The organism is Achromobacter pulmonis (assembly GCF_002885955.2).
Classification (GTDB): domain Bacteria; phylum Pseudomonadota; class Gammaproteobacteria; order Burkholderiales; family Burkholderiaceae_B; genus Achromobacter; species Achromobacter pulmonis_A.
Genome location: NZ_POQS01000002.1, coordinates 52,699 through 156,473, shown reverse-complemented (window position 1 = coordinate 156,473; position 103,775 = coordinate 52,699). Strand labels below are relative to the sequence as shown.

Annotated in this window: 108 protein-coding genes; 37 read left to right on the top strand and 71 right to left on the bottom strand. The window is 66.0% G+C overall.

The features are described from left to right. A partial coding sequence (locus tag C1I89_RS06735) for a transposase (protein ID WP_146196893.1) occupies positions 1-317 on the bottom strand: 317 nt, incomplete at its 3' end. A 147-nt stretch (positions 318-464) separates the two neighbouring features. Between C1I89_RS06735 and C1I89_RS06730 the strand changes: the two genes are divergently transcribed. Next, complete coding sequence (locus C1I89_RS06730; RefSeq protein ID WP_102772028.1) at positions 465-1,382, top strand: LysR family transcriptional regulator; 918 nt, start codon at positions 465-467, stop codon at positions 1,380-1,382. Here C1I89_RS06730 and C1I89_RS35140 read toward each other — a convergent pair. Beyond that, positions 1,367-1,495, bottom strand: coding sequence for a hypothetical protein (locus C1I89_RS35140; protein ID WP_258231362.1), 129 nt, complete (start codon positions 1,493-1,495; stop codon positions 1,367-1,369). The two genes, C1I89_RS06730 and C1I89_RS35140, sit on opposite strands and share 16 nt — an antisense overlap. Here C1I89_RS35140 and C1I89_RS06725 point away from each other — a divergent pair. From C1I89_RS06725 to C1I89_RS06710, 4 genes are all read left to right on the top strand, one after another. After that, entirely contained in the window at positions 1,494-2,963 is a 1,470-nt protein-coding gene (locus C1I89_RS06725; protein WP_102772027.1) for a M20 family metallopeptidase, read from the top strand. The two genes, C1I89_RS35140 and C1I89_RS06725, sit on opposite strands and share 2 nt — an antisense overlap. Continuing rightward, on the top strand, positions 2,960-3,517 hold the full coding sequence (locus tag C1I89_RS06720; RefSeq protein ID WP_102772026.1) for a DUF1415 domain-containing protein: 558 nt from the start codon (positions 2,960-2,962) through the stop codon (positions 3,515-3,517). Before C1I89_RS06725 ends, C1I89_RS06720 begins: the two co-directional genes overlap by 4 nt. A gap of 154 nt (positions 3,518-3,671) precedes the next feature. Then, a complete protein-coding gene (locus C1I89_RS06715; RefSeq protein ID WP_102772025.1) occupies positions 3,672-4,658 on the top strand; it encodes a Bug family tripartite tricarboxylate transporter substrate binding protein in 987 nt (328 codons plus the stop codon). A 9-nt stretch (positions 4,659-4,667) separates the two neighbouring features. Continuing rightward, the gene (locus C1I89_RS06710) at positions 4,668-5,966 is read left to right on the top strand and encodes an acyl-CoA thioester hydrolase/BAAT C-terminal domain-containing protein (RefSeq protein WP_102772024.1); all 1,299 of its coding nucleotides are present in this window, start codon (positions 4,668-4,670) and stop codon (positions 5,964-5,966) included. Positions 5,967-6,014: 48 nt separating this feature from the next. Here C1I89_RS06710 and C1I89_RS06705 read toward each other — a convergent pair whose 3' ends face one another. Genes C1I89_RS06705 through C1I89_RS06695 form a run of 3 tightly spaced genes read right to left on the bottom strand, consistent with a single transcriptional unit; the run spans position 6,015 to position 9,135 of the window. After that, positions 6,015-6,986 carry a Bug family tripartite tricarboxylate transporter substrate binding protein gene (locus C1I89_RS06705; RefSeq protein WP_102772023.1) on the bottom strand — a complete coding sequence of 324 codons (972 nt, stop codon included), beginning with the start codon at positions 6,984-6,986 and terminating at the stop codon, positions 6,015-6,017. 3 nt (positions 6,987-6,989) lie between these two features. Beyond that, the gene (locus C1I89_RS06700) at positions 6,990-7,442 is read right to left on the bottom strand and encodes a cupin domain-containing protein (protein WP_102772022.1); all 453 of its coding nucleotides are present in this window, start codon (positions 7,440-7,442) and stop codon (positions 6,990-6,992) included. A gap of 10 nt (positions 7,443-7,452) precedes the next feature. Then, on the bottom strand, positions 7,453-9,135 hold the full coding sequence (locus C1I89_RS06695; RefSeq protein ID WP_102772021.1) for an alkaline phosphatase family protein: 1,683 nt from the start codon (positions 9,133-9,135) through the stop codon (positions 7,453-7,455). A 112-nt stretch (positions 9,136-9,247) separates the two neighbouring features. On the opposite strand from C1I89_RS06695, the gene C1I89_RS06690 reads away from it, so the two are divergent. Continuing rightward, positions 9,248-10,153, top strand: coding sequence for a LysR family transcriptional regulator (locus tag C1I89_RS06690; protein ID WP_102772020.1), 906 nt, complete (start codon positions 9,248-9,250; stop codon positions 10,151-10,153). 51 nt (positions 10,154-10,204) lie between these two features. Here the strand turns inward: C1I89_RS06690 and C1I89_RS06685 are convergent, their stop codons facing one another. The 9 genes from C1I89_RS06685 to C1I89_RS06645 form a co-directional block, all read right to left on the bottom strand. Then, positions 10,205-11,185, bottom strand: coding sequence for an Lnb N-terminal periplasmic domain-containing protein (locus C1I89_RS06685; protein WP_102772019.1), 981 nt, complete (start codon positions 11,183-11,185; stop codon positions 10,205-10,207). A 58-nt stretch (positions 11,186-11,243) separates the two neighbouring features. After that, positions 11,244-12,638: an HdeD family acid-resistance protein gene (locus C1I89_RS06680; RefSeq protein ID WP_102772018.1), complete on the bottom strand. Its 1,395-nt coding sequence runs from the start codon at positions 12,636-12,638 to the stop codon at positions 11,244-11,246. Positions 12,639-12,880: 242 nt separating this feature from the next. Continuing rightward, positions 12,881-14,272 carry an FAD-binding oxidoreductase gene (locus C1I89_RS06675; RefSeq protein WP_102772017.1) on the bottom strand — a complete coding sequence of 464 codons (1,392 nt, stop codon included), beginning with the start codon at positions 14,270-14,272 and terminating at the stop codon, positions 12,881-12,883. A gap of 220 nt (positions 14,273-14,492) precedes the next feature. Next, positions 14,493-15,794, bottom strand: a complete 1,302-nt coding sequence (locus tag C1I89_RS06670; RefSeq protein ID WP_102772016.1) for a UDP-N-acetylglucosamine 1-carboxyvinyltransferase — start codon at positions 15,792-15,794, stop codon at positions 14,493-14,495. A gap of 150 nt (positions 15,795-15,944) precedes the next feature. Beyond that, complete coding sequence (locus C1I89_RS06665) at positions 15,945-16,304, bottom strand: cupin domain-containing protein (RefSeq protein ID WP_102772015.1); 360 nt, start codon at positions 16,302-16,304, stop codon at positions 15,945-15,947. A gap of 34 nt (positions 16,305-16,338) precedes the next feature. Next, positions 16,339-17,604 carry an NAD(P)/FAD-dependent oxidoreductase gene (locus C1I89_RS06660; RefSeq protein ID WP_102772014.1) on the bottom strand — a complete coding sequence of 422 codons (1,266 nt, stop codon included), beginning with the start codon at positions 17,602-17,604 and terminating at the stop codon, positions 16,339-16,341. A gap of 35 nt (positions 17,605-17,639) precedes the next feature. Then, positions 17,640-18,932, bottom strand: a complete 1,293-nt coding sequence (locus C1I89_RS06655) for an MFS transporter (protein ID WP_102772013.1) — start codon at positions 18,930-18,932, stop codon at positions 17,640-17,642. An 84-nt stretch (positions 18,933-19,016) separates the two neighbouring features. Beyond that, on the bottom strand, positions 19,017-19,631 hold the full coding sequence (locus tag C1I89_RS06650; protein WP_102772012.1) for a helix-turn-helix domain-containing protein: 615 nt from the start codon (positions 19,629-19,631) through the stop codon (positions 19,017-19,019). A 95-nt stretch (positions 19,632-19,726) separates the two neighbouring features. Further along, complete coding sequence (locus C1I89_RS06645; RefSeq protein ID WP_102772011.1) at positions 19,727-20,509, bottom strand: DUF899 domain-containing protein; 783 nt, start codon at positions 20,507-20,509, stop codon at positions 19,727-19,729. 177 nt (positions 20,510-20,686) lie between these two features. Here C1I89_RS06645 and C1I89_RS06640 point away from each other — a divergent pair, with 177 nt between their 5' ends. Both C1I89_RS06640 and C1I89_RS06635 read left to right on the top strand, forming a co-directional pair. Next, a complete protein-coding gene (locus tag C1I89_RS06640) occupies positions 20,687-21,166 on the top strand; it encodes a VOC family protein (RefSeq protein WP_102772010.1) in 480 nt (159 codons plus the stop codon). A 33-nt stretch (positions 21,167-21,199) separates the two neighbouring features. Next, a complete protein-coding gene (locus C1I89_RS06635; RefSeq protein ID WP_102772009.1) occupies positions 21,200-21,589 on the top strand; it encodes a VOC family protein in 390 nt (129 codons plus the stop codon). Positions 21,590-21,604: 15 nt separating this feature from the next. On the opposite strand, the gene C1I89_RS06630 is transcribed toward C1I89_RS06635, so the two are convergent. Then, entirely contained in the window at positions 21,605-22,540 is a 936-nt protein-coding gene (locus tag C1I89_RS06630) for a DNA/RNA non-specific endonuclease (RefSeq protein ID WP_102772008.1), read from the bottom strand. 148 nt (positions 22,541-22,688) lie between these two features. Here C1I89_RS06630 and C1I89_RS06625 point away from each other — a divergent pair, with 148 nt between their 5' ends. Next, the gene (locus C1I89_RS06625; protein WP_102772007.1) at positions 22,689-23,846 is read left to right on the top strand and encodes a GGDEF domain-containing protein; all 1,158 of its coding nucleotides are present in this window, start codon (positions 22,689-22,691) and stop codon (positions 23,844-23,846) included. Here C1I89_RS06625 and C1I89_RS06620 read toward each other — a convergent pair whose 3' ends face one another. Together C1I89_RS06620 and C1I89_RS06615 are read right to left on the bottom strand one after the other, a co-directional pair. Next, the gene (locus tag C1I89_RS06620; RefSeq protein ID WP_102772006.1) at positions 23,847-24,695 is read right to left on the bottom strand and encodes a hypothetical protein; all 849 of its coding nucleotides are present in this window, start codon (positions 24,693-24,695) and stop codon (positions 23,847-23,849) included. 82 nt (positions 24,696-24,777) lie between these two features. After that, positions 24,778-27,057: a DUF3604 domain-containing protein gene (locus C1I89_RS06615; RefSeq protein ID WP_102772005.1), complete on the bottom strand. Its 2,280-nt coding sequence runs from the start codon at positions 27,055-27,057 to the stop codon at positions 24,778-24,780. A 94-nt stretch (positions 27,058-27,151) separates the two neighbouring features. Here C1I89_RS06615 and C1I89_RS06610 point away from each other — a divergent pair, with 94 nt between their 5' ends. From C1I89_RS06610 to C1I89_RS06600, 3 genes are all read left to right on the top strand, one after another. Beyond that, a complete protein-coding gene (locus C1I89_RS06610) occupies positions 27,152-28,078 on the top strand; it encodes a LysR family transcriptional regulator (protein WP_102772004.1) in 927 nt (308 codons plus the stop codon). 113 nt (positions 28,079-28,191) lie between these two features. Continuing rightward, positions 28,192-29,160, top strand: coding sequence for a Bug family tripartite tricarboxylate transporter substrate binding protein (locus tag C1I89_RS06605; RefSeq protein WP_102772815.1), 969 nt, complete (start codon positions 28,192-28,194; stop codon positions 29,158-29,160). A 72-nt stretch (positions 29,161-29,232) separates the two neighbouring features. Further along, positions 29,233-30,033: a hypothetical protein gene (locus tag C1I89_RS06600; RefSeq protein ID WP_102772003.1), complete on the top strand. Its 801-nt coding sequence runs from the start codon at positions 29,233-29,235 to the stop codon at positions 30,031-30,033. A gap of 13 nt (positions 30,034-30,046) precedes the next feature. Here the strand turns inward: C1I89_RS06600 and C1I89_RS06595 are convergent, their stop codons facing one another. Then, positions 30,047-30,469 carry a hypothetical protein gene (locus tag C1I89_RS06595; RefSeq protein ID WP_102772002.1) on the bottom strand — a complete coding sequence of 141 codons (423 nt, stop codon included), beginning with the start codon at positions 30,467-30,469 and terminating at the stop codon, positions 30,047-30,049. Positions 30,470-30,584: 115 nt separating this feature from the next. Here C1I89_RS06595 and C1I89_RS06590 point away from each other — a divergent pair, with 115 nt between their 5' ends. Continuing rightward, positions 30,585-31,334 (top strand): SDR family oxidoreductase, encoded by a 750-nt coding sequence (locus C1I89_RS06590; RefSeq protein WP_102772001.1) that lies wholly within the window; start codon positions 30,585-30,587, stop codon positions 31,332-31,334. An 11-nt stretch (positions 31,335-31,345) separates the two neighbouring features. Here C1I89_RS06590 and C1I89_RS06585 read toward each other — a convergent pair whose 3' ends face one another. The 6 genes from C1I89_RS06585 to C1I89_RS06560 all read right to left on the bottom strand — a co-directional run bounded on the left by C1I89_RS06585 (position 31,346) and on the right by C1I89_RS06560 (position 36,078). After that, complete coding sequence (locus tag C1I89_RS06585) at positions 31,346-32,119, bottom strand: HpcH/HpaI aldolase family protein (protein ID WP_102772000.1); 774 nt, start codon at positions 32,117-32,119, stop codon at positions 31,346-31,348. 8 nt (positions 32,120-32,127) lie between these two features. Then, positions 32,128-32,910 carry a 2-oxo-hept-4-ene-1,7-dioate hydratase gene (hpaH, locus tag C1I89_RS06580; RefSeq protein ID WP_102771999.1) on the bottom strand — a complete coding sequence of 261 codons (783 nt, stop codon included), beginning with the start codon at positions 32,908-32,910 and terminating at the stop codon, positions 32,128-32,130. Next, positions 32,900-33,787 (bottom strand): fumarylacetoacetate hydrolase family protein, encoded by an 888-nt coding sequence (locus C1I89_RS06575; RefSeq protein WP_102771998.1) that lies wholly within the window; start codon positions 33,785-33,787, stop codon positions 32,900-32,902. Before C1I89_RS06575 ends, hpaH begins: the two co-directional genes overlap by 11 nt. After that, complete coding sequence (locus C1I89_RS06570; protein ID WP_102771997.1) at positions 33,784-34,656, bottom strand: amidohydrolase family protein; 873 nt, start codon at positions 34,654-34,656, stop codon at positions 33,784-33,786. Before C1I89_RS06570 ends, C1I89_RS06575 begins: the two co-directional genes overlap by 4 nt. 11 nt (positions 34,657-34,667) lie before the next feature. Next, positions 34,668-35,048, bottom strand: coding sequence for a RidA family protein (locus tag C1I89_RS06565; RefSeq protein ID WP_102771996.1), 381 nt, complete (start codon positions 35,046-35,048; stop codon positions 34,668-34,670). Positions 35,049-35,109: 61 nt separating this feature from the next. Further along, a complete protein-coding gene (locus C1I89_RS06560) occupies positions 35,110-36,078 on the bottom strand; it encodes a Bug family tripartite tricarboxylate transporter substrate binding protein (RefSeq protein WP_102771995.1) in 969 nt (322 codons plus the stop codon). 242 nt (positions 36,079-36,320) lie between these two features. Between C1I89_RS06560 and C1I89_RS06555 the strand changes: the two genes are divergently transcribed. The 3 genes from C1I89_RS06555 to C1I89_RS35135 all read left to right on the top strand — a co-directional run bounded on the left by C1I89_RS06555 (position 36,321) and on the right by C1I89_RS35135 (position 38,363). Further along, positions 36,321-36,953, top strand: a complete 633-nt coding sequence (locus C1I89_RS06555) for a flavin reductase family protein (protein ID WP_102771994.1) — start codon at positions 36,321-36,323, stop codon at positions 36,951-36,953. Beyond that, positions 36,950-37,741, top strand: a complete 792-nt coding sequence (locus C1I89_RS06550) for an IclR family transcriptional regulator (RefSeq protein WP_102771993.1) — start codon at positions 36,950-36,952, stop codon at positions 37,739-37,741. Before C1I89_RS06555 ends, C1I89_RS06550 begins: the two co-directional genes overlap by 4 nt. A gap of 157 nt (positions 37,742-37,898) precedes the next feature. Continuing rightward, positions 37,899-38,363 (top strand): YMGG-like glycine zipper-containing protein, encoded by a 465-nt coding sequence (locus C1I89_RS35135; protein ID WP_102771992.1) that lies wholly within the window; start codon positions 37,899-37,901, stop codon positions 38,361-38,363. Positions 38,364-38,371: 8 nt separating this feature from the next. On the opposite strand, the gene C1I89_RS06540 is transcribed toward C1I89_RS35135, so the two are convergent. From C1I89_RS06540 to C1I89_RS06525, 4 genes are all read right to left on the bottom strand, one after another. Further along, the gene (locus tag C1I89_RS06540) at positions 38,372-38,881 is read right to left on the bottom strand and encodes a flavin reductase family protein (RefSeq protein ID WP_102771991.1); all 510 of its coding nucleotides are present in this window, start codon (positions 38,879-38,881) and stop codon (positions 38,372-38,374) included. Positions 38,882-38,947: 66 nt separating this feature from the next. After that, positions 38,948-39,976 carry a methionine synthase gene (locus C1I89_RS06535; protein ID WP_102771990.1) on the bottom strand — a complete coding sequence of 343 codons (1,029 nt, stop codon included), beginning with the start codon at positions 39,974-39,976 and terminating at the stop codon, positions 38,948-38,950. Positions 39,977-40,003: 27 nt separating this feature from the next. Beyond that, entirely contained in the window at positions 40,004-40,987 is a 984-nt protein-coding gene (locus C1I89_RS06530) for a DUF1852 domain-containing protein (RefSeq protein WP_102771989.1), read from the bottom strand. Positions 40,988-41,229: 242 nt separating this feature from the next. Beyond that, positions 41,230-42,120, bottom strand: coding sequence for a LysR family transcriptional regulator (locus C1I89_RS06525; protein ID WP_102771988.1), 891 nt, complete (start codon positions 42,118-42,120; stop codon positions 41,230-41,232). Positions 42,121-42,266: 146 nt separating this feature from the next. Here C1I89_RS06525 and C1I89_RS06520 point away from each other — a divergent pair, with 146 nt between their 5' ends. From C1I89_RS06520 to C1I89_RS06495, 6 genes are all read left to right on the top strand, one after another. After that, positions 42,267-42,869 carry a TetR/AcrR family transcriptional regulator gene (locus C1I89_RS06520; RefSeq protein ID WP_102771987.1) on the top strand — a complete coding sequence of 201 codons (603 nt, stop codon included), beginning with the start codon at positions 42,267-42,269 and terminating at the stop codon, positions 42,867-42,869. Between the two features lie 144 nt (positions 42,870-43,013). Further along, on the top strand, positions 43,014-44,171 hold the full coding sequence (locus C1I89_RS06515; protein ID WP_102771986.1) for an MFS transporter: 1,158 nt from the start codon (positions 43,014-43,016) through the stop codon (positions 44,169-44,171). 328 nt (positions 44,172-44,499) lie between these two features. Beyond that, positions 44,500-45,027, top strand: coding sequence for a sigma-70 family RNA polymerase sigma factor (locus tag C1I89_RS06510; RefSeq protein WP_102771985.1), 528 nt, complete (start codon positions 44,500-44,502; stop codon positions 45,025-45,027). A 67-nt stretch (positions 45,028-45,094) separates the two neighbouring features. Continuing rightward, positions 45,095-46,060, top strand: a complete 966-nt coding sequence (locus tag C1I89_RS06505) for a FecR domain-containing protein (protein WP_102771984.1) — start codon at positions 45,095-45,097, stop codon at positions 46,058-46,060. A gap of 205 nt (positions 46,061-46,265) precedes the next feature. Continuing rightward, positions 46,266-48,674 (top strand): TonB-dependent siderophore receptor, encoded by a 2,409-nt coding sequence (locus tag C1I89_RS06500; protein WP_258231361.1) that lies wholly within the window; start codon positions 46,266-46,268, stop codon positions 48,672-48,674. Positions 48,675-49,156: 482 nt separating this feature from the next. Further along, on the top strand, positions 49,157-49,369 hold the full coding sequence (locus C1I89_RS06495) for a hypothetical protein (RefSeq protein WP_102771982.1): 213 nt from the start codon (positions 49,157-49,159) through the stop codon (positions 49,367-49,369). Between the two features lie 3 nt (positions 49,370-49,372). Here C1I89_RS06495 and C1I89_RS06490 read toward each other — a convergent pair whose 3' ends face one another. Further along, complete coding sequence (locus tag C1I89_RS06490) at positions 49,373-50,230, bottom strand: class I SAM-dependent methyltransferase (RefSeq protein ID WP_102771981.1); 858 nt, start codon at positions 50,228-50,230, stop codon at positions 49,373-49,375. Between the two features lie 151 nt (positions 50,231-50,381). Between C1I89_RS06490 and C1I89_RS06485 the strand changes: the two genes are divergently transcribed. Continuing rightward, on the top strand, positions 50,382-51,098 hold the full coding sequence (locus C1I89_RS06485; protein WP_258231360.1) for a LysE family translocator: 717 nt from the start codon (positions 50,382-50,384) through the stop codon (positions 51,096-51,098). A gap of 83 nt (positions 51,099-51,181) precedes the next feature. Here the strand turns inward: C1I89_RS06485 and C1I89_RS06480 are convergent, their stop codons facing one another. The 9 genes from C1I89_RS06480 to C1I89_RS06440 are packed head-to-tail and all read right to left on the bottom strand — an operon-like array spanning position 51,182 to position 61,622. After that, positions 51,182-52,351 (bottom strand): CMD domain protein, encoded by a 1,170-nt coding sequence (locus C1I89_RS06480; RefSeq protein WP_102771979.1) that lies wholly within the window; start codon positions 52,349-52,351, stop codon positions 51,182-51,184. Between the two features lie 19 nt (positions 52,352-52,370). Next, positions 52,371-53,669, bottom strand: a complete 1,299-nt coding sequence (locus C1I89_RS06475) for an acyl-CoA thioester hydrolase/BAAT C-terminal domain-containing protein (protein ID WP_102771978.1) — start codon at positions 53,667-53,669, stop codon at positions 52,371-52,373. 3 nt (positions 53,670-53,672) lie between these two features. Further along, positions 53,673-55,244 carry an ABC transporter substrate-binding protein gene (locus C1I89_RS06470; RefSeq protein ID WP_102771977.1) on the bottom strand — a complete coding sequence of 524 codons (1,572 nt, stop codon included), beginning with the start codon at positions 55,242-55,244 and terminating at the stop codon, positions 53,673-53,675. Positions 55,245-55,270: 26 nt separating this feature from the next. Beyond that, positions 55,271-56,284 (bottom strand): ABC transporter ATP-binding protein, encoded by a 1,014-nt coding sequence (locus tag C1I89_RS06465; RefSeq protein WP_102771976.1) that lies wholly within the window; start codon positions 56,282-56,284, stop codon positions 55,271-55,273. Then, positions 56,281-57,291: an ABC transporter ATP-binding protein gene (locus tag C1I89_RS06460; protein WP_102771975.1), complete on the bottom strand. Its 1,011-nt coding sequence runs from the start codon at positions 57,289-57,291 to the stop codon at positions 56,281-56,283. The genes C1I89_RS06465 and C1I89_RS06460 overlap by 4 nt, the downstream gene beginning before the upstream one ends. Then, complete coding sequence (locus C1I89_RS06455) at positions 57,288-58,205, bottom strand: ABC transporter permease (RefSeq protein WP_102771974.1); 918 nt, start codon at positions 58,203-58,205, stop codon at positions 57,288-57,290. The genes C1I89_RS06460 and C1I89_RS06455 overlap by 4 nt, the downstream gene beginning before the upstream one ends. After that, entirely contained in the window at positions 58,202-59,176 is a 975-nt protein-coding gene (locus tag C1I89_RS06450) for an ABC transporter permease (protein WP_102771973.1), read from the bottom strand. Before C1I89_RS06450 ends, C1I89_RS06455 begins: the two co-directional genes overlap by 4 nt. After that, entirely contained in the window at positions 59,173-60,648 is a 1,476-nt protein-coding gene (locus C1I89_RS06445) for a flavin-containing monooxygenase (protein ID WP_102771972.1), read from the bottom strand. Before C1I89_RS06445 ends, C1I89_RS06450 begins: the two co-directional genes overlap by 4 nt. Continuing rightward, positions 60,645-61,622: a LysR family transcriptional regulator gene (locus tag C1I89_RS06440; protein WP_102771971.1), complete on the bottom strand. Its 978-nt coding sequence runs from the start codon at positions 61,620-61,622 to the stop codon at positions 60,645-60,647. The genes C1I89_RS06445 and C1I89_RS06440 overlap by 4 nt, the downstream gene beginning before the upstream one ends. 244 nt (positions 61,623-61,866) lie before the next feature. On the opposite strand from C1I89_RS06440, the gene C1I89_RS06435 reads away from it, so the two are divergent. After that, positions 61,867-62,316, top strand: coding sequence for a Panacea domain-containing protein (locus C1I89_RS06435; protein WP_146747993.1), 450 nt, complete (start codon positions 61,867-61,869; stop codon positions 62,314-62,316). Positions 62,317-62,319: 3 nt separating this feature from the next. Next, positions 62,320-62,667, top strand: a complete 348-nt coding sequence (locus tag C1I89_RS06430) for a hypothetical protein (RefSeq protein ID WP_102771969.1) — start codon at positions 62,320-62,322, stop codon at positions 62,665-62,667. 28 nt (positions 62,668-62,695) lie between these two features. On the opposite strand, the gene C1I89_RS06425 is transcribed toward C1I89_RS06430, so the two are convergent. From C1I89_RS06425 to C1I89_RS35130, 3 genes are all read right to left on the bottom strand, one after another. After that, positions 62,696-62,947 carry a hypothetical protein gene (locus C1I89_RS06425; RefSeq protein ID WP_440130621.1) on the bottom strand — a complete coding sequence of 84 codons (252 nt, stop codon included), beginning with the start codon at positions 62,945-62,947 and terminating at the stop codon, positions 62,696-62,698. Positions 62,948-63,323: 376 nt separating this feature from the next. Continuing rightward, complete coding sequence (locus C1I89_RS06420) at positions 63,324-63,920, bottom strand: OmpA family protein (RefSeq protein WP_102771968.1); 597 nt, start codon at positions 63,918-63,920, stop codon at positions 63,324-63,326. 2 nt (positions 63,921-63,922) lie between these two features. Beyond that, positions 63,923-64,465, bottom strand: a complete 543-nt coding sequence (locus C1I89_RS35130) for a hypothetical protein (RefSeq protein WP_258231359.1) — start codon at positions 64,463-64,465, stop codon at positions 63,923-63,925. Between the two features lie 176 nt (positions 64,466-64,641). Between C1I89_RS35130 and C1I89_RS06410 the strand changes: the two genes are divergently transcribed. Further along, a complete protein-coding gene (locus tag C1I89_RS06410) occupies positions 64,642-64,893 on the top strand; it encodes a hypothetical protein (protein WP_102771967.1) in 252 nt (83 codons plus the stop codon). 7 nt (positions 64,894-64,900) lie between these two features. On the opposite strand, the gene C1I89_RS06405 is transcribed toward C1I89_RS06410, so the two are convergent. Next, the gene (locus C1I89_RS06405; RefSeq protein WP_102771966.1) at positions 64,901-65,281 is read right to left on the bottom strand and encodes a DCC1-like thiol-disulfide oxidoreductase family protein; all 381 of its coding nucleotides are present in this window, start codon (positions 65,279-65,281) and stop codon (positions 64,901-64,903) included. Between the two features lie 114 nt (positions 65,282-65,395). After that, positions 65,396-65,995 (bottom strand): DUF2239 family protein, encoded by a 600-nt coding sequence (locus C1I89_RS06400; protein ID WP_102771965.1) that lies wholly within the window; start codon positions 65,993-65,995, stop codon positions 65,396-65,398. Between the two features lie 163 nt (positions 65,996-66,158). Between C1I89_RS06400 and guaB the strand changes: the two genes are divergently transcribed. From guaB to C1I89_RS06375, 6 genes are all read left to right on the top strand, one after another. Further along, positions 66,159-67,619 carry an IMP dehydrogenase gene (gene guaB / locus C1I89_RS06395; RefSeq protein ID WP_102771964.1) on the top strand — a complete coding sequence of 487 codons (1,461 nt, stop codon included), beginning with the start codon at positions 66,159-66,161 and terminating at the stop codon, positions 67,617-67,619. Positions 67,620-67,735: 116 nt separating this feature from the next. Continuing rightward, positions 67,736-69,328 (top strand): glutamine-hydrolyzing GMP synthase, encoded by a 1,593-nt coding sequence (gene guaA, locus C1I89_RS06390; RefSeq protein WP_102771963.1) that lies wholly within the window; start codon positions 67,736-67,738, stop codon positions 69,326-69,328. A 220-nt stretch (positions 69,329-69,548) separates the two neighbouring features. Then, positions 69,549-70,865, top strand: coding sequence for a tyrosine-type recombinase/integrase (locus tag C1I89_RS06385; protein WP_102772812.1), 1,317 nt, complete (start codon positions 69,549-69,551; stop codon positions 70,863-70,865). Between the two features lie 93 nt (positions 70,866-70,958). Continuing rightward, on the top strand, positions 70,959-72,230 hold the full coding sequence (locus tag C1I89_RS06380) for an IS256 family transposase (RefSeq protein ID WP_047350851.1): 1,272 nt from the start codon (positions 70,959-70,961) through the stop codon (positions 72,228-72,230). 191 nt (positions 72,231-72,421) lie between these two features. Next, on the top strand, positions 72,422-72,700 hold the full coding sequence (locus tag C1I89_RS34020; protein WP_146196876.1) for a hypothetical protein: 279 nt from the start codon (positions 72,422-72,424) through the stop codon (positions 72,698-72,700). Between the two features lie 192 nt (positions 72,701-72,892). Continuing rightward, on the top strand, positions 72,893-73,228 hold the full coding sequence (locus C1I89_RS06375; protein WP_102771962.1) for a hypothetical protein: 336 nt from the start codon (positions 72,893-72,895) through the stop codon (positions 73,226-73,228). Between the two features lie 6 nt (positions 73,229-73,234). Here the strand turns inward: C1I89_RS06375 and C1I89_RS06370 are convergent, their stop codons facing one another. The 22 genes from C1I89_RS06370 to C1I89_RS06265 form a co-directional block, all read right to left on the bottom strand. After that, complete coding sequence (locus C1I89_RS06370) at positions 73,235-76,003, bottom strand: conjugal transfer protein TraG N-terminal domain-containing protein (RefSeq protein WP_102771961.1); 2,769 nt, start codon at positions 76,001-76,003, stop codon at positions 73,235-73,237. Positions 76,004-76,022: 19 nt separating this feature from the next. After that, the gene (locus tag C1I89_RS06365; protein WP_102771960.1) at positions 76,023-77,474 is read right to left on the bottom strand and encodes a conjugal transfer protein TraH; all 1,452 of its coding nucleotides are present in this window, start codon (positions 77,472-77,474) and stop codon (positions 76,023-76,025) included. 9 nt (positions 77,475-77,483) lie between these two features. Next, on the bottom strand, positions 77,484-78,356 hold the full coding sequence (gene traF, locus C1I89_RS06360; protein ID WP_102771959.1) for a conjugal transfer protein TraF: 873 nt from the start codon (positions 78,354-78,356) through the stop codon (positions 77,484-77,486). A gap of 10 nt (positions 78,357-78,366) precedes the next feature. Continuing rightward, positions 78,367-78,759 carry a hypothetical protein gene (locus C1I89_RS06355; protein ID WP_102771958.1) on the bottom strand — a complete coding sequence of 131 codons (393 nt, stop codon included), beginning with the start codon at positions 78,757-78,759 and terminating at the stop codon, positions 78,367-78,369. Further along, the gene (gene traN / locus C1I89_RS06350; protein WP_102771957.1) at positions 78,756-81,176 is read right to left on the bottom strand and encodes a type-F conjugative transfer system mating-pair stabilization protein TraN; all 2,421 of its coding nucleotides are present in this window, start codon (positions 81,174-81,176) and stop codon (positions 78,756-78,758) included. The genes C1I89_RS06355 and traN overlap by 4 nt, the downstream gene beginning before the upstream one ends. A gap of 9 nt (positions 81,177-81,185) precedes the next feature. Then, positions 81,186-81,911 (bottom strand): type-F conjugative transfer system pilin assembly protein TrbC, encoded by a 726-nt coding sequence (trbC, locus tag C1I89_RS06345; protein ID WP_258231358.1) that lies wholly within the window; start codon positions 81,909-81,911, stop codon positions 81,186-81,188. A gap of 22 nt (positions 81,912-81,933) precedes the next feature. Beyond that, complete coding sequence (locus C1I89_RS06340; RefSeq protein ID WP_102771955.1) at positions 81,934-82,959, bottom strand: TraU family protein; 1,026 nt, start codon at positions 82,957-82,959, stop codon at positions 81,934-81,936. Next, on the bottom strand, positions 82,956-83,579 hold the full coding sequence (gene traW, locus C1I89_RS06335; RefSeq protein ID WP_102771954.1) for a type-F conjugative transfer system protein TraW: 624 nt from the start codon (positions 83,577-83,579) through the stop codon (positions 82,956-82,958). The genes C1I89_RS06340 and traW overlap by 4 nt, the downstream gene beginning before the upstream one ends. After that, positions 83,576-83,953: a hypothetical protein gene (locus C1I89_RS06330; protein WP_102771953.1), complete on the bottom strand. Its 378-nt coding sequence runs from the start codon at positions 83,951-83,953 to the stop codon at positions 83,576-83,578. Before C1I89_RS06330 ends, traW begins: the two co-directional genes overlap by 4 nt. Before the next feature lie 11 nt (positions 83,954-83,964). Next, the gene (gene traF, locus C1I89_RS06325; RefSeq protein WP_102771952.1) at positions 83,965-84,489 is read right to left on the bottom strand and encodes a conjugative transfer signal peptidase TraF; all 525 of its coding nucleotides are present in this window, start codon (positions 84,487-84,489) and stop codon (positions 83,965-83,967) included. Between the two features lie 68 nt (positions 84,490-84,557). Beyond that, entirely contained in the window at positions 84,558-84,911 is a 354-nt protein-coding gene (locus C1I89_RS06320) for a hypothetical protein (protein WP_102771951.1), read from the bottom strand. After that, complete coding sequence (gene traC / locus C1I89_RS06315; protein ID WP_102771950.1) at positions 84,908-87,490, bottom strand: type IV secretion system protein TraC; 2,583 nt, start codon at positions 87,488-87,490, stop codon at positions 84,908-84,910. Before traC ends, C1I89_RS06320 begins: the two co-directional genes overlap by 4 nt. Further along, on the bottom strand, positions 87,487-88,116 hold the full coding sequence (gene traV, locus C1I89_RS06310) for a type IV conjugative transfer system lipoprotein TraV (protein ID WP_102771949.1): 630 nt from the start codon (positions 88,114-88,116) through the stop codon (positions 87,487-87,489). Before traV ends, traC begins: the two co-directional genes overlap by 4 nt. Beyond that, positions 88,113-88,937, bottom strand: a complete 825-nt coding sequence (locus C1I89_RS06305; RefSeq protein ID WP_102771948.1) for a DsbC family protein — start codon at positions 88,935-88,937, stop codon at positions 88,113-88,115. Before C1I89_RS06305 ends, traV begins: the two co-directional genes overlap by 4 nt. Next, positions 88,921-90,327 (bottom strand): TrbI/VirB10 family protein, encoded by a 1,407-nt coding sequence (locus tag C1I89_RS06300; protein ID WP_102771947.1) that lies wholly within the window; start codon positions 90,325-90,327, stop codon positions 88,921-88,923. The genes C1I89_RS06305 and C1I89_RS06300 overlap by 17 nt, the downstream gene beginning before the upstream one ends. Further along, positions 90,324-91,286, bottom strand: a complete 963-nt coding sequence (locus C1I89_RS06295; RefSeq protein ID WP_102771946.1) for a type-F conjugative transfer system secretin TraK — start codon at positions 91,284-91,286, stop codon at positions 90,324-90,326. The genes C1I89_RS06300 and C1I89_RS06295 overlap by 4 nt, the downstream gene beginning before the upstream one ends. Next, entirely contained in the window at positions 91,273-91,839 is a 567-nt protein-coding gene (gene traE, locus C1I89_RS06290; protein WP_102771945.1) for a type IV conjugative transfer system protein TraE, read from the bottom strand. The genes C1I89_RS06295 and traE overlap by 14 nt, the downstream gene beginning before the upstream one ends. A 14-nt stretch (positions 91,840-91,853) precedes the next feature. Further along, a complete protein-coding gene (gene traL / locus C1I89_RS06285) occupies positions 91,854-92,153 on the bottom strand; it encodes a type IV conjugative transfer system protein TraL (RefSeq protein WP_102771944.1) in 300 nt (99 codons plus the stop codon). Positions 92,154-92,184: 31 nt separating this feature from the next. After that, on the bottom strand, positions 92,185-92,547 hold the full coding sequence (locus C1I89_RS06280) for a hypothetical protein (RefSeq protein ID WP_102771943.1): 363 nt from the start codon (positions 92,545-92,547) through the stop codon (positions 92,185-92,187). 24 nt (positions 92,548-92,571) lie between these two features. Next, positions 92,572-93,342, bottom strand: coding sequence for an OmpA family protein (locus C1I89_RS06275; protein ID WP_102771942.1), 771 nt, complete (start codon positions 93,340-93,342; stop codon positions 92,572-92,574). Further along, positions 93,339-93,866 (bottom strand): lytic transglycosylase domain-containing protein, encoded by a 528-nt coding sequence (locus tag C1I89_RS06270; RefSeq protein ID WP_102771941.1) that lies wholly within the window; start codon positions 93,864-93,866, stop codon positions 93,339-93,341. Before C1I89_RS06270 ends, C1I89_RS06275 begins: the two co-directional genes overlap by 4 nt. A 142-nt stretch (positions 93,867-94,008) precedes the next feature. Next, a complete protein-coding gene (locus C1I89_RS06265; RefSeq protein WP_102772811.1) occupies positions 94,009-94,509 on the bottom strand; it encodes a hypothetical protein in 501 nt (166 codons plus the stop codon). A gap of 228 nt (positions 94,510-94,737) precedes the next feature. On the opposite strand from C1I89_RS06265, the gene C1I89_RS06260 reads away from it, so the two are divergent. Further along, positions 94,738-95,109 (top strand): MbcA/ParS/Xre antitoxin family protein, encoded by a 372-nt coding sequence (locus C1I89_RS06260; RefSeq protein ID WP_102771940.1) that lies wholly within the window; start codon positions 94,738-94,740, stop codon positions 95,107-95,109. Beyond that, the gene (locus C1I89_RS06255; protein WP_102771939.1) at positions 95,106-95,642 is read left to right on the top strand and encodes an RES family NAD+ phosphorylase; all 537 of its coding nucleotides are present in this window, start codon (positions 95,106-95,108) and stop codon (positions 95,640-95,642) included. The genes C1I89_RS06260 and C1I89_RS06255 overlap by 4 nt, the downstream gene beginning before the upstream one ends. 27 nt (positions 95,643-95,669) lie before the next feature. Here C1I89_RS06255 and C1I89_RS06250 read toward each other — a convergent pair whose 3' ends face one another. Beyond that, a complete protein-coding gene (locus C1I89_RS06250) occupies positions 95,670-95,978 on the bottom strand; it encodes a hypothetical protein (RefSeq protein WP_102771938.1) in 309 nt (102 codons plus the stop codon). Between the two features lie 138 nt (positions 95,979-96,116). Here C1I89_RS06250 and C1I89_RS06245 point away from each other — a divergent pair, with 138 nt between their 5' ends. Then, the gene (locus C1I89_RS06245) at positions 96,117-96,362 is read left to right on the top strand and encodes a helix-turn-helix domain-containing protein (protein WP_102771937.1); all 246 of its coding nucleotides are present in this window, start codon (positions 96,117-96,119) and stop codon (positions 96,360-96,362) included. Positions 96,363-96,387: 25 nt separating this feature from the next. Here C1I89_RS06245 and C1I89_RS06240 read toward each other — a convergent pair whose 3' ends face one another. The 5 genes from C1I89_RS06240 to C1I89_RS06220 are packed head-to-tail and all read right to left on the bottom strand — an operon-like array spanning position 96,388 to position 101,702. Continuing rightward, the gene (locus tag C1I89_RS06240) at positions 96,388-97,011 is read right to left on the bottom strand and encodes a DUF4400 domain-containing protein (RefSeq protein ID WP_102771936.1); all 624 of its coding nucleotides are present in this window, start codon (positions 97,009-97,011) and stop codon (positions 96,388-96,390) included. Further along, positions 97,008-98,915 (bottom strand): conjugative transfer system coupling protein TraD, encoded by a 1,908-nt coding sequence (traD, locus tag C1I89_RS06235; protein ID WP_102771935.1) that lies wholly within the window; start codon positions 98,913-98,915, stop codon positions 97,008-97,010. Before traD ends, C1I89_RS06240 begins: the two co-directional genes overlap by 4 nt. Position 98,916: 1 nt before the next feature. Continuing rightward, positions 98,917-100,680 (bottom strand): MobH family relaxase, encoded by a 1,764-nt coding sequence (gene mobH / locus C1I89_RS06230; RefSeq protein ID WP_102771934.1) that lies wholly within the window; start codon positions 100,678-100,680, stop codon positions 98,917-98,919. A 54-nt stretch (positions 100,681-100,734) separates the two neighbouring features. Then, positions 100,735-101,397, bottom strand: coding sequence for a FlhC family transcriptional regulator (locus tag C1I89_RS06225; protein WP_102771933.1), 663 nt, complete (start codon positions 101,395-101,397; stop codon positions 100,735-100,737). Positions 101,398-101,399: 2 nt separating this feature from the next. Further along, positions 101,400-101,702 (bottom strand): hypothetical protein, encoded by a 303-nt coding sequence (locus C1I89_RS06220; protein WP_102771932.1) that lies wholly within the window; start codon positions 101,700-101,702, stop codon positions 101,400-101,402. A 400-nt stretch (positions 101,703-102,102) separates the two neighbouring features. Here C1I89_RS06220 and C1I89_RS06215 point away from each other — a divergent pair. Together C1I89_RS06215 and C1I89_RS06210 are read left to right on the top strand one after the other, a co-directional pair. After that, positions 102,103-103,271 (top strand): IS3 family transposase gene (locus C1I89_RS06215; protein WP_102770881.1). Its coding sequence is split into 2 segments (ribosomal slippage): positions 102,103-102,367 and positions 102,367-103,271, totalling 1,170 coding nucleotides; the frame shifts between segments, so codons are not numbered across the junction. A 184-nt stretch (positions 103,272-103,455) separates the two neighbouring features. Further along, the coding region (locus C1I89_RS06210) for a transposase (RefSeq protein WP_146196892.1) at positions 103,456-103,775 on the top strand (320 nt) is incomplete at its 3' end.

Sequence of the window (103,775 nt, the reverse complement as noted above, 5' to 3'; positions counted from 1 at the left end):
AAGTTCAAAATGGTGGTCTCGTCCGGCACACGACCTCCAGGCAGTTTGGCAAACTGGCGCATCGAAAAGCTGTCGTACAGCGTCTCTTCCATGGCCGGGTCCGACAGCGAAAACCACAGTTGCATGAAGTAGATGCGCAGCATCGTTTCCAGCGGATACGGTGGACGACCGATGCCCGGTTTGGGGTAATGCGGATCGACCAGATCGGCAAAGAGCTTCCACGGCACCGCACGCTCCATCTTGGCCAGAAACTTCTCACGGCGCGTTTTCTTGCGTTTGCCAACGTACTCGGCTTCGGAAAAACTCAACTGGCTCATCGGGTTCACTCGGATCGGACTGTTTTCAATAACTTATATTCTGACAGGTTCGTTGGACTTGTTCAGAGGTTCCCTAGTTGCGCCCGCCCAGGGGTTTGTGCAAAATGCGCAGCCACTGTGCCGGAACGGCACAATGGGAAAAACGGCATGGACATCAAATGGCTGGAAGACTTCGTGGCGCTGTCGAAGTCGCGCAACCTGCTGCGCGCCGCGCAGGCGCGCAACGTGACGCACCCGGCTTTCGGGCGCCGCATCAAGGCGCTGGAGGACTGGGCCGGCGTGCCGCTAGTCGAGCGCGGCCATCAGGTCTCCACGCTCAACGCCGCGGGCCGCAGCATGCTGGCGGCGGCCGTCGAAGTCCTGGAGATCCTGCGCGAAACGCGCGAGGGACTGCAAAAGCCGGAGCTGCAGCGCGCCCGCAGGATCGTCATCGCCTCGGGCAAGACGCTGGCGCATTCGGTGCTGCCGGGGCTCATGGCCAGCGTCGAGCGCGGCATGGAGCCGTTCCAGCTGAAAGTGGTCACCACCACCCTGAACTACGGCGTCGACATGCTGGTGGATGGCGAGGTCGATTTCCTGCTGTGCCACGCGCACGAGCCGCTCTATGCCCGGATAGACAACGCCGGCTACCGCTGCCGGCGCGTGGGCGCCGACCGGCTGGTGGCCGTCAGCGCGCCGCTGGCGGCGGGCAGCCGCCACCCGCGCCATGCGGTGCCCAGGCTGGCCTCGGACCCGGCGGTGCCGTTCCTGGCGTACGCCGACAGCATGTCGCTGGGCCGCATCCTGGGCGACCGGCTGCGCGGCCTGTGCGTGCCGGCGCTGTTGCAGACCCGCTATGAATCGGACCTGGCCGACGCGCTGCACGCCATGGCCCGCCAGGGCTTCGGCCTGGCCTGGCTGCCCCACACGCTGGTCGAGGCCGACCTGCGCGCCGGCACGCTGGTGCGCGCCGACAGCGCGCGCAACGACGTCCACATGGAAATCCGGCTGTACCAGTCGGTGGACAACGCCAAGCCGCTGGCCCGGCAGGTGTGGGGCCGCATCGAGGCCTACGCGGCCAGGTAGCGGCGCCTTTTGCGCGCGGGCGCTTCAAATAGGGGACGAAAGCTGCCGGCGGCGCGGCGCTGGGCATAAAATACCGCTTTGCCCATCTTTCCCGACCACAGGATCACCGCCATGAACGCCCGCATCCCCGAAGACGCGCTTCCTCCCACCCTCGATCCGCAGGCTTTGCAGGCTTTCGTGGACGCCAAGTGGGACAACGAGATCATCCCGGCCCTGACCGACTACATCGCCATCCCGGCCAAGAGCCCGGCCTTCGATGCGGACTGGGAAAAGAACGCCTTCATCGAACGCGTGGTGCGCGACGCCGCGCAATGGGTCGAGGCGCAGAAGGTCTCGGGCCTGAAACTGGAAGTGGTGCGCCTGCCGGGCCGCACCCCGGTGATTTTCTTCGACGCGCCCGCCACCCGCAGCGACAACGGCGACACCGTGCTGCTGTACGGCCACCTGGACAAGCAGCCCGAATTCTCCGGCTGGCGCGCCGGCCTGGGCCCGTGGACCCCGAAGTACGAAGACGGCAAGCTCTATGGCCGCGGCGGCGCCGACGACGGCTATGCGGTGTACGCCTCGCTGACCGCCATCATGGCGCTGGACAAGCAGGGCATCCCGCGCCCGCGCTGCGTGGGCATCGTCGAAACCTGTGAGGAATCCGGCAGCTACGACCTGCTGCCCTACGTGGACGCGCTGCGCGACCGCCTGGGCAACGTGGCGCTGGTGGTGTGCCTGGATTCGGGTGCGGGCAACTACGACCAGCTCTGGATGACGACCTCGCTGCGCGGCATGGTGTCGGGCACGCTGGAAGTGCAGGTGCTGGACGAGGGCGTGCACTCGGGCGACTCCAGCGGCGTGGTGCCGTCGTCGTTCCGCATCCTGCGCCATCTGCTGGACCGCCTGGAAGACAGCGCCACCGGCCGCCTGCTGCCGCAAAGCCTGCATTGCGAAATTCCCTCCGAGCGCATCGAGCAGGTGCACGCCACCGCGCGCATCCTGGGCGACGAGGTCTGGCGCCGTTTTCCCTGGAGCTGCGGCGCCGACGGCGGCTTCGTGCTGCCCATGACGACCGAGCCCGAAGAGGCGCTGCTCAACCGCACCTGGCGCCCGACCCTGTCGGTGACCGGCGCCGAAGGCCTGCCGCCGCTGTCGAGCGCCGGCAACGTGCTGCGTCCGCGCACCGCCTTCAAGCTGTCGCTGCGCCTGCCGCCGCTGGTCGACGCCGTGGCCGCCTCGCAGGAGATCAAGGCGCTGCTGGAAGCCGACGCGCCCTACAACGCCAAGGTCATCTTCAAGGCTAACGAAGGCGCGGCTACCGGCTGGAACGCGCCGGCCTCCGAGCAATGGCTGACCCAGGCGCTGGACGCGGCCTCGCAGCAGTACTACGGCGCGCCCTGCGGCTACATCGGCCAGGGCGGCACCATCCCGCTGATGAGCATCCTGCAGAAGGGCTTCCCCAAGGCCCAGTTCATGGTCTGCGGCGTGCTGGGGCCGAAGTCCAACGCCCACGGCCCCAACGAATTCCTGCACGTGCCCTACGGCAAGAAGCTCACCGCCGCGGTGGCCCAGACGATGGCGGCGATGCCCGTATGATTTCCACCTCCGACGCCTACGCCAACGTCGTCGCCGAAACGCGGCACTGGCTGAACCAGGCCGTGATCGGCCTGAACCTCTGTCCCTTCGCCAAGGCGGTGCAGGTCAAGGACCAGATCCGCTTCGCGGTCAGCGACGCCACCGACGCCGAGGGCGTGCTGACCGACCTGCAGGACGAACTGGCGCTGCTGGCCGAGGCCGATCCGGAAAAGATCGACACCACGCTGCTCATCGTTCCGGACGCGCTGGACGACTTCCTGGAGTTCAACGACTTCGAGGACCTGTCGGACCGCCTGCTCAAGCGCATGCGCCTGGTGGGCGAACTGCAGGTGGCGACCTTCCACCCGCAGTTCCAGTTCGCCGACACGCAGCCGGACGACATCTCCAACTACACCAACCGCTCGCCGTATCCCATCCTGCACCTGCTGCGCGAAGCCAGCATCGACCGGGCGGTGGAGTCCTTCCCGGACGCCGCCGAGATCTACGAGAAGAACATCGACACCATGAACCGGCTGGGGCTGGAGGGGTGGAAGAAGCTCATGACCAAGCCCTGATCGGGCTGGATCGCATACGAAGTACCGTCAGGCGGAATATGCTTCCCTGACGACCTCGGGATACCCCGAGTAGCTCCGGCGTAAAACTGCATACAACATACGTTCTCCGAGACCGTCTGCCCCTCGGGCGGACGGCTCCCGCCTGGAGAGCCGTATGCGATTCACCCGCCGCCATGCCCTGGGCGCGCTCGCCGCGCTGCCGCTGATCCCGCGCCCATCCTGGGCGCAGGACGACTTCCCGACCCGCCCCGTGCGCCTGCTGGTGGGCTTTGCCCCGGGCGGGTTGACCGACATCGCCGCGCGCGCCCTGGCCGAGCGCATGGGCAAGACGCTCAAGCAGAGCGTGGTGGTGGAGAACCGCCCCGGCGGCCAGGCCATCATCGCCACCGTGGCGGTGGCGCGCGCCGAGCCGGACGGCTACACGCTGGGCTTTGCCGGCACCAATGGCATGATCCTCAACCCGCTGCTGTACAACAACCTGCCGTACCAGCAGTCGGACTTCAAGCAGCTGGGGTCGATGGGCAAGTCGCCCATGCTGCTGATCGTCAATCCTGCGCTGGGCGTGAAGACCGTGCAGGAGTTCATCGCCCTGGCCAGGAAGAAGCCCGGCGACATCACTTGCGCGCACGCCGGGCGCGGCGTGATCAACCACCTGGCGCTGCTGCATTTCCAGTCCAAGACCGGCACCCAGTTCCAGGACGTGCCGTACAAGGGCAGCGGCCCGGCGCTGCTGGACCTGATGGCCGGCACCGTGCAGAGCTCTTTCGATTTCCCGACCTCGGCGCTGCCCAACATCAAGTCCGGCAAGCTGCAGGTGCTGGCCGTCACCGCCGACAAGCGCCTGTCCAGCCTGCCCGACGTGCCCACCATGAAGGAGGCGGGCGTGGACGGCTTCGAGCTGTACACCCGCATGATGATTTCCGGCCCGGCCGCCATGCCGCCGGCCGTGGTCAAGAAGCTGGAGCATGCGGTGCGCGAAGGCACGCGCGACCCCGGCCTGGTGCAGCAGTTCGCGGAGCAGGGCGTGACGGTCGAGTTCACGTCATCGGCCGACCTGGACCGCGTCATCGCCGAGGAGTCCGCCATGTGGGCCCAGGTCATCAAGGCCAACGGCGTGCCCCGGACCGATCTCAAAAGCTAAGGAGCCGCCGTGAGCGAACCGCCCCGCATCACCGTCAGTCCCGAACGCGCCCTGATCGACGTGGCGCGCGACATCCGCATCGACGGATTCCCGGCCTATGCCTTCGTCACCGTGACGGCCAGCATGCGGATGTGCGGCGCCGCGTGGCGCTCGCAGGCCGTGTTCATGGCCGGCCATGACGGCAGCCTGGACCTGTCGCGCGACTGCCCGGTGTCGGGCAGCTACGCCGAGCCCTCGGCCATGGGCCTGGTCTGGTCCATGAGCTGCTGCGACATGGAACGCGTGGTGTTCCCGCCGGATCGCACCGACGCGCTGGCGATCGACATCGAGGCCAGCGACGGCCGCCGCAGCGCCCGCGCGCAGCTGGTGCAGGAATTCCTGGCCGAAGGCGTGACCCACCGCGCGGTGCGCGAGCAGGTCGGCGGCATGACGCTGTCGGGCGAGCTCTACACCCCGGCCGGCCCCGGCCCGCATCCGCTGGTGATCTACATGAACGGCTCGTCCGGCGGCGTAAACGCGCCGCGCGCGGCGCTGTTCGCGGCCCGCGGCTACCAGTGCCTGGCGCTGGCCATCTTCAACTACGAAGGCCGGCCCAAGTACCTGAACGACATGCCGCTGGAATATTTCGAGCATGCGCTGCGCTGGGCCCGCGCCGAGCTGGCGCCGCGCGACGGCTTCGTGGCGCTGTCGGGCATCAGCCGCGGCGGCGAGACCTCGCTGCTGGTGGCCTCGCACTATCCGGAGCTGGTCAGCGCGGTGGTGGCCTACGTGCCGTCGCCGGTGATGCACGGCGTGGTCAGCGCCGGCGCGCCCGGCACCGGCCGCGACGCGCAGGTCTGGACCAAGGCCGGCGAGCCGCTGCCGCACCTGTGGCAGGACAACGCCAGCGCGGACTGGGAAGCGGCCTACGCCTCGGACCCGCCGTACCGCCAGACCCATGCTTTTCTCAGCGCCACGCGCGACAGCGCGGCGTTCGAGCGCGCCCGCATTCCGGTCGAAAACTATCCCGGCCCGATCATGCTGGTCAGCGCCTCGGACGATGGCTTCTGGCCCAGCACCGCCTATTCCGAGATCGTCATGCGCCAGCGCCTGGCGCACGGCCTGCCGACCTTCCACCACGTCTGCATGGGGGCGGGGCACCACGTGCACTATCCCTATCTGCCCGCGACCCTCATCAGCAAGCCGCACGCCATGTCGGGCCTGCTGCTGGACGCCGGCGGATCGGCCAGCGCGAACGCCGCGGGCAACGAAGGTTCGTATCTGGCGGTGCTCGATTTCCTGGGACGGTCGGCAGGCGCGGCGCGCTAGGCGGGCCGGGCGGGCGGCCGCAGGCCTGGGCTGCGGCGCGCCGCGCCGTCATCCGTTGCGCAGCTTCCGTTCCGACACGAACGTCGACCAGCGCTGCAGCTCGCCCCGTATCAGCCCCGCGAATTCGGCCGGCGTGTTCGCGTCCGCGGCTTCCATGCCCAGGCCGGCGAGCTTGTCGCGCACCCCGGCCTCGGCCAGGATGGTCTGCATGGCGCCGTTCCATTTGGAGATCAGGGCCGGCGGCGTGCCCGCGGGCGCGACGATGCCTTCCCATTCCTTGAGGTTGAACGCCGGCACCCCGGCCTCGGCCAGCGTGGGCACGCCGGGCAGGGCGTCCATGCCGCCGTCGCGCGTGACGGCCAGCGCGCGCAACTTGCCGGACTGCGCCAGCGGCACGGCGACCGAGGCGGTGGCGAACATGGTCTGCACGTAGCCGCCCATGAGCGCCTGCGCCGCTTCCGCGGGTCCCTTGAACGGCACATGCAGCATGTCTATGCCCGCTGCCTGACAGAAGGCGGCGGCCAGCAGATGGGCGGGCGAGCCGTTGCCGCCGGAGCCATAGCTGAGTTTGCCGGGCTGGCGCCTGGCCTGTTCGACCAGGCCGCGGACGTCGGCATACTCGCTGCCCGGCGCCACCAGCAGGGCGTTGTACAGCCAGACCAGGTTCGCGATCGGCGCGAAGTCGCCATCCGTACGGTAGGACACCTTGCCGAACAGCGCCGGCAGCACGGTGTGGGTCAGGAACATGATGCCCACGGTGTAGCCGTCGGGGGCGCTGCGCGCCACGGCGTCCAGCCCTATCATGCCGGTCGCGCCGGGGCGGTTCTCGACCACCACCGGCTGGCCCCACAGGCGCTGCAGCCTTTCAGCGATGACGCGCGCGAGCACGTCGGGCGGGCTGGCCGCGGGCAGCGGCACGATGATGCGCACGGGCTTGTCCGGGTACGCGGCCCGGGCGGACCACGGCAGGGTACAGGCGAGGGCGCCGGACAGGCCCTTCAGTAGCGTGCGGCGGCGCATGGCTCAGGCCGCGGAAGAAACGGGCGGCATGAAGATCACGTCGTATTCCGGCGCCACCGCCACCACCTCGGCCGGACTCGACATGTTGTGGATGCGCCGGTAGAGCGCCAGCAGCTTGCCCGCGGGCGCGGCCCAGAACAGCGCGGTGGCGGTCATGCCGGAATTGTTGAAGAACGCATGCGGCACGCCCCGGGGCATGCGCACCAGGTCGCCCGGGCCGGCGGAAGTCTTCTTGCCGTCCAGGAGGAGGTCGATGCGGCCGTCCAGCACAAAGATGTATTCGTCCTGGTTCGGGTGCACGTGCGGCGGCACGAAGCTTTCTTCGGGAAACGTGGCGTGCCAGGAAATGCTGTCCAGGCTGACCTGCTTGGGCACGTACACCTGGCCCAGGATGTTCCAGGAAACGCCGTCCAGGCCGGTCTGGGCGCGGGTGATGTCGGGGGTTTCGAGAATCATGCGGCACTCCTCAGGATTGCGACAGCCGATCCAGCGTCGGCTTCACGAGCGGGTTGGATGATGCGAAACGGGGCTTGAACGACTGCCTGGCGCGGGCCAGATCGGCTTCGTCCCAATAGCCGATCAGGATGCCGCCTTCGGAAATGCGCGGCTGGACTTCGATGGATTCGATGGTGCCGTCGGCCACCGTGGCCCGCTGGCGCGGCTGGCGCGCCCAGCGGAACAGCAGTTCTTCCATGCGCCTGCGCACCGCCTCGTGCGCAGGCGAGGCGCCGAGGTCGACAAATTCCTGGGGGTCCTCCTGCAGGTCGTAGAGCATCGGCCGGTAGCCTTCGGCCAGCACGTACTTCCAGCGTTCGTCGCGCACCATGCGCAGCCAGGCCTGGCGCGCGGGCGTGCCCAGCGCGATGCGCGAATCCTGGAAGGCATAGTCGTACTCGCAGATGACGTGGTCGCGCCAGTCCGGCGGCGTCTGGCCGAACAGCAGGGGCCGCAGCGAACGGCCGTCCATGATGTGCGGCACCTGCACGCCGCCGCAGGCTTCCAGGAAGGTCGGCGCCAGGTCTATCGCTTCGACCATCGCCGCGCAGCGCGTGCCGCGGGCCGCGTCGGCGCGCGCGTCCGGGTCGTAGACGATCAGCGGCATGCGGATGACGGGCTCGTGGAACAGGTCTTTTTCGCCCATCCAGTGGTCGCCCAGATAGTCGCCGTGATCGGACGTGAACACGATCATGGTGTTGTCGAACAGGCCGCGCGCCTCCATGAAGCGGAACAGCACGCCGAGCTGGTCGTCGATCTGCTTGATCAGCCCCATGTAGCCGGGCATGACCGCCTCGCGCACGCCGGGCTCGGAGAAGGTCGCGGATACGCGATGCCGCATCATCGCCGCATACACCGGATGCGGATCGGCCCGTTCGGCCTCCGACCGCACCACCGGCAGCGCGTCCTGCGCGCTGTACATGCCGGCGTAGGGCGCCGGCGCCAGATAGGGCCAGTGCGGCTTGATGTAGGACAGGTGCAGGCACCAGGGCTGTTCGCCCGCCTCGCTGATGAAGTCCATCGCGCGGCGCGTGATGTATGGCGTTTCCGAGTGCTCTTCGGGCACGCGCGCGGGCAGGTTGGAATACTTCAGGAACCAGCCCGAGCGTACCGTGCCGTCGGCATCCACGGCGGAATTGGCCCAGCATTCCCAGGGGTTGTCGCCTCCGTAGCCCTGTGCGCGCAGATAGTCGTTGTAGCGCGGGTCGGGGTCGTGGCCCGAGTACGGGTGGATGCCGTCGTCGCGTTCGTAGGCGTCGAAGCCGCATTCGGCGATGCGGCGGCCGATGACGGAGGCCGGGTCTATGCCCAGCCGCGACATGCCGGCCATGTCGGCGCGCATGTGGGTCTTGCCCACCAGCACGGAACGCACCCCGAGCGGGCGCAGGTGGTCGCCGATGGTCATCTCGCCGGCCTTCAGCGGGACGAAGTTCCAGCTGGCGCCATGCGCGTGCACATAGCGTCCGGTGTAGTAGCTCATGCGCGACGGGCCGCACACGGGCGACTGCACATAGGCGCGGTCGAAGATCACGCCGCGCGCGGCCAGCGCGTCCAGGTTCGGCGTCTTCAGCGTGGGATGGCCGAAACAGGAAAGATGGTCGTAGCGCAGCTGGTCGCACATGATGAAGAGAATGTTCTTCACGCCTCGGGTCATGCTAGGCTCCTGTCTCCGATGGGGCATGCAGGAATTCTATCGACGGCCTGCGCGCGCATCCCTTGAATTGTTTTGATGTCGATTACCGCAGGTAATCGGCCGGAGAGGCGGCTTGCGACTCCAGCATCTGAACCTGTTGCTCACCCTGGCCCGCACCGGCAGCATGCGCGCTGCCGCGCAGGTGCTGAACGTGTCGCAGCCGGCGCTGACCAAGTCGCTGCGCCAGCTGGAGGAAGAGGTGGGCGCCGAACTCGTGGTGCGCACCCCCAAGGGCGTGCGGCTGGCGCAGGCCGGCGAGATCCTCGCGGCGCGCGCGGCGGTGGTCATGCGCGAAATCGAGAAGGCCCACGAAGACCTGGCGTGGCATTTGCGCGGCGCCGAAGCCCAGGTGACGCTGGGCGTATCGCCCGCCGCCGCCATCCTGCTGGCCCCGGGCGCGGTGGCGCGCTATGGCGCGCGCTGGCCGCAGGTGCGGCTGCGGGTGCGCGACACGCTCTATCCGCAGGCGCTGGAGCGCATCCGTTCGGGCGAGCTGGACATGGCGCTGGGTCCCCTGCCCGAGGCGGGCGGCGGCGGCGACCTGGCCGTGCAGCCGCTGTTCGAAAGCCAGTCGGTCATCGTCGCGCGGGCGTCGCATCCGCTGGCGCGCGCCCGGCGCCTGAGCGAGCTGGCCGAAGCCGCCTGGGTGCTGACCGGGCCGGCGCAGGGGCCGGGCGATCCCAGGGCGCTGTATGCCGACGAAGCGCAGGCGCGCGCGCTGCATCTGCAGCTCGAATGCGAGTCCTTTTCCACGCTGCTGGCGCTGATGCCGCAGCTGGACCTCATCGGCATCATGCCGCAGGGGTTCCTCGACCGTTACGGGCCGGCGCTGGACCTGGTGCGGCTGGACCTCGCCGATCCCTTGCCCAAGACCGTCATCTATGTGACCCACCGCGCCGATGCGCCGCTGACCGTGCCGGCGCGCCGCCTGCTGGACGCGTTGCTGGGCGAAGCCGCGCGGCTGGCCGGCCAGCGCTGAGCCGCAGCCGATATCGGTCCGAACGTCCTGAACGGGATGGGCTGCCTGCTGCTACACGCCAGGCACGCCGCGCCGGATGTTGCGCGAGAAGTCGGCGGCGTCCGCGGTTGCGCGGGCGCGGTCCGTGTAGTGGCCGGCCTGCCGGTACGCCTGCGGGCTGTCGGCGCCTTCCAGCGCGCCCAGCCGGTACAGGTATTCGGGCAGGTAGCCCGACAGCAGCAGCCGGTAGTCCATCGGCAGCCCCGGCACGATCTGGTCGGCCAGGCGGTACACGATGGTGGTGCAGTTGGCGGTCAGCGTGTTGTAGAAGCGCGGCTGGCGCACCAGCTGGTTGGCCGTGTCCACGTAGGACAGCAGCAGCTTGCGCGCCGCGCCTTCGGGCATATGCACCCGATACAGGTAGCCGTCCTCGCCGCGCACGTTGGTGCGCACCCGCAGGCTGTCCTCCTCGGAAGAGGCCAGCACGGCCAGTTCGTACCGGCGGAAGAAGCCGCCGATCTCCGAGAACGTGTCGTTCAGCTTGCGCCGTATCTCCACCGAGAACACCAGGTACTGGCCGTCGTCGAAGCCGAACGACACCATGGCGTGGGCCACCGCCGGCCGGCCCCAGTAGGACAGCAGCAGGTCCACCGAAGCCAGGCGCGACAGGTCGTAGACCCGGGTTTCCCAGCGCGGATCGAAGTCGGTGCGCGAGCGCCACTCGAAATTGCGCACGTTGCGCAGGGTGAGGATGTCGCCGTCCACCGCGCCCTGGGTCTGGCGGGCCACCTCGGGCATCCACTGGCGTTCGTTCGACGGCCGCACGCCCAGCTTCCACCAGGCCAGCAGGCCCAGCAGCAGCGCGCCGAAAAACGCGGCGGGCCGCCAGGCGCCCCAGGCCAGGCCGGCCAGCGCGGCGGCGCCCAGCGCCAGCCACAGGGCGGCCACGACGCCCCGCGCGCGCGGGCCCAGCGGGGCCTGGAACCACAGGGCGAGCGCGCCCCAGCCGGCCCCGGCCAGCACGGCCAGTCCGATGGCGATCTGCGCGATCATGGCTGCGGCGCGAGGGCGGGCAAGGGCACGGGCGGGCGGAGCGGGCGGGCCGCGTCCGTCATTGCGCGCCCTGCGATTCGGCGCGCGCGTTGCGGGCGACGGCCTCGCGGTCCTGGCTGCGCCAGCCGGCGCGCAGGCGCGCCATCTGGCGCAGCGCCTGCTGCGACATCTTCCACCAGCCGAACGGACGCGGATCGGCCAGCATGCTGAGCGCGCGCGCATAGTCCAGCGTCAGGCCCGGGGTCCAGGCCATGGTCAGGGCGCGCTTGCGGATCTGCCCGGCCACCCAGAGTTCGGGCGTCAGCAGCAGGCGCAGCAGCACGCGCCAGCCGGCCTTGGGGCCATGCAGCCGGCCCACCACGCCGTCCAGCGCCGCCTCCAGGCCGTTGGACACCGAGCTGGAGCAATTGCGGTAAGTCAGGTTGTAGGTGGTGTTCTGGCGGTATTCGTCCCAGAACGCCTGCAGCTTGGCGGCGTCGTAGTTGCGGATGCGCACCTGCACCGTGGACGGGCACCAAGCCTTGGCCTCGGTCGGGTAATCGGGCTGGAACAGGCCCGGCACGTTGTTGTCGGCGGTGGCGCGCAGCAGCATGCCGAACTGCTCGGGAGAGCGGTCGATTTCCTTGGCCGGATACAGGCTGATGTAGATGCCTTCGGGCGATTCCATCGCGGCATGGCCGGTGGACACGACGCCGTTGAGGTCGACGGCGGCGATATACCGGTCCACCACCGGATAATTGCGGGTTTCCGCCTTGGCCGAGCCGGACGGGGTCCAGACGTGGACCGTGAGCGCGCGCTCGGAGGCCGCCGGCGGGCCGTCGAAAACGGTTTGCGGCGGTGCGTCGTCGCCGCGCGTGGGCATGAAGGCCGGATCGGGATTGGCATGCAGCGCGGGATTCGAATCAAGGCGCCGCGTGCGGTGGGCCAGCGCCAGCAGTTTCAGGCCGGCGAACGCCAGGAACAGCCCCAGGCAATAAGGCACCGTGCCCACGTAATTGGTCGGGTAGGGCTGGAAAAAGAAAATCGCCAGCAGTATTTCGGCCACGCCGGAGGCGAATACATAACGCCAGCGCTCATAGCGCACCACGTAGGCGGCGGTGCATTGCAGCAGCCCGTCCACCAGGAACAGCAGCCCGAAAATCATGGACAGCAGGAAATGCCCGTGATGGTGGCCGGCCAGCACCAGGATGCCGGCGGTCAGCACGATGATGCCCTTGGCGTAGCGCAGCACCCGCTGTCCGCCCACGCCCGATTTGGCGATGGCCAGCGTGGCCAGCCCCTCGATGATGAAAAGCCCGGCGAAGAAATTCAGCGGAAAGTAGATGGCATTGTCCAGCGCATCGATGAACACCACGATGCCGGCGATCAGGAATATCCAGCCGATAATCATCAGGGCGCGGGCGCGTTTGCGCATATATTCCACGCCCAGCAGCAGCAAAACCAGATGACCCATTGTTCTCAGCGCTCCTTACGCATTTATCGGGGGAGGGACATAGTGGATTTTTTTCCGCCGGCGACTGCGTTTTTATTACAGGGCAGAATCGCCCAAAAATAAGGGCCGGGGCAATTCCCGTCAATGAGATATTTTGCCAGACACGTTAATAATTGTTGCACGCCTTAATACCGCGGCGTCGCGGCAATAATCGGTCGCGCCCGAACGCGGTGCGGGCGTCCGGGCGCGGACCGAGGGCGCCGTCAGGCCGCCGCGGGAGGAATGTTCTGGTTATGCCGGAACAGGTTGTGCGGATCGTAGCGGGTCTTGGCCCGCACCAGCCGTTCGAAATTCGGCCCGTAGGCGGCGCCCAGCCGATCCGGTTCGTCCTGCGTCAGGAAGTTCACGTACACGCCGCCCTGCGCATAGGGCTGCGTCGCGCGAAACAGCGCGCGCGCCCAGGCGATGCAGCGCTCGTCGTCCTCGGGCGCGTCCCAGCGCCCGTGCACGTTCATCGCGAATTGCGCGGCGCGGTGCGGATAGGCGGTTGCCGCGACGGGAACCTGCATGGCGACGCCGCCGATATAGCCCAGGAAAATCTCGCACTGCGGCGACGGCAGCGTTTCGACCGCGCCGATGAGCGCGTCGATCAGCCCGTCCTGCAACAGGCCCAGGTTGTGCGACTTCCAGTAATTGCGCGAACCGGGCGTGAGCAGGGGATCGAAGGCCTGCTGCCAGGCGGTATAAGGCATGGGACCCAGGTGTTCGCCATAGGGCTGGCCCCAGCCGCGCACCGCCTCGACCGCTGCCAGGCCCCGGTCCGGATCGCCCGAATAGCAGATGGCGAAGGCCAGCATGGGCTTGCCGTGCACCGCTTCGGGCAGAAACGGCAGCGGCGGCGCCAGCCGCAGCACCGCCCACACCGTCAGTTCCTCCGGCATGGTTTCCAGCGCCTCGCGGTATTGCAGCAGCGCCTGCCGGCCCTGGGCCAGCGGCAGCACCACCAGGCCGCCGTACACGATGGGGCCGACCGCGTGCAGCTGGAATTCGAACATCGTCACCACGCCGAAGTTGCCGCCGCCGCCGCGGATCGCCCAGTACAGGTCCTCGTTGTCCTGCGCGCTGGCGTGCAGCAGCTGGCCGTCGGCGGTCACCACGTCGGCCGAAACGAGGTTGTCGACGGTCATGCCGAACCGGCGGGTCAGCCAGCCGAAGCCGCCGCCCAGGGTCAGGCCCGCCACGCCGGTCGTCGAATTCACGCCCAGCGGCACGGCCAGGCCGAAGGCCTGGGTTTCGTGGTCCACGTCGGCCAGCAGCGCGCCCGGCTCGACATAGGCGCGGGCGCGCCGCGGATCGACCCGCACCGACTTCATCGCGGAGAGGTCGATCATCATGCCGCCGTCGCAGACGGCGGTGCCGGCGATGTTGTGGCCGCCGCCGCGCACGGCCACCACCAGGCGGTTGCGGCGCGCGAAGTCCACCGCCAGGCGCACGTCCGCGGCGCCGGCGCATCGCAAAATGACCGCCGGGCGGCGGTCGATCATGGCGTTCCAGATTCTGCGGGCGTCATCGTAGCCCGCCGCGTCGGGGGTCAGGACCTGGCCCCTCGCGGACGCCCGCAGGGCGTCCAGCGCGTCATTGGAGAGTTTGCTCATCACACACCTCCTTGAAGGTGCTGCTTCGTAGACTGCGTCTAAAAACGAGCCGTCTCAATCTGCGGGGCGCGACATGGCATCCGCCTCCGGTGCAAGGGGCCATGACCCTGGAGTGCCACGCTCCCGGCGCGTCGCGCCGGGAGTAAGTCGGCGGGCTCCCGTTACGCGTAATGGAGCGTGTGTGTCTGCAAAGTATAGGCTTGCGCCGGCCCGCCGGCAGCTATTCTTCGCTCGTCCATTCCACCTGCACGCCCAGGCTGCGCAGGTTTTCCACGAAGCGCGGATGGGCGCGGCGGATAGGCGTGGCGTTGCGGATTTCCGAGCGGCCCCCGATGCTGCTGGCCACCATGAAGAGCGCGATCGCGACCCGGATGATGTAGGGGCTTTCGACCACCGCCGGCGTCAGCGGACGGCCGCCGAAGGTGATGACGCGGTGCGGGTCCGACGAGAACACGTGGGCGCCGAACTTCGACAATTCGCCGGTCCAGCCCAGCGCGCCGTCGTAGACCTTGTTCCAGAACATGGCGTTGCCCTCGGCGCAGACCCCCAGCGCGATGAAGATCGGCAAAAGGTCCACCGGGAAGTAGGGCCAGGGCGCGGCCTCGACCTTGGTCAGGACGTTGCTGGTGAAGGGCGTCTGCACCTTGAGCGGGCCCTGGCGCAGCGCGCGCGACCAGCCGTTTTCATGCACGATCTGCACGCCGAACTTGGCGAAAGTGCGGTCGATCAGCGGGAAGTTGCCCGGGGTGCTGTTGCGCACCACCACGTCGCCGCCGGTGATCGCGCCCAGCGCCAGGAACGTGGTGATTTCGTGGAAGTCTTCCTCGAAGGTGAATTCGCCGCCCTTCAGGCGGGCGCCGCCGCGCACCGTCAGGCGCGAGGTGCCGATGCCGTCGATGTCGGCGCCCATCATCGCCATGAAGCGGCAGAACTCCTGCACGTGCGGCTCGGAAGCCGCGTTGGTCAGCGTGGATTCGCCCTGCGCCGCCGCGGCGCACAGCACGAAGTTCTCGGTCGTGGTCACCGAGGCGTAGTCCAGCCAGTGATGGGTCGGGCGCAGGTGGCCGCTGGCGCGCACCAGCAGCGAGCCGCTGGCCCGCTCCACCTCGCCGCCGAACGAGCGGAAGATGTCCACGTGCGGATCGATCTCGCGCACGCCCAGGGTGCAGCCCTTGACGTTGTCTTCCAGCCGCGCCACGCCAAAGCGGGCCAGCAGCGGCGGCACCAGCATGATGGACGAGCGCATTTCCTCGGGCAGCCGGTGGCGGGCGGCGTCGAAGGCCGTGTCGCGGTGGTGCAGGTCCAGCGTGCGGGTGCTTTCGTCGAGCCGCACGTCGCTGCCCAGCGTGCGGAAGATCTCCAGGATCTTGCGCACGTCCGTGATGTCCGGCACCCCGTGCAGCCGCAGCGGCTGGTCGGTCAGCAGCGTGGCGCACAGCACGGGCAGCACCGCGTTCTTGTTGGCCGAAGGAGTGACGCGGCCGCGCAGGGGCGTGCCGCCGTGGACGATGAGATTGGACATGGATGGCCGGGCAGGAGAAGAAAAAAGCAGGGGAATTGTACTGTCGCGCCGCACGACGATGCCTTAGGGGAGGTGCTGACGACGGCGCAGGCGCCGAAGCTGCCGCTGGCCGGGGGGGCGGGGATGCCCGGGCGGGCCGGGCGTTCGTGCTTAGCGGGTGACACTGATGAAGTAGATTTTCTTGACGGTCCGGTCGACTTCCCAGCGGCCCGAATAGCCTTCGGGCATGACGAAGGCGTCGCCCACGGCCAGCGCATGCACGGTGCCGTCCGGATCGACCAGGCGGCAGGCGCCCTCGACGATGTAGCCGAATTCGATATAGCCGGCGTTGTTGGCCTGGAACGTGCCCGCCGTGCTTTCCCACACGCCGGCGCGCGCCGTTTCGTGGTCGAAGGCCTTGACGCTGAGGAACGACGCGTCGCCGGTGAGCGGCTGCTTGGGTTTGCCGGGGACCGGATCGACCATCGGGCCGCCGTTGAAACGGATCAGTCGGGCATTGTTGTCAGGCACTGCATGTACTCCATGAACGGGGTGAAAAAAGGGGTCAGGCAAAGCGCGACAGGCGGAAGGCGGCCGGGTCCACGGTGGGCGTCCTGCCCTGGACCAGTTCGCTCATCAGTTCGCCGGCGGCGGGGCCGATGCCGAAGCCGTGGCCCGAGAAACCGGAGGCCAGGAAGAAGCCCGGCACGGAATCCACGGCCGACATGACGGGCAGGGCGTCCGGCGTGACGTCGATCATGCCGGCCCAGGCGCCGGCCACGCGGGCGGGCGCGAAGGCGGGGAAGGCCGCCTTGAGCTTTTCCAGCGCGGTGGAGATGGCCGCCATGCCGGCCTGCGGGTCGAGGATGCGGTGCTGCTCGAACGGCGTGGGCGCGTCCAGCGCGAAGCGCCGCGGCATCTTCAGTTCGTCGATGAAGCGCCGTCCGACGCGCAGCTTCAGGTACTTGCGCTCGGCCATCCAGGCCGGCAGGAACTGGCGCATCAGGCGGATGCTGTCGGGCGTCAGGTCGGCCGTGGAGGCGCCGAGCTGCGAAACCGTGTAGCCGCCGTCGGCGCGCTTGCGGCAGGTGAAGTCGCCGCCGTTGATGGCCAGATCCATGCCGGTCTCCAGCGGCGTGGTGCGCAGCACCGAGGCGTGCACCTTGAGTTGCGGGAACGACACCCCGCTGTTGCCGCAGAACAGGCGCGACCATGCGCCGCCGGCCAGCACCACGGCCGCCGCGCCGACGGCGCCGCGTTCGGTGACCACGCCGCCGACCCTGCCGGCGGCCAGGTCCAGGCCGCGCACCGCGCAGCGTTCGAATATCTGGCAGCCCGCCGCGCGCGCCAGGCCGGCGATGGCGGCGGTGGCCAGCTGCGGCTCGGCCACGCCGTCGTCGGCGTTGTAGAGGGCGCCGGCCCAGGCGCGCGCGCTCTGCGCGCCGAGCAGGGCGGGCAGGTCGGCGGCATCGACCAGTCTGGCGGGCACCGCGTACGGGCGCGCGGCTTCCAGCCATTTGGCGTGGCCCTGCATATCGGCCGCGCTGCGGCCCAGGTAGGCGAGGCCGCGCTGCCGGTAGCCCACGTCCGCCTGCGCCTGCAACTCGCGCCACAGGGCGTTGGCGCGCAGCGCCAGCGGCAGTTCGCGGTGGTCGCGCCCGACCGAGCGTATCCAGCCCCAGTTGCGCGAGGACTGTTCGCCCGCGACTACGCCTTTTTCGAATACGGCGACGCGCAGGCCGGCGCGGGCCAGCGACCAGGCCGTGCTGATGCCGATGATGCCGCCGCCGATGACGGCGACGTCCACGTGGGAGGGAATGCGGGTGTCCATGAAACGGATAGCGCCTGTAAGAGGTTGGCGGGAGTTCAGCGGACCTTGGCGCGCACGCTGACCAGCGCGACGATGGCCACCAGGCCGATCGCGATCAGGTAGTAGGCGGGCGACATGATCGTGCCGGTGCGCGTCACCAAAAAGCCCACCACCACGGGAGTGACGCCGCCGAAGAAGGTCTGCGACGCGACGTACGCGATGGATACGCCGGTGGTGCGGCAGGAGGTCGGGAACAGCTGCGCCAGGAGCGAGCCGACCGGCGCGAAATAGAAGCTGTAGAACACCAGCGACATCAGGCACTGGAACAGCACCAGCGAGCCGAACGAAGGCGCGCCGGTCAGCATCCTGAAGGTGGGCACGATGATGATCAGCCCCAGCACCAGGGCGGCGGCCATGGTCTTGACCGCGCCGTAGCGGTCGGCGGCCAGCCCGCCCAGCATGGGCAGGAAGGTGCACACCAGGCCGCTGCAGATCGAGGCTACGAACGCATCGTCCTTGGAAATGCCCAGGTTGTTGATGGCGAAGGTCGGCATGTAGATGTTGAGATAGCTGGCGACGTTGCCGGCGGCCACGATCAGCGCGCCCAGCAGCAGGTAGCGCTTGTGCAGGCGGAAGGTCTCGCGCAGCGGGGCGGCGCGTTGCGCCTGCTCGCCGTCGAATTCGGGCGTTTCATCGATCTTGAAACGGATGTAGAGGGCGACGGGGCCGATCAGACAGCCGAAGACGAAGGGCAGGCGCCAGCCCCAGCTGTCGATCTGCGCTTCGGTGAGGTAGTGGTTGATGAAGTAGGCGAACAGCGCCGACACCACCAGCGCCAGGCCCGTCGTGGAGAACTGCAGGCTGGCCAGGAACGCCTTGATTCTGGGATTCTGTTCGGTCAGGTAGGAATTCGCGGTGCCGAATTCGCCGCCCGCGGAAAAGCCCTGCAGCAGGCGGCCGGCCACCAGCGCCACCGGCGCGAGCGCGCCGATGGTGGCGTAGGTGGGAATGAGCGCCATCAGCGCCGTGCCGATCAGCATCAGCGTGGCGGTCAGCGACAGCGCGGCCTTGCGCCCCTTCTTGTCGGCGTAGATGCCCAGCAGGACGGCGCCCACCGGGCGGATCAGGTAGGAACTCGCGAAGGTCAGGAAGCTGAACAGCAGGGCGGTCTGCGGGTCGTCGGAAGGGAAGAACAGCCGCGAAATCGGCAGCGCGAACAGCGCGTAGACCAGCAGGTCGTACCACTCGAAAAAGGCGCCGATGTTGGCGGCCACGATGTCGCGCAGCTTGCCTTTGCGCGCGGGAACGCGCGCCGGGCGCGCGCCGATCGATGCTGAAGACGAGTTCATTGCGGTGTTATCCCTTGGATGGCCGCGTCGCGGCCTTTTATTTGTCGGTATGGGCTGGAATGCGGTGGAGCAATGGGGAGGGGGTCAGACGTAGAAATGGTTGCTGTTGACGACCAGGAAAACGGTTTTCTGGTCCCAGCCGTTTTGCCACCGATAGGGGTGGCTGCCGGAAAAGCCATAGCTGTCGCCGGCCTCCAGCAAAAAGGATTTGTCGTCGACGAAGATCTGGAGCTTGCCGCTGAGCACGTAGCCGATCTTGTCGCTGGCCTGCACCAGGAAGCCGGGGTCGGAGGCCGCGCCCGGTTCCAGCTCCATCAGGAACCCTTCAAGGGTGGCGCAGCTGCTGGGCGTGATGCGGTACTTGGTGACGCCGTTGTTGCCCAGCTTCAGCGGCTTGCGCGCCGCGACCCGGACCGTGAACTCGTTCTGCTCGTCGCTGACCGGGCCGCTGGGGGCCGGGGCCAGCAGGCTGGCCCCGTCGATGCCCAGGGCGTGGCAGATCGCCCGCAGGCTGCGCATGGACGGCGAACTGAGGCCGCGTTCGACCTGGCTGATCAGCGCGATCGACATGTCGGCCCGTTCCGCCACGTCCTTCAGTTTCAGGCCTTGCTGCAGGCGCGCCGCGCGCAGGCGTTCGCCCAGGGCCTTGTCGTGTTCGTCGGCGGCGTTCGGGCTGTCTTCGGGCTTATCGGATTTCATGAAACTCTGGTCTGTTTTTCACTCTCATTGAAAAAATAATAGGGAAATTTCACTTTTGCCACAATACGGGGTCGGGAATACCCCTAGACGGGGACTCACTTGTTCTTGTTGCGGAATGCCGCCTCGCCCGCGTCCGATATTTCCACCCACTTCCGGTCGGGCGCCGCGCCCTGGACATAGCTGTCGTGCCAGTTCCACCACTTGTACGTCGGGGTCTGCGGGTATCCCTCGGGCGAATCCTCCCAGGTCTCCTGGCGGCCCAGCGGCGTGATGTCCAGGTAGTTCCAGGTACCGCCCATCTGTTCGTCGCCGCGGTTGTTCAGGAAATACGTGCGGAAGATGCGGTCGCCGTCGCGGAAGAACACGTTCGTGCCGTGCCATTCGTGCACGCCGAAATCCTTGTCGAAGCCGTCGGTGAGCGTGAACCACGGCATCTTCCAGTCCATCCTGGCCTTGAGCCGCGCGATGTCTTCCTGCGGCGCCCGCGAAACGAAGACCAGGGTCGTGTCGCGGGCGTTGAGATGGGCCAGGTGCGCCACCTGGTCGGCCACCATGGAGCAGCCGCGGCACGCATGTTCCGGCCAGCCGTAGACGCCGGGCTCGAAGAAGGCGCGGTAGACGATCAGTTGGCGGCGTCCGTCGAACAGGTCGGACAGGCTGAGCCGGCCGTGCGGGCCGTCGAAGGCGTAATTGGCGTCCACCTCCGTCCAGGGCATGCGGCGGCGCTCGGCGGCCAGCGCGTCGCGGGCGCGGGTGTGGGCTTTTTCCTTCACCAGCAGCCGCTGGCGCGCGGCCTCCCATTCCTGCGGCGAAACCACCGGGGGCGTGCGCATGGGGGATGCGGCGGCGGGGCTGGCGTTGTCGGTAGGGGCTGTCATGAGCGGGTTCCTCCTGGGTTGGATGTCCGTGGGAACAGTGTGGCACCGCACATCCTGCGCCGGGAGTAACAAATGTGGCGGCATTGCGCCCACAACATTTTCCAAAGCTTGGTAACGCTTGCCGGACCGGCATCGCGGCTATGCTGCACCTACCGGGACTTCGTCAGGAGAGCCGCCATGGCCAGCAAGAACACGATTTGCCTTTGGTACGACCGCGACGCGCTGGAAGCCGCGCAGTTCTACGCCCAGACCTTCCCCGACAGCGCCGTGCAGCGGGTGCTGCGCGCGCCGGGCGACTATCCCTCGGGCAAGCAGGGCGACGTACTGACGGTGGAATTCACCGTCATCGGCATTCCCTGCCTGGGCCTGAATGGCGGGCCGGCCTTCAAGCACAGCGAAGCCTTTTCATTCCAGATCGCCACCGAGGACCAGGCCGAGACCGACCGGCTGTGGGACGCCATCGTCGGCAACGGCGGGCAGGAGAGCGAATGCGGCTGGTGCCGCGACAAGTGGGGCCTGTCCTGGCAGATCACGCCGCGGGTGCTGATGGAGGCCATCGCCGACCCCGACCCGGCGGCGGCCAAGCGCGCCTTCGAGGCCATGATGACCATGCGCAAGATCGACATCGCCGCCATCGAGGCCGCCTGGCGCGGCTGAGGGCGCGCCTGCGCAAACCACGGGAGCCTCCCCATGAGAATCAAGCTCAACAGCATCTTCGTCGACGACCAGGACAAAGCGCTGCGCTTCTACACCGAAGTGCTGGGCTTCCAGAAGAAAAACGACATCCCGATGGGCGCGGCGCGCTGGATCACGGTGGTCTCGCCCGACGGCCCCGGCGATCTGGAACTGGTGCTGGAGCCCAACAGCCATCCGGCGGCCAACGCCTACCAGACCGCGCTGAGGAACGACGGCATTCCCGTCACCGCCTTCGAAAGCGCGGATCTGCAGGAAGACGTGCGGCGCCTGAAGGAAAAAGGCGTGGCCTTCACCGTGGACCCGACTCCGGCCGGCATGGTCGCCATCGCCATCTTTTCCGACACCTGCGGCAACCTGATACAGCTGTACCAGATGAACGGCTGAATCCGGCCGCGCGCCTCAGCCGCCGGCCGGCAGCAGCTTCAGTCCCGTGCGCCGCACGAACTCCTCGTAGCTGATCGGCGGCCCCGCGCGGGTGCCGGCGGCGTTGGCCTGCCAGTGCACCCAGGAGCGGCCCGACGTGGCGTCGTACACCACCTTGTACAGGTAGCTGGGCACCGCCACGCCCGAACCGATGGTCTGCGGCCGTTCGCCGTATACCGGCCCCGTGAACACGTACACGTCGCCGGCGGCGCGCATCACGTACTTGCGGGTGTCCTGCTCGATGGCGCTCCAGGCGCCGCCGTTATGGATCTGGTTCTGCGGCACCATGTTCGCCAGCGAAAAGCTCTGCGCCATGGCCTCGGGCGTGGACATGTCGCCGGCCGGCGCCATGTGCCCGCGCGAATAGCCCGAGCCGCGGTAGTCGTCCAGCTCGGCCCGCTCGGCGCGCGGCAGCCGCGCCTCGGCGTAGAACCTGTCGGTGCGCTGCAGGCCCTGGGCCTGCGTCAGCATCCGGCGGTTCAGGCGCTCGGCCACGAACACCGGCGTCTTGGTCTGGCCGTCGTGCAGGATGGCGAAGGCCGAAAAACAGATCTCGCGCAGCTTCTGGCTGCCCGGCACTTCCGGCGGGCGCGAATGCGGAAAGAACTGCCGGCACTCGGCGAACATGGTCTGGGCCGGCGCGCCGGCCGGCGCGGCCGTGGGCGCCGCCCGTTCCTGCGGCCTTGCCGTCCGCTCGTGCGGCAAGGCCGGCCAGCCCAGCCGGTTCAGCGCCTCCTGCACCGGCGCCGGAATCCGCCACTGCGGATTCAGCACATAAGTGGCCGCGCCGAAACTCGCCAGCGACGAAAACAGCAGCGCTTTCAGGAACTTCGGGAATCGGCCGCTGGAACGGGCCGTGGACCTGCTGGTGGAACGTTTCTTCCTGGGAGGGGCTTTCTTCGCGCGCGTCATTACTACCTGTGAGCTACCGCCCGGCCGCGCCTACGACCGGCATGGCCTGCGATTGTAGATGAGTGCGCGCGCGGGACCCGGCCGTAAGCCGGCCCTTGTAGAATTTCGGCCTGCCGCGCAAAAAGCCGCGCCATACCCAACGTCTCCGATGTACGTCGATCTCCTCACCCTTTACTTCATCATCATCGGAACCCTGCTGGCCACGGCCGGCCTGACGTTCTGGGAGCATCGCACGCATCCCCGGCGCAGCCGCTCGCTGCGCATCCTGGCGGCGGGCTTCGCGACGCTGGCACTGGGCTGCACCGCCGCGCTGTTCCGTAGCCGCGTGCCGGGCGGGCTGGGCTCGGCCGCGGCCAACCTCATCGTGCTCAGCGGCTATCTGCTGGTCATGAACGGCGCGGCCTCGCTGCGCGGCAGGCGCTACCGCGCCGCCTCCTTCGCGCTGCTCATCGTCATGGCGCTGATATGGGCGGCGGCCGGCGAGCGGGGCGAGGACCTCGTCTGGAAATACGTCAGCGCATTTCCCATCGCGCTGGTCAGCGGCATGACGGCCTGGCAGCTGCTGCGCTGCGACGAGCTGAAGGCCTACACGCCCTTGCGCATCGCCGCGGCGGTGACCGGCGTGCACGCGCTGATCTACGCCGCGCGCGCCTGCCTGCTGCCGTGGTGGGTGGCCGGACACGGCCCCGGCATACATCTGACCGCCAGCACGCTCACCATGTACGAGGGCGTGCTGTATTCGATCCTCCTGCCCATGACCCTGCTCAAGCTGGTGCGCGAGGAAACCCACGGCCAGCTCCTGCGTGAATCGCAGACCGACTACCTGACCCGGCTGGGCAACCGCCGCTGGTTCTTCGAGCAGGGCGCGCGCCTGCTGCAGGACGCCGGAGCCCGCGCGCCGCTGGCCGTGCTGGCGTTCGACCTCGACCGCTTCAAGGCCATCAACGACCGCCACGGCCACCAGAAAGGCGACCAGGTGCTGCAGGCCTTCGCGGAAACGGCGCGCGCCGTGCTGGGCCCCGACGCCATCCTCGCCCGCATCGGCGGCGAGGAATTCGCCGCGCTGCTGGCCGGCGACGCCGCCGGCCGCGCCCACACGCTGGGCGAATCCATCGCGCAACGCTTCGCCGGCGCCATCGCGGCCCAGGCCGACGGCATCGCCATGCCGGCCACGGTCAGCATCGGCCTGGCCCGCTACGAACGGGCCGCGCCGCCGCTGGCCGAAGCCCTAGCCGCCGCCGACCGGGCGCTGTACAGCGCCAAGGAAGCGGGCGGAAACCGGCTGGTGGCGGCGTGGCAGGCGTAGTCAATCGTCGGTGAGCGGGGCTTGCAGCTGATCGTTCAGGACGGCGGCGGACGGGCCGCTCAAGCGCATGGACCGGCCCTCGGTGGGTTCGATCACCACATTCCCGCTTACCGGGTCGAACAGGATCACCGTGCTATCGGTGGAGGCGACATGCCGGCCTTCGGCAACCAGGGCGCCGTCTTGCCAGAGGGACAGGCAGGGGGTGATCTTGGTCTTGTATTCCTGCCTGGACGGCGAGGCGTTGAGGTTGAACGGGTTCAGTCTTTCATTGCGGCCTCGTATCGGGCTGCAGAATTCCGCGGATACGACCCAGGTGTCGAAGTGCAGCAGCGCACCCTTGTATCCGGCGTAGGGAAGAATGACGAACACGGTGATTGCCATCTTCATCAGGATAATCAGCAGCCATGGAACGGCTGCGCCTATCGCCAGCGGGGTGAAGCTCAGCGCCTGCCTGCGCAGCCAACGCAGCGCCCCGGCGCCCGGCAGATTCGACAGCGCGCGCCACGCCCGGCCGCCTGCCTTTACCGCCTGATGGCGTACCTTGGGAGTACGCGCGGCGATGGCTATCAAGGTCAGCGCGAGTCCCACGCCCGCCATGGCGTAGACCAGCCAGCGAAAGTTCTCGGTCTCGTGCAGCTTGTCCGCCATTTCCATCCAGCTGGTGAGCGCATGGCGGGACAGATGCAGCAGGTCCAGCGGCGAGCCGTAAGTCAATTCGGCGGGAATGCCAAAGCGGGTTTCGATCGCATTGGCGGCGCCATAGCCCAGCAGCGACAACGCGACGGCGCCCGCCAGCACCGCCGACGGCACGCCTATCGCCAAGCCATGGATTGCGCCTTTCTCTGCCATACCCCAACTCCTGTCGTCTTAAAAGGATGTGGGGTATTTACGGTAGTTTCGTCGCAAAGAAAAGCCCGAAGGGCGGATATCGCTATTTTTCGCGCGTTCCCGATACGTTCGAGACGCGCTCCACATAGATCGGGCTGGAGTAAATGAAAAACCCGTCTTCGGTGGTGATGCGCAGGTACACCGCATTGTCGGGGCCCGTGTGCAGCGGCACGCGAACGCGCCCCTGCATGCGCCGCGCCGGATTCTCGTCGGGCAGGCGATAGACCTGCAGCCGGCGCCGGATGCCGCCGTTTTCCACCACCACCGGCTCCAGGCCGATCCGGTCGACGGCGATCTCGGTCTGCACGACCGGCGTGTCGATCTTCAGCACGCCGGCCTGCGGATCGCGCAGTCGCACGTCGATGCCGCTGAAGCCGCCGGTGGTCAGCGAGCGCCAGCTCAGCATGTCGGGCCGCGGCTGCTCCAGCGTCTTGTCCAGGTTCCAGAAATTGATCGGCTGCGGATCCACGAAGGCGTTGCCTTCCAGCGTGGCGCTGCCGTCCCACACCGTCTGCCGGCCGCGGCCGCGGTACTCCGATCCTTCCCACATGATGCGGATGCGGCTGCCCAGCGCGGCCTCGTCGTAAGGCGTGAGCGTCTGCACCACGTCCATGCGGTTGCGGACCTCCACGCGTTCGATGGGGCCGTGGGTCAGCACTTCGAAGGAAAACTCCAGCGCGTCGCCGTCGCAGGACAGGATGGCGCCCATGTCGGCTTGCGTGACGGGTTCCAGCGTCACCGGCGCGCCCAGCTTGGGATCGTCGGAATAGCGCAGCGCCGGCCGTTCGAAATGCGTCTGCACGTCCAGATAGGCGCGGCAGCCGGTGGTGGCGTAATGGCGGCGCTGGCGCAGGCATTCGGCGATGGATTGGCGGGTCAGCCGGTCGGCGATCAGGCAACTCAGGCCGCCGTACGCGCCGAACAGGGATGCGCCGGGGTGGCTGGCGCCATGCCGGCCCTTGTGCCCGTCGCTGTTGGCCAGGATGCCCACGCGGTAGCCCAGCCGGAACGCATCCTCCAGCAGCCACTCGAAAGTGCCCCAGTCCGAATGGATCTCGATCGAGCGTTCCAGCCGCGCGTCGTGCGAGCGCGTGATGTCGGCGTAGCGCCCGCCAATGTGGGCGAACACCACCACGTCCTCGTCCTTGAGCGCATCGAACAGCGCGTCGGCGTCGTTGGCGTCCAGCGCCAGGTCCGACAGATCGTCGATCAGCGCGTGCGAGGAGCGGTGGATGGGGCGGCCCTCCTGCAAATACAGCACGTTGCGGTCGCCGCCCAGACCGGTGTTGCCCGACCATTCGTAGCCGGGAAAGATGATGAACGCGCCGTCCTGGTTGTATTTGGCCGTCAGCGCGTTCAGGTGTTCCCAGAACGGCGTGGTGATCTGGAAGTCGTTGCCCTGGTGGCTCATGACGTCCAGAAACGCGCGGTCGCGCGCGAACAGGATCAGCTCTTCCGCCGAATTCGTGCCTATGGTTTCCTCGGACTGTCCGTGCAGATCGGCCCAGTAATGACCGCGCCTGCCGTCGCCGGCCGGCACGATCCGGCACGGCGTGCTGTGCGCCACCGGCACCCCGTCGCGCAGCACCTCGATGCGCAGTTCTCCGGGGGCCTGCGCCATCAGCCCTTCGAGCCGCAGCGCATGCTGGCCCTCGCGCATCGAGAACGAGGCGGGCAGGCCCTGCAACGGCAGGCTGCTGCGCAGCGTGAACTCGCCCGAAACGCGGTCGCTGGGGTTGCCCCATTTGTCCTCGCCCTTGAAACCGAGGCTGAACGGCTCGCCGGCCGTCGCCTGGCTCGGCAGGATCGCCTTGTACGCGACCGGCGGGCCGGCCACCACGGCGATGGTGGGGGAGTTCTCCAGCTCCACGTAGCTGTAGGTGGCGAAGGCGTCCACCAGCACCTTGAACTCGAAGGTCGGTTCGCTGAAGGTCTGCACCCGCATGCCGGGCGAGCCCTGCCGCGTGTCGCCGAAACGCACCACGATGCGGTCGCCTTCCTCCAGATAGCCGCGCACCACCCGGATGAACAGCGTCTTGTCCCAGGGCCGGATGTTGCGCTTGCCGTCGTACTCCACCTGCAGCACCGCGCCGTTCGAAGCCTCCACGGTGGTGTAGTTCCAGCCGTCGGGCCGGTCGAACTGCGGCTTGCCCATGTCGCTGGCGAAGCGGTGCACGATCTTGATCGACCCGGTGTCGTCGATGCCGAAATAGCCGGCGGTATAGGTCAGCGTGAACGAGGCCAGGCTGCCCGCTTCGAAGCGGCCCGACGGTTCGACGACGGCCGATCCCATGCGGTCGGCGGCGTAGGAGGAGTGCGGCATTGCGGTTCCGTGCGCAGGTTAGGGAAATCCCATCTTAGGGAGCGCTCGGGCATGTAGCTATAGTATGGAAACTATTCCATCATGACGTCATGGCATGTCAGATCCGGTCGAATCCGTCTCGCTGCGCCAGCTGCGCGCGCTCGTCGCGATAGGCGAAACCGCCAGCTTCACTGCAGCCGGCGAACGCCTGGGGCTGTCGCAGCCCTCGGTCAGCCACCTGATCCGCCGGCTCGAAGCCGAGGTCGGCCAGCCGCTGGTCGTGCGCGGCCGCGAGGTCTCGCTCACGCGCGACGGCCAGGCCATGGCGGACGTGGCGCGGCGCGCCATCCTGGCCATCGACAGCGCCATCCAGGAAAGCCGCGAACATTCCGAACTGAAGCTGGGCAAGGTCATGGTCGCGGTCGGCCACGTCACCGCCGCCACCTTGCTGCCGCACGTGCTCATGGAATTCCACCAGCGCCACCCCCAGCTCGACCTGATCGTGGTCGACTGCATGGTGCAGCAGATCCGGACCCGGCTGCTCTCGCACGAGGCCGACGTCGGCCTGGGCGCCGTCATGCCGGACGACGACTCCCGCATCATGGTCGAACCGCTGCTGGACCGCGGCGTCGCGCTCTTTGTGCGCGCCGACCATCCGCTGGCCCGCTTCGAGGAGGTCGACGCCAAGGTGCTGGCCGAACTGCCGTGCATCCAGCTCAATCCGGAAGCCCCGCCGTGGCTCAGCATCAGCCGGCGGCTCATCGCCGCCGACATCTACCCAAGGGTGGAACAGCGCGTCGTGCTGCTGTCCACGGCGATAGGCCTGATCCAGGCCGGCATGGGCGTGGCCATGCTGCCGCAGATCGCGCACGGACAGATGCCGGCCGGCATCAAAAGCATCGCGCTGCGCAACCCCAGCCTGGAATGGCCGATCTCGATCGCGCGCCAGGCCAACTACCCGCTGTCTCCCGCCGCCCAGGCCTTCGTCGCCGTGGTCCGCTCGGTATCGCAGCGGCTGCGCCGCGAAGCCGCCATGCCATGATGGCATGACGCTATAGCACCCCGCCTATTCTGCGGGCGGGCCGCCTCGGATACGCTGCTTCGCATCATGCAATGCCGCATGGTTTCCACAGCAAGCACCACCGCGGAGGCATCATGAAAGCACTACTGGCGGCCCTCCTGGCCTTTGCGGGGTTCGGCGCCATGCCGGCCGGCGCCGCGCCGTTTCCCGAACGTCCCATCACCCTGGTCGTGCCGCTGGCGGCGGGCAGCACGGCCGACATTCTGGCGCGCGCGGTCCAGCCCGGCTTGAGCCAGTTGCTGGGCCAGACCGTGGTGGTCGAGAACCGGCCCGGCGGCGGCGGCCAGATCGCCATGAACTATGTGGCCAAATCGGCCCCCGACGGCTACACGCTGGTCCTGGGGTCGAACAACACCTGGGCCATCAACCTGGGCCTGTTCTCCAAACTGTCCTACGACCCGACCAGGGACTTCGTCCCGGTGGCCTACCTGGCGGGCAGTTCCAACGTCCTCATCGTGCCGGCCGACAGCCCGTACCGCTCGGTGCGCGAACTGGTCGCCGCCTTGAAGGCCCAGCCGGGCAAGCTGATGTATTCCTCCGGCGGCAACGGCACCACGCACCACCTGTCGGCCGAACTGCTGCTGTCCATCACCGGCGCCCAGGCCGCCCACATTCCCTATCGCGGCGCGCCGCAGGGCGTGGCCGCCGTCATGGCGCACGAAGTCGCGTTCGCCTTCTACAACACCCCCAGCGTGTCCGGCCTGGTCAAGGAAGGCAAGCTGCGCGCGCTGGCCGTCACCGGACAAGCCCGGTCGCCGCTGCTGCCGGACGTGCCCACCATGATGGAGGAGGGCGTGCCGGGGTACGTCATCACGGTGGACCTGGGCCTGATGGCGCCCGCCGGCACCCCGCCCGACGTCGTCGCCAGAATCAACGCGGCCGCGCGCAAGGTCATGGATGGCGACGAACAGCGCCGGCGCCTGCAGGCGCTGGGCTATGAGATCTTCCACGACGGTCCGCCCAGCGGGCTGGCGGCGTTCATCCAGGCGGATATCGCCAAATGGGTGCCGTTGGTTGAACGGTCCGGCGCCAAGGTGGATTGACACCCGGTTCCGACGAGGTCCTCGTCGCCATGTTAAAAAGGCGCGCCCGAACCTCGAACGAACGCGTCGTCCATGTCCGAACACCACCAGTTTCTTTGCCCACGCGATATGCATTTGCCGCCGCCGGACTGGCGCGCGCTGGAAGCCAGGCTGCTGGAAGGGGGATACGTGCTCGAACCGCGCGGCGACCGCATCCCGTATCGCGCATTGCTGAACCTGAGCTTCGGCCTGGCCGGCCTGAACGAAGGGTCGTACCAGCACCGGGACGGCCTGCGCACGACGGGCGACGTGATCGCGATGTACGTGCAGGCGGGACACCTGCCGGCGGACCTGCCCATACGCCATAACGACACCATGGAAGAGGCGCTGGCGTTGCTATCCCAGCGCGGTATCGTGCCGGGCGACCTGTATCTGGACAACGAGGGCAGCGATTGGAACAGCCCGCAATACTGCCTGGGCCCGGCGGCGCGGCCGTACCTCAACGCCGACACGCGCGCCGCCTATGACGCCGACCCCAGGCATTTTCCGCTGATGCTGCTGGCTTATGACGGCCCCGCGCCGCACGTGGCGGTCGGCGAAAACCTTTCCGAGCCCAGCCTGCCGGGGTCCGACAAACTGCTGGAATCCATGCCGCCGTTCGACTCGCACGTCGACTTCATCGGCGCCGCCTACGAAGACCCGGCCGCGCAATGGCATTGCCCGCAGGATGGCCGCGACTACCGAATCCTGGAACTGGACTGGCAATACAGCCTGGCGATGGGCTTTCGCCTGATCCGCACCGAAGGCCTGGATGACGGCAGCGCGCGCGGGCTGGCGGGGCTGATGGAGGCGCTTGCCGGGCAGCCCATGGTTTGCAGCCACCGCCATCTGTAGGGACCTGCTGCCTTTATTCCTCGTTACGCCAGGCGCTGCGCCGCCGCGATCGCGGCTTGGGTATCACCCCCAGCCGCGGATCGCGCGCCAGCGCAAGCCCGACCAGCTTCTGCGCGATCGCCTCGAAAGACTCGTCCGTCTGCGGCAGGTACAGCCACTTGCCCAGCACGGGATGCGGCTGCAGGGCTGGCAGCTCGGCCATCAGCGCCGCATGCCGTTCTTTCGACGTGCACACCAGAATGCCGCTCCACGGATCGTCGCGGTCCGCGGCCACCAGGTACAGCGCCTCATCCAGGTAGGCCGCGTCGCAGCCGAACATCTTGCGGTGGGCGTAATTGGCGTCGCGCTCCAGGGGTTCGAGAATCCAGAGGAGCGAGTTCTGGCGTGCGGGCTGTCGCCGTTTCGGCGGGGCGAATGGATCGGGGCGGTTGCGCATGGGGTTTCCGCGTGCGGCTTGCAGGGAGAGCGTCGAACGGGCCGCAAGAACCGGATATCCGTCTCGGCCAACGCTCCGGACAATGAAGATACACCATTCATATCGGAGCGCCGCCATGGGGTTGCTGCAGGATAAAGTCGCCATCATCACGGGCGCATCGTCGGGAATCGGGCGCGCCGCCGCGCTCTTGTTCAGCGCGCAGGGCGCCGCCGTCGTCTTGAACGCCAGGGGTGAATCGGCGTTGGAGGAGGTGGCCGCGCGCATTCGCGGCCAGGGCGGAAAGGCGAGCGTGGTCGCCGGCGACGCCTGCCGGCCCGAGACCCACAGACGCTTGATCTCAGCGGCGGTCGCGGAATTCGGCGGCCTGGATATCGCGTTCAACAACGCCGGCGCCACCGGACCCATAGCGCCGCTGGCCGATATTGCCTTTGCCGACTGGCAAACGACGATAGCGGCGAACCTGCATTCGGCGTTTCTGGGCAGCGCGCATCAGATCCCCGCCATGCTCGAGCGCAAGGGCGGAGCGATCATTTTCACGTCCAGCTTTGTCGGCACCAGCGTGGGACTGCCCGGCATGGCGGCCTATGCGGCCGCCAAAGCGGGGCTGATGGGACTGGTCAAAGGCATCGCCGCTGACTATGGCGACAAGGGCATCAGGGCCAACGCGCTCCTGCCCGGCGGCGTGGACACGGCGATGGCGGGCGACAGCGCGCAGAAGGAATGGGCGGCGGGACTGCACGCGATGAAGCGGATCGCCCGTCCCGAGGAGATCGCTTCGGCCGCCTTGTTTCTGGCGAGTTCCATGGCGAGTTTCGTCACGGGTTCCGCCTTGTTCGCGGACGGCGGGAATGCGGCGGTGAAGTGAGGGCAGGTGTGCTAGCCAGGGGCGGCAGCGAACCGCGCCGCGAGCTGGTCGCAGTGCCGCGCCAGAATCGCCGCATCCACGCCCACCGCCGTGTATAAACTTCCCGCGGCCATGTACCGCCGCGCCAGCGTCTCGTCCGGCGTCAGCACGCCGGGCGCCTTGCCGGCCGCGCGTACCCGCCCGATGGCGCGTTCGACCTCGGCGACCACCTTCGGATGCTGCGGTTCTCCGGGATAGCCCAGGCTGGCGGCCAGGTCCGCCGGCCCGATGAAGACGCCGTCCACACCGTCCACCGCGATAATGGCGTCCAGGTTCTCCAGCGCCTCGCCGGTCTCCGCCTGCACCAGGAGGCACAGCTCGTCCTCGCAGCGGCGCATATAGTCGGGCACCCGGCCATAACGCGTGGCGCGCATGGTGCCGCTGACGCCCCGCACGCCGCGCGGCGCGTAGCGCATGCCGGCCACCGCGCTCTCGGCTTCGGCCGCGTTCTGCACATAGGGCAGCAGCAGGGTCTGCGCGCCGATGTCCAGGTATTGCTTGATCTGGACCTTGTCGTTCCACGACGGCCGCACGACGGGATGGCTGCGATAGGCGGCCGCGGCCTGCAATTGGGCCATTACCGTCGGCAGCAGCGCCGGCGTGTGTTCGGTATCGAGCAGCAGCCAGTCGAAGCCGCTGGCGGCAACCAGCTCGGTGCTGTTCGGATGCCCGAGCGTGACCCACAGGCCAGTCTGGTGGCGTTGTTCGCGCAGCGCGCGCTTGAAGGAATTGACGGGAAGTTCCATGCGGCGTCCTAGGAAAAATGGACCGAGATGCTGCCCAGCTTGCCGTAGTCGGCATGCAGCGTGTCGCCGCTCTTGACCGCCACCGTGCGGGTGAACGACCCGGCCAGCACGATCTGGCCGGCGGCCAGGCCGGTATCGTGCTGGGCCAGCTTGTTGGCCAGCCAGGCGATGCCCAGCGCCGGGTGCCCCAGCACGGCGGCGGACACGCCCGATTCCTCGATCACGCCGTTTTTCAGGAGCAGGGCGCCCACCCATCGCAGGTCGATGTCCAGCGGCCGCACGGGCCGGCCGCCCAGCACGATGCCGGCGCAGGCGGCGTTGTCGGCGATGTTGTCGACGATGCGGCGCGGATACTTGCTGCGTCCGTCTATCAGTTCCAGCGCCGGCACCACATAGTCGGTGGCGTCCAGCACGTCGAACAGGCTCACGTCGGGACCCTGCAGCGGCTTGCCCAGCACGAAAGCCAGTTCCACCTCCACGCGGGGCACGATCAGCCTGGCGGTGGGAATGGTCTCGCCGTCCTGATAGAACATCGTGTCCAGCAAATGCCCGTAGTCCGGCTCGTCGATGCCGACCGTGCTTTGCATCGCCTTGGAAGTCAGGCCGATCTTGTGGCCGCGCAACCTGGCCCCCGCGGCGAGTTTCTGGTCGATGATGCGCTTCTGGATCGCATAGGCGTCGGCGATCTCGATGCCTGGAAAAACCTGGTCGAGTTGCGTGGTGGGTACGCCGCTGCGTTCTGCCTCCAGCAGGAGGCTGGCGGCGCGGATGCGGTCGTCTTCATTGAGCATGGCGGGTTCCTTGCGCGGGCGCGGCCGACTCGTCAGCCACAGGGTTGGACAGGATGCCGATGCCGGCCACTTCCACCTCGACCACGTCGCCCGGCTTCAGGAAGCGCGGCGGCGTGAAGCGCACGCCGGCGCCGATAGGGGTGCCGGTGGAGATGACGTCGCCCGGCTTGAGCGTGGTCCAGATGGAGATATAGCGGATCAGTTCGGCGAAGGGGAACATCAGGTTGTCGGTGGAGTCCTGCTGGCGCAGCTCGCCGTTGACGCGCGTGCGCACCGTCAGCGGTGCGGCGGGGTCGAACTCGTCGGCCGTCACCATCCATGGACCCATCGAACCGCTGGCGTCGAAGTTCTTGCCCTGGGTCACGTTGAATTTGCCGTGCCTGACCCAGTCGCGCACCGTGCCTTCGTTCAGGCAGGTCAGGCCGGCGATGTGACTCCAGGCGTCTTGCGCGGCGATGCGCCGGCCGGTCTTGCCGATGACGATAGCGATTTCGCCCTCGTAGTCGAGCTGCCCGGACTCCGGCGGGCGCAGCAAGGGCTCGCCGTGCCCCACGAAAGAGCCCGGAAAGCGCGGGAACACGCTGGGATAGGCGGGCGGCGCGCTGCCGTCCTGGTACTCCTCGTTGCGTTTGCCGTAGTTCACGCCCACGCAGATGATCTTCTCGGGCGCGGGAACCGGCGGCAGCACGCGCACCTGACTCAGCCGGTGCGTGACCGGCAGCGAGCCGGCCAGGCGCGCCAGGGCGGGCAGGGCGCCTGCTTCCAGCGCGGCGCGCAGGCTGTCGTGGCCCTGGCCATCGAGCGCAACAATCTCGTCCTGGCCGCGCAGGGCGCCAAAGCGCGCGCGGCCTTCATGGGTGAAGCTGAGCAGTTTCATTCGTCGAATCCAAAAAGGCGCGCGGGGTTGTCGACCAGAATCTTCCTGAGCGTGGCGTCATCGCCTGCGTAGCGCGCCAACTGGTCCAGCAGCCTGCCCTCGTCCGGCGTCGCCTTGACCGACACCGGATGCGGCCAGTCGCTGCCCCAGATCACGCGATCGGGGTTCGCGGCGATCAGCGCCTGGGCCAGCGGAATCACGTCGTCCCAGGGCTCTCCCGTGCGCGACAGCTTCTCCGTCAAGGACAGCATCACCCAGAAATTGCCGCGGGCCAGCAGCGATTCCAGGCTGCGCCGCGTGGGATCGGCCGCGCCCGCGCCCGGATCGGCGCGGCCCATGTGGTCCAGCAGCACCGGGATGTCCAGCGCTTCGAACTGCTCCATCTGCGCCATCATGCCGTCGGGCTCCGGCTGGAACTTGGCGTACCAGCCCAGCTCGCGGATGCGCGCGATGGCGCGGTCGAACACGGCCGGCGCCATGCTGATGCCCAGCCCCTGGCGCGTGAAGCGCGCGCCGCGCACGCCCGCGTCGTGCAGCTTCTGGATGTACGCGTCATCGCGCTCGGCCAGCACCACGGCATTCGCGCAGCCGCGGTACGACGGGCCGGCCGCGGCGAGACCGTCCAGCACGACCTGGTGGTCGGCGCCATATGTGGTGGCCTGCACGATCACGCCGCGCTCGATGCCGAGCAGCCGGTGCAGGCCCAGCGCCGTCTCGATCGTTGCGTCAGGCATTTCATACGCCGCGCCCGGACGCACCGGATAGCGGTCCGCCGGCCCGAATACATGAAACTGGCTGTCGCACGAGCCCGGCGGCAAGCGATACGCCGGCGCGGTCGGATGGGTATGGAAGTGTTGGTATTGCGTCATCGCCGGTTCCCTTATCCGATCACCGCGACGAAATCGCACTCGATGAGTTTGTCACCATCCAGATCCGCCTGCATGGTGTGGCGCGCCGGGCGATCCTGCGCATCCGGAAACGCCTGCAGCCACGCCGCGTTCAGCGCCGCACGCTGGCTGCGGTCGCGCATCCACACTGTCATTTTGGCGATGTGGCCCAGTGTGCCCCCGCCTGCTTCCACAATGCGGCGCACGTGATCGAACATCAGTTCGCACTGGCGTTCCAGCGATGCGCCGTAAGCGCCCGTCGCCGGGTCGGTGCCCTGGATGCTGCCGGAATACAGCATGGGGCCGATCCGGCAGGCGGCGGGAATGGGATTCTTGTGGCTGAAGCCTTCGGCATAGATGCTGCGTCTGCTCATGGCGGATTCCGTATCGGGAAAGTAAGGGGGAAGGCGCGCCGCGTCGCGGGCGCGTCCGGATTCAATTCGCCGTAATGCCGGCGCGCTTGATGATCGGCGTCCAGCGCGCGTCTTCCGCGGCCAAGTAACGCGTGAATTCCTCGGGCGAACTGCCGCGCGCCTGCGCGCCCAGCTCGTCGAAACGCTGGATGATTGCCGGCTGCGCCAGAATCTTGCCCAGCGCCGCGCTCAACTTGTCCAGGACCCCGGGCGGCGTGCCCTTCGGCGCCAGCAGCCCGGTGAAAGTGGACGCCTCCATGCCCTGCACGCCGGCTTCCGCGAACGTGGGAACGTCGGGCATCGACGGCACGCGCTCGGCGGTCGTGACCGCCAGCGCCCGCAGCCGCCCGTCCTTCACGTAAGGCAGCGCCACCGAAATCTGATCGAAATTGAAATCCACCTGGCCGCCCAGCAGGTCCGTCGTGGCCGGCGCGTTCCCCTTGTATTGCGCCGTCGTCCAGCGCGCGCCGGTTAGCGACTGCAGCAGCTCACTCACCAGATGGTTGGTCGTGCCGGCGCCCGGCGACGCCATGTTCAGCTTGCCCGGCTCCTTCTTCGCCAGCGCCAACAGCTCTCCCAGGTTCCTCACCTTCAACTCGGGCCGCACCTGCAGCACCAGCGGCGTGAACGAAACCGAACTGATAGGCGCAAAATTCCGATCCCACCTGTATGCGTCGCGCTTGAAAATCAGCGGCGAAAACAGCAGCGGACCATTCGCGGCCATGAACAGCGTGTACCCGTCCGGGGCCGAGCGGGCCACCTGTTCTCCGGCGATCATGCCGCCCGCGCCGGGCTTGTTTTCGACGATGAAGGGCTGGCCCAGCGCCTCCTGCAGCCCCGGCGCAATTAGCCGCGCCGCCACGTCCACATTGCCGCCGGGCGGGTAGGGCACGACGATCTTCACGGGCTTGTCGGGCCAGGCGGCATGGGCCATCGAGGTAAGGGCGGTCAGCGCCACAGTGGCGCAGGCGCGCAGCGCGTTGCGGTTCATGGTCAGTCTCCTGTGCGTGTCATCGCGTTTTGCTTGTTTGATGACACTCTAGGAATTCCCGCCATGCCGGACAACGCCAATTTGGAGAAAAGTTCCGAATATTGGACTAATTTGAGATAGAGCTTCCGCAGGCATGTTCCGGCTTGTGCGGTCTACGCCGGAAAATAAGGCTAGGCGCACTGTATGCGCATGAAAGAGTCCAAATTCTGATGTTCAATATCCGGACTACGGAGCGAGACAGCATGCATTTCCCCGCAACCGACCTGAACCCCGAACAGACCTACCGCCTGATGAGCGGCATCGTCGTTCCGCGGCCCATCGCCTGGATCAGCAGCGTCAACGCCAACGGCGGCGTCAACCTGGCTCCCTTCAGCTGCTACACCTTCGTTTCCAACCAGCCGCCCATGATCGGCGTCAACATCGGCAGAAAGGCCGGGCAGCGCAAAGACACCGGCTGCAACATCATGGCCAACGGCCACTTCGTCGTGAACATCGCCGACGAGACGCTCCTCGATCCGCTCCATGAAAGCGCCCAGGAACATCCGGCCGAAGTCAGCGAAGCCGAACTGCTGGGCCTGCAGGTGCTTCCCGGCGCCGCCATCCCGACGCCCCGCCTGGCCGCCGCGCCCATCAGCCTGGAATGCCGGCTGCACAGCGTCACGCCCTTCGGAGCCACCGGCGCCGAATTCTTCGTGGGCGAAGTCGTCATGTTCCACATCCGCGACGGCTTGATGCAGGACGGCAAGATCGATACCCGGTTGCTGCGGCCGATCTGCCGCATCGGCGGCCCCAACTATGCAACGCTCGGCCCCATCGTCACCAAGCGCGGCATCGCGCAAACCCCCAAATCCGTCATGAAGCCGGAGGCCGCATGAGCGACGCCGAGGACAAGAACGCCTCCGGCGCCCAGACCGTGCGCCGCGCCTTGGCGCTGCTGCGGCTGATTGCGTGCGGCCAGGAACGGGGCGTGCGCCTGGTGGACCTGGAACGCATGTCCGGCCTGAACCGTCCGACCGTGCATCGGCTGCTGAAGACCCTGGTGCAAGAGGAGGCGGTCGAACAGGACCCGGAAACGCGCCGGTATCTGATCGGACAGGAAGTCACCCTGCTGGGGCTGGCGCGCACGCGGCGCTTTCCGCTATTGACGCTGGCCGACCCATATCTGTCGGAACTGGCGGAGCAGGTCGGGGATACAGTGTTTCTCAGTATCCGCCACGGACACGACTCGATATGCATAGGCAGGCGGACCGGGCGGCATCCGATACAGGTGTTGTCCATCGAAGTGGGGGTGAGACGCCCGCTTGGAGTGGGCGTGTCGGGCGTGGCGCTGCTGGCGAGTCTGGACGCCGACGAGAGCGTCAGCCTGGTGCGCAGCAATGCCGCGCGCCTGGAGGTGTTGGGCGAACGCGTGGACGATGTGATCGCGCGGGTGGAAAAGGCCCGGAAAGAAGGGCTGGCGCATGCGCCGGCAGGGCTGATGCCGGGCACCAGCGCGGTGGCGCTGCCCATCCTGTCGGGGAAACAGGAAGCATTGGGGGCGATTACGGTGACGGCGATGGCCGAACGGCTGGCGGTGGAGAGGTTCGGGATGGTGGTGGAGCGGATGCGCCAGGCGGCGGGCGGGATCGCGGGGCGGTATGCGCAGGTGGCGGGTCGGAGTTAAGTGTAGATACCATCCAGACGGCGCCGGTGGGGCGCGTAGGATGGGTGCAGCGCGGCAAAGCACGGACAAGAACCCAACCCTCCACCGCGCGTAACCCATCACCCCACCGCCCAGCTAAACTCCAATCATCCGGGTTCTCGATTCAATGGAGTTTTTCATGAGAACGTCCATGTATTGCGCAGTTCCCTTGCTCGCCCTGTTCTGCCTGGGCGCCACGGCCCAGACGGCGACGCCGCTCAAAGGGCAGTCTCCCGCAACCACCCAGCAAGACAGCGCCGCGTGCCAGGCGCTGGCCGGCAATGGGGCCAGCGCCACGCCGGAAAGTCCCCAATCCGGCGGGCGCGTGCGCGGCGCGGCTGCCGGGGCGGCGGCGGGTGCGGCGGTGGCCGGCGCGCGCGGCCGGCAGCATGAGGAGGTCTATGACCGCCTGGACGACGACGTCAAGCAGCAATACCGGCAGAACCAGGCGAAAGACGCCGCGGTGGCCGGGGCGGTGGTAGGCGGTTCGCGGCAACGGCAGGAACGCCGGCAGGACCGGGCCGCCCAGTCGCAGGCCAATGCGGCCGCTGCCTCCACCTATGCCAGCTGTATGCAGCAACGCGGCTATCAGGTGACGCCCTGATTGAACCGTCAAGCCTCGCAATGCTCGGCGATGTTGCGATACTGGCCTTTGTAGTACAGCAATGGCTGCGTAGCGGCAGCTTCTTGCAGGTTCAACGCCTTCACTTCACCGATCACGATCAGATGATCGCCTGCGGCGTGTTCGGCATAGATTTCGCAATCGAGCCAGTGCAGGCTGCCGGCAATGATCGGATTGCCTAGCGGCGACTTCCGCCATTGGACTTCATGCCATTTGTCCGTGCCTCGCCGAGCGAACTGGTTGGAAATCCTGACTTGTTCGTCCGACAGGATATTGACTGCGAAGCGACCGGCGCGGCGGATCTTGGGATAGCTGCCTGAGCTGGACATCACGTTGAACGACACCAGCGGCGGACTCATCGACACGCTATGGAACGACTGGCAGGTGAAACCTATCGGCTCGTCATCGAACTGCGTCGTGATGACGGTAATGCCGGACGCGTAGTGCCCGAGAACTTCGCGAAAGCGCAACGGCTCGATCGCAGTGCTGGAAAGTGACATATTGAGGTCTATTGCGCGTGCGTGGTCGTCGCGGGCAGCTCGCGACGACCATTTCCCGCCTTTGAATCAGTTCGAGAGTTCCTTGCGGACGATTTCCGCGCCGGCGCTCAACGCGCTCAGCTTGCCTCTCGCGACAGCACGAGACAGCGGAGCCATGCCGCAGTTCGTGCAAGGGTAGAGCTTGTCGGCATCCACGAACTGAAGTGCCTTGCGCAGCGTGTCGGCGACTTCCTCCGGGGTTTCAATGGTGTTGGTGGCCACGTCGATGGCGCCCACCATGACCTTCTTGCCCCGGATGAGCTCGATCAGATCCATCGGAACGCGGGAGTTCTGGCATTCCAGCGAGACGATATCGATGCTGGACTTTTGCAGCTTGGGGAATGCCTCTTCGTACTGCCGCCACTCCGATCCCAGCGTCTTCTTCCAATCCGTATTGGCCTTGATGCCGTAGCCGTAGCAGATGTGGACAGCGGTTTCGCACTTGAGGCCTTCAATGGCGCGTTCCAGCGTGGCTACGCCCCAGTCATTCACTTCGTCGAAGAACACATTGAATGCAGGCTCGTCAAATTGGATGATGTCGACGCCGGCGGCCTCCAGTTCCTTGGCTTCCTGATTGAGAATCTTGGCGAATTCCCAAGCCAGCTTTTCGCGGCTTCGATAGTGGGCGTCATACAGCGTGTCGATCATCGTCATCGGGCCTGGCAAGGCCCATTTGATCGGCTGCCCGGTCTGCTGGCGCAAGAACCTGGCGTCGTCGACGAACACCGGCTTGCGGCGCGCCACGGCGCCCACGACCGTCGGCACGCTCGCATCGTAGCGATCGCGGATTCTGACGGTCTTGCGGTTCTCGAAATCGACGCCTTCCAGGTGCTCGATAAACGTGGTCACGAAGTGCTGACGCGTTTGTTCGCCATCGCTGACGATATCGATGCCCGCGTGCTGCTGTTCCTGCAGAGACAGACGCAGAGCGTCTTGCTTGCCCTCGGCCAGGCCCTCGTCCTGCAATTTCCAGGGCGACCAGAGCTTCTCGGGTTCTGCAAGCCAGGAGGGCTTGGGCAGGCTGCCGGCGGTCGAGGTGGGGAGCAATTTCTTCACAATAGATGCCTTGGTTTTTCTGATTGATCAAAGAGGGTTGTTGGCGGACCACTGCTCAAGAATCGCCTGGTACGGTTTGATGAAGTGCTCTTCAACAAACCGTCCCTGCTCGATAGCCAGCCGGCTACGTTCCTCTCGGTCATAGACAATCCGGGTCAACGAATAATCCTGGTGTTTCAGGCTGGGCTGATAGGACTTTCCCGCCGCGGAGTTCGCGTTGTAGATCTCCGGCCGGTAGATCTTCTGGAAGGTGTCCATCGTGCTGATCGTGCTGATCAGTTCAAGATTGGAGTAATCGCCCAGCAGATCGCCGGAAAAATAGAAAGCCAGGGGCGCGGCGCTGTTGGGCGGCATGAAGTAGCGGACCTTCATTCCCATCTTCTTGAAGTATTCGTCAGTCAGCGAGTACTCATCCTGCAGGTATTCCACGCCCAGTACGGGATGCCGGTTTTCAGTGCGGTGATAGGTCTTGCTGCTCGACACGCTCAGGCAGATCACGGGCGGCTTGCTGAAATGCTCTTTGTAAGTGCTTGAATTTACGAAGGCCTTGAACAGCTTCCCATGCAGGTCCCCAAAATTCTCCGGCGTGCTGAACGCGGCTTGATTTTTGGTGTGCTCCAGCAGCAGCACGCTGAAGTCATAGTCCCGAACATAGGAGGAAAAATTATTTCCTACTATGCCCTCGATGCGCTCGTTGGTCTTCCGATCGAAAATGCTGGTCTTCAGCACTTCAATCAAGGGCAGGGCGCTGCCGTTGCCTGCGCCGTCAATGCTCATCTCGACGGAAATGATTTCAAGATTGACGGTGTAGCGGTCGCCCTTGGGATTGTCCCAATGCGCCAGGGCATTGAAACGGTTGTCAATCATCCGCAGCGTATTGCGCAGATTCTCCTGGCGGCTCGCGCCCCTGGCGAGATTGGCAAAATTGGTGGTGATCCGCGTATTGTCCGAAGGACGATAGTCTTCGTCGAAACAAATGCTCTTGATGGCAAATGTGAACTCGTTGCTCATGTTGATCTGCTGCCCTGATTCCTGAAATAAACCCGCGTCCATTCATTGCTTTTCAGCGCTGCTCAAATTCTTCTGGTTTTTATTTGGCAGTCTTCATATCGACGACGTAGGGGGCGCAGTATAGGTTGGACCATCCATGAAAAAAAGTGAATTGATCTCATGAAACCATTAGTTCAGTTCATGAGTTGTGGGGCATGCCGATCTGCCTGCAAATTTGGCGCCCCGCACTTGACCGCGTTGCATCAAGCCACGGCTGGCCGTTTCGCCTGCGCGATAAACGCACGCAGGTAATCGATATCCACGTCCGCCTCGCGAGCGCCCAGATAGATGTGCTTGGCAATGCCTTTCTTGCCCAGCCGGACAGGCACCACGTTCATCGCGTCCGCGTACTCCAGCACCAGCCAGCGCGGCAACGCCGCCACCCCGCGGCCGCTGGCGACCATTTGCAGCATGATGTCCGTCGTCTCGATGGCCTTGTGGCGCTTCGGCGTAATGCCGGCCGGCGTCAGGAACATGCTGTAGATATCGAGCCTGTCGACCGGCACCGGATAGGCCACCAGCACCTCGTTGCCGAGCTGCTTGGGCGTGACGTACTCCTCCTTGGCGAGCGGGTGGTTGCCCGCGACGACCAGCACTTGTTCATAGTCGAACACAGGCTCGAACACGAGCCCTGGCTTATTTAGCGGATCGGGCGTGACCAGCAGATCGATTTCATAGCCGAACAGAGCTCCGATGCCCCCGAACTGGAATTTCTGCTTCACATCCACGTCCACATCCGGCCAGGCCGCCAGATACGGGGAAACGATCTTCAGCAGCCACTGATAGCAGGGATGGCACTCCATGCCGATGCGCAGCGATCCGCGCTCTCCCTGGGCGAACTGACGCAGGCGCTCCTCGGCCAGATTCAGCTGCGGCAGCACCCGGTTGGCCACCGCCAACAGGTATTGACCGGCCTGCGTGAGCCGCAGGCTGCGGCCTTCGCGCAGCCAGATGTCGGTGCCCAGCTGCTGCTCCAACTTCTTCATGCTGTGGCTTAGGGCCGACTGCGTTACGTGCAGGACGCCTGCGGCGGCGGTCAACGAACCTTGTTTTTCCACTTCTTGCACGATGGATAGATGGATGCGGTCTAGCATGGTATATGAATTAAATTCATTATTTATGGTGATATTTGAATTTTACTTCAGCGCTCTGTGCAATAGGTGTCGGCGGCTGCCTTATTGGACTATTTGTTCCAAAACTGCTATCTTTGCGCACTGAACGCTTCAGCTGTACTCGACGCATGAGCAAGGAAAAATCGCCCAGCCAGGGGCGTCCTCGGCAATTCGAAGACGAAGAAATTATTGATGCCGCGGTTGGGGTCTTCAGCGAGAATGGATTCGCCGGGACCTCGGCGCAGGACCTCTGCGACAGTACCGGCCTCGGGCGGGGCAGCCTGTATAACGCCTTTGGCAATAAGCAGGCGCTTTATGAGCAGGCCCTTTTGCGCAGCCACGAAAAGAGCATGCAAGCCCAGCTGACCATCCTGATGCAAGCGGGTTCGGTCAGGGACCGCCTGCGTACGCTCTTGCTCTGGGGCGTGGCTGAGGACCTGGCGCAGGCCGAGCAGCATGAGGCCATGGTGCTGTTCTCCGCGCTCGAGCGTGGCAGCAAGGATGAGGTCGTCGCGACGCTGAACACCGAATACCGCCAACGCCTGGAGACGGCCTTGGTCTCGGTTTTTACCGAAGGGCAAAAGAATGGCGAATTCGGCACGACGATCTCGGCCGTCGAAATGGCCCGGGGTTTCTTGGCGGGCTACTACGGGCTGCGAGTGCTGAATAAAAATATTTCAGATAAGAGCGTTCTCAACGATGCCGTGACGGGGCTGCTGGCCAACCTGTAGGGGGGGCGAGCAGGGGACTTGGGTGCTTGTGCCGACCCCTGGAGGTAATTTTTTATAGGCGTGATTCTTATGATTGCGTAGTCGACGCGTGTTTTTTTGACTATTTTTGGAATGATTGTTCAATAACTATTAGGAAAGTAGGAAATGCCGTTGGTGGTCTACATTCTGGGGCTGGCCGTCTTCTCGATTGGCACCTCGGAATTGATGGTGGCAGGAATGATGGAAACCTTATCTGAGGCCTTCGGCATCACGATAGGGCAGGTGGGGCACTTGATCTCGTATTTCGCATTTGGCGTGATGCTGGGCGGACCGGTGCTTACGTATGTATTTCTGAAGCTCAAAGTCCCTTACCGACCGACATTGCTGGCGTTGCTTGCCGCGTACGTGCTGGTGCAGGGTTTTAGCGCCTTCATCTCGGATCACGCCATACTGGTCGCGGTGCGCTTGATCATCGGCGTCTTATGCGCGGGGTGCCTGAGTTTGTCCTTGGCCACCAGCATGGCGTTGGTGCCCATTGAAAACCGACCGCGCGCGGCCGCCGTGGTGATTGGCGGCTTCATGGTATCGAACGTCTTCGGCGTGCCACTGGCCACCATCATCAACCAGCACTGGGGCTGGCGCGTGAGTTTCGGCCTGGTGGCGCTCTTGGTGCTCGTTTGCCTGGCGGTGCTCGTTCGCACCTTGCCCAACGTCGGCGGCGGCAAGGGCAGCCTGAACATGGCCGAGGAGCTGCAGGCGTTCAAGAAGGTGGCGTACTGGAAGGCCTGCGCGACCAGTTGCCTGATTTTGGGGGCAAGCTTTGCCGCCTTCAGCTATTTCGTGCCGATTCTGACCTCGGTCACCGGCTTGACGATGCAGGTCGTGCCGATCATCTTGATGCTCTACGGCGCGGCCAATCTTGCCGGGAATATGATCACGGGGCGTTTAGCCTATCGACATAGCCTCACGATCATGGTGACTGGCCTGACGGTGCTCAGCTTTTCGTTAATTGGCATGGCGCTGCTGGCGCAGTATGCCTGGCTGGCAGTGGCTTTCGTCATCCTGATCGGCTTGTCCGGCGTGCCGATGAATCCGGCGATGATGGCGCGCATCGTCAGCGTGGCACATCCGGGCCCCTTGGTGAACGCGGTTCATACGTCCGTGATCAATATTGGCCTGGGCGGCGGGACGTTTCTGTCCGGCATGGCGATCTCCGCGGGCTATGAATTTCGGATCGCGTTATGGATCGGTGCGGGGCTAGCGGTGCTGGGACTCTTGAGTATCCTGCCTTACCTGCGCCGCCGCCAGCAAGGGTGGCACTGAAGAGGGGCTTGCGCTCTATGGTGTCTCCGTGATCGTGGGCAATGGTGCTGCAGATTTTCCCTACAGGGACCCATCCATGCTGCCGGGTACGCTCCTGACGCTGAGTGTGCTGGGGGCGTTGATGGTCCGCAACGTGCCTGGGCTGGCGTTATGCGTGGCCCTCCTTACCCAGCGCTTTCGCTCAGGGAGCGTTTATTGGCCTCGCAAAAATAGGTGCATGCCAAGCGCTTCCTGTTGAGTTATCATTCGTCTCGCTTTTGCAAATACGAATTAGTTTCGTTTACAAAATTTGGACGGAGGGGCCCCACCGCCGCGGGCCGGAATGGAAATGAAGTCTGACGGATACGGTGCGGCACCGTCGCTGAATGTAATCTATTGCGACCACCACGAATGGCTCCAAGGGTGGTTACGCCGCCGCCTGGGCAACGCGGCCGATGCCGCCGACCTGGCTCATGACGCCTTCCTTCGCTTACTCAGCAAGCCGGCCTCGCAAGGATTCAAGAGCTTTCCGGAAGCCCGAGGCTATTTGCGCGCCATGGCCAATGGCCTGTGCGCGGACTTCTGGCGACGACGTGAAGTCGAACAGGCCTGGCTGGACACGCTGGCCGCGCGCCCCGAATCATTCGAGCCCTCTCCCGAACAACGGGCATTGATCATCGAAACGCTGATGGAAATCGGCACGATGCTGAGCCGCTTGCCGCACAAGGCCGCCACGGCCTTCGTCCTGGCGCAGGTGGACGGCGTGCCTTATCGCGAGATCGCCCAGACCGTGAGGGTGTCCGAGCGCATGGTCCAAAAATACATTGCTCAGGGCATGTTGCAATGCGCCCTGATCGACGCCGGGCTGGGCAAGTGAACGGACGGCGCCGCCTTCGCGGGTTCCACCTTCCGACATCGTGGCCGAGTCTCCGTTGGACTGTGCAATGAAAGCCGATTTCGACAGCCTGCAACAGGCTGCCAACTGGTTTGCGTTGTTGCGCGCGGATAGTGCGACCGAGCAGGACCGGACCGCGTGGCAGACCTGGCTGCACGAACGGGCCGAGCACGCGACCGCGTGGCATCACATCGAAGCCGTCAGCCAACGGTTCGAGCCGCTGCGCCTGGGCGGGGCCGAAGCGGCGCTGGCGGGCGCCACCATGGCGCGCAAGGGTGCGCTCAAGCGGCGCCAACTGCTGAGCAGCGGCGCCATCGTGCTGGGCACGAGCGTGTTGGGCTGGATGGGGTTGCGTCACACGCCGCTGCCCGACTCGACGCTTGCGCTTGCCGCCGACTATTCCACGGGCACCGGAGAACGTCGCGACCTGCTGCTGGCAGACGGATCAAGAATCTGGCTCAATGCCCGTAGCGCGCTCGATGTGGATTATTGCAACGCCGCGCGCCGCGTGACGCTGCGAGCGGGAGAGATCCTGGTCGAAACGGCGCCGGATCGCGCCAACCGCCCGTTTTATGTCGATTCCCGATTGGGCCGCATGCAGGCACTGGGCACGCGTTTCAGCGTGCGCCTGACGGACGGCCAAGTCCAGCTGGACGTCTATGACGGAGGAGTGGCGGTGCGCACCCCTGCCGGCGCGTCGGTGAACGTAGTGGCAGGCGGCCAAGCCCGCTTCAATGCGGAATCGATTCTGTCCACCGCGCAAGCCGACCCCGCTCGCGAAGCGTGGGCCCGGGGCGTCGTGCTGGCTGACAACCTGCCCTTGAAAGCGCTCATCAATGAACTGGGCCGATACCGCAAGGGCTATCTGGGCGTGGCGCCGGAAGTCGCCGACATGCTCGTCATGGGCGTGTTCCCGGCCGACGACTCCGACCGCGCCCTAGCCATGCTGGAACGCAATCTACCCGTGCGCGTGCGGCGGCCGCTCCCATGGTGGACATCGATCGTCGCGCGCTGATCGCCAAGGTTTCTTGAAAAGGAGTTCGGGTTTTTGAATCTCATCCGATTTACGGAATGAGAGAAGTTCAGATCGACGTGTCGATGACCTCCCTCTCGCTGTTCACCACCACGCTTTGAGGGATTTGCGTCTTATGCTTCGCAGCCGTACCCATCTCTGCCCCGATCGCGCACTCAACACCCCCCCGCGTTTTGCTATTCGGCCCATGGCACTTTCCCTGCACCTGGCTGTTGCCGGCTTGACCGGCGGCGCGGCGGCCTGGACGCCCGTGGCACACGCACAAGCCGCCGACGTCCGCGACTACGCCATCCCGGCAGGTCCGTTGACCGCCGCACTGAATCAGCTGGCCGCCGACGCCGGCGTGTTCCTGACCGCGCCCGGCACGCTCACCCAAGGCAAGGCCACCGCCGGTCTGCAAGGCCGCTACAACGTGCAGGCTGCCTTTCAAATGCTGCTCATTGGTTCCGGCCTGCAAGCCGTGCGACAGGCAGACGGCGCGTACACCTTGCGCGCCGAGAGCGCGGACCCGTACGCGGCGACGATTCTGGAACCGCTCACCGTGTTGGGTGCCGCCGGTGCGCCTGCCAGTGAAGGCACCGGCAGCTACACGATGCCTGTCAGCAACACCGCGACGAAGATGAATCTGTCGATCAAGGAAACCCCGCAGTCGATCAGCATAATCACCCGGCAACAGATTGAGGATCAGCAGCTCAACAGCATGACCGACGTGCTGAACGAGACACCGGGTATCACCATGTCTCAGGACGGCGGCGAGCGCTTCAACATCTATTCGCGCGGCAGCGCCATGGACACTTACCAGCTGGATGGCGTGACGACCACGCAAGTGAACCAGTCACGCACCATGCCCAGCACTTTGCTCGATATGGCGCTTTATGACCGCGTGGAAGTGGTGCGCGGCGCCACCGGCCTGATGACGGGCGCGGGCAGTCCGAGCGGCACCGTCAACCTGATCCGCAAGCGGCCTACCCATGAATTCCAGGCCCACGCTCAGGTGGGCGTGGGTTCGTGGGACCTGTATCGCGCTGAAGCCGATATGGCGGGCCCGCTGATCAGCAACGGGAAACTGCGCGGCCGGATCGTGGCCGCCAAGCAGGATAACCACACATTCATGGATGCCTACACGCAAGACAAGGACGTGCTGTACGGCGTCATCGAGGCCGACCTGACCGATTCCACACTGCTGCGCTTCGGCATCGACCACCAGCAGTACAAGGCGACGGGCGCACCGGGTGTTCCGTTGGTTTTCACCAACGGCCAGCAGACGCACTTCACGCGCTCTACGAGTTCCGGCGCCCACTGGATGTACGACGAATTCAAGACCACCAACTACTCGTTGAACGTCGAACAGGCGCTGGCGCATGAGTGGCAGTTCAAGATCGCTGCCAACTACATGGACGTGGACCGTTCCAACCTGAACGGCTCGTATCGAGTGGGTTCGGGGCGGTCCTTTCTGGACCAGGCCACGGGCGACGCGGGCATGCTGGCCTACCGTGCAGGCGCCACACAAAACCAGTCGGGTGTGGATGTCACGATCCAGGGCCCCTTTGAACTGGGTGGACGGACACATGAATTCATCGCGGGCTTCAACTTCCAGGACTACGAGAACAAGCACAAGGGCTGGGACGTCGGGGTGTCTACGGTCAACTTCTACACCTGGGGCAACAACATGGCCCGGCCGGGCAACAGCGGCACCGTGGGCGAAATCTTCAACGTGAAATCGCGCCAGAGCGGCAGCTATGCGGCATTTCGTCTTAACCCGATCAATGACGTGCATCTGATTCTTGGCGCGAGGCGGTCCGACTACAACTATGACTACTACTACGAGAGCCCAACCGACAATTTCCTGCAGACCTACAACATGCGTGCGCGCGGCGAAATTACGCCCTACGCAGGCATCGTCTATGACCTGACGCCCGAACAATCGGTCTATGCGAGCTACACCGACATTTTTCAGCCGCAATCCTCCCAGGACCGCAACGGCAACGTCCTCGATCCCATCGTGGGCAAGAACTATGAGATGGGCTGGAAGGGAGAATTCCTGAACCGCCGCCTGAACACCAGCGTGGCCATATACCGGTCCCAGAAAGACAATGTGGCGGAGCTGGATGCGGGCTACACCGTGCCGGGGACGGACAACTCGGCCTATCGTGCGGCCAAGGGCGCTACGACCACGGGCATCGATCTGGAAGTGGCCGGTGAGATACTCCCGGGCTGGAACGTGCATGCGGGCTTCAGCCATGCCAAAAGCGAAGACGCGCAAGGCTCGCAATTGCTGACCCAATTGCCGGTCAACACGCTGCGCCTGTGGACGACGTATCGGCTGGGCGGCGCCTGGAACGGCCTGACGGTGGGCGGTGGTGTCGACTGGACGTCGAAGACCTCGTTGTACTTCAGCCGCTATGACAGCACGGTCCGGCAGGATGCGTACACGGTGGTGAACCTGATGGCGCGCTACCAGTTCAACGAGCAGCTGGCGGCAACATTGAACATCAACAACTTGTTCGACAAGACCTATTACCAGGGCATGGGCGGCAGCTATGGCCACTACGGATCGCCACGGTATGCTGCGGTGATGTTGCGCTACGACTTTTGATCCAGGATGCGGCCGAAGTTATCGCATCGGCCCGCCTGCCTGCATCAGAGGGGATGAGAAACGGCTCAGTGATCCGATCAACAAAGGTTCCCACCGTGCTGCCAACGGCTGAACAGACTGGTGACAAAGGAAACCGGGGCATGCGAACGTGCCCCAGCCAAGGCCGGCCCATAGAGGAACGTGCGTCACGCCTACGGACATGAAAACGCCGCTATCGCGGCGGCTGTCCGCGCTTTGTCAAAAGGGCCGCATGCGGTCCTGTGTCAATTTTCATTCATTCTGTGGCGAGAAAAACCGATCCTTCAACGCCAGCAACCCAATGCGTTCGAGCGCCTTGGTCAACTGCTCGGAGGGCCTTTCCTCGGCAAATACTTGCCCCACCCAACGATCAATTCATTCGTGATCAAAGGTATCGGATTCCGACTCAGCCCCAAATCGCCATCTTCATCTCCTACACTACCCATCAATAACCAGGGAGAGATATGTCGATTCAAACCATAGGCCGCTGCGGCGTCATCCTGTTTCTCACCGCGTTGACGTCGGGCTGCTCAATAGGCAGCGAGTGCGCGTGGTACCGCAGCAGCTGCATGTATGAAGGCCAGTACGAAGAGGGCGAGGAAGACTACGCGGAATCCGAAGCGCAGCGCCTGAACAAGAATTCAACGGATCGGCTGCGCCGTAGTTCCGGCGATTGATGCTCAGACCGCCGTCGTCGGCTCCGGCAGGAAAAACCGGTCCTTCAGTTCTTGCAGCCCGATGCGCTCCAGCATCTCCGTCAGCCGTTCCGCCGGCTTTCTGCGCGGCAGGTTTTTGTACTGCGCAATGATCAGCTCGTTCTTCATCGAGTGTTCCCACCCGACCAGCTCGGTCACGCTGACCTGATACCCGTGCGCTTCCAGTTGCAGGCAGCGCAGCACATTGGTGATCTGGCTGCCGAATTCGCGCGTATGCAGCGGGTGCCGCCAGATTTCGGCCAGCGGATCGGCCAGCGCCTTTGCCTTGTTCTTGCGCAGCACCGCGGCGACTTCGGCCTGGCAGCAGGGGACGATGACGATGTACCTGGCTTTCTTTTCCAGCGCGAAATGGATCGCGTCGTCGGTCGCGGTATTGCAGGCGTGCAGCGCGGTCACCACGTCGATGGCGGCGGGCAGCTTGTCCGAGGTGATCGATTCGGCCACCGACAGGTTGAGGAAGGACATCCCGCCGAAGCCCAGGTGGCGCGCCAGTTCCTCGGATGACTTGACCAGCTCTTCGCGGGTTTCGATGCCGTAGATGTGCGAGCCTTGCCTGACGGCCTCGGGTTGTTCCTTGAAGAACAGGTCGTACAGGATGAAGCCCAGGTACGACTTGCCCGCGCCGTGGTCGGCCAGGGTGACGGCGCCGCGTTGCTGCTGGACGTCCTTGAGCAGCGGTTCGATGAACTGGAACAGGTGGTAGACCTGTTTGAGCTTGCGGCGGCTGTCCTGGTTCATCTTGCCGTCGCGGGTCAGGATGTGCAGGGCCTTGAGCAGTTCGATCGACTGGCCGGGGCGGATGTCGTGGGTTTTGTCGGACATGGGGTAAGGCAATGCGCCCCGCGATGGGCGGGGCGCATGAGTAGGCGGAAAGCGTCAGTTTAACGAAAACGCCGCCGCCGCCGCGAATCGGGAAAACCGGCCGCGGACTGTGCGGTATCTGGCGGTCCAGGTTATCTGGCATACGAGTAACATGCGCGACGCGGTGCTGCTTGCGCTCGGGCTGAAGCGCCGCGTAGCCGCGCCGGCGATATGTCCTGGCATCCCTGGAGAAACGCAAATGCTCGTGAGTCAGCTTGCCCTCGTGTATGGCACTTATCTGATTGCCACTGCCAGTCCCGGGCCCAGCAATATGGCGATCATGGCAACGGCGATGCGTGACGGCCGTGTGCCGGCGCTTGCGCTGGCGGCGGGAGTCATCACGGGCTCGCTATTCTGGGCGACGCTGGCGGCGACCGGCATTTCCGCCGTGCTGGCGGCATCCGCGCAGGCGCTCTACATCATGAAGATGGTGGGAGGCGTCTATCTGCTCTATCTGGCGTTGCGGGCCGGCAGGTCGGCGCTGAGGCCGGGCGCGGCCTTTGCGAATGTGAAAACGGGCCGTGTGACCCCGCGCTACCGGGCGCTCTACCGCCAGGGCGTGCTCATGCATATCGGCAACCCCAAGGCGGTGCTGGCCTGGATGGCGATCATGTCGCTGGGGCTGGGAGAGAGTGCGTCGGACGGCACCTTGCCGGCGATCATCGGCGGTTGCGCGTCGCTTGGCGTGATGGTGTTCGGCGGCTACGCCATCGCTTTTTCGACCGCGCCGATGATTGCGCTGTACGCCAGGCTGCGGCGCTGGATCGAAGGGACGGTGGCCGTGGTGTTTGGCGTTGCGGGCGTCAAGCTGCTGACCTGGCAACGTTGAAAGGGCGGCTTGTCAGCGCCGGCCAGTGCCGGCGATGACAAGCGGCCAGGCGTCCGGCACGCGGGCGGCCGGACGCCACAGGGTCAAGCCTTGGGGAAAACCGGCTCGCCCAGGTTGAGCATCAGGCGATTCGCCCAGGCGAAGATCGCATCCGAATGCAGCAGGTCCAGGACCTCGCCTTCGTTCAGGCCCACGTCCTTCAGGGCCTGGATGCTGTCGGCGTTCACCGTGGCGGGCGCGTCGGTGATCTGGATGGAGAACTTGCCGATAGCCAGTTCGCGCGCGGTGGTGCCGGCGGTGGCGGGGTCTTCGAAGACCTGGGCGATCACGTCGTTGCGTTTGGCCAGTTGCTCGAAGCGCTGGGCGTGGACCGAGGCGCAGTAGACGCAGCCGTTGACGCGCGACACGACGGTGGCGCCCAGTTCGCGTTCGGCGCGCGACAGGCCGCCGGGGGCGTACATGATGGCGTTGAACGCGGTGGAGCGCTGGCGCAGGATCTCGGGCTGGTGGACCAGGAACAGGTAGTAGTCGGAGACCTTGGCCTTGGGGTGGCTTTCTTCCAGGACGGCGATCTGCTCTGGCGTGGCGGTTTCCACGTTGACGACGTCCAGCCAGGCCTTCCATTCCAGGCTTTCGTTGGTGAAGCCGTGGTTCTTGATGACGGCGCCGGGCGCGGTGGCCGCGGTGTTGGGCGGGAAGGGCGCGGGCGGCGTGCCGGCGGCGCGGCCGGGCTGGCTTTCCAGGGCCTGCATGGCTTGCAGGCCGGCGACCAGGCGGACCTGGTAGGACAGGAAGGCGATGAGCTGCGACAGGGTGACGACGGCGGGCGTGGACACGCCGGCGGCCGGCAGGGTCTTGAGCGCGGCCTCGTCGCCTTCGACGGGCTTTTCGATCAGCTTGCGCGTGTATTCGAGGATGGCGGCCAGGCGCGGGCTGGATGCCTCGGCAGGCTTGCCGGACTCGGCGATGGCGATGTCGGCGGGCGCGGCGTCGGTCTCGGCCAGGCGCTTGCGGTAGTGCGCGGCCAGCAGCGGCGACGGGGTGATGCGGCTGGCGTACAGCGCGACCAGCAGGCGCTCGGCCAGCGACAGGCCGGGCAGCGCGGGGTCGAACAGGGCGTCGTAGCTGCCCTGGGTGGCGGCGGCGACTTTCTCGCGCTGGTGGCGCGCGGCGTAGGTCTTGCTGTCGGGCGCCAGCGCGACCAGGCGGTCGACGAGGTCGAAGGCGACGTTGTAGGTAATGGGTTCAGCCATGCGGATCTCCTTGATTCTGTCAGGCGGCGCGCGCGCGCACCGCGGCGTCGAGGAACTTGAGCACGCCTTCCCACGATTCCTGGTCGGCGCGGGCGTTATCCCTGGGGGTGCCGCCGCTGGTGCTGATCTTGCCGGACACGGGATGGGCGTAGACGTGCTGGGTGGTGGGCACGTACGGGAACAGGATGGAGTGCCCGCCGTTCTCGTAGTCCAGCCACTGGACCGGGTAGGGGTGCTTCACTTCGGCCAGTTTGTCGCGCACCATCTTCGAGTACAGGCTGGACGGCCAGGAGCCGTCGTCGGTGCCGGACAAGAGGATGACCGGGCCCTGGATGTTCTCGACCTTGATGCGGGCGCGGGCCACGGCGTCGGGGTCCTGCAGCGCGGTGAGGATGGCTTTTTCGTGGCGGTGCGGCGGTGGGCCTTCGTCGAACGGGGCCCAGGTGGCGGTGCGGTTGTTTTCCCAGACGTGCGGCACGGGCTTGCCGCCCAGCAGCCAGGTGGGGCCTTCGCGGCCGATCTTGGGGTCGCAGGCGTTCTGGCCGCTGTGGACCACGGCGCCCGGCACGTAGCCGACCACGGCCGAGACTTCCTCGGGGAAGGTGGCGCCCAGCAGCAGCACCAGTTCGCCGCCGCGCGACTGGCCGCTGAGGGCGACGAAGTCGTGCTTGGGCTGCACCTTCTTGCGCAGCCAGCGCAGCCCGGTCTGGAAGTATTCCAGCGGCGTGTTGGAGATGTAGTCGGACAGCCCCGGCGCCTTGAAGTAGGCCAGCGCGAAGGCGGCGTAGCCGCGCGAGGCGTAGAGCGCGGCGCGCGGTTCGTTGATGCCGCCGCCCGAGCCGTTCAGGATCATGACGGCGGGATGCGTGCCGGGCGCGCAGCCGGGCGGCAGGTATAGCGTGCCGACCAGGCCTTCCTCGCGCACTTCGTGGCGGGTGACGCCTTCGGCGGCCAGGCGCTGGGTGAAGCTGGCCTGGGCCTGGGCGCCGTCTGCGCGGGCCACCACGTCGGTGACCAGGGCCTCGGTCACCGGGTGGTTGAACTGCTCGCGGCTGGGCGAGTCCACGGGCGATTGCGACCAGATCAGGCCCATGGGGGCCGTGCCGGCGTAGTCGCCGGAAGCGGGCGCCTGGCGCGAGAGGTCGACGACGCCGTCGGCGTCGGCCACGAACGCCGCGCGGCTTTGCCACAGCACGCCGTTGCGGCGGGTCAGAGCCGTGATTTCCACGGTCTGGCCGGGCCGGGCCTGCTCGACCCGGATGCAGCGCGGCACGTCGATCAGGGCGTCCGCGGGGGTGACGGAAAGGGTGAGCGCCATGGCTTACTTGCCCGCGTCCTTGGTCACCATCATGGCGGCCGTGCGGTCGCTGGTCATGGGGGTGACCTTCAGGCCTTTCTTGGCGGCCCAGATGTTCTTGTAGTGGAAGAGCGGAATCACGCCGACGTCATCGGACACGATCTTGACCGAGTCGCGCAGGATGGCTTCGCGCTTGGCCACGTCGAATTCCGAGGTGGACTGCTCCAGGGCGGCGTCGACCTTGGGGTTGCTGTAGCGGCCCCAGTTGGAGGCGCCGAGGCCCTTCTTGGGGTCGGCGGTGGCCAGGACGTTGACCAGCGCGTAGCTGCCTTCGCCGGTGCCGTTGCCCCAGGCCAGCATGCTGACCGCGAATTCGTTCTTGTTGGCGCGGCCCGAGTACACGGCCCACGGCACTACTTCCACCTGGGTCTTGACGCCGATGCGGGTCCAGAACTGCGCCACGGCCTGGGCCGTTTCCGGGCCTTGCGGGTAGCGGTCGTTGGGCACGTGCATGGTCAGCTTGAAGCCCTCGGGGTAGCCGGCCTCGGCCAGCAGCTTCTTGGCCTGGGCGGCGTCGTTGGGGATGTTCTTGACGTCGGGGTTGTAGCCGAAGGTGCCCTTGGGCATCCACTGGTTGGCCTCGGTGGCCGCGCCCTGCAGGATGCGGTCGGCGATGGCCTTGCGGTTGATGGCCAGGTTCAGCGCCTGGCGCACGCGCACGTCCAGGAGCGGATTCTTGTCCAGCGGCTTGCCGTTGTTGTCGGTGATGTAGGCGTTGGGCGCGGGGTTGAAGCTGGGCTGCAGCAGCATGACGCGCAGGCCGTCGTACGGATAGACCGAGACGTTCGAGGCCTTCTGCAGCTTGGCCAGGTCGGACACCGAGACCTTGTCGATCACGTCCACGTCGCCGGCCAGCAGCGCCGCGGTGCGGGCGGCGGCGTTGTTGATGTAGCGGTAGTTGACCTTGTCCCAGATCTGCTTGCCGCCCCAGTAGGCGTCGTTGCGTTCCATGATGACGCGGTCGCCGGGGGTGTAGGACACGAACTTGTAGGGGCCGGTGCCGATCATGGCCTTGCCCGAGTTGTAGTCCTCGGTGGTGGACTTCTCGCCCACGTGCTTGCTGACCACGTGCACCGAGGCCAGGTTCAGCGGCAGGTCGGGATTGGGCGCCTTGGTCTTGACGATGAGGGTCAGCGGGTCCTTGGCGCTCATCGAGTCGATGGTGCGCAGGTAGCCTGCGTAGGTGGCCACGCTGCCCGGCACGGCGCGCGCGCGGGTGTAGGAGTAGATCAGGTCGTCGGCGGTGAAGGGCGTGCCGTCCTGCCACTTGACGCCTTCGCGCAGCTTGAATTCCCAGGTCTTGTCGTCCAGCGGCTTCCAGCTCACGGCCAGGCCGGGCTGCAGCTTGTTCTCCTTGTTCTCGATCAGCAGATCCCAGAAGTGCAGCGCCACCGAGCGGTCGCCGGCGTGGTTGTTCAGCTGCGGGTCCAGCGAGGACAGCGGGTCGGCGAAGCCGATGGACAGGTCGTCGGCGACGGCGGCGGCCGAGGCGCCGAGGACGGCGGCGGCGAGCGTGGTGAGAATCAGGCGTTTCATGTTCGGAGTCCTTGTTGAAGGCGTGTTCAAGCCATGTCGTTCAGGTGGCAGGCGCTCAGGTGGTTGATGGCGATACCCTTGAGCGTGGGAACCTCGGTCTTGCAGCGCGGCATCGCTTGCGGACAGCGCGGATGGAAATGGCAGCCGCCGGGCGGGTTCAGCGGGCTGGGGATTTCGCCCTTGATCGCGGTAAAGGTCTTGCGGCGCGATTTCAGGCTGGGGATTTCGGCCAGCAGGGCCTGGGTGTACGGGTGGTTGGGACGGCGGAAGACTTCTTCCACCGTGGCCGTCTCCACCACGCGGCCCAGGTACATGATGACGACGCGGTCGGACAGGTGCTCGACCACGCCCAGGTCGTGGCTGATGAACAGATAGGTCAATCCCAGGTCTTCGCGCAGGTCCATGAACAGGTTCAGGATCTGGGCCTGGATGGACACGTCCAGCGCGGCCACGGCTTCGTCGCACACCAGCATGGAAGGCTGCACGGCCAGCGCGCGGGCGATGCCGATGCGCTGGCGCTGGCCGCCGCTGAACTGGTGCGGGTAGCGGTGGCGCAGCGCCGGGTCCAGGCCGGCGCGTTCCAGCTGGGCGCTGACGTAGTCGTCGAAGTCGCCGTTGCCGACCAGTCCGTGGATGCGGGCCGCCTCGCCCACGATCTCGTCGACGCGCAGGCGCGGGTTGAGGCTGGCGTAGGGGTCCTGGAAGATCATCTGCACCCGCAGGCGCGCGGCATGGGCCTGGGCGGCGTTCATGTCCGCGGGGCGCACGCCGTTGATGCGGATCTCGCCGCCGGAGGGCGTGAGCAGGCCGGCCGCGATGCGGCCCAGCGTGGACTTGCCGCAGCCGGACTCGCCGACCAGGCCGACCACTTCGCCGGGATTGACGATGAGGTCCACGTTGTCGACGGCGCGGGTGACGGCGGGCGGCTTGGACAGGCCCAGGCGCTGCAGGGCGCGGCCGGCCGGGCCGACGGCGCGTTCGCCGAAGCGCTTGCTGACCCGGCTCAGGTCGATCAGCGGGGTGGGAGCGGACGCCGTCATGCCATCGCCTCGCTGGACTGCAGGGTGGGATGGAAGCAGCGCACGCGGTGGCCGGGCAGGGCCTCGGCGATGCCGGGCTGCTGGCCGCAGGCGGCGCTGGCGCGCGGGCAGCGCGCCGCGAAGGCACAGCCGGCGGGCAGGTTGAGCAGGTTGGGGGTCATGCCGGGAATCTGGCGCAGCCGCTGGCCGCGCCGGTTGTTGCTGGGCAGGCTGTCGATCAGGCCCACGGTGTAGGGATGCTGCGGACGGTCCAGCACGTCGTCGACCGTGCCGTGTTCGACGATGCGGCCTGCATACATGACGGCCACTTCGTCGGCCAGTCCGGCCACCACCGACAGGTCGTGGGTGATCCAGATCAGGCTGGTGCCGTGCTGCTGCGCGAGCTTCTGCACTTCCGACAGGATCTGCGCCTGGATGGTGACGTCCAGCGCTGTGGTGGGCTCGTCGGCGATGATCAGGTCCGGACGGTGCAGCATGGCGATGGCGATGGCCACGCGCTGGCGCATGCCGCCGGAGAGCTGGTGCGGATAGGCCAGCAGCCGCTCTTCGGGGCTGGGGATGCCCATCATGCCCAGGGTGTCGCGCGACAGCTCGCGGGCCTGGGCCACGCTCATTTTGTTGTGCGCGCGCACGGTCTCGATCATCTGCGCGTCGACCCGCAGCACGGGGTTCAGCGTCATCATCGGGTCCTGGAAGATCATGGCGATGCGGTTGCCTTGCAGCTTGCGCAGTTCGCGCGGCGCCAGCCGGGTCAGGTCGCGGCCCTGGAACAGCACTTCGCCGCCGACGACGCGGCCCGGCGCGTCCACCAGGCCCATGATGGAAAAGCCCGTGACCGACTTGCCCGAGCCGGACTCGCCGACCAGGCCCAGGATCTTGCCGCGTTCCAGAGTGAAGGAAACGCCGTCCACGGCCGGCAGCACGCCGGCGCGGGTGAAAAAGTGGGTGCGCAGGTCGCGCACCTCCAGCGTGGCCGGCGCGCCGGAAATCATGCTGGCGGCGGTCATTTGTGGTTCCTCGGGTTCAGCACGTCGCGCAGGCGGTCGCCCACCAGGTTGATGGCCACGATGGTGATCAGCAGCGCGATGCCGGGATAGAAGCTGATCCAGTATTCGCCGGACAGCATGGTCTGGAAGCCGTTGGAGATCAGCAGCCCCAGCGACGGTTCGGTCACGGGCACGCCCAGGCCCAGGAAGCTGAGCGTGGCTTCCAGCGTGATGGCGCGCGCGATCTGCAGCGTGCCGATGACGATCAGCGGCGGCAGGCAGTTGGGCAGGATGTGCTTGAGCATGATCCGCCAGTTGGGGATGTCCAGGCAGCGGGCGGCTTCCACGTATTCGCGGCGGCGCTCCACCAGGGCCTGGCCGCGCGCGGTGCGGGCGTAGTAGGCCCATTCCAGGATCACCAGCGTCAGCACCACGTTGCCCACGCCCTTGCCCAGGTAGGCCAGGATCATCATGGCGACCAGGATGGACGGGAAGGACAGGATCAGGTCCACCAGGCGCATGATGAGCGCGTCGACCTTGCCGCCCGCGTAGGCGGCCAGCAGGCCCAGCAGCGTGCCGACCACGCCGGCGATCAGGGCCGAGCCCACGCCCACCATCAGGCTGATGCGCAGGCCGTACAGAATCCCCGACAGCAGGTCGCGGCCCTGGCCGTCGGTGCCCAGCCAGTAGTGGAAGGTCTCCAGCCCGTTCATGGTGCCTGGCGGCAGGCGCGCGTCGAGCACGTCGATCTGCAGCAGGTCGTAAGGGTTCTGCGGCGCGATCCAGGGCGCCAGCGCGGCGGCCAGGATCAGCAGCAGCGACACAGCCAGGCCCAGCACCGCGGTCCTGGACGACATGAACTCGGCCAGGTTGCGGCGCCAGGGAGATTCGCGGCGCAGGGCGGGCGCCGGCGTTTGTGTGGATACAACGCTCATGCGGCAGCCTCCAGCCGCACCCGCGGGTCCAGCACTTTGTACAGAATGTCGACGATCAGGTTCAGCGTGACGAACAGGAACACCACCACGATCAGGTAGGCCACGATCACGGGGCGGTCCAGCGCGTTCAGGCTGTCCAGGATCAGCTTGCCGGCGCCGGGCCAGGCGAAGATGCTCTCGGTGACCACGGCGAACGCGATGGTCGAGCCCAGTTCCAGGCCCAGCACCGTCACCAGCGGGATCATGGTGTTGCGCAGCACGTGCACGCCCACCACGCGCAGCGGCGACAGGCCCTTGGCGCGCGCGAATTTCACGAAGTCCTGCGGCAGCACGTCGCGCACGCCGGCGCGGGTCAGGCGGATCACCAGCGAGATCTTGAACAGCGACAGGTTGAAGGCCGGCAGGATCAGGTGGCGCCAGCCGTCGGCCGTCAGCCACGACCATTGCAGGCCCAGGAACTCCACCGTCTCGCCGCGGCCGCTGGCCGGCAGCCAGCCCAGCGACACGCTGAACGTCATGATCAGCATCAGCGCGATCCAGAAGGTGGGCAGCGAGAAGCCGACGATGCTGCCCGCCATGATCAGCTTGGAATAGCGGCTTTCCGGATACAGCCCGGCCAGCAGGCCCAGCGGCAGGCCCACGACCACCGCCAGCAGCATGGCGGCGATGGCCAGCTCGAAGGTGGCGGGCAGGCGCTGGATCACCAGCTCCACGGCCGGGATGTTGTAGACGAAGCTGTTGCCCAGATTGCCGTGCAGGGCGCCGTTGATGAACGCCAGGTACTGTTCCCACAGCGGCTTGTCCAGGCCCAGCTCGGCGATGATGCGGGCGCGGTCGACCTGGTCCACGTCCTGGCCGATCAGAATGTCCACCGGGTTGCCGATGGCATGCAGGCCCACGAACACGATCAGCGTCATCAGGAAGACGACCACCGCGGCTTGCGCCACGCGGCGCAGCAACCAGCCCGTCATTGCGCGGTCTCCGATTGCGCGATGGGGGCGGGCGCCGGCGCGGGCACCCATTCATCGCCGAACACTTCCGGTTCGGAGAACGCTTCCATATTGGCGTAGTGCGTGGCCACGTCCTCGCGGTAGAACAGGCCCGCGATGCCCTGGGCGAGGCGCTTGGCGCCCTCGCTGATGGCGGGGATGTCGCCCGAGATCGTGCCCTGGGTCAGCGCCGCCGGATACGAGAAGCAGTGCACCCGGTCCAGGCCGGGACAGGCGCCCGGGGTTTTCTCCTGCAGTTCGAAGACCGCGCCCAGGTCGGGCGAGTCATGCAGCTCCTGGTCTTCCTGGCCGGCCGGCGGCACGTAGCGGTCGCCCCAGGCGCGCACGTGCGGCGCCAGCGCGGCGAACTCGGGGCGCGCGGTCCAGTCGATGCGGAATCCCGTGGAGAAGATCAGGAAGTCCAGCGCGAACACGCCCTTGGGCGTGGTGACGCGGATTTCGTCGTCCACCATGGCCAGGTCCTGGACGCCTGCGCCCAGGTTGAAGCGCGCGTTGGGGTGGCGCGATACGCGCAGCGTGCTGCCGCGCGGCGGCGGGACCTGGGCGGCGTTGATGTAGTGGCGGATCTTCCACTTCCATTCGTCCGGCAGCGTCAGGTGGCCGTGGGTCAGGCCGGGATTGCCGGCGCCCTTGCCCTTGTTGATGCGGGGGATGTCCTGGCGGCGGATCAGCAGGTCCACGCTGGCCGCGCCCGCCTCCAGCGCGGTGGCCGCGCTATCCATGGCGGACGCGCCCGCGCCGACCACGCCCACGCGCTTGCCGGCGAGCGTGGCGTAGTCCATGACGTCGGAGGAGTGCGCCCAGCGATTGCGCGGCAGTTTCCTGGCGAAGTCGGGCACATAGGCGCCGCCCAGGCCGTCGCGCCCGGTCGCCAGCACCACGCGGCGCGCCAGCACCGTGCTGCGGCCGGCGGGCGACTCGATCTTCAGCTGCACCAGCCGGTCGGCGCGCGGCAGCACGGCGCGGATGCGGTGTTCGTTCCGCACATCCAGGTCCAGCACGCGGCGATACCAGCGCAGGTAGTCCATCCACTGCAGGCGCGGAATCTTGTCCAGCGCCTCCCAGGCCTCGGACCCGAACTGGGATTCGAACCAGGCGCGGAACGTCAGCGCCGGCAGGCCCAGCGCGGGGCCGGTCAGCTGCTTGGGCGAGCGCAGCGTCTCCATGCGCGCCGTGGTGGCCCAGGGGCCTTCGAAGCCGGCGGGCGCCTGGTCGAAGATGGGCGCGTTGATGCCCAGGTGCGTGAGCGACGCCGCCGCCGCCAGGCCGGCCATGCCGCCGCCGACGATGGCCACGTCCAGCACGGGCTTGCCGTCGACATGGCGGGGCGTCACCCAGTTCTTGGCGGGAAGTTCCAGCCAGGCAAGATCCTGGCGCAGGCGCGCTTCCAGCGCGGCCAGGCCTTGCGGCGGAGCGGCTATGGGCAGATTCATGATGCAGGGGATTCCGTAAGTGGGGCGTCGTCGCCGTAGATCGACTGCAGCAGCGCCGCATGGGCGCTGGCGTCGTGCAGCACGAAGCCGGGCAGCAGGGCCGCCGCGGCGTCGGCCAGCGCGTCGGCCATGGCCTGGCAGGCCGGCGTCGGCGTTTGCGACTGCGGGGTGATGACCCCGAAGAAAAATGGGATGTCCAGGTCGATGGGACGGATCGCCACGCCTTCCATCGGCATGCCGTAGGCGGTGATCGGTTCCAGCACCGACACGCCCAGGCCGGCGCGCACGGCGGCCAGGGCGTTGACGGACGAATTGGTTTCCAGCGTGGCGGGCATGCGGCCGCCGGGGGCCAGCGCGGCGTCGAGCCGCCGGCGCAGCCGGAACGGATTGGCCATCGTGATCAGGCGCCGGCCGGCCAGCGCCGACACCGGCACCACCGCCTGCTGCGCCGCCGGATCGTTTTCCGGCAGCGCGGCCACACAGGGCGCCTGCCCGATCCAGTGCACCGTCAGGCCGCGATGCTCCAGCGGCAGGCTGGTCGCGCCCAGTTGCGCCGAGCCCGACAGCACCGCATGCACCACCTGTTCCGGCGAGGCGCTGCGCAACTGCACGCGGGCCGCGCCGAGCCGGGACTCGATGCGTTTGAGCGCGTCGGGCACCAGCCCGGCCGCCAGCGCCGAGGTGGCCGCCATCAGCAGCGGCTGGGCCTCGCCGCGGGCGATCTCTTCGGCGCGGCCGCGGATCTGCTGCAGGCTGGCCAGCGCGCGTTCGACGTCTTCGTACAGCAGAAAGCCCTGTTCGGTCGGCGTGACCCGCGGGCCGCTGCGCGCGAACAGGGCATAGCCGATCTCGGCCTCCAGTTCCTGCAGCAGCCGGCTGATCGCCGGCTGCGAGCGTCCCAGCAGCCGTCCGGCAGCGGTGACGCTGCCTGTGGACATCACGGCCGCAAAGGCCTCGAGTTGACGAAGTTCCATTGGTTTTGATTTATGCCAAGGACGAATTCTTGCCCGCGAAGTATGCGCTGTGCAAATAATTAAAGCGCATAAGCAAATTCCCTCATGGGGTTATCCCTAGGGGAGTTCATAACTGCGGGTTATTTCGGTTGACCGTGTCTTACCTTGGTCCTAGTTCTCGCCGACGTGCATTGCGCTGCTCTGGTGCTGTATTAAATTACAGTTGTTCGCAGTCTTTATTGTTATGTTTTCCGCGGAGGCGATCATGGGCGTAACGGCTTTGCAGGCAGCCAAGCACGCATGCGACACGTCCGATTGGACGCTTACGAATCTGCAGCTGCAAAAAATCCTTTATCTGGCTCACATGGTCTACGCCGGCCGCCATAAGCGGCCCATGATCGCCGATGAGAATTTCCAGGCATGGAATTACGGTCCGGTTTTACCGTCCGTCTACCACCGTGCGTCAGCTTTTGGCGCCCGCCCAATCAGGAACATCTTTCGGTCGATACTTTGCCCGTCGGACCCGCTGGCGGTCGAATTGATCGACGAGGCCGTGGACAGGTTCGGCAACGAACCGGCATTCAAGCTCGTCAAGCTGACCCATGACGGCAAGAGCGCATGGAGCCGGCATTTCACCACCGGACACTGGGGCGTCGAGATTCCATTTTCATCGGTGCTGGATGAGTATGCTCAACGTTTCGGGCCCAAGGAATGAGCGGTGCCCAGCGGAGAATTCCAGCATCTTTCCGAAAGCGCCTCCGAGTCGGCCGGCATATTGCCAACCGAGGAAATCGCTGCCGCCACCGCGAACCTGGAGCGGAAACTCCAATATGAAAAGGAATCTCGGCGGGAAGAGCGCTTTATCCTTTCCGTCTTTATCGTTGCGCTGATTGACGCTTTTTTGTTCATGCAGATGAACACTTGGTCGGGGCCGATTGTGCTCGGCCTGGTAGAACTGGTCGCGTTCGCGGTATTCGCCAGGCGTTCAGGCGTAGACGAGGTTGTGCAGCTCCTGGACAAGCTTTTAGTTCCGTTTTGCCGGGACAAAAGCCGGGATAAAACTTAAGCCGCCTTGCCGCGCCCGCGGCCGCCGTTCAGGAATGGCTGCGGCCCTGGCGGCGGCAATGCAGATACCGTTCGATCTCGGCCTGTTCCACGGCCGGGTCCAGCAAGCGCCACCGGACCACATAGCCGCGGTGCGCGGGCGGCATCCAGCCCAATATGGAGTACATCGTGACCTCGGTTTCGCCCGTATTGAATTCGGTTTCGAAGAATCCCTGGCGTTGCGGTGGCTTGCTGCCACATATCCAGTTGGAACCCGGCATGACGGTCTCCTCCTGCAGCATGTGCGTTCCATGCTACGCGCCGCCCTGCGAAACCGCATGCGTTCTAGCCCCGATGCGGGCCGCGGTCCACCTGTGTTAGAAACACGGATGGGGCTGCCGAAAGGCGGCCCTCGATCTTTGCGAACCTTTGCAGTTCGATTCGGCCCGTGGCGGTAGCATTCGGTCATCAATCATCAGGAGTCCGCCATGGAAACCAAGCAACCAACCCCGGAGCCGAACAAGCGCCGCTGGCCTTTCGGCTACGGCGAGGAAGAATGAATAGCGCGGCCTGACTAGCCGATGCGCGCGATCCGTTCGCCGGGGCGCGACAGCTAATAATGCGGGGACTTGCGGAATATTGACCCGCGCCGGAATGCCCCCGGCGCGGCAGGGATTATCACTTCGGCAGCACGAACTCCACGCGCCGGTTCTGGGCGCGCCCTTCGGGGTTGTCCGCGCCGTTGGCCAGTTTGTTCGGCTGCACCGGCCGGCTGTCGCCCAGGCCTTTGGTTTTCAAGCGCGAGGGGTCCACGCCGTGGCTGGCCAGCCATTTCGCCACCGCCTGGGCGCGCCGCAGCGACAATTCCTTGTTGTAGGCGGCCGATCCCTTGGAGTCGGTGTGTCCTTCGATCGCCACGGCACCGGCCGGGCCGGACTCGATGAGGCCGGCGATGTCCTGCAGCGTCGGTTCGGCGGCCGGGCGGATGGCGGCCTTGTCGAAGTCGAACAGCACGTCGCCCAGCATCGACACGGTCACGGCATTCTGGTCCTGCCGAACCGATATGCCCGAATGGCGGGCGGCCAGCCCATCGATCCGCGCGGTCAGGTCGGATACGCCGCCGCCGGTGTCGGAAGGAAAACCCTTCAGGTCCAGGATAGTGGCCTTGAGATCGAGAATCTCGGCCTTGTAGGGCGGCTCTTGCGCAAAAGAGCCGCTGGCGGCGGTCAGCAGCGCCGCCGCCAGCAGGGATGACGCGCCCAGGTGGCCCGTCATGGCTATCGATCGGTGATCTTGATGGCGTCGAAGGTCTCGACGCCCGGGATCGTCAGGGATACTTCGGTGATCTCTTTGGGCGGTGCGGGGAATTTCCCATGCCAGGAACCGGCGATCGGCGTGTCCTTGGCGGTGCGCAGCATCAGCTTGGGATTGGTCAGGGGCTTGTCGTTGCTGTCTTTCAGCAGCAGGTATTTCTTGTTGCCCGCGACCACGTAGAAGCTGTTCTCGTAGTCGTTTTGCGAGATCGTCGAATAAATCATCTCGGTCTTGCCCGGTACGATAGGCTTGAACCGCATCTTGATGGACAGGATGTCGCCGCTGCGCACGGCCTCGATCACCTGGCCTTCGGCCACGCCAGAGTCGATCATTCCGGTCGCGAGCGGCGCGGCGGCGTCGGCCTGGGCGTAAGCGGTCTGTCCGATGGGAGCCAGTGTCATATAGGCGCCCAGCGCGCAGGCAGCGGCGGTTTTTCCGATTGAAGTCACGATAAGCATCCTTTCTTGTTCAAGATTCGGGTCGATGTATCGGAGCAGGGAACTCATGCTTTGGGCGTAATCCGGCGCCCGACCAACGATAGTCCGACTTTCGGGGACTTATTGCCGTTCGATATTCTTCCAAGACGTTACGGAATCTGGCCGGGGCCGAGGTGAGAATTGCTGAACTTTGGCCGATTACGCTTTCGTAACATCCCCGTAAAGCACAAGGAAGGGGATGAGCCATGGCGACTTGCGAACAATGCGAGGCTATCGCTGCGAACCGGCGCGACGCGCCCGGACACGAAAACCTGATCAGCCTCGGTGACGTGCGCTCGCTCGACGAACACCGGCGCGACGTCAGCCACGAAGCCTTTACCTGCGCCATCTGCGGCGCCGAATGGAATTACCGGCGCGACAAGCGCGACCCGGCCAGCGGCTGGAGCCGGGGCGAGGCCGCGCCGCTGGCGCCGGACGACGCCGCGCGGGCGGCCTGAAAGGCAGTCAGACCTGCATCTTCTTCTTGCCCAGCAGGGTCAGCGCCAAGCTGCGGCCGGTGCGCATGAACGGATACAGGGCGGTGGACAGGCAGGGATTGCGGAAGACGGCGGCGTTGATGCTGTTGAACAAATCGTTGCCGGTGCTGAGCAGCGCCAGCCGGTTGATGCAGTCCGCGCCGAAATAGTCCTGTCCGTCCAGGTGCAGCAGCATGCCCTGGTTCAGGTCGTATCCCTGCGCCTTGTATGCGACCGCCAGGTCGGAATGGTCGCGCATGTTCAGCAGATCGACCGGGCCGACCGCCTTTTGCAGCCGCAGCATCTGCACGTAGTTCGAGCAGAACGGGCAATCTCCGTCGTAGAGCAGAAAGTTCTTCGCGATGGCCATGATGCACCGTAAGGGGAAGGGCGCGGGCGCGAAAAGCGCGCCCGCCAGTTCCGATTAAAACGCATATCCGCCGCCTCGGCCCAGGCCGGTCTACCGCAGGCGCGGCCGGGGCGATCAGCCCGCGGCGGCTTGGTCGGCCGCGGGCCAGGCCAGCTTCATGGCGTAGTCGCGCACGTCTTGCGGCCAGTCGGCGACGAGCCGCGCGTAGCGTTCGCGGTCGTCGGCATAAAGCGCGCGGGTCGCCTCCTCGAAGCCCGGCAGGTTGCCGGCCATGCTGGACATGAAGTGATACGCGGCCTCCTGGCATGCGCGGCGGCGCTCCTGCGCCTCGTTGCCGCGGCGCGCCTGTTCCACCAGCTTGCGCAAGGCCACGGACGCGCCGCCGGGCTGCGCGGCCAGCCAGTCCCAATGGCGCGGCAGCAGCGTGACTTCGCGCGCCACCACGCCCAGCCTGGGCCGGCCGCGTCCGCGCGGCGCCGGTTCGGCCGGGCTGGCGGAATCGGTTTCGGCGGGGGCGCGGTGGCGTTCGGCGACGCTGGCGTCGTCGCCGCTCAGATCCAGGTCCACCTGTCGGCCGGACCGGTCCTCGTAGACCAGGATGGCGGCGCCGCCGGCGGCCATCGCGTGCTTTACAGCCAGCGCCACGTCGGCCAGCACGCCGGCGGCAAGAAGGCGGTGGCCCGAGAAAGCGGTGTGTGCAGACAAAGTAGTCATTATTTAACCCGGGTAAAATTGAACGAGCGAATTATGATCCGGGTAAAAAGAAAAGTCAATTGATCCGGGTAAAAACACTGAAATAATCTTTGCGGACCTAGGGTGAATACCTAGGCAAAACACCTGGACGGCGTATAATCTTGCTTTGCGCCCGGAGTTACCCATGCGTCTCGTTCAAAAAGCGCTCACCTTCGACGATGTGTTGCTGGTGCCTGCGTATTCCGAGGTGTTGCCGCGCGACACCTCCCTGGCCACGCGCCTGACCCGCAACATCAATCTCAATATCCCCCTCGTGTCCGCCGCCATGGACACCGTCACCGAATCGCGTCTGGCCATCGCCATGGCGCAAGAGGGCGGAATCGGGATCATCCACAAGAATCTGTCCGCCGACGCCCAGGCCCGTGAAGTGGCCCGCGTCAAGCGCCACGAATTCGGCATCGTGATCGATCCGGTCACCGTCACCCCCCAGATGAAAGTGCGCGACGCGATTGCGTTGCAGCGCCAGCACGGCATCTCGGGCCTGCCGGTGGTCGAGGGACGCAAGCTGGTCGGCATCGTCACCAACCGCGACCTGCGCTTCGAAGAGAACCTGGACCAGCCCCTGCGCAACATCATGACGCCGCAGGAACGCCTGGTCACCATGAAGGAAGGCGCCACGCTGGAAGAGGCCCAGGCCCTGATGCACAAGCATCGCCTGGAGCGCGTGCTGATCGTCAACGACGGCTTCGAGCTGCGCGGCCTGGCCACGGTCAAGGACATCGTCAAGAACACCGAACACCCGATGGCCAGCAAGGACGCCCAGGGCCAGCTGCGCGTGGGCGCGGCGGTGGGCGTGGGCGCCGGCACCGAAGAGCGCGTTGAGAAGCTGGTCGCCGCCGGCGTCGACGTCCTGATCGTCGACACCGCCCACGGCCACTCCAAGGGCGTGCTCGAAGGCGTGCGCTGGGTCAAGCAGAACTATCCCAAGGTCGAAGTCATCGGCGGCAACATCGCCACCGCCGCCGCCGCGCGCGCGCTGGTCGAGTACGGCGCCGACGGCGTCAAGGTCGGCATCGGCCCCGGCTCGATCTGCACCACCCGCATCGTCGCCGGCGTGGGCGTGCCGCAGATCCATGCCATCTCCGAAGTCGCCAAGGCGCTGGAAGGCACGGGCGTGCCGCTGATCGCCGACGGCGGCATCCGCTACTCGGGCGACGTCGCCAAGGCCCTGGCCGCCGGCGCGTTCTCCTGCATGATGGGCGGCATGTTCGCCGGCACCGAAGAGTCGCCGGGCGAAGTCGTGCTGTTCCAGGGCCGCTCGTACAAGTCGTACCGCGGCATGGGCAGCCTGGGCGCCATGACCGACGGCTCGGCCGACCGGTATTTCCAGGACCCCGCCAACAACGCGGACAAGCTGGTTCCCGAAGGCATCGAAGGCCGTGTTCCCTACAAGGGCAGCGTGCTGGCCATCATTTACCAGCTGGTCGGCGGCATCCGCGCCTCGATGGGCTATTGCGGCGCCGCCACCATCGACGACATGCGCACCAAGGCCGAATTCGTGGAGATCACCTCCGCCGGCGTGCGCGAGTCGCACGTGCACGACGTACAGATCACCAAGGAAGCGCCCAACTACCGCGCCGACTGATCCGTACAGTCAACTACAATGTCATGCATCACGCACCGGCAGAACCGCAATGAACCCGCGGTTCTGCCGGTGCGGTTTTATTTACTGCGGTTCCATTCATTACCGGTAGAGTCTCCATGCACCAGCGCATCCTCATTCTCGACTACGGTTCGCAAGTCACCCAACTGATCGCCCGCCGCGTGCGCGAGGCCGGCGTGTATTCCGAAGTGCATCCGGGCGACGTCGACGACGCCTTCGTGCGCGAACAGATGGCGCAAGGCCTCAAGGGCATCATCCTGTCCGGCAGCCACGCCTCGGCCTACGAAGAAGGCTCCATGCGCGTGCCGCACGCCGTGTTCGAACTGGGCGTGCCGGTGCTGGGCATCTGCTACGGCATGCAGTCCATGGCCCAGCAGCTGGGTGGCGTGGTCAGCTTCTCCGACCACCGCGAATTCGGCTACGCCGAAGTCCGCGCCCACGGCCACACCAAGCTGCTGGAAGGCCTGGAAGACTTCACCACGCCCGAAGGCCACGGCATGTTGAAGGTCTGGATGAGCCACGGCGACAAGGTCACCGAACTGCCGCCGGGCTTCAAGCTCATGGCTTCCACGCCGTCCTGCCCGATCGCCGGCATGGCCGACGAAGACCGCAAGTTCTACGCCGTGCAGTTCCACCCCGAAGTCACGCATACCGTGCAGGGCAAGGCCATGCTGGCCCGCTTCGTCAACGAGATCTGCGGCTGCGAAGGCGACTGGAACATGCCCGACTACGTGGCCGAAGCCGTCGCGCGCATCCGCGAACAGGTCGGCGACGACGAAGTCATCCTCGGCCTGTCCGGCGGCGTGGACTCCTCCGTCGCGGCCGCGCTGATCCACAAGGCCATCGGCGACCAGCTCACCTGCGTCTTCGTCGACCACGGCCTGCTGCGCCTGGACGAAGGCAAGCAGGTCATGCAGACCTTCGCCGAGAACATGGGCGTCAACATCATCCACATCGACGCGACCGCCCAGTTCATGGGCAAGCTCGCCGGCGTGGCCGACCCCGAAGCCAAGCGCAAGATCATCGGCCGCGAATTCGTCGAAGTGTTCCAGGAACAGGCCGGCAAGCAGAAAAGCGCCAAGTGGCTGGCCCAGGGCACCATCTACCCCGACGTGATCGAATCGGCCGGCGCCAAGACCGGCAAGGCCACCTCCATCAAGTCGCACCACAACGTCGGCGGCCTGCCGGACACGCTCAACCTGCAGCTGCTGGAACCCCTGCGCGAACTGTTCAAGGACGAAGTCCGCGAACTCGGCGTGGCCCTGGGCCTGCCGCCGCAGATGGTCTACCGCCACCCGTTCCCCGGTCCCGGCCTGGGCGTGCGCATCCTGGGCGAGGTCAAGCACGAATACGCCGAACTGCTGCGCCGCGCCGACGCCATCTTCATCGAAGAACTGCGCAACACCAAGGACGAGGCCAGCGGCCTGACCTGGTACGAACTGACCTCGCAGGCGTTTGCCGTGTTCCTGCCGGTCAAGTCCGTGGGCGTGATGGGCGACGGCCGCACCTACGAATACGTCGTCGCGCTGCGCGCGGTGCAGACGTTCGACTTCATGACCGCCGACTGGGCGCCGCTGCCGCATCCGCTGCTGGCCCGGGTGTCGTCGCGGATCATCAATGAAGTGCGCGGGATCAACCGTGTCGTGTATGACGTGTCGAGCAAGCCGCCTGCGACGATTGAGTGGGAATGAAATACCTTCACGTCAGGTCGTCCCATGTGGTCCCGCTTTTCGCTGAAAAGCCCGTCCTGACAGTGAGTTAAGTCCTACTCGGTCTCAAGTCGCCTCAGCAAAGCCCCCGGAATTTGGCGGTATTGTTGGCGGTACCGGAGAGCAACCCCTTGGACGACCTCGGTTGATACCGTCAAATGCCTTGACGGTATCAGATTCGATGGCTTCGTCGGAGGACAAGATGCTCACTGACTTGAAATTGAAGGCCCTCAAGGCCACAGGGAAGATCTACAAGGTCGCGGACCAACAAGGCCTCTACGTCGCGGTGACGCGAACCGGCATCGTCAGCTTCCGGTTCGACTACCGCATGGGGAAACGCCGCGAGACCTTGGTGATCGGTCAATACGACTCGAACCTCGGGGCGCGGAACCCACGTGCTCTGGATGAGCTGGACTACGGCATGTCCGTGAGCCTGGCCGAGGCTCGGTTGCTGCTCACGCGGGCGGCTCGAAGCGTGGAGCAGGGAGAGAGCCCTTCGCGCGGCAAGGTCGAGAAGCGGGTCAAGGCTGCAGAGGCCTTGACGTTCGGTGGCTGGGCAAAAAGGTATTTCGAAGAGGCTGACCTAGCTGACTCGACCAAGGCCATGCGGAAGTCGGTCTATGACCGGCATCTGGAGAAGGAGTTTGGCCGGCTCAAGCTCGAGGAGATCACGCCGGACATCCTGATGGCACGGTGCGAGAGGATCAAGGCAAAGGGAGCCGCAGCGCCTGCTGTTCATGCGCGGGACATCGTGTTGCAGGTGTACCAGTACGTGAAGGCGCGGGGGATGAAAATCGAAAATCCCGCCGAGGCGATCAAGCCCAGCGCTATTGCCACGTTCAAGGCTCGGGATAGGGCCCTTTCGCCGAAGGAAATTCACGTGTTCTTCAATGCGCTTGAAGAAACAGGGACTGCATCGACATTGCGCCTGGCCGTCAAATTTATGCTGCTGACGATGGTGCGTAAATCGGAATTCATCCAGGCGACGTGGGAGGAGGTGGACTTCGGAACAGCCGTTTGGACGATTCCGAAGGAGCGCATGAAAGCGGGTCGCCCTCATAACGTCTATCTCAGTCAGCAGGTACTTGATATTCTGGTAGCTTTCAAGACTTGTTTCGGATCCAGCCAGTACTTGCACCCCGGACGCTATGAGATGAATCGGCCGATCAGCAACCCAGCGTTGAATCGGGTTCTCGAGGTCACTGTGCAGTTGATTCGCGATCGCGGAGAGGAATTTGAATCCTTTACCGTGCATGACCTGCGTCGGACGGCCAGCACCCACTTGCATGAGGCCGGATTCAATAGCGACTGGATTGAGAAATGCCTTGCCCACGAGCAGCGGGGCGTGCGAGCGGTCTACAACAAGGCGGAATACGCCGAGCAGCGTAGAACAATGCTCCAAGCTTGGGCCGACATGGTCGATTCATGGATCATGAATGGGCCCAGCCCGGTCAAGCCGTTGAAGCTGGCCTATTCCTCCGAACCTGAGCTTGTCAGAAATTTTGTGTGTGAGGCATAGCATGTCGACAAGGAGCATGAATGCCACGCAAGACCAAACCGAGCTTGTCAGAAATTTTGTGTGTGAGGCATAGCATGTCGACAAGGAGCATGAATGCCACGCAAGACCAAACCCACCGCTTTGGCGGACCAGGCGGCACAGCCGCAATTTCACATCCCGGCCGAGCTGCTTGACCAGTTGGTGACCGGGCCCATGACGCCGGGCCAAGTCCAAGGGCTGTTCGATCAGTTCAAGAAGTCAATTCTTGAGCGGGCGCTGGGCGCCGAGATGAGTCATCACCTAGGCTATGCGCCCGGCCAAGCCAAGCCCACAGGCGGATCAGCCAACCACCGCAACGGCAAGAGCACCAAGACCGTACTGACCGATGTGGGGGCGCTGCGCATCGATGTCCCACGCGATCGCGAAGGCAGCTTCGAGCCGCAGCTCATTGGCAAGCACGAGCGGCGCTTTACGGGTTTCGACGACAAGATCATCGCCATGTACGCACGCGGCATGACGGTGCGCGAGATCCAGGGTTTCCTGGCTGAGATGTACTCGGTGGACGTCTCGCCCGAGCTCATCAGCCGTGTCACCGATGAGGTGATGGGCGAGGTCACGGCCTGGCAGACACGGCCGCTGGAGGCGATGTACCCGGTGGTGTTCTTCGATGCGCTGCGGGTCAAGATTCGCGAGGATGCGGTGGTGCGCTCCAAGGCCGTCTACCTGGCGCTGGGCGTACTGCCTGACGGCTCGCGCGACATCCTGGGAATCTGGATCGAGAACACCGAGGGGGCGAAGTTCTGGATGAAGGTCTTCAACGATCTGAAGACGCGCGGGGTGCAGGACATCCTGATTGCCGTCACCGACGGCCTCAAGGGCATGCCAGAGGCGCTGGGCGCAGTGTTCCCGGCGACGACGCTGCAGACCTGCATCGTGCACCTGATCCGGGGTGGCCTGGACTTTGCGTCATGGAAAGACCGCAAGGCGCTGGCCGCAGCCATCAAACCCATCTACACCGCGGTGAGCGCCGAGGCGGCCGAGGCCGAGTTGGATGCGTTTGCGGCCGGCCCCTGGGGGCAGCGGTTCCCGACCGTGGTCAGCGCCTGGCGCCGGGCCTGGGACAAGGTCATCCCGTTCTTCGCCTTCCCGCCCGAGGTGCGGCGCGTGATCTACACCACCAACGCCATCGAGAGCGTGAACGCACGGCTGCGCAAGATCATCAAAACGCGCGGCCACTTCCCCAGCGACGAGGCGGCCACCAAGCTGATCTGGCTGGCGCTGCGCAACATCACCGCGGACTGGGGGCGGGCGGCCAACCACTGGAAATCAGCGATGAACCAATTTGCGATCCTCTACGAGGACCGATTTACCAGATCGGGCCAGTAAGATCACCAAGCCGCCTCACGATTGAGTGACGGATTCAACAGCCTCACACACAGAAATCCTGACACTCCCCCGAACCTGGAGCGGATGACGAGCGTCAGGTGGCTTTGATGCAGCCTGCGTGAGGGGGATGCTTCCGCTTCGGCGGAGGCGGCGCCTTCCCGATGGCAGAAGGCCTGTCAAAGGAGTGAAGCATGGCACGTAGAACGATCACACATGTCCCTATGGCGTTTCGGCCGCTTACGGGGCCGCTGCAGTTCAGTGGCGACTGGCCAGGTGTATTTCTGCGCGGTGACGAATGCGGCGAGTATGGACATGCCATCGGGGTTGTCCGTGGTGCCATCAAGCGGCAGGTCGAAGCAGGAAACTGGCCCGAGAACACCGATACAGAGTTGCTGCGCGCTCTGGCTTCGTTGCAAGCGTTGTCATCGCTGCTCAAGTCCTGCCGCCTGGCGCCGCCGCAAGTAGATTGAAGGTCGGGGGCGTGACGAGGCCGTGGCCATCGTCGAGCGTTTGCACGCCTTGGAGCGGGGAATCAACGTGATACGCTGAATGCAGGTGGTCCAGAGCGCGGCTGTCTGGTTCCTTCGGAACCCGCGTGCGATCATGTCGGCGTGATCCTGACCTGAAGGCGTCTCTGGTCCGGGTATCTGCAAGGAGGCTCTATGCGAAAAGCCATCTTCCTGTTCTTCCTGCTGCTGGGTATCAGCATTGGCCTGCTGTCGGCCTGGACTGATGGCTGGGGCTTGCGGATTGTCATGATGGCTGTTGGTGCCCTGTTTGGCGGCGCGATCGGCGGAGGGCTATCGCAGATCGGTAAGCGGCAACCTGCACGTCGGCGGTTGCTCACCGAAGAAGAGATCGAGCCGATCCCCGGCGGAGGGTCATCAGGTCGTGATCTCGCTGCCAACTACTGGCGAGATGAAGGGCATCCACCATTTATGAAGCCGCCGCGGACGGAGCATGGGAATCATATGTTTGATCCCGATAAGAACCTCTAGGTGTTGCTATTTTCGGAGCGCGTCTTTGACGGCGTTCTTGGCGTCGTCGATCAGTGGAGCAGCGTCTTCTACGACTTGCTTGCCCGTCTGCTTCATCAACGAACGCTCGGAGGCCAATGTGCCGTCGGGAGTTTCCCGGATCTGTGCTTTTTGCTCGAAAGCCTCCTGGTCAGAGCCTGTGGTTGCCCGAATGCGTCCACCTTCTTCTCGTATGGAACTGCGCACATTGGATGGAGATCCGGCGGTCGGGGCTGTGGAGGGTAGGATGTTGCCGAACTGGCGCACTTCAGCTTGGTTCGCTCGGTGGCGGCTGCTGATATCCGGTCCGATCGCAGGATCCCCCGTGTTACGCAGGTGCTGTGCACCTAGATCGCCGAACGCTGTAGGCACGGCGGTTCCATCCGAGAACACCTGGTGGGGACGCAGCGACTGTCGAGCCAGCTCCGCCTCCATGAGGATGCGGGCCGATGCACTGTTGCCGCCGTACTGTTCCGCGTAGCGCCTGAACATCTCGAGGTTGTGCGGGTCTTGGGCGATATCGATCGAGATGGTTTCTCCGCGCTCGTAGGCGGTCGAGACCCGTTCGGCGAAGGACGTCCGTTCCGAGAGGCTGGCGTCGGCTCGTTCTGAGCGGGTGGTGCTCGAAGCCAGCCTTGAGGAGAGGTCTTGGGCTTCTCTGGCATCGTTGGAAACGGCATTCACGAAACTCACGTCGCGTGATGCTCTGTCACCGAACTGTTTGAACTCGGCCAGTTGTTCACTTGTCATGGAGGCAAGCACCTGCTGCTCAGCTATGGACAGGCCAGAAGAATAGTTTTTGTCTGCAACGGCGTTCCCCTGAACACCAAAGACAGGCGTGTTTATCCCAAGGCGGCCAGAGGCGCCCATTGCGATGCGCGCCACCTGCGCCTGGGTTAGGCCGGTGGTGTCTGCTACGTTCTTGCTGATCTGATCCAGCCGGTTGATGGTCTCACCGAACTGTTCGAAGCTGCTCGACGTGGAGCCGCTGCTGCTGCGCGATGAGCGCAGCTTCGCGAGGCCCTTGGTGAATGCCTCGGTCAGCACCGCCGACCGCTCATTGCTGGCTGCCACCGACTCGCTGCGCGCTGCGTCGGCCTGGCGGCTCGCGTCCTGCACATCCTGTTCGGACACTCGCATGGATACGACCCGCGAGGCGAAGCCCTGGTTGCGCAGGAGGCTCACCGCCGTCCGGCCCGTCAGTGCGTTCGACGAGAACGTGTTGCCTGAAAGATCGTTCTGCCAGCTCGACATGAAGGCCGAGGTGCGATTCGGCGCGAGCTGCATCTGATCCATCGAGACATTGCCCATGGACGTATTGCCCACGGTGGATGCCGAGGTCGAGCCCGAGAGCATGGCCTGCAGCCCCGACAGGCCACCCACCAGGGCCGTGCCGAAATTCTCCATGCGCTTGAGCGCCGCCCAGGCCACGAAGGGGATGCTGATCGCCAGGTAGCCCACGATGGCTTCGCCCGAGATCGCGCGCGAGTAGATCACAGAGGAGGTCTGCAGCGCCAGCGCCTTCGCGCCGGTTCCAAGGTCTGCCGCGGCGGCCAGGTCGTAGGCGGCGTAGATCGAGGCCATGTAGTTCAGGATGGCGTAGAGCGGCGGCCAGAGCTGGATCCAGATGAGGATCGACGCGTAGCCTTTGAACGCGATCATGGTGTCCCGCCCGCTGGTCAGCAGGAGCAGCAGCACGAACAGCGGGAACATGGCATAGGTGACGGCCTCGATCACGTTGCGGAACACAGGCAGCGCCTGCTCGGCCACCTTGCCATAGTTCAGCCAGGTGGCGTTGACCTGGGCCACGGCCTGGGCCCGTCCCACCGCCAGGACCATGGCCGCAGGGTCATTGACCTTCTGCCCGACGATCTTGCCGGTGTCCTCGATAGCGTTGAGCATGGCGTTCTGCCGGACGATGTCGGCTGCCGTAGCCGATGCGTTGGCGATGCTGTTCTTTGTGTAGGCCTGCTGGATCTGTCCAGCGATGACCGCGGCAGCAGCCGTGGCGGGCAGGGTCGGGTTGAGCTGGAAGGCCAGCCGTCCCTGGATGCGCTGAATCTGCGCCGGCAGCCGGCCGTTCAGGTTCAGGTAGACATTCGGGCAGGTGTCGACGCCGGCACTGCCGCCCGTGATCGTGCTGAAGCGGGCGGGGTTCGGCGAGGCCATCAGCGCCCACACGTCGTCGGCCGCCGAGAAGGTCGCCGGATCCAGCGTGCCGTCGACCAGGTCGTAGGTGGTGCAGTTGTGGATGAAATTCACCAGATCGGTTCGGAAGGCCGGATCTTGGAACACGACGTTGCCCGTCTCGCGGATCAGCCGGTTGCCGAACATCAGGCCGTTCTGCTCGTAGGTCAGCTCGGCCGGCAGCGCGCCGATGCCCGGGATGACCTGAAAGGCCGTCTCGAACAGTCCGGTCAGCGTGTGGCCGATGGTGCTGGTCAGGCTGCCGAGCACCGCCACCCCGAAGGGCACGTTGTCCACGACCTTGACGGCCGAACTGCCAGTCTTGTCCACGATGCCCACCGTCACCTTGGGCACGATCAGGACGCTGAAGACGAGCACCACGGTGGCGAGCCATTTCCACCCCTGTAACTTTTCGGGCGCAAAGGCGTAGGCGATCAGGGCCGCCACGAACCCGCAGAACGCCACCGCTGCGACAGCCGAGGCATAGTCTCCAGAGGCATGGATGGCCGCTGCCGCGTTGAAGACGCCGAACAGGCTGTCCGAGTTCTGGTAGGCGTAGATCTCCCACATGGCGGCCTCTCTCCTGGGCCTACCGGGACAGGTAGGCGGCCTGCTGGCCGAGCATGTCCATCACATGCTGCGGCATGCTGGAGCGCAACTGGCGCTCCAGTTCCTCCAGGTGGCTGGCCGCCGCGCGGAACGAACCGACCTTCTGGTACAGCAGGCTTTTCTCCTGAGATAGCTGAAGCAGCATCGCCTGCGCGCGCTGGCGAACCTGGTTGGCCTGCTCGCGCTGGGTCTGCTGCAGTGTGTAGTCCTTGTCCAGGGCCGCCATGCCCAGGCGCAGGTTGCGCTCCAGGAACACGTAGGCGTAGTCGGCCGCGATGACGTCGCGGTACTGGCTGATCAGGCTGTCGGCCAGGCCCGAGCCGGGGATGCTGGTGCCGATCGAGAGCATCTTGTAGACCGGCTCGGTGGTCTGGTTGACGAAACCCACCTCGGCCGAGTTGTTCGGGATGGGCGTGCGGGAGGCGATCTTGTCGGCGATGGAGCGCATCAGCGTTTCCACGCGCGAGGTGAACGGGACGTGGTCGTAGCTGGTGTTCAAGGTCACCGCGTCGCAGTTGGTGTAGTCGTTGCAGCGCAGCAGGTGCTGAACGACGTTGCCGCCGCTGCCCGCCGCCTGGCCGTAGAGCAACTGGCTGATCGAGGCGAGGGTGGGCGCGACCGGCTCCGGGTCGCGGTTCGATTCTTCCGGGTAATAGATGATGGTGCCGACCATGCTCATGATCAGCTCACGCTCGGCGTCGTCGAGATAGCTGCCGGTGTACTGTAAGGCCTTCCAGGTCAGGTTGCCGACGAAGGGAGCCTTGTTGCGCAGATTGGCGTCGCCCGAGGAACGCGCGGAAGACAGAATGCTGGAGCGGTCGCTCGAGCAGCGCCGCCGCGCGGCGTCCCGGTCGCTTTCCATCCCCATTTCGATTGCCAGGTCGGCGCAGGTCTCCTGGGAGCTGTAGCCCACGGCCTCGGCTGCCGTGCTGACGATGGCCTTGGCCGTTTCGCAGGAGTTGATGCGGGCGTTGTTGATCCAGGTCTCCAGGCCCTTGGCCCACTTGGTCAACCCGCCCAGCAGCGGCGAGACGGCCTCGAGCGCGAGCTGGAAGGCGATCCCGGGCAGCGCCGCCGTGATGTTCTTGAGGAGGTTTTTGAACTCCTCGGCCGAGATGTGGCTGAAGCTGCCGCCGAAGATGTCGATCCCGCCGCAGCCGGCCTTCGCGCTCGGGAACTGGATGGCCGCGAGCTGATAGACCTTGTTCGGCGAGCGCATCATCAGGTTACCGCCCGTGTAGGTGTTGTAGGTCTGGCCGCGGAAGGCGCCGGGTGCCGTGTAGTTCCCGATGGCCCCGAGGTTATTGAACATGTCGTTCACTTCGGAATTCAGGTCGCCGGCGCGGCTTGGGAAGGACACGGCGAGCACGACCAACGCGGTGGCGATGGCGATGGTTTTTCTGGCGAGTGCGACGGGACGGGCGCGTTTCATGTCGACCTCCTAGGGCAATGCAAGATGCTGGGTCGTGCTGGGAACCATCGCTTCGGTTTGTGGTGACGAGACGATGGCGATGCGTTCGAGCAGTTGCGATTCGGAGAGCACGCCGAAACCGATCGGCGTGATCTTTCCCGTGTAGGGCTGGGCGAGGAACACCGCGGGAACCTGGGTGACCTTGAGCGTGGTGGCGATGCCGTTGTCGGGGCGCGCGTTCGGAAAGCCCGGCATCGGGCCACCGTCCACGCTCACCGCGACGACCTGGATGCCGTAGCGGGCCTGGAAGGCCGCCAGCACGGGGGCGAAGGCGTGGCAATAGGGGCAGTCCGACCTGTAGAAGAAGAACAGCACGTGGTCCCGGCCCAGTTCGGCCACGGAACCGGAGCGTTCCTCGCGCTGCTGTTGCTCGAACACCTCCAGCGCCTTGGCGTTGACCGGCCGCCCCTGCAGGGTCGGATCAAGCTCTGGCGTAGACCAGGCCACGCGCTGGGCCACGTCGGCGAAATACGAGGCGCGGTTCACGACCTGGGATTCGAGCTCCATGTAGCGGCGCACGTTGGCCTCGGTGGGCCGCATGATTGCGATGTTGCGGAAGTCCTCCAGGGTTTTCTGGAGCCGCTCGAACTCGACCAGTTCGGGCGGTCGGGGTGGCGGGGCCACCTGCCGCTGCTGCACCTGCGATTTGGGGATCGCCGGCAGGTTCTCGGGTTCCGGATCTTCGTAGAAGTGCCACCCCCGCCACCTGTCCGACCAGTAGGGCGCGGACGGCGGGAGGGAATGCTCCGCCCCGGACTCTTGGCCCGGCGCTGCTACTGAAGCCAGGCAGGCCAGGAGGCCAGTCACGATGCGGCAGAGAGGAGGAAGGCGGCGGCTCCACATGGGCTGGCCCTCACGACAGCGACTTCGGCGGCAGACCGTCGAGGCAGTAGTTGATGCCGAATTCGATCGTCTGCTTGCGCGGCGCGGCCACGCCGGGCAATTTGACGCCTTCCTGCCAGAACAGCACCTTCAGGCGGCTGCAGCCCGGCTCGCGGTAGCGCTTTTCGGTCGAGACGTCGATGTAGATAGGCGAGGTGGCCTCAAAGTGCTTCGTGATTGCGTCGGCGATCTCACCCGTGAGAACGCCGTGTGCCGTGCCGTCCGAGGATTGCAGGGCTGCCAGCAGGACAGGGCGCGCGTCCGTGACGCGAGTGCGGACCGTCTCCGCGCGCGGACTTGTGACCAGAAGGAGGGACAGCGCAGCAGCACTGAAGGCGCTCCGGCTTGGTGCTACGGTGTTCATTGGCATCTTCCTTCGCCGTAGTAGCAGTTGCTTGCTTGGCCAGCGGCGCCGCTCCGCATCGCGCCGACGTTGGGGAGGTTGGGCACGATCGAGGCGTAGAACTCCGTCAGGTCCATGCGCGCGAAGTCCAGGCTTTGCAATTGGGCGATGGTGAAGCCCGAACAATCGGGCATCTCAGCGGTACCCCACCACTTCATCACTTGCAGGCGGCCCTGCTCATTGACGATCCGTGACAGAACCGAGTTGAAGCAGCACTTGTTCGTGGTGTGCGTGATGCAGGAAACGCACTTGCCGAAAACTCGGATGCAGGACGAGCAGTAGGTGCCAACGGTGTGGCACAGCCCGGCACCTTCCTTCATTGCAAGCTTGCCTTCCTCCTCGTCGCAGGACATCGCGGCCATCACCACGTAGATGACGATCGCGATGACCAGGGACCACGGATCGAAGGCCACGACCACGCTCTCGCCCGCGTAGAGGACGGACGAGCCGGCGGGCAGCGCCGCGCCGTTGACCGCGACGGTGACCCCGTAGGAAGTGAAGCTGCCGGAGAAGCCGCCACCCATGAGCAGCGCCTGCATGCCTTGGTACAGAAACTGGCGGTTGCCGGAGTTCATCAGGGCGTCGTAGACCAGGCGCGAGCCGACGCCGAACATGCTCTGGTTGCTCATCCCCTTGCCGCTGGAGTCAGAGGTGCAGCAGTTCTTGAGCAGCCGGTCGCGGCAGCGGTTGGCTTCTCCCTTGAACACCTGCAGGTTGTCAGTGTCGAGGTAGACGCCGGCCTCGCGGGCCGCTTCGAGGAAGGACATCGAGCGCGCAAAGTCGGTGTCGTTGGTATAGGCGGTGCTGAAGCAGCTACCTGCCACGCAAAACACGTTGGCGGGGCAATTGGTGGCCGTCACGCTCGAACCCGGTGCCACCGGGCAGGAATAGCGGTTCTCTGCGATCTCGCAGATGCCGGTGGCCGGGTTGGTCTGCTGGCAGCTGGTGCCCGCCGGCGTGCAGCCGGCCGCGGCCAGCGGTGCGCACTCGTCGGTGGGCACGCCATACTGGCAGGACAGCGCCGTCTCATAACGCCAGCAGGCCCGGCTGACCTGGGCGCCGTCGACTTCCTTGGTGGATGGGCCGTCGACGCAGCGCGCCGCTCCGGTGACGGCGCATCGGCTGTCGGCTTCAAGGCTCGGGCACTGGTCATCCCATTGGTCCGATTCGGAGACAGTCGTGTGGGGCCGCTCGTAGGCCAGCGTCATTTGTGGGATCGACCCGTAGGCGGGATTCAGCCGGAAACCGACCACCGGGCGGCTCGAATGCGTTGTCCAGTAGTAACCCTGCACCGTCCCGGTGACGTCGTAGCCGTAGTGCTCAGAGGGACGCTGCGTGGGCGCGTAGCACGTAGCCTGATCCAGATAGAACGTCTGACTGTCACCGGCATCCCCGCCACCGCCAACGGTGTAGGTGATGTTGTCGCCGCTCTGCGTGCCGGCGGGGCAGGTGGCATAGACCTCGAGGAATGGCCGTTCGCTGGTGCATGCATAGTCGCCCGCATCGCCGCCGGAGCCTGTGCAGATTTGCCGGTATTCCTGGGCAATGAAGCCGGTCAGGCGGCAGTTGTCGCCCGTGCAGCGGTTGTTGGCCACCCAGAAGCCGTTCTGGCCGCCACCCCACCACCCGCCGGTGTTGGGTAACTGGGCCACCATCTGCGGGAACACCAGGGCCGTCGTCATGTCCACGTCGAAGAAGGCCAGCGGCACACCACTGCTCGTGACCCGGAAATGCTGGGCCGAGGCCGGCAGGTCGGGCTTGCACTGCACGGCCATGGCCGTGCTGCCGGAGGCGGCCTGCGCGAACCAGTCACCGGGCGAGCAACTGCTGGTGCGCGTTACCGAAACGGACAGCGTGCGGGCGCAGGACTGGCCCGTGGTGCCGCTGTACTGCCGGCACACGCGGGTCTCCGTCGCGGGCGTGGCGACGGTGTCCACCTGGCAGCCGCTGTAGTACGAAGCGATGTCTTCCAGCGTCATCGAGGGATTGCTGGCGATGCGCCGCGCCGCCAGCACGGCGGGGTCGTAGGGCGAGACGGCCTCGCGCGGCGTGTTGGCCGAGGCCCGCGCGCCGAGCAGGGCCTGGCAGGTCGGATCGTTCGGCGTCAGCGCGCAGGCCGCGAGCTGGGCGTTCGCCGGCCCAGAGAGGTTGGGCTGCCCGAAGTAGCTGCTCTGCGGCGCCGTCGTGGTGTAGCCGGGCACCACCGACGAGGCGCTGGACGTGTCGATGGCGCCGCGCGCCACCGGGTTTGCCGCCTGGCCCGCAGCCGTGCCTTCCGCGTGCGTGTCGGCGCCGGCGGCAGTCTGCGTGGCGAGGAAACTCGCCAGCGTGATCCAGGCGACGGCTTTGCGCAGCAGGGAAACGGCGGTGGTGGGCATGCCGGCCTCCTAGTTCCTCAAGCGTGTCAGGAAGGTGTCCGCATCGACGCGAAACGCCGGTGCGGCGCGCTGCATGTGGTCGAGCGCGTAGTCCAGGCTCACGTCCCCGGCCGTCAGCAGGAATGCCTCCGGCGGCGCGCAACTGCCCGCGGCGCAGGAGACGGGGCGTGTGCCGTCGCGCACCAGGACGAAGCTGGGCACGCGCGAGATCGAAAAGCGGTCGAAGGCCTGGGGATCGACCTGCACCGCGACGTTGCGTTGTCCGATCAGCGCCTGGACCTGGGCCACGGTTTCGCGCAGCGATCCGCTGGCGAAGCCGCGCAGCATGACCGAGGCGCGTGCGCGTTCGGCCTGGGCGATCAGGCGCTGCAGCGTGGGCCGGGGCATGGACAGGCTGATGAACACGAGCAGGCCGGGGCCGCTGGCCAGCCCCTGGGCGGCATCCATCGCGTCGGCCTGCGAGGCGTAGCCACGGGCCAGCGCCTCGAGGTCGATCGGCGTGGACGTCGCCGGCTGCGGAAGGGCGTCGATGCGAGGGGCGGACGGTGCCGCCTGCAACTCGACGTCCGCAGGCGTGCGGTGTTTCCGGCGGGCTTCCTCGATGTCTCGGTCGGTGATGGTTGGCTGTTCGCGGCGCGTGCGCTCGATGTCGGCCTCGGTGATGTTCGGGGTGCCGGAAACGCCGGCGGCGCATGCCGTGTGCGTGGCCGCTGCGGCCAGCAGGAGCGCGAGCACGATTCGAAGGATGAAAGGGAGGTCAGTAGCCGACACAGCAGTTCCTTTTCCTGAACAACATGAAGGCGAAGTCCTCGCCGCGCACCGGGTATTCCTTGCCGGCACCCGAGGTGACGGTCTGGCGGCCGAACGGCTGGCAGCACTTGCCAGCTTCCTTTTCTGTGGCGGGGATCGGGTAGGTGAGCTGGGTCTTGTAGGCGGACTTGTCCATGACCGGCTCGAAGTACGGGCCGCACAGCCCGGCCTGGCCGTGCCAACCCCAGGCGATCAGCTCGCGGTGCATCTTGGCGGTCAGGCGCTGGGCCATCAGCGCCGCCGTGCGCACGCCGCCCAGGTGGTAGGGCACGTGGCCGTTCATCGGGTACAGCCCACCCTGGCATCCCGCGCACCAGAACATTTCCCGGATACCGAAACCCAACGAGGCGGCCACGCAGTCGGCCGCGCAGGCGGCGATGGCCACGGGGTTGGCGAACAGCACGGCGTCCGGGTTGAGGATCAGCGTGAGTTCGTCGTCGGCCCAGAGCGGATCGACCTCGGTCAGGTAGGCCAGGTCGAAGGAGCCTTTCTCCAGGCACGGGAAGTCGGTGACGACCTCCAGGTAATAGAGGACTGGGTTGATGTAGAAATGGGCTTGGTAGAAGCTACCGCCGTCGCCGTCCCCTTCGGGCCGGGTGAAGCGGGCGGCCTCGGGCGCGGGCAGACCGGGGTCGAGATCGACGCCGCCGAGCGAGGCGAGGCAGAAGGGCTTGCGTACCGCCTCGACATGGCGCGCGGGCTCCCAGAAGCCGATCGACAGGCCGATGACGGGGTTGACGCCGCAGGTGCACAGCGGGCTCGACGGGTTGTCGATGTCCTCCTGGCCGCCGAAGTTGCCGATGCGCGCGCCGCCGATGCTGATGGGCAGGATGCAGCTCCAGCAGATATCCGTGATCGGGTTCGGGAACTTGCCGGTGCAGGTTGCGGCGCCTGCGGCGAAGGCTGCAGGGGCCACCGACAGGAGAAGCGCGGCCAGCATGCCGGCCAGAAAGGTGCGAAGGTGGCGGCTCATTGGGGCACCTCCAGTTCGTCGATGCGCAGCCGCTGGCCTTCCTGCGACACCAGGGCCGGAACCTGGGCGATACCGAGCCGGCGCGTCAGCACGCCCCGCTGGTCGTAGTAAATGGGCGTGCGCCAGGCCTTCATCAGGTCCAGGTAGGAGCCTCCGGTCAGGATGGGCTTCACCTTGCCCCGGTAGTGGTCCATCAGCGCACGGGCGTGGCGTACCTGGCGCGCGTCGCCCGCATCGAAGAACAGCAGGTGGCGCGAGAGCGACACCACCTCGAGCGGGTTCTTGCGCGTGCCGGCGGCGAACAGCAGCTCCCCCTGCGCGCCGAGGACGTTGCGGTCCAGCGTGAACGTCGGGTCGAAATAGAAGGTCCGGGGACGCAGGGTCGTGTGCACGCTCGCGACGGGCAGCGGGTTGCGCACGCTGTCCGTGCCGCGGGTGCGTGCTTCTTCCTCGATCCGGGCCAACTCGCCCGAGCGTTCCTTTTCGCGCAGCCGCTGTTCGATCATCTGCAGCAGGTGCTGCTCGGCAATGTCGTAGGTGGGGCCGAGCGTGCCGAGATCGGTCGCCCGCGCGGCCGCGCACGTCAGCGCGGCGGCAATCAGGATGGCTCGGGCCTTCATCGGGTACTCCCCAGCGGGCAGGGCAGTTGCGCGACCAGCCGGTCGCGCGTCACCGTGTCCTTCAGATGGGCGGCGCGGATCAGACCCATCAGCGTGGGGTTGCCTTCTCCTTCGGCCATGGCGCGCCGCAGTTCGGCCGTGCCCATGGTGTGGCGGCAACGCAGCTGGACTGCCGCGACGTAGGTTCGCGCGCCGCTTTCGGCGGCTGGGGCGATCTGCAGCAGCAGGCCGAAGTAGTCGGCCAGCGGCATGTCGTCGGCCGGGGCGGTGCTTGCCGGCAGTGGGCCGAAGGCCGGGCTGGTCTGCGCCAGGGCGCTGGCACCGGCCAGAACACCAGCGACTAGGAACGCGGCGGCGGGGGCACGACGGAACATGGCTGGCCTCCTCAGAAGATGGGCACTACGACGCCCAGCACCTGGTCGGCGCGCACCAGGCCGCTTTCGCGGTAGCGCGAGTCGAAGCTGTTGGGACCGATGCCCTGCACATAGAAGTGGTCGGGCGGGATCACCACGGGCGCGATGGGGGCCAGCGGATGGCCGTCGAACGCGCGGACCTTGGCCTGGCCGACCGGCTCGCCGTTGATGAAAACCGTGCGCTCGATGACCGTGACCACATCGCCCGGAATGCCGCGCACCCGCTTGAAGAAGGGCTGGCCGCGCAGGCCTGGGTAGTGGCTCTTGGCTTCGCCCGCGAATGCGAAGACGATCAGGTCACCGCGCACCACGGGATGCCGCTGGAACTGCATCAGCGCCACGTGGTAGGGCAGGCTGGGCGTCCAGTTGACCAGGATCGGCACGCGCGGCGTCGGGTCGATGAAGAGCCGCACGTAGGCGAAACCCCAGATCGTGAACAGCGGCAGGTACAGATACCAGCGCCGGCGCATGTGGCTGAGGAAGGCGACGAAGTCCATTACACGCCTGCGCCCCCATCCCAAGGGGACCTGGCCGGAGGTGCTGGCGGTTGGGCGTGGTTCCGTGTTCATCGCCGATCCACCTTTCTGCGCAGCATGGGTGTCAGATCCAGGCTGTGCGGCGCGCCGGCGACGGCTCCCTTGATGACCACCAGGCAGCCGCATTCCCGCGGCAGCTCGTCGAGGGCCGCAGGCAGGCGCTGCGAGAAGTCCCGCGCCAGCGCAAGCGCGCGATCCCGCTCCGCGTCGCTGCCGGTCTGGGTCAACAGCTGGGTGAACTCGGTTTCCTTGGCCCGGTACACCTCGGACAGGTCCACGATGCCGACGACGAGGGCCGGGCGCAGCACCAGCCGGTCGTAGAGTGCGATGCCGGCGGCGACCAGCAAGGCCGCGACCAATGCCTGGAGGGCGGCGGCCTTCACAGCACATGCCCCCGCTGCCGCAGCAGCTCGGTGATGGCCTCGTCGATCGACAGCCCCTGGGCGCGCAGCGCGTCGATCGGGGCGTTGTCCTCCATCTTGTTGCTGAAAAGCAAGTGCGTGGCCGGATCCAGGATGTTGCGCGCCACGCCCTCACCGACGGGCGAGGAGATGTACAGCTCGGAGAAGGCGCCTGCCTCGGTGCGCAGAGAATTGAGAAGCCGCTTCTTGGGCTCATCCATCGACAAGCGACCCTTGCGGTCGAGCATCTCGATGGATTCGGGCTTCTGGCGCAGCAGGAACACCCAGTCGCTGCAATTGAAGGCGGCTTCCATCTGCGCCGAGCCGTAGTAGTCGTCGGCGCTCTGGGTCGCGGTGCCGAGCGCCCCCCCATACTTGCGCGCGCGCCGGGCTGCCTCCTCGACCACGGCGGCCTTGACCGGATCGTCTGCGCCAATGTCGCCCAGCTGCTGTTTCAACTCGTCGATGAACAGCACCTTGCGCCGGTTGCGCGTGAGGTACATCTCGCCGGTGATCTGGTGCAGCAGCAGGATGTTCACCACCGCGTGCAGGTCGGGTCGGCGCTTGAGTTCCTCGTTCTCGATGACGATGAAATCGTTGCTGAAATCGACGTTGGCGCGGCCCTCGAAGAAGCGCTCGTACTGCCCGCCCTTGGCATAGGGGTTGAGCATGATGGCCAGATCCTTGATGCGCTGGTCGTTCGTGGCGCCCAGCTCCTCGATCGTCCCGGTCTTGAAGGCATCGCGAAGGCCGGTGATCGTGAGGTCGCGGCCGTACTGCCGCCAGAGCTTGAGCACCATCGCGGAGATGGCCTTGTACTGAACCTCCTCCAGCGTGTGCTGCATCGAGGCCATCTTCGAGATGCCCGGCACCAACATATCGATGTCCTCGTTGATGTCGTGCACCACCGTGAAAGGGTTCAGGCAGAGATCAACATCGGGCCGGAACTCGATATAGGTCCCATTGGCCTTCCTGCACAACTTCTCGAAGCTGCGCCCAAGGTCGAGCATCCAGACCTTGGCGCCAATGGCTCGGTAGGACCAGGCCAACTCGTTCATCAGCACCGACTTGCCCGAGCCGGGCGCGCCGATGATGGCGAAGTTGTAGTTGCCGAGGTCGTTGTCATAGATGTCCAGCGTCATGAGCTGGCCGCGCCGGCCGCCGAACACCAGCGCCGGCGTGCGCGTGCCACGCCATTCGGCGATCAGCGGCGCCATGTGAATGGCGTTCGCCATGGTCTTGCGCGTGACGCGGCGCATCTTGGCCAGGTCGCGGTGGAAGCGCGGCGTGAGCGTCATCGGCAGGCTCGCCAGCAGGGCCTGGCGGTGCATGTAGGCGTCGGCGTTGAGACCGAATCCGCGCGCCCGCCAGATCGCATTCGCGGCTTCGTGCGCGGCGGACGCCTTGTCCGGGTGCGTGAAGATCGCGAGCTGGTGGTACAGGCTCACGAGGCTGCCGCCGGTGTCGATGGCGTTGGCCGCGGCCGTCCAGTCGTCGAGCTTCTTCTTCACATCCGGCATCACGTCAGCCATCTTGGATTTGGCGTTCTGCGTGGCCCGCACGTGGTTCGCCATCACCGAGGTCCGGGTGGCATTCGGGTCCAGCATGTGCACGCCCAGCGTGATGAGGAAGGGCGCGCTGTACTGAAGCGCGGGCTGCATCAGGTCGCCGATCAGCGATCCCATCTGCCACAACGCGAAGCGGTCAGGGAAGCTCTTGATCGAATAGAAACGCGCCTCCAGCACGTCGGGGCTGGTTTCCTTCCAGAGCGTGAGGCCGGACGGGTGCGGATCCTGGATGGTGTCGAAGTCGACGATCTGGTCGCGTATCTCGCGGCCGTCGTCGTAGTTCAGCCAGCGGTCGTCGTCGTGGTTCAGGTCTTCTTCATCCGAGTGGGCGATGCGGTCGGGGTTGGTGAACATCGCGCACCAGTTGATGAGGTCGGCTGCGTCGCACACGCGGCTGGGCAGCATCGCCGAGCGCAAGGTGGCGGCCATCGAGTCGCGCAGGGCCAGCAGCGCGTCACGCCGGTTCAGGTCGTTCGCGTCGCCCGGGAAGGCGACGCTCAGCATCAGCCGGAAGTCGCGCAAGGTGTAGTGGAAGCCGGCTGTGAGCGAGGTCTGGGTGCCCTGCAGCAGGTGGTTGACGCGCTGGCGCGCGAGCTTGCGGAACAGGTTCTCGTCGGGCACGGGGCGGCCCCAGGGACGCGCCTTCTCGGCTTGGTCCTCATCCTCGACACGCAGGTTGGTGTATTGGCGCAGCTGATGGCGGATGTGAGGCGAAGCGAACAGGTGGAACTGCAGCCCCGTGTCGGCAGGGCAGTTGGCATACAGCGACACCAGCACCTCGGCCATGCGCTCGTCGGCGCCCGACTGCGGCATCAGCTCCAGCACGAACCCCATGCCGTCGCGGTTGACGAAGATCCGTTCGTCGGCGAGATAGGCGGAATAGGGCAGCCAGCCCGCGAACTGCTCGGCGGGCGTGTCCGCCGCCGCGCCGAGGCCGAACAGTGGCAGTCGGCCCGAATGGGCGCCGCCCAGTGAGGCGAATGGGGTGCTCATTGCGGGCTCCCGGCAGGGCGGCCGACCGGGGCCGCGGGTGGGTTGTTCAGCATCGGGAAACCGCTGGTCCCCGTGGGACGCTGGACGGGCAGGGGTAGCGCCGATGCGGCGTCGGTTGCGGCGTTGGGTTCACTCGCCGGCGTGGCCGGCGGTGGCCGCAGCGGTGCATAGCGTTCACGGATGGCCTGCCGGATGTGGTCGATCTGCCAGCGGCCGTTGTCGATCTGCACATAGACATGGGCCTGGTCGAACAGATCGCCGTCGATGTCTTCCCAGGGCTTGATCCACAGCCGCAGGTAGCGCGCCTGCGAGCGCAGCGCCTGGGGCTGGGGCGTATCGGCATCCGGCGCGAGCAGGGTGGCGGGCGGCTGCCGCGCCGGCGCCTCTGGGGCCGGGTCCTGTGCATCACGCCGCGTCGCGGCTGCAGCCGGGCCAGTGGTGCGGCGCTGGCTGGGCAGGTTGTCGCGGATCGCGTTCTCGTAGGTGCCCGAGACCGAGTCGCAGGCGACGCCTTCGGGCGCGGCGCAGGCGTACTTGGAGCCACCGTCCAGGCCGGACATGTTCACGCAGGCGGCTAGCGGCAGCAGCAGGATCGCGGCACCGGCGCGCAAGAGCGGGCCGGTCATGGCTTCTTCTCCGCGGACGGCGGCTGCGCGCCGGCGGCGGCCAGCCGGGCCTCGAGCACGGCGCGTCCGACGAAGCCGTCCGTGCGCGTGCCATCGACCCAGAACAGGGTGGGCGTGCCCTGTACGCCGAGCTGGCGTGCGAGCGCCAGGTTGCGCCCGATCGGATGGGCGCAGTTCGCGGAGGCGTTCTGCGGGCTCGCATCGCCCTGGAGCATCCATCGGTGCCAGGCCTGTTCGCGGTTGGCGGCGCACCAGATCGCGACGGGCCGGCCCTCGCCCTGGAAGGGCACGAGGAAGGTGTAGATCGTGACGTTGTCGATGCCGGCAAGTTCGGGTTCGAGCTGCTTGCAGAAGATGCAGTTCGGATCGCTGAACACGGCGACCTTGCGCTCGCCGTTGCCGCGCACCGTCTTGATCGCGTCGGCGACTGGCAGCTGATCGAAGGCTACCCTGGCGGCGGGCGCGGTTTCTGTCTGGAGGAGGGCGTCCTGGTCGCCCGCGCGTTGGGCCAGCTTCGGCCCCGTGACGTCGCGCATGGTCTGGGTGTCGAACAACCGGCCGAAAATGAAGTAGCGCGGATTGCGGGCGGTGACATAGGCGACATTGCCGTTCATCCACACCTCGTAGAGACCCTCCACGTCGGTGCGCGAGACCTCGCTGAAGTTCGTGCCGGGGTGGTTCTTGCGCAGCGTGTCGAGCAGCCGAGCCTCGTCCGCCGAGGCGGCCTGCGCGCTGGCGGACAGTGCCCACAGCAGCGCGGCGAACAGGAGCGGCAGGGCGCGGCGGCGCCGGCCGCCCAGGGCGTCAGTAGTTGCCATCATCGGAGGCCTCCAGGTAGCGGGTTTCGGGGGAAACGGACAGGCGCGCGGCGTTCGCGGCCAGATCGGTCATTGGCACGTCGATGCGCACGCCCTTGGTGACCACGACGTCGATCTCGCGGCCGGCGTCGACCTCGATGACGGGGAAGGTGTTTTCCGCGAGCTTGATGTAGTACTGGGCCAGCCGGTCCAGGGCCTTGCCCACGCCTTGCCCCAGGCCGGCGCGATAGGCATCGGCGCTGTTGTCGGCGCTGGCGATGCTGCCGAGCGCCGAGGTGCTGTACGTGGTGTTGGCGGTGGACAGGCCCTGGCCGATGCCGCTGACCACGCCCGCGAGCAGCGCGTTGGCCAGCATTTGCCCCTGCTTCGTTACCAGGCGGCCGCGCATGCCGACCTTGCCGTCCTCGCCGTACACCGTGCCCTGGATGCGGACTTCCAGTGTGGCGCCGTCGGCGCGCACGCACGAGAGGTTTTCGGTACGGAGATAGGCGCGCTCGGAGCTGATGTCGCCGTAGCCGGCCGCGATCACGAAACACTCCTTGTACTCACCACGAAAGCGATTCGGCAGGACCGAGTTGTCCGAAAGCCGGATGAGGACGGGATGGGGATTGCTCTGGGACTGCCCGCCAGTGGGCGCATCCAGACCGCCCAGCAGCGTGCCGCGGGTGAAGCTGACAGGTAGGAAGGTGGAGACTGTCTTGCCACCGGCTGCGGTGCCACCGCCGTCTTGGCGCGCGCCGCCATCGGCAGCCGGCGAGCCCGTTCCCGCTCGGGAGGGTTGGGCGAGCGAAACGCGCGCGATGACTGGGATGGGCGGTGTGGGCGGCTGCGGCGGTTGGCCAGTGGGCAGTGCGCCTGCGGAACCGGCCGCCGGCGGTGCCGGGGGCAGGCTCACGGCGGGCGGCATCGTCGTCGGCGTGGGCGGGGCTACCGGCGATGCTAGGGCCGGTGTCGGAGCCGGCCGCGCCGGCGGGGTGTTCGCCGACTGCTGGCTGGCGGTCAGCCGCTGCTCGAGTTCGGAGAAGCGCTGCATCGTGCGCGCCTCCCAGGCCTGCCTGTCCTTGTTGAGGCGGCTCTGCTCCTCGCGCTCGGTCTCGTACTGGGCCAGCTTGCGGCCGGCCGTGCCGACCCATTGGTCCACCGGGTTGACCTGGCTGCCCGGCGGCATCACGCCGATGTTGGTGACGTCGCTGGCCTGGGCCGCGGTGCGACCAGCCTGGGGCTTCGGCGAGCCGGTGAACGCGAACACGAGCCAGAGCACGCCGACGCCGCCAGCGACGATGGCGCCCAGCAATGCGTACTGGCGCTGGCGTGGCGTGAGCCGTTCCAGCAGGCCGCGCAGGGCGGACGACGGCGGCGGCTGCATGCCGGGGGGGTGGGGTCGCATCGTCATCGCACACCTCCGCGCCGGATCACATACACGTTGGTGCTTTCGCCCGGGCGCAGGTTGTGCTGCTCGATGGCAACGCCGCTGATCTCGCCCTGCGCGGCGTTGCCGGGCCGGTCGAATTCCTGTTCGGCCAACACCATCGGGGCCGCGCTGACGTTCTGCAGCAGGTACTTCTCGCCGACGTATCCGCGGCCTTCGTAGGTGCGCCGCAGCGAGAGCTTGGCCTCCTTCCAGAGCTGGACGTCGCGCGAGGCCTCCTCCACACGCAGGTCGGGCGGCACACGGTCGGAAGCCATCGCGACCAGCATCGCCTTCATCGCCCGGATGTGGCTCGGTGCGGGGCCGGAGGGGGCTGCCGGGCTCGGCTGCAGGGCCCGGGGCGTCTTGTCGCGGATCACGATGGTGTTAGCCGGCGTGTCCGCGCGGCGCAGCAGCAGCGTGTAGGTCGCGCGCGCCGAGGACACGAACAGGTTGATTGGCTTGGGCGAGTCGCCGGCGGGCCGGATATAGACCTCGCCCTTGTCGCGATCGCACTCGACCACCACGTCGCCCGACGGATTGACCGCCGGGGATGCGGCGGCAGGGCTGGCCATGCCCGGGGTGGCGGCGGCCTGCGGCAGCCCGGCCGCGGCGCAATGGCTTGAATGGATGTTGCCGAACACATCGGTGATCGGCGCCCCTTCGATCCGCACGCGGGTCGGCTCCTTCATGGAAATGATGGCTTCGACGGCCACGCCGTCGCTGGCCTCCACGAGCTGCAGCGCGTGGGCCTGCAGGCCGAAGGACATGGCCGTCACGGCGAGGATCCGGCGCGCATGGATGGACAGGTCGTTCCGCCGCGCGCATTCGGCGTGCGGTGCGACGGGAACGTGTCCGCGAGGCTGCTGTCGCGCTGCGTCGGCGATGGCGCCGGGCCGAATCCAGGCAGTCGCCTGCGCGGCGATGCGCTCACTTGACTGCATAGGGCACCTCCTGAAAGCTGGCGACGTGCATGCGTGCGCCGGAATAGGTGAATTCGATGCGGTAGGCCTTGAGGTCGTTGGCGGTCTCGAATCCGTTGATCAGCGTGCGCAGGCGTCCGCGCACGACCAGGGTCTGGGCGTCTTCGCTGGCGACCAGCTGCTGGGGCGCGAAGGAAGTGGCGGCGTTGATGCGCTTGAGGCGTTCGGCCTCTACCTCCTGGCGTGTCTTGAGTGCGCCGTATTGCTTGGGATCGACGTAGCCGAGCAGGATGTCCTTTTTCCAGTCGATCGTGCCTGGGCTCACGTCCAGGATCAGCCAGGCGACGAAGCTCCCCATCTGTTCCAGGTACTCGCCGGACGCCTTGTCGCTCGTGACCCAGAAGGTCTTGTTGAGCGTCGGCGGAACGACCACGGTGCGCACCGTGCCCAGCAGGCTCAGGATCACGACGAGCGCGAGCACCTGGCCCGCCGCCAGCGCGCCCACCGCCAGGCCCAGGCTCCGGTTGCGCCGGCGCAGTTCCTTGAGATCGCCGTTGAGCCGTTCGAAGTCCATGACGATGCTCCCGCTCAGCCGACCATGCGGCGGATATGCGATGGCGGCGTGGCGCGCATCGACGTGACAGGGTTGGCGGGCAGGTGCCAGTACAGCCAGTGGATGGCGAAGGCCGGGTGCTTGTCCGTCTTGAGCCGGGAGATCCAGCGCGAGACGGCGATCCCGACCGCCATGCAGACCGCGAAGGCCAGCTTGCTGCCCGTCAGGTAGCCGATGAAGAACATCAGCAGGACCGGCACGGCGACGTCGATATCCCAGAAGCCCAATTTCCACTGGTCATCGAGGCGCCGCGGGATATAGGTGTCCGCTTGCATGGAGACCTCCGGGATGCGTGGAGTCCGGGGCTCAGATGACCGCGCCCATGATGGCGCCGGCGATCACCAAGCCGACCGCCCCGAAGATGGCCAGGCCGACGTAAAACAGCACAGGGCCAAAGTTGCGCAGCGCCGACAGCGAGATGAGCGCCACCACGAAGCCGACGAAGCCCACCAGCGCCTTGATGCCCGGGCCGAGGTCGGCGATCTGGGTCAGCGCGGAGGTGAGCGGCCCGGTGATGCCGGTGAAGGTGACGAGATCGAGCGCGTGGCTCGGGAACGCGATCGCCAGCCCGATGCAGGCGATGACCAGCAGGGCGAAGAAACCGGAGACCTTGCGTGCGTGGGTGCGCAGCGAATTCGGTGCGGGAGAGGGCAGGACGGCAGTGTTCATGGGAAGCTCCAACAAGAGGACGGACTAGGGACGGGTGGAATCGGGTATTGGTGCGGGTTTCGAGGGCGGGTCGGATGCAGGTTGGAGAGAACTCGGGATGGGTCTAGGCTCAGGCGGGACGTCGCTGTCCAGCCGGTAGCGGATCTCCACACGGCGGTTGCGCGCGCGGCCGGCCGCGCTGTCGTTGGCTTGCGCGTAGCAGCAGGCGCCTTGGGCGTCCACCCTGGCCACCGGCGCGATCCCGGGCGCCAGCACGAGCAGCTCTCGCAGCACCGCGTCGGCACGGGCTTTGGCAAGCCGTTCGTTCACAGCGGTCGGGCCAGTGCTGTCGGTCCGGCCGCTGACCTTGACCTGCCGGGCCTGGGCCAGTCGGGGCGCGAGTGCGCGCAAGGCCTGGTGCGCATCCGGGCCGAGCCGTGCGCTGGCAAAGGCGAACTGAATGTCGATCTGCTGGAGCGCGGCCTCTTCCTGGGGGCGGCCGGCCTGCGCGCGCGCATGACCACTTGTCTCGCGGTCGCTGGCGGAAGAGCCTTGCAGCGGGGTGGGCGGTGCGAGCGCACGGGCTGGCGGCGAAGCGAGGATCGGCAGTGTCTTCGGCGTGCGCTGGGGGCAGGCGTCCGTCCTGCATGTTTCGAACACGGCCTCCTGGCCGTAGCCGACCTGGGCCAGGCGCTGCGGCACCGGGCTGCTGGGCGCGGCAGGCGTAGGAGGGGGCGTGGCCGCGCAGCCAGCGATCAGCAGCGCTGCGCTGGCCAGCGCGCCGCGCATGGGAAGCCGGGGCAGGCGGTATGTCATGGCGCGACCCTCACGTTGACCAGAGGCGTCGCGCTCCGGCCGTGCGCTGGCGCCGGACCTCGCTGGCGATTGCCGGAGGAAACCGAGGGCAGGTGACGGTAGACGCGCCAGGCATAGGTGGCGCGGGCCCGCGTGCAGTCCTCCCCCTTGAGTTGGCTGCAGGCGGCGTTGTAGGCTCCCACCGCGTTCCAGGTCATGCCGTGGCGAGCGAAGCTGTCGGCCAGCAGCCAGGCACCGACGTGGAGGTTCACGCACGCGTCGTACAGATCGGCTTCGCGGATACCGAACCGGGCCAGCTTCGGCAGATGCCGGCTGTTGATCTGCATCAGGCCGATGTCGTAGCTGCCGGTGCGCTGCTGGTGTCCCCGGTTCACGGCACGGGGATTCAGATCCGATTCCGTCCGGGCCACGGCGTAGAGCAGCTCCGGCGCGATGCCATAGCGCTGCGCCGCCGCGTCCCAGCACGGGTCGGCCAGCAGGACGCCAGGCAGCATTGCGACGACGAAAGCGACGGCCACACGCATCGAAGACCCCCACAGGGTTCGGGACGGACCCGCCGGAAGGCGGGGCATGGGGTATGGACCAGCGGACTGGCCAGGGTCTTGGCGGGTGAGGCCGGCAGGTGCCGGTCAGGGTCGAAGCGGGTGGCGGCGCATCGCCGCAGGTTCAGCGCAGGCGCTGCAGTGACACGTGCGAAGCGGTGTGGCGCTCCACCATGTTGCATCGGGCCTGGAGCAGCACGGAGGCGCCCGTGCTCTCATCGAACTGGCACAGGGCCACGCAGGCCGTCGTCAGTTGGTCGAGCCCGAACTTCGGGTTCGGATGCCGGTTCGCTGGCGAGCATTGCAGGTCATGGAGCAGTTCGTACTGGGGCCGCCAGAGCGATTCACGCCGCCGCGGCGTGGTCGGGGAACGCATCACGAGGGCCGTGCCCAGGAACTCGAAGATCCGCTCCGCGGCATCGTCCCTGCTGAACACGAGGGCGACGCAGGCGCTCAGCAGATCCGGGAAGCGGAACGTCGGCGCGACGTTGTCCTCGCTGCGCAGCAGCGCGTAGAGCCAGTTGTGCTCTTCGATCCAGAGCCGGGTTTCGACAACCTCGCTCGGGTCGGGGGCAACGGCAGCCGGACGGGCCGGGTGACTGGTGCTGGGCGTGGTGGTGTACATGGCGTCCATCCTCGTGCGGTCGGTGTGGTGAACACGCTCATGAGCGCATGGACGAAGCGTAGGCGCGGGCCATGCGGGTGTCGCCTTGCAATGGACGACTTATGGGGGGTGTTTCGCCATCGACAGCCAGTGAACTGAAGGCCGGCGGGCTTGGGCAGGGCATTCAGGGTTGCGGAGAGAGCGATTCTGGTGCAAAATAAGTGCATATGAACTGCATGGAGTGACGCCATGAGCACCGTGCTGCAACAGCCTTTTGTCGAGCAGTTCCGTGAGCCGGACACGCCCTACCTGTCACCGGCCCGGATCGGGGAGTTCTTCGGCTTCCAGATCCAGGAACTGGCCGAGCGTGCCCACGTGCACCGCAATACGCCTACTGCCCGGCCGCAGGCGCCGCAGCTGCAGAAGTATCTGCAGGACATGGTGCGGGTTCTGGCGGTGGCCACCGAGATGACCGGCGACGAGAAGCGCGCCGCCTTCCTGTTGCGCAACGAACCGTTGCGCGCCTTCGGCTACAAGACGGCTGATGCGCTGGTTCAGGAAGGGCGGACCGATGACGTCATCGCCTATCTGGAATCCATCGCCGGCGGTGCCGCTGGATGATTCTGGACACGACTCTGGGCGAAGCCGAGGACGCCGCCTATTACCGCGTGATCGCCCCAACCTATGCCAGCACGCCGCTGTCCGGCATGGGTGCGGCGCGTCGGGGCGGTCGGTTCAACCGGCCCGGCCAGGAGGCGCTCTACCTGGCGATGGACGAAGTCACCGCGCTGGCCGAATACAAACAGGACAACCCTTGGCTGCCGCCGGGCACGATCTGCACGTTTCTTGCCCGGGGGCTACGGGTGGCCGATTTCAGCAGCGGCTTCGACCCGGAACGCTGGCCACCGCTGTGGGCTGATTTCGCGGTGGACTGGCGGGCCGAGTGGTTCGGCAAGGGCAATGAGCCGCCGACTTGGTATATGGCCGACGACGTGGTGGCTGCAGGATTGGATGGCATCTTGTTCCCGTCGCAGGCCCGCGCTGGAGGCACCAATCTCGTGGTGTATCGAAGCTCGGCCAGACTCACCGCCCAGTTGCGTGTTTACGACCCGAACGGTGCACTGCTGAGAATCGCCTCGCCCGGAAGCAGGTGACCCGAGCCAAGGCCGGGCTCGCCACTTCTAGGTTCCGGCTTCTTGTCCGCCGAAGGTGGGTAGTCCCTTCAGGACGGGTGCTTCCGCATCGAATAGCAGCCAGAGAATGCCGGCCTGTTCGGCAAGCTCGGAAATCACGTCCAGCTCGTGCTCTGCCGGAATGCGCTGGCGTGGCGCACCCACGTAGACCAGGCCGCCGAATTCAGTGGGGTAGGCATGCACGGACAACGCGTTACGTCGAAGCAGGGCCTGCGTCGCGGGACGTAGATGCGACGATGACAGCGAAACCAAAGGCTCCGCCAGTTCACGAAGACGTTCTGTGAGCACGGTGTCCATGTATGCGGGGCAAGTCCAGCTTTAACGGGAACGGTCCAGCCTTTAATGGAAAACGACACACAGTTTGGAGGGCGGTTCCATAGGGAATGTGGAAGATCATCCGTGGTGTGATTGGCATCATAAACCCACTATGTGGAAATGCCTATTACCTCACCCCGGTACGCCAACGACCCGGTGCTCGTTGCACTGGGCGAGGCCATCCGCCGCAGCCGACGCGTACGGGGAATTTCTCAGGAGGAACTCGCGCATCGCAGTGAGATTGACCGGTCCTACATGAGCAGCATTGAACGCGGTGGCCAGAATCCAGGGATTGTTTCCGTGGCGCGGATCGCGCGCGCGTTGGAGATGTCCGTGGCTGAACTGATGACCGAGGCTCAGTTGTAGCGCCAGCCTGCCCCCATTCTTTTCCCTATGCACGGCGATGAAAGTTCGCCACGGCCCGGCCAAGCAGCAGCGCCACCACGATCGGAGCGGCTGCCATGGTGGCGGGGTGCAGTTCCACGGGAACGACGCAGGCGATGACCGTCGCGCAGACGGAGATGATCAGCAGGGAGCACCATACGGCGAACATCTCGGGATCGTGCTGCAGGAATTCTTTGGATCGGATGACGCGCACCAAGCCCCCGTCGATACCGGCGACCAGCGCCAGGGGCAGCAGCCAGGGCAGCCACTGAAGGAGGGCTGAGAGCCGATAGCTCGCGAGCATGAGCAGCGCGTCCACGGATCGGAAATAGGCATTGTTGAACAAGCGCTGGTTGACCGAAGCCATCTCGCTGGACACGGCGCCGTTGAGCCCGGCGGAACGAGGCATGTCGCGCGCGGTTGGGATCGGGCTGGCCGACGCCGCGCCCGACTGCATCTGCATCGCGCGGTCCAGCATCCGGTAGGCGGGTTCGGCTCCCCAGAAGGCGACGGCCGCCTCATGCTCGCCGCGCAGTTGCTCGAGGAACCGTTCGGGCGGATGGGCCGAAGGGACGTAGAGCACGAGCACGAGCATCGCGACGAGCGAGACAATGGAGGCGCCGCGGATCATGACCGGGCGCCCCGGCCGCGCGAGGCAGGCCCGAGATCGGGGTCGATGATCGGAAAGCGTCCCTTGATGATGCGCCCGCCCGAGACCGATGCGAAGAATTGCAGATTCGGCAACTTGCCGAGGATGTCGGCGGGGACCAGTTCCTCGAAACTCTCGGTGAGTTGGGTCGAATAGCTCGAGGAGAAGTCTCCGAGGTGGGCATCGGCGCCGTGGCTCAGGCCCACACGCACCGTGTGGATGGCGGTCTTGCCGAATGTCTCCACCACGAAGTCCTGGGTCGGGCGGTCCTTGGTGCGTAGCGCGATCAAGTTGTTCAGGTTGCCCAGCGCCATGCGCGCAGCGTCTTCGCTGCCCAGGCGCCGGGCCAGGTCGGCCAGGGTCTGCATCGCGCAGGTGGCGAAGATGCCGCCCTCGGCGCCCTTGTTGAGGATCTCGATCAACGGCTGGTTGATCACATTCGAGACTTCATCAACAAACAGAGAGATGCGCCGGTATTGCCCCAGGTTGTATCTCATCCCCGCACGCGCGGCTTGGTCGGCCAGCGCCAGTGCGCCGATGGCGCTGGCCACTGACGGGTCGGGCAGCGAGTCCAGGCACATGTAGAGGACATGTCCGCCTCGCTCGACCTTCTCGAAGTTCATGATGGGGCGCTGGTCGCTGGCATCGAAGGGGTCCGGCGAGAGGCTGCGCCCCAGATCGCCCGACGTCAGCATGGACAGGATGGGCAGGAGGTTTGCGGTGATCTTCTGGTAGTGTTCCCGGTTGTGCCTGTAGGTACGCACCTGGGCGTCGATCACCTTGTTGCGCTGGTTCTGCGCGACGTGGTGCTCGTAGTAGGCGACGAAGGCCATCAAGTCGGCGCTGGCCGCCTCTGACGGGCGACGCATGTTGCCCTTGTGCGTGTCGTGCAGCAGCTTGCGCATGTCGGGCAGGTCGCGCCAGCCGTTGCCGAGCAGGTTCTCATAGAAGCGGCGCAGCGACGCTTCCAGCACGGGCTCGATACCGCCTTCGATGTAGGCAGTCAGCTTGCGCAGGTTCGGCCGCTCCTCGAGTTCCACCAGGCCCTGCACCACGACGTTCACGGCGTCCCACCCGAACGCGCTGAAGGCCCCGGCGGTATCGGGCGGCATGATCGCCTGGATGCGCGAGGCGATCTCGGTGGGTTTCTGCCAGTTGAAGGTGAAGTCCAGCCGCACGCCGCGCTCGGGGAAGGCTGGGTGGAACTCCATGAAGGTATCCGGCTCCCTGTAGTCCGCGCAGGCACGCTCGACGATCCGTTTGAGCCGCCGGCTGTTCTTCGGGTCGATGACGATGACCACGTCGCCGCGGCGAACGGCCTGCGTGATGAGGTTGGCCAGCGCGACACCCTTGCCCGACTGGGTGGTTCCAACCAAGAGCGTCCCGCCTTCAAAGTTCTGCAGCGGGCGGCGCAGCGGGTGCTCGATGGGCTCGACGCCGTGGATGTAGGGCAGGCCGATCTCGGCGTCGGGCTGGGCGTCGTGGCCCTGACCCAGCGCGTGCTGCAGCCAGGGCGGTACGGCGAACTCTCGATAGTCCACTTTCGAAAGCTCGTAGAGACGCTGCGCGTGCACCGGCTGCCACTCGAAGCCGAAGCCCAGGAACACTTCGGATGGATTGCTGCTCAGGCGAGCGAGGTCCTCGGGACTGATGACCTGGATGCGACGCCCGCCCAGCGAGCTGCGCAGACGCAGCACGCGCACAGCCTGGCCGATCCGGTGCAGCGCCATGGTCGCGCAGCCGGTCGCGAGCGCCAGCGCCGGCAAGGACGGGATGCTCCCGGTGGCGGCAACGCCGGCGAAGTAGGCGGCTGTCGACAGCCATGCCAAGCCCGCATGGGCCTCGAAGGCAGGCCGCCAGGGCATCTCGTAGCGCCGTACCAGCATGTCAGTGCCCTCGGCGCTGCGCGGTAGCCGGCACGTGGGCGGTGACACTGGCCGGTGCGAAAAGCGACTGATCCAGCCCTTCCACATGCGCTGGCGCGAGGATCAGGCCGATCACGGATTCATCGCGGATCTGGCGTGACACCGTGGGCGGGCCGCCGGCGGCAGCGCGCCGCAGCATCTTGGTGTCCTCCAGCGCCCGAATGGCGATGCCCGGTTGGACGCCACGGCGCTCAAACTCCGCCAGTGGAACGAAGACGCCCTCCGCCACAGTGCAGACGTCTGATGCACTTGCTGCGTCGTTGAGCGTTGCGACCGCTTCCGCGAGCGCGTGCCGAACGGACGGGTTCAGGCGCATCGGCGCCCTCAGGCTGAGGGTCGCTACAGGCGGGCCGGGTGGTTTGACTGGGTCGGCGGGTTCCAGGGCGCTGGGGGGTTCCGTGCCTGCCGCGCCGTCGAGAAGGGACAGCTGCTGCGCCGGGGAGATGGCATGGGTTGTTGTCTGCGGCGCTTCCGTCGATGCTGCTGCAGGCGTGGGCGTGGGCGTGGGCGTGGGCGTGGGCGTAGTCTGCGGCCCGGGGGGCGCGGGGGTGGGAGGAACCGTGGAGGGGAGATCAGTCGAGGGAGCGATCAGCTTTCCCTGAAGCGCGGGAGGCATCGGGTCGAGGCCGGTCAGGATGATCGCAGGCGTGGACAGCTTCACCGCTTCGAGCGGTGTCTTGGCTCCGGGAGGCAGGATCGGCCAGGTCTGCCGCGTGGCGTCCGGTGCGACGAAGACCGCGGCCTCGAGCAGCAGGTCGAGCAGCGTGTGCGGGGACTTTGGAATACCGGCAAGCTGGTCGCTCTCCAAAAGCGACAGCACATCCTCGGCGGCACCGGGCCAGACGAGAAACAATCCCTCGGGGCCGAACCAGACACGGCTTTTCTCGCGGTTGGGAGTCCACGCGGAGTGGCCTGCGGCCAGCCGGCGCAGGGCGTCCACCAGGTAGCGCTCCAGGTGCGAGCCGTACTGCGGTGTGCCGTAGCGATCCGCGCTGGCCAGCAGGTTACGGTCGATCACGAGCGCCATCGACCGCCGCACGAGTTCGTCAAGCACGTTGTGCTCGCGGTATTGCGGCACCCCCCCGATACTGGCCATGAGCTGAGGCAGGATGATCGCGTTGCCCTCACCGAGCGACTGCAGCACTTCGGCCGGGATCACGTGGGGCAGAGCGAACAGGCCAAGCCCGCGCGACTCCTGCGCATTGGGGCGCCAGCGCACGAAGTAGCGGTCGGCGTGCTGCTGCGCGAGCCAGTCGGTCAGGCCGCCCAGGAAGGCGGGCCATTCCTCGCCATCCGCAGTGGTGACGATCAGATGGCTGAGCACGCGGTGCAGTTCGCAGCACAGGCCGCCGATGTAGGTGGCGATGCGCCAGCGCGGCTCCAACTCTCGGCGTTCCGTGATGGTAGCGCGGCCCGAGAAGATGTGGGCGTCCGTGCCCTGAAGGCTGAAGAAGGCGGTCTCCAGGCCGAGCTGGAGCAGCCCGCCCGGGGTGTGGAAGTAGTTGTTGGCGGTAGCGGGGAGCAGATGCACGAAGCCGGCGTAGCCGCGCACCAGCGGCATCAGTTCGCGCTCGAAGGTTGGGCGGTCGGCGCCAAAGCACAGCTTGGTCCGGTTGAGCAAATGCTCATGGTTTGCCAGGATGGCCGGCAGCGGCAGCGCCTCGAACCCCGGGTCCGAGGACGCATAACGACCGGCGTCGGTGCCTGAGAGCGAAGCGGCGGCCATTGCAAGGTCTCCCTGCCCGGTAGGGCGTCTGGAGCCTTCATTGTTCGGGCGTGCTCAGGTTTTCGCCGCTGGAAATTCGAACGATGTCGGGGGGATTTCGGCATCGGCGCCAGGCGGCGCTTCGATGAGCTGCATCCATACCAGAACATCTTGGGGATAGGCTGGCGGTGTACCGGGGAATGATGTCGCGAGCCGGGGATGGCGCCCATTCCGGTCGATGAGGCGGCAGAAGGGGCAACTGCGGTCCATTGCGACTTCGGCACCGATCGCATCGAGGTACTCGCTGCCGCACCGGGGGCACCTCAACACCTGGAAGCTGGCGGACCTCGCGATCCATCTTCCGTCCGTGTTCGCTGCCAGATCGAAGGCACGGTCGAAACTGATGCGATAGGGAGGCTGGTAAACCGACTGATAGTAGCGGTAGGCCGAAATCAAGGCCTCGGGTGCAGCGAACCCCATGAGGCGCAAGCGATGGAAATTGGCTGCAACGAGCGACGCTTCGGTTTGGTCGAAAAGATTGGCCCTGTGATACCACTCGCGCGTATCGGGGGCACGTCCCCGTGGCGGTTCTTTGTCCGCGAACAGCAGATGCAGTAATTCACGCGGGCGCAAGCCGGTGAGATGGTGGATCGTGCGAATGCGGGCTCCCAGCGTGGCGCAGATGTGAGCCAGTTCCAGCGCCCGCACGCGATGGTCAATGCGGGATGGCTTTGACATGGCTACGACTGCCCGATGGCTGGAAGGCTCGGCGGGTGTGCCGCTGCCAGGGTGCCGACCAGCGCGGGATGCGCGTCGATCAGCTGCACCAGGTCGCTGCGTGGGATGAACAGGGATGTCTGCCCGACCGCATGGACCAGGGTCCACAATCCCTCGGGCGTGATGGTGAGCAGTCGCTCGGCTTGTTCCGCGTTCAGGCAGAACTTGCGGCAGGTTTCAACCTTGTCGCGCTCTGCGCCCAGGCGGATTGCGTAGAGCATTCGCAGGTTCGTGGCTTGCACATCGGATAGCAGCAGGTGGCACATGATCGTCTCCTTGACGATTCCCGGCAGGGGTATCAGTGGTGATTCACGGGTTCCTCGATCTCGGACTGGCTGGGTTTAAGGCTAATGACAGCATATGCTCAGGAAACGTGCTCGGAGGGTCAGAAACTGCTGCTAGTGTCGTTGCCACCCGAAACGACCCGGATTCCCAGGTGTTATCGAAAATGAGCACATCCGGTAACAGAAGTAGCGGTAGAACACCAGCTTTCCCTGTACACGAGGAAAGATTCATGCCCTCGAAAAGCTCTCTCCCGACCAGCGCACAGAAGCGCATGGTCCGGTCTCGCCAAATGGCAACTGGCGATGCCCGACGAAAAGTGGTCTGCCCCCTGAAAAGTGGTCCTCCCTGAAGTAGGCTATTGAGCCGTAGGAGGACGTTGGAATGCCCCAGAAGAAGCACAAACCCGAAGAGATCGTGGCGAAGCTGCGCCAAGTCGATGTTCTGTTGTCGCAAGGTCGTTCTGTCGGAGAAGCGGTCCGTTTGATCGGCGTGACGCAGTTTACGTATTACCGGTGGCGCAAGGAGTTCGGTGGCCTGAAGGGTGACCAGGTGAAGCGGCTGAAGGAGCTCGAGAAAGAGAATGACCGGCTGCGCAAGGCGGTCTCGGACCTGACACTCGAGAAGCTGATCCTGAAAGAGGCTGCTTCGGGAAACTTCTGAGCCCCGCTCGCCGTCGCCGTTGCGTCGATCGTGTCATGGCGAAGTTCTCCGTCTCGGAGCGGTTTGCCTGCAAGGTTCTCGGCCAGCATCGTTCGACCCAGCGCAAAAAGCCGCAAGGCCGGCCCGATGAAGAGGCGTTGACCTCCGACATCATCCGGCTCGCTTCCCGCTATGGCCGTTATGGCTATCGCAGGATCACGGCGATGCTGCGGTCTGAAGGCTGGACGGTGAACGCCAAGCGTGTCGAACGGATCTGGCGGCGGGAGGGGCTGAAGGTTCCCCAGAAGCAACCGAAGAAGGGGCGGCTCTGGTTGAATGACGGATCGTGCATCCGGCTTCGACCCGAGCATCCAAACCATGTCTGGTCCTATGACTTCGTCGAGGGTCGGACCCACGATGGCAGGAGATTCCGCATGCTCAACATCATCGACGAGTTCACCAGGGAATGCCTTGCAATCCGCATCGATCGCAAGCTCAACTCGACCGACGTCATCGACGCCCTGTCGGACCTGTTCATCCTGCGTGGTGTGCCCGGCCATGTCCGTTCCGACAACGGCCCGGAGTTCATCGCCAAGGCTGTACGGGAGTGGATCGTAGCCGTCGGCGCAAAGACAGCGTTCATCGAACCTGGAAGCCCTTGGGAGAACGGCTACTGCGAGAGCTTCAACTCGAAGCTCCGCGACGAACTGCTCGACGGTGAGATCTTCTACAGCCTCGCCGAGGCCAAGATCATCATCGAAGCCTGGCGGCGGTACTACAACACCGAGAGGCCACACTCGTCGCTTGGATACAAGCCACCGGCACCCGAGGCCATCATCTGGCCTGCGCCAGCAAGCGGAGCAGCACCGTCATCTGCCCAGGCAATAGCCCCAAGGCCGATCATGAACTAAGATTGAAACCGGACCACCCTATGGGGTCAGGCCAGTTGGGCGCAAGTCCATGCTTATGATCAGTCTATTGCTCATGGGTGTGCCCACAGTGCTAATTGGGCTGACACCTAGGGAACCTCTGAACAAGTCCAACGAACCTGTCAGAATATAAGTTATTGAAAACAGTCCGATCCGAGTGAACCCGATGAGCCAGTTGAGTTTTTCCGAAGCCGAGTACGTTGGCAAACGCAAGAAAACGCGCCGTGAGAAGTTTCTGGCCAAGATGGAGCGTGCGGTGCCGTGGAAGCTCTTTGCCGATCTGGTCGATCCGCATTACCCCAAACCGGGCATCGGTCGTCCACCGTATCCGCTGGAAACGATGCTGCGCATCTACTTCATGCAACTGTGGTTTTCGCTGTCGGACCCGGCCATGGAAGAGACGCTGTACGACAGCTTTTCGATGCGCCAGTTTGCCAAACTGCCTGGAGGTCGTGTGCCGGACGAGACCACCATTTTGAACTTCCG

Excerpts from the sequence above, each read along its gene's own strand:
- C1I89_RS06730 (WP_102772028.1), top strand. The coding sequence starts at position 465 with ATGGACATCAAATGGCTGGAAGACTTCGTGGCGCTGTCGAAGTCGCGC.
- C1I89_RS06725 (WP_102772027.1), top strand. The coding sequence starts at position 1,494 with ATGAACGCCCGCATCCCCGAAGACGCGCTTCCTCCCACCCTCGATCCG.
- C1I89_RS35140 (WP_258231362.1), bottom strand. The coding sequence starts at position 1,495 with ATGGCGGTGATCCTGTGGTCGGGAAAGATGGGCAAAGCGGTATTTTAT.
- C1I89_RS06720 (WP_102772026.1), top strand. The coding sequence starts at position 2,960 with ATGATTTCCACCTCCGACGCCTACGCCAACGTCGTCGCCGAAACGCGG.
- C1I89_RS06715 (WP_102772025.1), top strand. The coding sequence starts at position 3,672 with ATGCGATTCACCCGCCGCCATGCCCTGGGCGCGCTCGCCGCGCTGCCG.
- C1I89_RS06705 (WP_102772023.1), bottom strand. The coding sequence starts at position 6,986 with ATGCGCCGCCGCACGCTACTGAAGGGCCTGTCCGGCGCCCTCGCCTGT.
- C1I89_RS06700 (WP_102772022.1), bottom strand. The coding sequence starts at position 7,442 with ATGATTCTCGAAACCCCCGACATCACCCGCGCCCAGACCGGCCTGGAC.
- C1I89_RS06695 (WP_102772021.1), bottom strand. The coding sequence starts at position 9,135 with ATGACCCGAGGCGTGAAGAACATTCTCTTCATCATGTGCGACCAGCTG.
- C1I89_RS06685 (WP_102772019.1), bottom strand. The coding sequence starts at position 11,185 with ATGATCGCGCAGATCGCCATCGGACTGGCCGTGCTGGCCGGGGCCGGC.
- C1I89_RS06680 (WP_102772018.1), bottom strand. The coding sequence starts at position 12,638 with ATGGGTCATCTGGTTTTGCTGCTGCTGGGCGTGGAATATATGCGCAAA.
- C1I89_RS06675 (WP_102772017.1), bottom strand. The coding sequence starts at position 14,272 with ATGAGCAAACTCTCCAATGACGCGCTGGACGCCCTGCGGGCGTCCGCG.
- C1I89_RS06670 (WP_102772016.1), bottom strand. The coding sequence starts at position 15,794 with ATGTCCAATCTCATCGTCCACGGCGGCACGCCCCTGCGCGGCCGCGTC.
- C1I89_RS06660 (WP_102772014.1), bottom strand. The coding sequence starts at position 17,604 with ATGGACACCCGCATTCCCTCCCACGTGGACGTCGCCGTCATCGGCGGC.
- C1I89_RS06655 (WP_102772013.1), bottom strand. The coding sequence starts at position 18,932 with ATGAACTCGTCTTCAGCATCGATCGGCGCGCGCCCGGCGCGCGTTCCC.
- C1I89_RS06650 (WP_102772012.1), bottom strand. The coding sequence starts at position 19,631 with ATGAAATCCGATAAGCCCGAAGACAGCCCGAACGCCGCCGACGAACAC.
- C1I89_RS06645 (WP_102772011.1), bottom strand. The coding sequence starts at position 20,509 with ATGACAGCCCCTACCGACAACGCCAGCCCCGCCGCCGCATCCCCCATG.
- C1I89_RS06640 (WP_102772010.1), top strand. The coding sequence starts at position 20,687 with ATGGCCAGCAAGAACACGATTTGCCTTTGGTACGACCGCGACGCGCTG.
- C1I89_RS06635 (WP_102772009.1), top strand. The coding sequence starts at position 21,200 with ATGAGAATCAAGCTCAACAGCATCTTCGTCGACGACCAGGACAAAGCG.
- C1I89_RS06630 (WP_102772008.1), bottom strand. The coding sequence starts at position 22,540 with ATGACGCGCGCGAAGAAAGCCCCTCCCAGGAAGAAACGTTCCACCAGC.
- C1I89_RS06625 (WP_102772007.1), top strand. The coding sequence starts at position 22,689 with ATGTACGTCGATCTCCTCACCCTTTACTTCATCATCATCGGAACCCTG.
- C1I89_RS06620 (WP_102772006.1), bottom strand. The coding sequence starts at position 24,695 with ATGGCAGAGAAAGGCGCAATCCATGGCTTGGCGATAGGCGTGCCGTCG.
- C1I89_RS06615 (WP_102772005.1), bottom strand. The coding sequence starts at position 27,057 with ATGCCGCACTCCTCCTACGCCGCCGACCGCATGGGATCGGCCGTCGTC.
- C1I89_RS06610 (WP_102772004.1), top strand. The coding sequence starts at position 27,152 with ATGTCAGATCCGGTCGAATCCGTCTCGCTGCGCCAGCTGCGCGCGCTC.
- C1I89_RS06605 (WP_102772815.1), top strand. The coding sequence starts at position 28,192 with ATGAAAGCACTACTGGCGGCCCTCCTGGCCTTTGCGGGGTTCGGCGCC.
- C1I89_RS06600 (WP_102772003.1), top strand. The coding sequence starts at position 29,233 with ATGTCCGAACACCACCAGTTTCTTTGCCCACGCGATATGCATTTGCCG.
- C1I89_RS06595 (WP_102772002.1), bottom strand. The coding sequence starts at position 30,469 with ATGCGCAACCGCCCCGATCCATTCGCCCCGCCGAAACGGCGACAGCCC.
- C1I89_RS06590 (WP_102772001.1), top strand. The coding sequence starts at position 30,585 with ATGGGGTTGCTGCAGGATAAAGTCGCCATCATCACGGGCGCATCGTCG.
- C1I89_RS06585 (WP_102772000.1), bottom strand. The coding sequence starts at position 32,119 with ATGGAACTTCCCGTCAATTCCTTCAAGCGCGCGCTGCGCGAACAACGC.
- hpaH (WP_102771999.1), bottom strand. The coding sequence starts at position 32,910 with ATGCTCAATGAAGACGACCGCATCCGCGCCGCCAGCCTCCTGCTGGAG.
- C1I89_RS06575 (WP_102771998.1), bottom strand. The coding sequence starts at position 33,787 with ATGAAACTGCTCAGCTTCACCCATGAAGGCCGCGCGCGCTTTGGCGCC.
- C1I89_RS06570 (WP_102771997.1), bottom strand. The coding sequence starts at position 34,656 with ATGACGCAATACCAACACTTCCATACCCATCCGACCGCGCCGGCGTAT.
- C1I89_RS06565 (WP_102771996.1), bottom strand. The coding sequence starts at position 35,048 with ATGAGCAGACGCAGCATCTATGCCGAAGGCTTCAGCCACAAGAATCCC.
- C1I89_RS06560 (WP_102771995.1), bottom strand. The coding sequence starts at position 36,078 with ATGAACCGCAACGCGCTGCGCGCCTGCGCCACTGTGGCGCTGACCGCC.
- C1I89_RS06555 (WP_102771994.1), top strand. The coding sequence starts at position 36,321 with ATGCATTTCCCCGCAACCGACCTGAACCCCGAACAGACCTACCGCCTG.
- C1I89_RS06550 (WP_102771993.1), top strand. The coding sequence starts at position 36,950 with ATGAGCGACGCCGAGGACAAGAACGCCTCCGGCGCCCAGACCGTGCGC.
- C1I89_RS35135 (WP_102771992.1), top strand. The coding sequence starts at position 37,899 with ATGAGAACGTCCATGTATTGCGCAGTTCCCTTGCTCGCCCTGTTCTGC.
- C1I89_RS06540 (WP_102771991.1), bottom strand. The coding sequence starts at position 38,881 with ATGTCACTTTCCAGCACTGCGATCGAGCCGTTGCGCTTTCGCGAAGTT.
- C1I89_RS06530 (WP_102771989.1), bottom strand. The coding sequence starts at position 40,987 with ATGAGCAACGAGTTCACATTTGCCATCAAGAGCATTTGTTTCGACGAA.
- C1I89_RS06525 (WP_102771988.1), bottom strand. The coding sequence starts at position 42,120 with ATGCTAGACCGCATCCATCTATCCATCGTGCAAGAAGTGGAAAAACAA.
- C1I89_RS06520 (WP_102771987.1), top strand. The coding sequence starts at position 42,267 with ATGAGCAAGGAAAAATCGCCCAGCCAGGGGCGTCCTCGGCAATTCGAA.
- C1I89_RS06515 (WP_102771986.1), top strand. The coding sequence starts at position 43,014 with ATGCCGTTGGTGGTCTACATTCTGGGGCTGGCCGTCTTCTCGATTGGC.
- C1I89_RS06510 (WP_102771985.1), top strand. The coding sequence starts at position 44,500 with ATGAAGTCTGACGGATACGGTGCGGCACCGTCGCTGAATGTAATCTAT.
- C1I89_RS06505 (WP_102771984.1), top strand. The coding sequence starts at position 45,095 with ATGAAAGCCGATTTCGACAGCCTGCAACAGGCTGCCAACTGGTTTGCG.
- C1I89_RS06500 (WP_258231361.1), top strand. The coding sequence starts at position 46,266 with ATGGCACTTTCCCTGCACCTGGCTGTTGCCGGCTTGACCGGCGGCGCG.
- C1I89_RS06495 (WP_102771982.1), top strand. The coding sequence starts at position 49,157 with ATGTCGATTCAAACCATAGGCCGCTGCGGCGTCATCCTGTTTCTCACC.
- C1I89_RS06490 (WP_102771981.1), bottom strand. The coding sequence starts at position 50,230 with ATGTCCGACAAAACCCACGACATCCGCCCCGGCCAGTCGATCGAACTG.
- C1I89_RS06485 (WP_258231360.1), top strand. The coding sequence starts at position 50,382 with ATGCGCGACGCGGTGCTGCTTGCGCTCGGGCTGAAGCGCCGCGTAGCC.
- C1I89_RS06480 (WP_102771979.1), bottom strand. The coding sequence starts at position 52,351 with ATGGCTGAACCCATTACCTACAACGTCGCCTTCGACCTCGTCGACCGC.
- C1I89_RS06475 (WP_102771978.1), bottom strand. The coding sequence starts at position 53,669 with ATGGCGCTCACCCTTTCCGTCACCCCCGCGGACGCCCTGATCGACGTG.
- C1I89_RS06470 (WP_102771977.1), bottom strand. The coding sequence starts at position 55,244 with ATGAAACGCCTGATTCTCACCACGCTCGCCGCCGCCGTCCTCGGCGCC.
- C1I89_RS06465 (WP_102771976.1), bottom strand. The coding sequence starts at position 56,284 with ATGACGGCGTCCGCTCCCACCCCGCTGATCGACCTGAGCCGGGTCAGC.
- C1I89_RS06460 (WP_102771975.1), bottom strand. The coding sequence starts at position 57,291 with ATGACCGCCGCCAGCATGATTTCCGGCGCGCCGGCCACGCTGGAGGTG.
- C1I89_RS06455 (WP_102771974.1), bottom strand. The coding sequence starts at position 58,205 with ATGAGCGTTGTATCCACACAAACGCCGGCGCCCGCCCTGCGCCGCGAA.
- C1I89_RS06450 (WP_102771973.1), bottom strand. The coding sequence starts at position 59,176 with ATGACGGGCTGGTTGCTGCGCCGCGTGGCGCAAGCCGCGGTGGTCGTC.
- C1I89_RS06445 (WP_102771972.1), bottom strand. The coding sequence starts at position 60,648 with ATGAATCTGCCCATAGCCGCTCCGCCGCAAGGCCTGGCCGCGCTGGAA.
- C1I89_RS06440 (WP_102771971.1), bottom strand. The coding sequence starts at position 61,622 with ATGGAACTTCGTCAACTCGAGGCCTTTGCGGCCGTGATGTCCACAGGC.
- C1I89_RS06435 (WP_146747993.1), top strand. The coding sequence starts at position 61,867 with ATGGGCGTAACGGCTTTGCAGGCAGCCAAGCACGCATGCGACACGTCC.
- C1I89_RS06425 (WP_440130621.1), bottom strand. The coding sequence starts at position 62,947 with ATGCTGCAGGAGGAGACCGTCATGCCGGGTTCCAACTGGATATGTGGC.
- C1I89_RS06420 (WP_102771968.1), bottom strand. The coding sequence starts at position 63,920 with ATGACGGGCCACCTGGGCGCGTCATCCCTGCTGGCGGCGGCGCTGCTG.
- C1I89_RS35130 (WP_258231359.1), bottom strand. The coding sequence starts at position 64,465 with ATGAGTTCCCTGCTCCGATACATCGACCCGAATCTTGAACAAGAAAGG.
- C1I89_RS06410 (WP_102771967.1), top strand. The coding sequence starts at position 64,642 with ATGGCGACTTGCGAACAATGCGAGGCTATCGCTGCGAACCGGCGCGAC.
- C1I89_RS06405 (WP_102771966.1), bottom strand. The coding sequence starts at position 65,281 with ATGGCCATCGCGAAGAACTTTCTGCTCTACGACGGAGATTGCCCGTTC.
- C1I89_RS06400 (WP_102771965.1), bottom strand. The coding sequence starts at position 65,995 with ATGACTACTTTGTCTGCACACACCGCTTTCTCGGGCCACCGCCTTCTT.
- guaB (WP_102771964.1), top strand. The coding sequence starts at position 66,159 with ATGCGTCTCGTTCAAAAAGCGCTCACCTTCGACGATGTGTTGCTGGTG.
- guaA (WP_102771963.1), top strand. The coding sequence starts at position 67,736 with ATGCACCAGCGCATCCTCATTCTCGACTACGGTTCGCAAGTCACCCAA.
- C1I89_RS06385 (WP_102772812.1), top strand. The coding sequence starts at position 69,549 with ATGCTCACTGACTTGAAATTGAAGGCCCTCAAGGCCACAGGGAAGATC.
- C1I89_RS06380 (WP_047350851.1), top strand. The coding sequence starts at position 70,959 with ATGCCACGCAAGACCAAACCCACCGCTTTGGCGGACCAGGCGGCACAG.
- C1I89_RS34020 (WP_146196876.1), top strand. The coding sequence starts at position 72,422 with ATGGCACGTAGAACGATCACACATGTCCCTATGGCGTTTCGGCCGCTT.
- C1I89_RS06375 (WP_102771962.1), top strand. The coding sequence starts at position 72,893 with ATGCGAAAAGCCATCTTCCTGTTCTTCCTGCTGCTGGGTATCAGCATT.
- C1I89_RS06370 (WP_102771961.1), bottom strand. The coding sequence starts at position 76,003 with ATGTGGGAGATCTACGCCTACCAGAACTCGGACAGCCTGTTCGGCGTC.
- C1I89_RS06365 (WP_102771960.1), bottom strand. The coding sequence starts at position 77,474 with ATGAAACGCGCCCGTCCCGTCGCACTCGCCAGAAAAACCATCGCCATC.
- traF (WP_102771959.1), bottom strand. The coding sequence starts at position 78,356 with ATGTGGAGCCGCCGCCTTCCTCCTCTCTGCCGCATCGTGACTGGCCTC.
- C1I89_RS06355 (WP_102771958.1), bottom strand. The coding sequence starts at position 78,759 with ATGAACACCGTAGCACCAAGCCGGAGCGCCTTCAGTGCTGCTGCGCTG.
- traN (WP_102771957.1), bottom strand. The coding sequence starts at position 81,176 with ATGCCCACCACCGCCGTTTCCCTGCTGCGCAAAGCCGTCGCCTGGATC.
- C1I89_RS06340 (WP_102771955.1), bottom strand. The coding sequence starts at position 82,959 with ATGAGCCGCCACCTTCGCACCTTTCTGGCCGGCATGCTGGCCGCGCTT.
- traW (WP_102771954.1), bottom strand. The coding sequence starts at position 83,579 with ATGAAGGCCCGAGCCATCCTGATTGCCGCCGCGCTGACGTGCGCGGCC.
- C1I89_RS06330 (WP_102771953.1), bottom strand. The coding sequence starts at position 83,953 with ATGTTCCGTCGTGCCCCCGCCGCCGCGTTCCTAGTCGCTGGTGTTCTG.
- traF (WP_102771952.1), bottom strand. The coding sequence starts at position 84,489 with ATGGACTTCGTCGCCTTCCTCAGCCACATGCGCCGGCGCTGGTATCTG.
- traC (WP_102771950.1), bottom strand. The coding sequence starts at position 87,490 with ATGAGCACCCCATTCGCCTCACTGGGCGGCGCCCATTCGGGCCGACTG.
- traV (WP_102771949.1), bottom strand. The coding sequence starts at position 88,116 with ATGACCGGCCCGCTCTTGCGCGCCGGTGCCGCGATCCTGCTGCTGCCG.
- C1I89_RS06305 (WP_102771948.1), bottom strand. The coding sequence starts at position 88,937 with ATGATGGCAACTACTGACGCCCTGGGCGGCCGGCGCCGCCGCGCCCTG.
- C1I89_RS06300 (WP_102771947.1), bottom strand. The coding sequence starts at position 90,327 with ATGACGATGCGACCCCACCCCCCCGGCATGCAGCCGCCGCCGTCGTCC.
- C1I89_RS06295 (WP_102771946.1), bottom strand. The coding sequence starts at position 91,286 with ATGCAGTCAAGTGAGCGCATCGCCGCGCAGGCGACTGCCTGGATTCGG.
- traE (WP_102771945.1), bottom strand. The coding sequence starts at position 91,839 with ATGGACTTCGAACGGCTCAACGGCGATCTCAAGGAACTGCGCCGGCGC.
- traL (WP_102771944.1), bottom strand. The coding sequence starts at position 92,153 with ATGCAAGCGGACACCTATATCCCGCGGCGCCTCGATGACCAGTGGAAA.
- C1I89_RS06280 (WP_102771943.1), bottom strand. The coding sequence starts at position 92,547 with ATGAACACTGCCGTCCTGCCCTCTCCCGCACCGAATTCGCTGCGCACC.
- C1I89_RS06275 (WP_102771942.1), bottom strand. The coding sequence starts at position 93,342 with ATGACATACCGCCTGCCCCGGCTTCCCATGCGCGGCGCGCTGGCCAGC.
- C1I89_RS06270 (WP_102771941.1), bottom strand. The coding sequence starts at position 93,866 with ATGCGTGTGGCCGTCGCTTTCGTCGTCGCAATGCTGCCTGGCGTCCTG.
- C1I89_RS06265 (WP_102772811.1), bottom strand. The coding sequence starts at position 94,509 with ATGTACACCACCACGCCCAGCACCAGTCACCCGGCCCGTCCGGCTGCC.
- C1I89_RS06260 (WP_102771940.1), top strand. The coding sequence starts at position 94,738 with ATGAGCACCGTGCTGCAACAGCCTTTTGTCGAGCAGTTCCGTGAGCCG.
- C1I89_RS06255 (WP_102771939.1), top strand. The coding sequence starts at position 95,106 with ATGATTCTGGACACGACTCTGGGCGAAGCCGAGGACGCCGCCTATTAC.
- C1I89_RS06250 (WP_102771938.1), bottom strand. The coding sequence starts at position 95,978 with ATGGACACCGTGCTCACAGAACGTCTTCGTGAACTGGCGGAGCCTTTG.
- C1I89_RS06245 (WP_102771937.1), top strand. The coding sequence starts at position 96,117 with ATGCCTATTACCTCACCCCGGTACGCCAACGACCCGGTGCTCGTTGCA.
- C1I89_RS06240 (WP_102771936.1), bottom strand. The coding sequence starts at position 97,011 with ATGATCCGCGGCGCCTCCATTGTCTCGCTCGTCGCGATGCTCGTGCTC.
- traD (WP_102771935.1), bottom strand. The coding sequence starts at position 98,915 with ATGCTGGTACGGCGCTACGAGATGCCCTGGCGGCCTGCCTTCGAGGCC.
- mobH (WP_102771934.1), bottom strand. The coding sequence starts at position 100,680 with ATGGCCGCCGCTTCGCTCTCAGGCACCGACGCCGGTCGTTATGCGTCC.
- C1I89_RS06225 (WP_102771933.1), bottom strand. The coding sequence starts at position 101,397 with ATGTCAAAGCCATCCCGCATTGACCATCGCGTGCGGGCGCTGGAACTG.
- C1I89_RS06220 (WP_102771932.1), bottom strand. The coding sequence starts at position 101,702 with ATGTGCCACCTGCTGCTATCCGATGTGCAAGCCACGAACCTGCGAATG.